Here is a 115,343-nt window from a genome sequence, read left to right on the forward strand (position 1 = left end):
ATATTTATATTGATGCTTTTATTCCATTGTAGTAATTCATTTTCTGATGGTGCACTTAAATCGCTGCCTTTAAAGGCTATTGCAGGAGGAGAAGAGAGCTGTAAGGACATTGAAAGTAATAAATGTAAGCCCTGGGTTGTCAGTATTTATTATGTAGATAAAAATAATCAAAAAATAATGTACTGTAGTGGTTCTTTAATCGCACCTGATTATGTTTTGACTGCTGCACATTGCGAAGTTAAAAATATTGGAGATATTAAAAAATACATTATAGAAAATTATAAAAAAGAGGAGGTTAGTACTGCACTACCTGAAGGGTTTAAGTCAAATTACCTTGGTGCTGATTTTGCACTCATAAAATTAGAAAAAAAAGTTAATTTAGATAATTATGGTCGTATTCGTCGTTTTTTTAATTATGATGAAGCTTATGAAAAATTAAATAAAGATTATTATCAATCTTCTATTTATGGCTATGGTTTGCTAGGTTTTAATAAAGAAACAGGAGAAAAAATAGAAAATGATGGAACTCAGCGTCGAGCTGATGTGAAGATTTTTACTCTAGCTATAGACTCTAAAGACAACCAGGGGCTGATGGTAGAAGCAAGTAAAAATAAAGAGTTAAACTCAGGGATTATACAAATGGGAGATTCTGGAGGACCAATTATTTGGAATGATACAATTATTGGTGTTTCTTCTTGGGGAGAAGGTGTATTAAAAATAAAAGATAAAAATACTTATCCTTTTTTTTTCGTTTCAGATGTTACCGGGAAACATGCTGATACTGGTTTGAGTAAACAGCGTGATAATAGTAGTTGGTTTTCTGGGACAATGAAACAAATTTGGATCATTAACCCAGATTGGAATGCCCATTTAAGTAAGAGAGGAAAGTATGTTGTTATTAAAGGTAAAGGAAGGGTAAATAGTAAAATAGAGGTTGTTTACTCTATTGAAAATGGTAAAGAAAATGTATATAAATGCGGAGAAGTTGATTATAAATCAAACTGGCAATGTTCTATTCCACATAAGGAATTTTTTGTTGAAGACATTGATGAAAAAAAAGAATACAAGGTAACTATTACAGCTAGAGAAGAAAATATTAGTAATAATTCATGGAGAAAAGATACTGTTCAAGCAAAAATACCTCATATTTCAAAAGAGTTTGGTATTGTATATCCAGCTGATAAATCAACTATACTCACTAAGAATTTTATGGTAAGGGGGTATGCTGATCCAGGTTCGGAAATTGAGCTGATACTTCAATCTACAGATGGTAAAAAAATTTATACTCAAGATCATTTATGTGAGGGACTTGGAAAAAATAAATCAATAAGAACAGAAGAATATGGACTTTGGTCATGCGCAGTAAAAGGTGACTTTATCGATAAAATTGAAAATAATGGGATGCAATATAAAATAACAGCAAATCAAAAGACAGGTAATATAAATTTGTATGATCAGGTTAATGTATTTTTAAAACCACAGGAATATACTGAGTTAAAATTAGAACAGGATAAAAAAAACAAAAGTAATATATATAGAAAAAAAGTAGAGTATGATGTAGGTTATGCTAAAGGGGCAAAAGTTGTTTGCATTTTTAATTCATATTCTTACGATTGTATGAATAACTCGAATGATAAAAATAAATTTTATTTGATAAATACATCGGGTAGATATAAAACCCGAGAGGTTTATATTGGAGCAATACAAAAGATTGAGGATGCTGATCCTTTTGATAAAAAATTGTGGTATGGTCCTCAGTTAGTTGCTGGAGGGGATTATTTCAACCCTAATTTTATAGGGAGTAATTCATATGATATTAAAAAGCCATATGAAATTTCATCTGGAAAACTGAAAGGTGAAAAATTATCTTTTTCTGGCTCTGGTGGTGATGATAAAAGTTATACCGAAATTAATGATGATATAATATTACCTTCAGAATACTCTATATGTATGAAGAAAGAAGATAATTCACCTTTGCTTTCAGAATCTTCTAGATGCCATAGGGGAGAGGATAAAAATGTTTATTTAAAAATTCCATTAGAAGACGGCAGGGATTTTTCGGAGATTCCAATAAAATACGGAACTCATTCGGAGAAAAATGATTTTCCAATTTGGGATATTTCTCTTCCGTCTACATTAAAAGATGGGTTTTATTATATTGAAGTGTCAGATAAATATCATCCATTTGGATTGAGAAACATAAAAGAAGATTGGATGGGATTATCTCCTGACAGAAGCTATTTCAGAATAACAACACCCGAAGTTAAGATTACAACCCCTTCTGCAGGAGAGACAAGTACTGTAGGTATTCGGAGTTTTTTGTCCGGTAGCTCTAATGTTCCCGGAGATGAAGTTGATGTTAAAAGGCGCAGAATAGATCCTTCTTCACCAAAGCTGGAGGCAGGCAATCAAGGGCTTGTTAAGGGGACCTCTATCTGTACAGGTGCTGTAGTTAGTGACAATGGTAACTGGCAGTGCGACAAACCAATCATTTTTTCTGAGGGTACTTATGAATTAACCGCTGAATTAATCAAAGAAGGGAAAGTGGTTGCCACAGATGTTACACGTCTTACCATCAAAAAGAAAAATGATGATGACGACGACGACGACAACCCAGAAAATAAAAGATTTGAAATAGATAATCCTAAGGATAATTCACTTGTTGATCCGGATAATCCAATCCGTCTTTCTGGCACATATGGTGGTTCCGGTGGTAGTGGCGGCGGATTTGGCGGTTTCTTAAGTAGTTTGACCGGAGCAATTTTTGGAGGTGTTGAATCTTTGGTTGGTTCTGCACTCAGTAGTGGTCTTGGCTTCTTTTGGGAGTTTTCGATAATGCCTGAGGCTATTTCAGGCGGGGATACTTATACCCTGGGGCTACAGGAAACTAAAAATGGGGTACACGTCGGAAATCCTGTCACTCTGCATTTTACTATCCCTATACGTATTACATCTCCTGCCAAGGGAGCGCAATATCGTTTGCACGACGGGATTACCATTGAAGGTCAGGGAAGCTCTGGTCAACTTGTTCTTGTCGCAGCGGCGAAAGAGCTTCTGCCATCAGAAAAGATGACCTTGCCGATGTCTAATGAGGGAATAATTTGCTCAGCAACAGTGGATTCAACGGGGAAATGGGCCTGCCCTTATCAACCTGTCTTAACGGCGAATAATGAAGGGATATTTTCTCTTTATGCAGCTCAGTATAGAAAAACAAGTTCAACGGAGTTTGGGGGGACTTATGAAAGAACTTCGCAAGTTACGCGCAGATACGAAGTCACCAAAACAAAAATACAGATTACTCACCCTTCTCATGGAGCAAAGATAACGACTTTGCCTTTTACCATTGCAGGTACGGGAGAAAAAGGGGCTAAAATATACATCAAGGGATTTGGAGGTGCTAAAGATTGTAATACAGTCGTTGATGCATCGGGTAAATGGTCTTGTGGATCTTATCAGCCGGAAGAGGGGAAATATTCTGTTTCAGCAGATCAGTTTGTTGATAACACATTGAACTCAAGTTCATCTATTTCTTTTGAAGTACAAACCAAAACCATTAAGCCAGTGGTTATCACACAACCACACAACGGCGGAGTATATCAGCATCTCGAAAACATTTTGCCTAAAGGCACCGGAGAGCCGGGAACGGTAGTGTGTTTGGACAAGAAAGAGTTGTCACAAATCTGTCAGAATGGAGTCACAGTGGATGATAAAGGGCATTGGGAATGGATTGATGGTTTGGATACCTCTGTCAAAGGAGAACAGAAACTGGTAGCTACAGCCTTTTTGGACAAGGTAAGGCAATCCACAGCGAAAGTGACATTTGATATCGTTCCTGCTTCCGGAGAAACCACGCTAGCAGTGAAATCTCCCAAAGAAGATGAAATTATAAAAACACCTTCATATACCTTTAGTGGCACGATGCCGGGTAATGCAAAAACGGTTACAGTAAAAGCATTTGGCGGTCATGATGATTGCCCTGCGAAGCTCAATAGGGTGGATCACACCTGGACATGTGGGCCTTATAGTTCTGTGCCGGGAGATTACGATGCGACGATCGTGGATGATGCAGGTTCCCAGATTAACAGAAGTTTTAAAGTGCGTTATGGAGATAATTTGCAAATGCGTGTGCTTAATCCTGCGGAAGGGGAACAAATTGCGACTCCGACGTATACCATAGCAGGTGAAGGGCAGGCGGGAGCTCTTATTATTGTCTCTATTTCAGGAAAACTGATCTGTAAAACCTATGTTGATGGAAATCAAAATTGGGTTTGTCCTGACCCCATAGAATCAGTCATAGGCGCATATAAGCTTTTGGCGCAGCAATGGGTAGATAATGAGCCTTCAGGAAAGTCGGTAACACGCAATTTTGAAGTGATTTACATGTCGGATATTACCATTAATCCTACGGCTAAGCCGATTTGTACAGCTTCAAGTGCAAGTAAAATTGCAAAATTGTCAGTGAAATATATTCCTGTGATGAAAAGTAATGAGACTATTTCTATTCCTATCACAGGAACAGCAACAAAAGGTGCTTATATTTCTTTGAAAGCTACATCTGCAAATGGAGATTCTCGGAACTGTGGCCCTGTACAGGTTTCAAAAACGAATGGTCAATGGAGTTGTAGTCTACATAATGTACAGCCGGGAACATATCAGGTAGAAGCTACACAATCTATTATGGTTAATGGCCAGTTTCATAAAAAAATGAAAGAAGGTAATGTTGATGCGTCTGTTTTGAGTATTTCAATACCGCCAGAAGGGACTGTTAGAGTTTCATATCATCCTCCAATAAATGTGAAAGTAGCGGGGAATGCGCGACCGAAAATGAATGTTTCATATAAGGTCCAGAATGATGAGGATACTTTTTGTCATAGAACTCTTTTAACTAAAGAACCCTTTCCACCTGGAGATATTAAAAAAGGAAGTATAGTTGCTGATGATCAGGGATACTGGCATTTTGACGCAAAACTTAGTCAATTTGGAAAGAAAAATATAACTGTTTCTGCACAATTTTGTGGGCAACTCATTTATTCTGAAAGTAACTTTTGTTATCGTCCATATATGAGATGAATATTCCATATTTTGATTTAGATTTATAAGAAATAAAAATAACCAATAATCATGCATTTTCAACCCTATCTTCTATATCATCATTGTCACTTGGCACTTGAATCATGGATAGATAGGGTTTTAATTTCTTCTTCCAATCAATAATGAAATCTATTCAGGAATTCACCCCTTTAATTCCACCTACTGTGTTATCATCCCCGCTTCGTACCTGATATCACTTGATAGGAATCACTTGATAGATGGTGCTTTTGTTTCCCACCCAACAAAACAGGTAAAAAACCATGGCTGAAGCCGCCAGTGAAATAACAAGGCGCTATGATCTGCATAGCCATACGACTGCTTCAGATGGCATTTTATCACCTGAACAGCTCGTGGACAGAGCGATTTCCATGGGCATTGATGTATTGGCAATCACTGATCATGATACGACGGAAGGTATTCCTGCTGCTCTAAACCATATCCAGCAAAATAATTTATCACTGTCGTTAATATCCGGCGTTGAAATTTCGACGTTATGGCAGAATTTGGAAATTCATATCGTTGGCTTAGATATTGATATCAATTCTGTTCCCTTAAGAACATTTCTGGCTAATCAGGTTGATTTAAGGAAACAGCGTGGCATTGAAATCGGGAGTCGGTTGTCTAAAGCGGGTATTCCCAACGCCTGGGAAGAGGCATCCCGGTTAGCCAATGGCGGGCAGGTGACTCGCGGGCATTTTGCTCGTTATCTGATTGAGGCGGGAGTTGAGCCGACGATCCAGAAAGTTTTCAAAAAATATTTGGCAAAGGGAAAAATCGGTTATGTTCCGCCCCAATGGTGTACAATCGAGCGGGCTATTGAAACCATTCATCAGGCAGGAGGGCAGGCTGTAATTGCTCATCCCGGCAGATATGGTTTGTCAATGAAATGGCTAAAACGCTTAATAGCCTGGTTTCAACAACATGGCGGTGATGCAATGGAAGTTGCGCAATGCCAACAAGCACCTAATGAAAGGCAACAACTTGGTCAACTGGCGAGAGAATATAGGCTGAAAGTATCATTAGGATCGGATTTTCACCAACCTTGTTCATGGATAGAACTCGGTCGAAATTTGTGGTTACCCGGTGATGTTGTACCGATATGGCACGATTGGTCACGGCTTGGGGCTGCATAGAAGTGTAGAGGTTATTATTATTATGAGCCAGTTTTTTTATATCCACCCTGATAATCCACAAACCCGTCTTATTGAGCAAAGTGTAGAAGTGTTGAAAAAGGGTGGAGTTGTTATTTATCCTACTGATTCAGGCTATGCCATTGGTTGCTGCCTTGAAAATAAGGATGCCATGACCCGTATATGCCGTATCCGCCAATTGAATGGACGGCACAACTTTACACTGATGTGTCGTGATCTGTCAGAGATCTCAACTTATGCCCATGTAGACAATCAGGCGTTCCGGCTAATCAAGAATAATACTCCCGGCAATTACACCTTTATTTTACAGGCAACAAAAGAAGTACCTCGTCGTTTAATGAACGAGAAACGTAAAACTATTGGTTTGCGAGTCCCCTCCAATCCTATTGCTCTGGCGTTATTGGAAGCAATGCGTGAGCCTTTGATGTCATGTAGCCTGATTTTACCGGGCAATGACTTTGCCGAGTCTGATCCGGAAGAGATTAAAGATACTTTGAGTAAACAAGTTGATTTAATCATTCACGGTGGCTATCTTGGGCAGCAACCGACAACGGTAGTGGATTTAACTGGGGATTTACCAGTGGTTCTTCGTGAAGGTGAAGGTGATGTGACGCCTTTTTTATAAGATGAAGATATCTCCACTTTTTTATTTTTTTTATCATACGACGCCTGTGAAGGCGACAGCAGAGGTTGCTCAATGAGCGATAAAACAGAAAAGTTACAAAAAATTCTTGCGCGTTCTGGTCATGGTTCACGCCGTGAAATTGAAGGATATATTCAACAGGGGCGCATTAGTGTTGACGGTAAGATCGCAACGTTGGGTGATCGAGTCGAAGTTAAACCCGCCACAAAAATCCGCTTTGACGGACGGCTCTTAAATATCAAAGAGCCACAAAAAACAGTTTGTCGTGTTTTAGCTTATTATAAGCCAGAAGGTGAATTGTGCACCCGGCACGATCCTGAAGGGCGTCCGACGGTGTTTGACCGCCTGCCGAAAATGCAGGGTGCTCGCTGGATTGCTGTAGGACGTCTGGATATTAATACCTGTGGCCTGTTGTTATTTACCACTGATGGTGAATTGGCAAACCGCCTGATGCATCCGAGCCGTGAAGTTGAACGTGAATATGCTGTTCGTGTTTTTGGCGAAGTGGACAATGCAAAATTGCGTCAGTTGAAACAAGGCGTACAACTGGAAGATGGCCCTGCTTCATTCAAAACTCTCTTATTTAAAGGTGGAGAAGGTATAAACCAGTGGTACAACGTCACATTGACAGAAGGGCGCAACCGTGAAGTCAGACGCTTGTGGGAAGCGGTTGGAGTGCAGGTCAGCCGTTTGATCCGTGTCCGTTACGGTGATATTGACCTGCCGAAAGGTTTACCTCGTGGCGGTTGGACTGAATTAGGGCTGGAGCAGACTAACTATTTACGTGAGTTGGTTGGCCTGAATGAAGAGACCGTATCTAAAGTTGCGGTTGAACGCGAACAACGTCGTATCAAAGCCAATCAGATCCGTCGTGCAGTAAGGCGGCATACTCAGGTGACTTCCCGCCCGGCCGGAAAACGCCCGGCAAGCAGCTCTCGCCAAAATACGGGAAGAAAAACGACGCTTAAAGGCCGTTAATCTTCTCAGGCCGCTATTTCAGTTGAATAAAACAATTGAGTTAACTCTATATTTGGTAAGCATTTTTTCGCTGAACATTGTTTACGGGATATTATTTACTGGGCAATGTTTACTGAATACTGAGTTACTGATCTTTGAAATAGCGGCTTTCATTAGTTTATTTGTCGACCAATGTGTTACTAGTCAATACATTACCAATCAATGCCTTTTTGCGCTTTAATGCCACCCTCAAATGCATGTTTGATTGGTCGCATCTCTGTAACTGTATCCGCAAATTCACGCAGCTCACGATGACAACCGCGTCCGGTAATAATGACGGACTGGCTGGCAGGGCGCTGTTTAAGGGCTGTGAGAACATCGGTAAGTTCCAGATAACCGTAGTTGACCATATATGTCAGTTCATCAAGCACAACAAGCTGGATTGAAGGGTCGGATAACAGCGTCAGGGCATGTTGCCACACAGACTGACAAGCCGCGATGTCAGCTTCACGATTTTGTGTTTCCCATGTAAATCCGGTTCCCATAACATGAAATTCAACACCGTGCTGTGCCAATAGATTCTTCTCTCCGTTTTCCCATGTTCCTTTGATGAATTGGATCACGCCAGCACGTTGCCCATGACCAATGGCGCGGGTAACAGTGCCAAATGCAGCAGTTGTTTTTCCTTTGCCATTTCCGGTGAAGATCATGACAATGCCTCGTTCCTGTTGCGCTGCTTCAATGCGGGCATCAACTTTCTCTTTCAGACGTTGTTGTCTTTTTTGGTACTGGCTGTTATCTCTCGTCATTATTCGGCTGGCCCTGCCTTACGGCCTGGTTGAGCATCAAAACTAATGCCTGAATCATGCAAACTGTCTTCTCCCATCAGGTAAAGATATACCGGCATAATATCGGCTGGTGTCTTTAACTTCGCCACATTCTCATCAGGAAATGCACGGGCACGCATGGTGGTCCGCGTTCCACCTGGATTAATGCAGTTGACCCTCAGAGGTGTATCCTGATATTCCGCTGCCAGAACCTGCATTAAGCCTTCTGTAGCAAATTTGGAAACAGAATAAGCGCCCCAGCCACTTCTTCCTTCACGTCCCACACTGGAACTGGTAAATACCAAAGAACCATTGGGGGATTTCAGTAACAATGGGATCAAAACCTGAGTCAGCATGAAAGTGGCATTCACATTCACTTGCATAACATCATGCCAAAGTTGAACGGGTTGGTCTGTGATGGGTGCAACAACACCTAACAAACCAGCATTATGTAACACGCCATCAAGACGAGAATAACGTTGTGCCAGTTCATCGGCAAAAGTCTGGGACTCTTCAGCAGTCACAGTTAACAGATCCATTGTATAAACGGCAGCAGGTAAACCACCTTCATATTCGATCTGCTGTTTAACTGCTTCCAGCTTTGCAGTTGTGCGCCCAAGCAAAATAACCTGTGCGCCGTGGCGGGCATAAGTTAATGCCGCTTCACGACCAATACCATCACCAGCACCAGTAACTAAAATGATTTTTTGTTGCAGCAGGTCATTATTGGGTTGGTAATCTAACATCTGACTATTTTCCATAAACTGTTTTAAATCTGAGGTGACATAAACAATTTATCATCAGAACAAAACTTAGTGCTCTCGTCAAATTGACAAAAGAATGTATGCCTTTTATCTGTATGTGCTTTTATGAGTGATGCTAATGAATGGTTTTGATGGAATAACTTTGATATACCCGTCGTCTTTCAAGTTGCAGCTTTGATGAAATCGAGAAAAGTAAACTGTTAGAGCGCTATCTCAGGTTTTTAGTTAAAATGAAGCGTATTGTTCATCATAAATGAAGAAAGGTGGATCTGTGGAGTATTTTTCTCTATACGGACTGTTCTTGGCCAAAGTAGTGACTATAGTCTTGGCAGTCGTCATTTTGGCAGTATTTTGTATTGGAGTAAGTGTGCGTAAGACGATGCAAAAAGGAGAATTACGGCTGACTAATCTTGGTGAGTCATATAAGGAAAAGCAGCGTCAGATGCAGCAGGCTCGAATGAGTGAAGCAGAACAAAAAATCTGGCAGAAAGAGCTGAAAAAACAGCAGAAAGATGAGGCTAAACAGAAAAAGGCCGCTGCTAAAGCTGGTCAGAAAAGTTCACTGAAACCTAGCCTTTATGTTGTTGATTTTAAAGGTAGTATGGATGCGCATGAGGTGGATTCTCTGCGTGAAGAGATTAGTGCTATCCTGGCTGTGGCTGACAGCAAAGATGAAGTGCTACTGCGTTTGGAAAGCCCCGGAGGAATGGTACATGGTTATGGGCTTGCCGCATCTCAGTTAGCTCGCCTGAAACAAAAAGGTATACGTCTGACGATCGCTGTAGATAAGGTCGCAGCAAGTGGTGGTTATATGATGGCTTGCGTGGCTGATCGCATTATTGCCGCACCTTTTGCTATCATCGGTTCAATTGGCGTAGTGGCACAGTTACCAAATATCCATCGGTTGCTCAAGAAAAATGACATCGATATCGAACTTCATACTGCCGGGGAGTACAAGCGTACTCTGACTTTATTAGGCGAAAATACAGAGCAAGGACGGCAGAAGTTTCAAGAAGATCTGAATGAAACTCATAAATTATTTAAATTATTTATCCATCAACATCGCCCTGCTCTGGATGTAGAAAACGTTGCAACTGGTGAATATTGGTATGGTACACAGGCAAAAGAGCATGGTCTGATTGATGAAATCGGTGTCAGTGATGATTTTCTGATTGCACAAATTGAACACTGTGAAGTTATTGGTGTTAATTACTCTCGCCGCAAACGTGTAGTGGAACGTTTCATGGGAAGTGCAATGGAGAATGTTGATAAATTATTTATGCGCTGGTGGCAAAGAGGCCAAAAACCGCTGCTTTGACAATGAATTGACAGTAAAAACGCGCAGTAAGCGACAGCAGATATGGCGGATAATATGATGGTTTATGCTTCTATTATCCGCATTATTTTTCATGACCTTGTTTACGCTTTTTTGTAACACACTATTTGAATCTATCTGTCCTGTTTTGGACGATACGTTTATCCTGAACGAATTTTTTGTTTTCCATAACGATCTTATATCGTTTTTGTAGTGGCTACTCCTAATTAGCCGAGATTGTTTCAGTTTGCATCTATTGTTCTTCTCAAAAAAATAAGTTGTTGCGCATCGTTTTTTATCAGGTAGAGTGTGGGCTTTTCGTCACGCAGATGGAAGATTTTGTTTACAACGGTGAAACCATACAATGGTATGATATGCGTTTGTGTATAAAATACCTCATATATTTCAAAGGGTTTAGCGGTAAAATTAAAGCTAAAGATAAAAATTAGTTGATATCTTGCGAATCTATCGCAATATAAAAAGAGATCTATTTTATATACCGCAACGCAATATACTCCGTAATTTTCGCCATCTGAAAAGAAGATAATTAGGTAAAGGTAACTATGGGTAAAGCTCTTGTTATAGTGGAGTCCCCGGCAAAAGCCAAAACAATCAATAAATATCTGGGGAATGACTACGTTGTGAAATCCAGCGTAGGCCATATCCGTGATTTGCCGACCAGTGGTGCGGCAAGTCAAAAGAGTTCGAACTCATCGACCGATAAGAATAAAAAGAAAACCAAAAAAGATGAGAAAACAGCACTGATTAGCCGGATGGGAGTCGATCCCTATCATGGTTGGGTAGCGGATTATCAAATTTTGCCCGGCAAAGAAAAAGTGGTGGCAGAGCTGAAAACGCTGGCTGAAAAAGCAGCGCATATCTATCTTGCAACGGACCTTGACCGTGAAGGAGAAGCTATTGCATGGCACTTGCGGGAAGTGATCGGTGGGGATGACACGCGTTTCAGCCGCGTTGTATTTAATGAGATTACAAAGAATGCGATCACGCAGGCTTTTGATAAACCGGGTGATTTGAATCTTGATCGTGTTAACGCACAACAGGCACGTCGATTTATGGATCGTGTAGTTGGTTACATGGTTTCACCGCTACTATGGAAAAAAGTTGCCAGAGGGCTGTCTGCCGGGCGGGTTCAATCCGTAGCGGTTCGGCTTGTTGTTGAACGGGAACGTGAAATCAAAGCATTTGTTCCTGAAGAATACTGGCAGATATATGCGGATTTGATGGCTAAAGGAGACGTTGAGCTCCGTATGGAAGTTACCCATAAAGAGGGGAAACCATTCAAGCCAGTTAATGCGGAGCAGGCACAAGCTGCGGTGTCTCTGCTTGAAAAAGCCAGATATAAAGTCATCGATCGCGAAGACCGCCCGACTTCAAGTAAGCCGGGTGCGCCATTCATTACTTCTACCTTACAACAGGCTGCCAGCACCAGACTTGGTTTTGGTGTTAAGAAGACCATGACAATGGCGCAAAAATTATATGAAGCAGGTCACATTACCTATATGCGTACTGACTCAACTAACCTAAGTCAGGATGCGTTGGGTATGGTTCGCGGTTACATTCGTGACAACTTTGGTGACAAATACCTGCCTAAAGAGGCTAATGTCTATAGCAGCAAAGAGAATTCTCAGGAAGCTCATGAAGCTATCCGGCCTTCTAATGTTGATGTCATGGCTGAAGAACTGAAAGACATGGAAGCTGATGCCCAGAAGTTGTATCAGCTTATCTGGCGTCAGTTCATTGCCTGTCAGATGACACCGGCGAAATACGATTCTACTACGCTGACCGTGCAGGCTGGTGATTTCGAGTTGCGGGCTAAAGGCCGCACTTTGCGTTTTGACGGCTGGACAAAAGTCATGCCAGCTTTACGTAAAGGGGACGATGATCGTACTTTGCCTGTTGTGGAAGCAGGCACTGAGCTTGATTTACAAAAGTTGCTGCCAAGTCAGCACTTCACTAAACCTCCCGCGCGTTTCAGTGAAGCCTCTCTGGTCAAAGAGTTAGAAAAGCGTGGCATCGGCCGTCCATCAACTTATGCATCCATTATTTCCACTATCCAGGATCGTGGTTATGTGCGGGTTGAAAACCGTCGCTTCTATGCGGAAAAAATGGGTGAAATTGTCAATGATCGTTTGGAAGAGAATTTCAACGAATTGATGAACTATGATTTTACGGCAAGAATGGAAGATCAGCTTGACCACGTTGCGAATGATCAAGCGGATTGGAAAGGGGTGCTGGATGAGTTTTTCATCAATTTCAGTCAGCAATTAGACATTGCCAGCAAAGACCCGGAAGAGGGCGGAATGCGCCCGAATCCAATGGTTATTACCTCTATTGAGTGTCCGACCTGTAGCCGCCCAATGGGGATCCGCACGGCAACTACAGGTGTATTTCTTGGCTGTTCAGGTTATGCGCTGTCACCAAAAGAGCGTTGCAAACAAACCATTAATCTAATCCCGGAAAATGAAATACTGAATATTCTTGAAGGGGATGATGCGGAAACTAATGCGCTGCGTGCCCGTTGTCGTTGTAGCAAATGTGGGACGGCGATGGATAGCTATCTAATTGATATCCAGCGTAAGTTGCATGTTTGTGGCAATAATCCTGCGTGTGATGGTTATGAAGTAGAAAACGGAGAGTTCCGTATCAAAGGTTACGATGGCCCTGTTGTCGAATGTGATAGATGTGGCTCAGAAATGCACCTGAAAATGGGTCGTTTCGGTAAATATATGGGATGTACAAACGAAGAGTGTAAAAATACCCGTAAGATCCTTCGTAGCGGGGAAGTTGCACCCCCGAAAGAAGATCCCGTTCCTTTACCTGAATTACCATGTGAAAAATCTGATGCCTATTTTGTCCTGCGTGACGGTGCCGCTGGTGTGTTTTTAGCTGCCAGTACATTTCCGAAATCACGTGAAACACGCGCACCTTTAGTTGAGGAACTTGTGCGGTTTAAGGAGCGTCTGCCGGAGAAACTGTGTTATCTGGCGGAAGCGCCTGTAGCCGATCCTGAAGGTAATAAGACTGTTGTGCGTTTTAGCCGTAAGACGAGACAACAATATGTTTCTTCGGAGAAGAATGGTAAAGCGACCGGATGGACAGCATTTTTTGTTGATGGTGCCTGGGTAGTCAAAGAGAAATAATGATTCTGATGCTGGATTGCCAGTCAGTGCATTGAAATATAATCAGATAGATATTTCTTTTTTTACTTAAAGAATAACTTTTATTTCTGAAAAGCCAGTTATCAGGACTGGCTTTTTTTGTTTTCATTTAGAATGAAAGCATAATATTTCAGTAACGTGTGCTTAATAATCGTTATCGACCCTAATTATTTGTTATATATATATACATCAAGTGATATAGTAGTTATATGCCTATGAAAATATATTCTATATGGTTATAAGTGAATAACTATTAGCAATATAGAGCTGATTTAAACTACAAAAACATCCGTACATAATTACTACTTAGGGACAGTGCTGATATGAAATTGCAGCAATTACGTTACATTGTAGAAGTGGTTAACCATAACCTGAATGTATCTTCTACGGCGGAAGGATTGTATACCTCTCAACCAGGGATCAGCAAACAGGTAAGGATGCTTGAAGATGAGTTGGGTATCCAAATATTTGCGCGTAGTGGAAAACATCTGACACACGTTACGCCGGCTGGTGAAGAAATTGTCCGTATTTCCCGTGAAGTCCTGTCGAAAATTGACTCGATTCGCTCCGTCGCCAGTGAGCATACCTATCCGGATCGTGGTTCTCTGTATATTGCCACCACACATACACAAGCAAGGTATGCTTTACCTCCTATTATTAAAGGTTTTATTAAACGTTATCCTAATGTGTCTCTTCATATGCATCAGGGTTCTCCGACCCAAATTGCAGAAGAAGTCTGTAAAGGAAATAGTGATTTTGCAATAGCAACGGAAGCGCTTCACCTTTATAGCGATCTCATCATGCTGCCTTGTTATCACTGGAATCGTTCTGTGGTAGTCACCAAAGATCATCCATTGGCAGAAAGGCAAAGTGTAACCATTGAGGAGCTGGCAGAGTATCCGCTCGTGACATACACCTTTGGTTTTACGGGGCGCTCCGAGTTGGATGTCGCTTTTAACCGTGCTGGCATTAAACCTAAAATCGTATTTACTGCGACAGATGCGGATGTCATTAAAACATATGTTCGTTTAGGGCTGGGAATCGGGGTTATTGCAAGTATGGCAGTAGAACCCATTCAGGACAGTGACTTGGTGCGAATTGATATGCGTGATAAGTTCAGCTATAGCACAACTAAGATTGGTTTTCGTCGCAGCAGTTTCTTGCGTAGCTACATGTATGATTTTATCTGGCGTTTTGCTCCACATTTAACCCGTGATGTTGTGGATAGGGCTATTGCATTGCGGTCTAATGAAGAAATTGAAGAGATGTTCAAGGATATTGAACTACCGATTGTATAAAAAAGTAAAAAAAGATCTAATAAGAACCGAGGAAAATAGCCAGAGTTATTTTCCTCGGTTTTTGTCGTTCGTGAATAGCGTCTTTATCTTCTGGATCCTCTGCGATGTTTAGCTCCTCTGGAACTTCGGTTTCCTGTTTGTGAAGGAGCTGATGATCCTTGTCCAAAGCCTAGTGAATCATAGCTAGGAGGAGCATCATAGGCAGGTGGTGCGTCATAGGAAGGCGTTGAGGAATAGGCGGGTGGTGGTTCATAAGGAGGAGGATTACGTCCGGGTGCAGGCTGAAAACCTCTTCTGTGAAGATTTCTGGTTCTTGGTTGTGTTAGTGGTTGTTGTAAGTTCGATGGTCCTGGGATATTCCCACTCGTGTAGTGTTCATAATATTCTTGTGATGGAGGAGGTGCGGATGAGGAAGATTGTTGTAATTGTGAGAAAAGAATAGTGTTGTATAAAGATTTAAATTTTTCTAATGCTTCATGTTCATTAGAGCGATATGATAAATAGGGTATAATAGAAAACGTGTATATACTTAGGTTTATATCGTGGGGATGACCACTCCACAAGATATACCTGCCAGGAATATCTTGTGTGAACCCCATACTTGCCAATAGGCTACGTATAATGTCGTCTGACATTTGTTGTTCATTTGGGATACGTAATTGACTGAAATCATTATATATTATGCGTAATGATTTTATTCTATCGGGGCTTCTTGTATATTCCCCAATAAGTCGTTTCTTATGTAAGTATTCGAAATACGTTGTTAAAGAAATCATATATCTCTCCATAAAAATGTAAAACAATTACTATGATAAATAGTTATCCATCTATTTTCACCAAATAACAAGCAAATTATGATAATGTATACTTGTTGTTTAGTTTCATATGGCATGTCGTTTCCATTCTGAAATATTATTATTTCTGGAGAGATATTTTTTAATAGGTAAAAATAATTTAATTTATTCAAAATAATACGAAAAGTAGCTTATGACTCTCCTGTGCCGATACTACGCACTTTCATATAATTAGCGAGTTCTTTATTATCTTCTATTTTACTTGCCTGCAAGGCAGTAAAGACACCCTTTTGATCGCCTTGATTTTTATGCTGTCCTAATTTCTCCTTAGCGTGTATTTCATTAATGATAATTTTAAATCCGATAATAGCCTGTTGTTGTTTACTAAGGTACTCTTCTGGCATTAATTCGGTATTTTTCATTAACCCCGGCTCATATTTGTTGACTAATTCTTCTAAAGCCAATTTGGTTTCTTCACAGTTTAAAAATTTTGTGACACCGTAACAATGAACTGCCGTGTAATTCCAGGTTGGAACGGCATGAGTGGATTCATACCATGTAGGGGATATATAGGCGTGTGGGCCAGTAAAAACAACTAAAACGTTCTGATTTTCCAGCTCTTTCCAGTGTGGGTTAGCTTTGGCAATATGGCCGTATAAAACACCACTTTCTCCTTCATGAGGGTTAAATACAAATGGAAGGTGTGTTCCGGTTAAAGAGGGAGAAACTAATAGCCCAAAGCTATAAGTAGAAATAAATTTAGTGATATCTTCCTGGTTTTTCATTTTCATTCTATGAGGTACATGCATGTTTGTGACTCCGATATAGATTTGTTCAAGTGGCTTAAGAATAGCTCTGACAAATTGGTATGGTAATCGCATGGCTTATGTAATCAAGCTAAGTTTAAAATTCGCCATTAAAAAAGTTATCTGATCTTTCTATCGAAGATTGTTTATTTTTAAGGATAAATCGTTCAAAGGCAGTTTTAATTTCAGGATCTTCTAATGCTTGATAATCAAATAATGATACGCAGGAAGAATAGATAAATTCAACATTAATAGTTTCATTAGAAGCACAATTTGATGTGATTTCTGAATTACTTCTATCAAAATCCAGTTTATAGAGTTTCATTTTGGGAATATACATCACTTGATCTTCATTCCCAACCGCTTCAATAACACTTGCTAATGTGAGAGTGGAATAATGATCGCTATTTTTTTTCAATCCAAGTCTGATGGCATCTCCTTGTTTTTGCAGGAACTGAGAAAAGCTTTTCATACTTGGGGATTGTGTATTCACAACGATATCCATAATGAGCTGTAGTAAATTTGTTGCAATAGAAAAACCTTTCATAACATGATGATATGTCTGTTCTTCAATATTTCGGATGCTCATTAATGGTAATTTACCCATAATATCACCCCAGAATTGCACATCTGTTCTGTATTGCCGTCCACGAGTGTTGGAATATTTGATGATATAATCAGTAGCAATGGAAGAAAGTGCTATCTGGATTTTCTTTATTTCATTCAGTTTCTTCATAACAGCAGATTTATCACTGAGTTGTGAAGTAATGACAAACTGAACAAGGCCATCAGTATCACTGAATCGATGATCAGACAAGGTGAAATGGTCTTCAATATCATAAAAGAAAAATTGCTCGGCCTGTTTGATCTGATTTAAATATTCTTCACGTTTTGTGATAATTTCTTTATCCATAATTCACCTCTAATCATTAATAATAAGCAGTAATTATTTTTAGAAAATATTCAGAGCACTGAATATCGGTTACGCTCATCAATAAAACACATCCATTTTGCGGCTGTCATCACTAAAATTTATCAATAAATGAGGATTTACAGAGTGTCAGTAAAATGTGTGATAGCTGGACAACAATTATTCACGAATATGTTATGTTTAATGGTGTAACTGATCATAAATATAAGAATGGAGGAGTTATGTCGTTTAAGTTGAAAACGGACTGTGCTTCAACACTTTCCATTAACAGTAAATCCATTAACAATAAATCCTTTGGCAGTAAAACCTACCATTATTACAGTCTGTCTCTGTTATCCGAGCAATTAGGTGAAATATCCCGTCTTCCAAAATCTCTGAAAGTTCTGCTCGAAAACCTCCTGCGTAACATTGATGGTGATTCTGTTGTTGAAGATGATCTGAAAGCGCTGGTGGCATGGCAACAAAACGGCCATGCAGAGCGGGAGATTGCCTATCGTCCGGCTCGTGTATTGATGCAGGATTTTACCGGAGTACCTGCTGTAGTCGATCTTGCAGCTATGAGAGAAGCTGTTTTACGGTTTGGCGGAGATATTGAACAAGTGAATCCATTATCTCCCGTTGATCTGGTGATTGATCATTCAGTTATGGTGGATAAATTCGGCACTGAACAGGCATTTGCAGAGAATGTTAAGATCGAAATGGAACGTAACTATGAACGCTATTTATTTTTGCGTTGGGGACAAAAAGCGTTCAATCGTTTCCGCGTTGTGCCGCCCGGAACGGGGATCTGTCATCAGGTTAATCTTGAGTATTTGGGTAAGGCAGTTTGGTATGAAAATCATAACGGAAAAGATTTTGCCTATCCCGATACATTGGTTGGCACAGATTCTCATACCACGATGATTAACGGGCTTGGTGTGCTCGGCTGGGGTGTTGGCGGAATTGAAGCCGAAGCTGCGATGTTAGGGCAGCCTGTCTCCATGTTGATACCTGATGTGGTTGGTTTCAAACTGACAGGTAAGTTACGTGAAGGGATTACTGCGACGGATCTGGTTCTGACTGTAACACAAATGCTGCGTAAGCATGGTGTGGTCGGTAAGTTTGTCGAATTTTATGGTGATGGTCTGGCTGATTTACCATTGGCTGACAGAGCAACTATCGCCAACATGTCACCGGAATATGGTGCGACCTGTGGTTTCTTCCCTGTTGATGAAATTACTTTAGATTACATGCGATTAACCGGACGCAGTGAAGATGAAATCGCACTGGTTGAAGCTTATTGCAAACAACAGGGGTTATGGCGCAATGCAGGTGATGAACCTGTCTTCACCAGTAGTCTGGAGCTAGATATGTCTAAGGTGGAAGCAAGTCTGGCGGGGCCAAAAAGACCTCAGGACAGGGTTGCATTGGGCGATGTTCCAAAGGCTTTCCAATCCGCTATAGATCTGGATCTCCAGAAAAAACAAGGGGGTCAGGCAACTGTACCTGTGACTTTTGATAGCCATACTTTTTCATTACAAGAAGGGGCTGTTGTTATTGCGGCCATCACGTCTTGTACAAACACCTCGAATCCCAGTGTCTTGATGACCGCAGGTTTACTTGCCAAGAAAGCGGTTGAAAAAGGTTTACAACGGCAACCGTGGGTTAAAACTTCATTGGCACCGGGGTCAAAAGTTGTAACAGAATATCTGAAACTGACAGGGTTTATGCCCTATCTTGAAAAGCTAGGTTTTAATCTCGTGGGATATGGCTGTACCACCTGTATTGGTAACTCTGGACCATTGCCAGATCCGATTGAAGCGGCGATTAAACAGGCTGATCTTACCGTTGGTGCGGTACTTTCCGGTAACCGGAACTTTGAGGGGCGCATTCATCCTTTGGTCAAAACTAACTGGCTAGCTTCTCCACCACTTGTCGTTGCTTATGCGCTTTCCGGCAGCATGAAGAAGGATCTGACCAGAGAACCAATCGGGCAAGACCGACAAGGCTACGATGTTTATCTGAAAGATATTTGGCCGAATAGCAGAGAAGTAGCTGAGGCAGTTGAAAAAGTCAGAACAGAGCTGTTCCATAAAGAATATAATGCTGTTTTTGACGGTGATGAAGATTGGCAGGCATTAAAGGTTGAAAGTTCAGCCACTTATTCCTGGCAGCAAGATTCAACTTATATTCGTCTTCCGCCTTTCTTCAATAATATGACACCCGAACCTGAGCCGATGACTGATATCCATCAGGCCAATATTCTGGCAATTCTGGGGGATTCGGTAACCACGGATCATATTTCTCCCGCAGGAAATATCAAGGCTGACAGTCCGGCAGGAAGATATTTGCAGGAACATGGTGTGGCTCCGAAAGATTTCAACTCTTATGGCTCAAGGCGTGGAAATCATGAAGTTATGATGCGTGGAACCTTTGCCAATATTCGTATCCGCAATGAAATGGTGCCCGGTATTGAAGGGGGATATACACGTCATATTCCATCGCAAACTCAGCTGGCTATTTATGATGCAGCCATGCGTTATCAGGAAGAGAAAAAACCGCTGGCTATTATTGCTGGTAAAGAGTATGGCTCTGGCTCCAGTCGTGACTGGGCAGCAAAAGGAACCAGGCTATTGGGAGTAAGAGTAGTCATTGCGGAATCTTTTGAACGTATTCACCGTTCTAACCTGATTGGTATGGGGGTATTGCCATTAGAGTTTCCGCAGGGCGTCAGTCGCAAAACACTTAATCTGACGGGAGACGAGCGTATTGATATCACTGGATTAAGTGACATACAACCCGGACAAATTATTGTGGTAAAAATTACTTATGCCAGTGGGGAGGAAACACGGATTAATGCCCGTTGTCGTATTGATACCAACACTGAGCTGGCATATTTCTACAATGGCGGCATATTGCATTATGTGATCCGCAATATGTTGAAATAAAAATTAACTAACACTCACGCCAGGCAATGTGGATAACCGACAGTCTGTACGTGAATTAACCGAAGGACTCAGCGGTTCTCTTTACGGCGATAAAGGTTATCTCAGTCAATCTCTCGTCAATGAGTTAGCGAAAACAGGAGTGAGAAGAAACCGTCACTGAATATTTCCTATTCGGAAAAAGACTTCTTAATAACGGCTTAAACAGAACCCAGGTCAAATAGAAAAAATTATCAGATTAATGCGCTTAACACGATAGAAACAAAAACTGCGCCCACACCGACGCAGTTTTTATTTTTCACAGTTTTTATTTTTTTACAGAAAGGATATTAACTGGATTTGGACAATAAATGCCCCATTAAACGAGCTTTTGTATCCAGGTAGTAAGCGTTATTGGGGTTACGCCCGACAACCAGTGGCACCCGTTCGACAATGTTAATGCCTGCTCCTAGCATAATCTCAATTTTTTGCGGATTGTTTGTCAGAAGACGAATAGCAGAAACATTCAGTAACTTATACATGTCTGAACACAGAGTGAAATCCCGCTCATCAGCAGCAAAACCTAACTGATGGTTGGCTTCGACAGTATCAACGCCTTTATCTTGTAATGCATAGGCGCGAATTTTATTCAGCAGACCAATATTACGACCTTCCTGGCGGTGATACAGCAGAACTCCCCGACCTTCCTTGCTGATTTGTGACAGAGCAGCCTCTAACTGAAAACCACAATCGCATCTTAAGCTAAATAAAGCATCTCCTGTCAGGCATTCTGAATGGATACGGGATAAAACGGGCTCATCACCTGAAATGTCACCATACACGAGAGCAACATGGTCACGGCCTGTTTCTATCTCTTCAAATCCAATCATCATAAATTCGCCCCAGGGAGTGGGCAGCTTAGCTTCAGCTACTCGTTTTAGCTGCATTTTTGTATTCATATGTTGATTTAGCTCGTTATATACCCGTCGTTTTTCAAGCCACAGTTTGTTGGCGGTGTCGGTTCACCTGGTCACACAGTCTCTATCATATAGTTATCTATGCTGCCGGAGATCTGTTCCTTCACCGTCACGCTGCATCTTGAATTTTATAGGGTATAAATATTGTGATACTTAGAACAATACCAGTTTGGAAATCAGCTAAAACTGCGAAAATTTTCTCTGATTACAGCGCATGTACGCGCTCGGATTATAACAGAAATTATGTTTTTGTCCGTAAAGAAAGATGTTGGCAGATAACACATGAGAGAAATTAATTACAGTAATTTAGCATGCTAAACTATAAACGTATTTTGGGAGAAATATTAGATGTTATCATTCCAATATAGTGACGGAACTGCGGGGGGAGAGGAGTAGAATATTGTCACAAAAAGGGATAAATATTGCTTTGGTGCGATAAAGTGCTTCCTTTGCATAGACGAGAAATGCTAATTTAGCAAGCCGCTATGTCTGTTATTTGGCATATTAATCAGCAACAATCGATAACAGGAAACAATGTGAAATATTTTGTGATTTTATTACTGGCACTGGTTGTTTTTGTTATCTCAGTCACTCTGGGAACGAATAATAATCAAGTAGTAACGTTTAATTATCTGATTGCCAAAGGCAATTATTCGATATCTACTCTGCTGGCGGTATTGTTTGCCATCGGTTTTGCTCTTGGATGGGGAATTTGTGGGGGATTTTATCTGCGTACCAGTATGTCACTAAGACGCGCCAAACGTAAAATTAAGCGTCTGGAGACTCAGTTGGAACAACCAGTTGAGCTACCTACTAAAACTGCCTCTCCAGTAGTTTTAAACAAGGAATAATTCTCCATGTTAGAGCTGTTGTTTCTGTTGCTTCCCATTGCTGCAGCTTATGGTTGGTATATGGGACGCAGAAGTGCTCAACAAGATAAGCAGCAATCTGCAAACCGCTTGTCGCGTGAATATGTTGATGGTGTTAATTTTTTGCTCTCCAATCAGCAAGACAAGGCGGTTGATCTATTTCTTGATATGTTAAAGGAAGATAGTTCAGCGTTTGAAGCCCATTTAACGCTGGGAAATCTGTTCCGTTCTCGTGGTGAAGTTGAAAGAGCCATCCGTATTCACCAATCCCTTATGGAAAGCGCCTCCCTGACATTTGAACAACGTTTGCTCGCTATTCAGCAGCTTGGAAGAGACTATACAGTGGCCGGGTTGTATGACCGTGCAGAAAATATGTTTGTTCAGTTAGTCAATGAAAAGGATTTTCGTGAAAATGCGTTTAACTCCTTGCTAACTATTTATCAATCAACCAGCGACTGGAGCAAAGCTATTGATGTTGCTGAGAAATTGGTCAAATTGGGTAAACAGCAGTTTCGGCAAGAGATTGCCCACTTTTATTGTGAATTGGCTCTGCAAGGTATGGGAGAAGAGAATTTCAGTAATGCCATTGGGTATTTGAACAAAGCAGCTCAGGCAGATAAGAATTGTGCCCGTGTTTCTATCATGCTCGGCCGTATTCATATGGCGCAAAAAGAGTATTTCAAAGCGATTGAGGTACTTAAACGCATTCTTGAACAGGATAAACAGTTGGTCAGCGAATCCCTGCCGATGTTGCAGGAATGTTATCAGGATCTTGCTCAACCAGAAGAGTGGGAAACTTTTGTTCGACGCTGTGTAGAAGAAGATTGTGGCGCAATTGCAGAACTTCATTTGGCTGATATTGTTGAGAAAAAAGAGGGGCGTGATATCGCCCAAAATTACATTAACCGTCAATTGGAAAGTCACCCGACAATGCGTCTGTTTTATCGCCTGATGGATTACCATTTGGCAGACGCAGAAGAAGGCCGGGCTAAAGAAAGTTTGATCCTTCTGCGTAATATGGTGGGTGAGCAGATCCGAACTAAACCAGATTATCGATGCTATAAATGTGGCTTTACTTCTCGCTCACTTTATTGGCATTGCCCTTCATGTCGTTCATGGGACACCATTAAACCCATTCGTGGTTTAGATGGTCAGTGATAGTGTTACGATTATTGGTGGCACTTTTCGACATGTTTTTTCATTTATGAAGTTTTCATTCACGAAATAAAGTTCATTAGTAAATTAAAGGCCAAAGAATGACATCTCATACAACTCAAGCTTTAGGTAAACAGATTGAATCTCCCGTTGTTGTTGCATTGGATTATGACAATCAGGATGCAGCACTGGCATTCGTCGATAAGATTGATCCACAGTCCTGCCGTCTGAAAGTGGGTAAGGAGATGTTTACATTAAATGGCCCACAATTTATTCAGGTATTACATCAACGTGGTTTTGACGTGTTTTTGGATCTCAAATTTCATGATATTCCTAACACAACTGCAAGAGCAGTGGCTGCGGCGGCAGAATTGGGGGTTTGGATGGTCAATATTCACGCCAGTGGCGGGGAGAGAATGATGACCGCAGCCAAAGAGGCTTTATTGCCTTATGGTAAAGATGCCCCGTTGCTAATTGCTGTAACTGTTTTGACCAGTATGGAACAGTCTGACCTGTTGGGAACAGGTATTGATGTCACACCAGCACAACATGCTGAACGTCTGGCAAAATTGACCAAACAATGTGGTTTAGATGGTGTGGTTTGTTCAGCCCATGAAGCTCAGCAATTGAAAGAGGTATGTGGTCAGGAATTCAAACTGATTACACCGGGTATCCGCCCTGAAGGTTCAGATGCCGGAGATCAACGCCGTATTATGACGCCACCACAAGCCGTTCAGACAGGTGTGGATTATATGGTAATCGGTCGTCCGATTACTCGTGCTGAAAATCCTGCACTGGCATTACAGCAAATTAATCAGTCTATTGGGATCGTTCATGGATAATAATTCTCGCCTGGTGTATTCGACAGATATTGGTCGTATTCAAGAAGAAAAAGTGACACCTGCTCGTCCTAAAGGTGATGGTATCGTGCGTATTCAACGTCAAACCAGTGGGCGTAAGGGGAAAGGGGTTTGTGTGATCACAGGTATTGATGCTGATGATCAAGCGCTTGCCAGGCTGGCCGCAGAATTGAAGAAAAAATGTGGTTGTGGTGGCTCCGTTAAGGATGGTGAAATTGAAATCCAGGGTGATAAGCGTGATTTGCTGAAGCAATTGCTGGAAGAAAAAGGAATGAAAGTGAAATTAGCTGGTGGCTGATTTAGTTTCTCATCTTCGCCTCATACTCATTTCATAAATCTTCACAAGCTATGCAGTAAATTAATTGTGTAGCTTGTGATAGCAGCCTATTGATTCAATCAAAATTCAATGCGTTTTATATCTCAAAGTTAAATATTAATAATTCAATTAGATTATCTATTATGAGAAGATTTTAGTATTTTAAAATTCATTATTACTTAGGGCAATCGCATGATGATTCTGTTATTAAATTTTGAAAAAATACAATAGCAGATTGACTTTTAAACAGGTTAACTAGACATCTATTTAGCACACCATTGACACTAAGTTAGTTTAAAAGGTTACTATATATGATAGAAATACGTGAAATTGATAGAGATAATTTGTTTGATATATGCGAATTAACATCGAATAAAGATGGTATTGGAACTGTGATGGAAGAATATATTTGTTGCAATGCTATTTCAATTGCCGAAGCAAAATTTTTTCCTGAATTCAAGCCAAAAGCCTTATATCATAATGGAATATTGATTGGTTTCTTTATGTATAAACATATAGAACAGAAACCACAGGAAGTGGAAATTTGTCGATATATGCTTGATTACAAATTCATAGGAAAAGGGCTAGGGAGAATGACATTTGAAGCGATGTTATCTTACTTTAAAGAAACAGGAGTTAAAACTGTAATCTTGATGATAGATGATGATAATCTAATTGCTAAAAAACTTTATACTTCTTTTGGTTTTGTTTTCACGGGAAAAGTTTTAAAAGAAGAGTATTATTACAGTTTAGATATATAAAAATTTTTTTGATTCAGGGTTACATGTGGCTAATAGAGGGAATGAGGCGAAAGTGCCTCATTCTGTTTGATATCGATAACTTCTACATGCTTCTTTCAAAATTTCTCAAATAATGTCAGACATCAATCTTTTAAAATCAGAAGACTATAATTTGGATCTGAGATAATTTCTGATTCTTCAAATGGTAAATGTAACCATTGTTTAGCCTTATAGGAACGAGTAGAGTCACTATAATGCGGCGAAGCAGGATCATCTGACAATGAGGTTAATAATGAAGTATAAGCCTCTACTTTATTATTTGGAAAGCTAATAATCTGTAAGTAACTGTTGCCAAAGGTAGCGAGTTTTGTATCATCGATACTTTTTACACAAGCAATAGTGAAATAACCGATTTCATCACAGCCACCATATAAAGGAACACGATTATTTCCTCGCGATAAATATAAATAGTCACCCCGTTGTGCATTCAGTGATAATCCGCGGTGGTTTAAATCCAGCACGGTGGCTCCCAGTGCTTGCCGGAGTGTTTCTGTTATATCAGCATGGAGTTTACGTGGTGTATTTAATGGATCATTTTTGTTGAAGGGAATGGCAAATAAAATATGGTCCGGTAAGTCCAGCAGACGCTCCCAAACACCATCCCAAATATGTGCTCCTCGCGCGGTAATATGACCACTATTATCCCAAGCCTTCAGAATATGGCAGGCTGCGGTTACATTAACTCGTTGCGGAGAGGAGTAGGTTATATTGCTCATAGGGTCATGTTGTACATCGACCAGCGGTGAATGACAGGCTTTTTCTATCAGTTGAGATTTGAATAATTCAGCGGTTAAAACGCGACTGTTCAAAACCATTTTCTGGAGTATTTCACTATTGATGAATTTCCCCGGATACTGATCATGACCTTTCAAACGTTCTTGTACCATTATATGGCCCAAACGTGTACGCATACTGACAGGCTTATTACCATCGGGGCCAAAGATGACAGGATAACCCGTCAAGGGTGATTGGGGATTGGTAAGCCAATAACTGTCGTTCATATTGGCAACATAATCAGTGCGCAGCAAATTAGGCATTCGCGCAGGTCCTACAGCACCTGTTTGAACTGAATCAGGGTCACTCTGCCAATCACAGAAACTGTGTGAACCGTCAAAAAATGGAATACCCGGCTCCAATTGAGCAGCCAAGATTTGGCGGGATTTGGTGGTACAAATTTTCATTTGCTCTGGGGAAACATTAGGGACAGCCCCCATATCCGCATACCAGGCCTGATCACTGCCACGACCAACGGCGACGGTATTCACCCAGGGCATAGCCGCTTCTTGCTGTTGGATAGCAATAAATTCGTCAAGAGAACGGGATTGACCCCAGCGTAACCAGTTTCGCCATAAGCGGAAATTTTCTTGATTGATGTCGCGAACTGCAAATGCTTTTTTTGTGTCCCAACGTAGTGGGGAAAGATTCACCAGTGGCCCATATTCTGACTTATACAATGTGCGAGTAACAGGAATCAGAGCGCCAGAATCTTGTTTAACTTGAACTGTAATGGTGTTGGCTTGCATTTTTATTTTTTTGCCATCACGGAGGTAACTTAATGGATCATCAGGTGCCAAACTGAGTTCATAAAAACCCATGCGAGCGGTTACCGAATTGGTGTGACTCCATGCAATATTATTGTTAAAACCAATTTGGATAATGGGAATACCTAAAAATGACGCTCCACTGACATTGATTTCACCAGGGATAGTGAATTGAGCCTGGTAGAAACGGTCTGGGCCAAACCAAAACCAATGCGGATTGCCAAATAATAGAGGGGAGTCTGAATTGGTGGCTTGTGTTCCAAATCCATAAACATTACTGCCAATGCCTCTGCTTACCAAACTGTTCAAACGAAATGCAGTTGTCGATACTGGTGACTCTGAGGTTGAAATATCTGTAGTTGATAATGTAGTGGGAGGTTGGGCACTGACAATGTTGGTTAACATACGGATGTACCCTTCCGCGAGTGAGGCAGCATACATACGTCGATAAATATCGTGTTCACTGATTGGCTGGAGCCAGGCATTATTGCGACAAGCGTGATGAGCTGTGCTATGAAGGGGCAATTCGTGCAGGTATCGGTTATAACCAGCTGTAAAGCCGGAAACAAGTTGTCTGACTTTTTCAGGTTGGGCTTGAATCATACGCTCCAGCATATCTTCTGAAAGAATATGGCGGTGATAAAAATCAGAATCCAGATTTTTCACTCTATTCGTTATCCCTTCATAAACCAGTATGGCTTGTCCGCCAAAATATCGGGATCGTTCGCCACGATAAGTCAGAAAGGAATCTGCCATAGTACAAAGGTTATCCTGTGCCTGAACATAACCATAGCCATAACCTAATCCAATCCAATTTTTGGCTTTAATATGGGGAATGCCCAAACTGGTGCGACGTATTTCTGCATATTTATCTGAATGACTATTAGCTTGTGTCGCAGGAGCGTGATGAAGACAGCCCCCTGATAAGCCTGAGATAAAAATGCAGGTAATCATTTTAAGGAAAGATTTTATTTTTATCGTTTCAAATATCATGTTTCTTTTTCCCAGCAATTGTAAAAAACATCCCTTCATAGAAGAAGATAGTATTCTTGGCAGAGCTGCTAACCACCTCCATAGGAGGTGGTATACAGTTAATAATTTTCTTTTGTAGCCATAATGGCTTCCAGTAAGGCCTGACCGACATGTTTGATATGCGGCAACTTCATAATGGATTCATGAGAACCAACAACAGGAACGATAGAGAGCTGTTCTGGTGGAATAACATCTTCCCACCCAAGGGCATAGCTATGTTGCTCATTTTGTTCTGTTGCCTTGAATAAGACGACATGAAAAGGGATTTCTGAAGCAATGTTTGTTGGGGCAATATAATGATAAGCCGCAACCGTGATATTATGATAAAGACTCAGATAGTAGAGAATATTATCTGAAGGGATTTGAGGTGGTAATAAATCGTTCTGCTGAGCAAAAGCCAGCAGGGTATTGTAGTCATGTTTATCTGTCATCCTTTGTAATTCCTCATTCACGTGAGGGGAAATCTCTGTCTCTTCTGCGAGTAAGTCATACAAAGTATTTTTTGCATTAAATAGTAATCCAGCCTGTTTATCTTCCTGAGTGAATGTATCCTGATAACTAGCAACCGAATCAATTAATCCTATGAAATTGACTGTGTCTCCCTCAGCTATTAATTGGTTGGCTATTTCATATGCAAGAGTTCCGCCGATTGACCATCCAGCAATCGTATAAGGTCCTGATATTTGGGCTTGACGAATAGAGGTAATATATTCTTTAGCCATTTCGCTAAATGTTAATTGAAGATTTTCATCTCCGAATCTATCACTGGCGGTAATTCCATAAATTGTCATATCTTGATCATGAATATGCGCGGCAAGATCATAGGCATAGTGGACGCCACCTCCTGCTGGATGGACAAGAAGCAGTGACGATTCTCCTTTGCCCTGGCGGATAGTGACTATGTTTTTTTGCTGTTCCTGATGGTTACCGGATAAAAGCTGTTGGAGGTAACAGGCAAGCTTACTGATTGTTGGGTGAAGGAATAGATCTCGTATTGCGATATTGATGTTTAAAGCCCGACGTAAGCGTGTAACAATTTGTAATGTCAGTAGAGAGTGCCCACCTAATTCGAAGAAATGATCATGCCGTCCGATACGGTCTAATCCGAGGTTTTCTTGCCAAATTTCAGCAATGATATTCTCTATTTCACCGATAGGTGCCTCATAGTCTTGAGTAATCACAGCAAGCGCATCTGGTGATGGTAAAGATTGGCGATCCAGCTTACCATTTGGCGTTAGTGGAAATGAATCTAATGTTACAAAAGCATTGGGGATCATATAGTGGGGCAAACTGGTATGTAAAGTTTCCCGCAATTGTTCTAAATTCAGGGTTATCTCTGGCTGTAAAACCAGATAAGCCACCAGACGCTTATCATGAGTGATATCTTCACGTACCATCACAATCGCTTCTTGGATCCCAGGATAGGCAAGTAGTCTGGCTTCAATTTCACCCAGTTCAATCCGAAAACCACGGATCTTGACCTGAAAATCATTACGTCCGAGATAATCGATAGTCCCATCAGAAAGCCAACGTCCTAAATCTCCTGTTTTATACATTCGCGCATCAACTTGCTCACTGAAAGGATTGTGAACAAAGCGTTCATTGGTAAGTTCTGGCCGATTTAAATAACCACGAGCCACTCCGATACCTCCGATGTGAATTTCACCAATTACTCCAATGGGGACCGGCTGGTTGTGTTTATCAAGTAAATAAATTTGAGTATTGGCTATTGGACGACCAATCGTTATTTGAGATTTCGTATGATGGTTGATTTGCTCCATCAAAATGTTAGTGGATGCTGTTGACCAGATAGTTGTTTCTGTTGGTCCATACAGATTCCATAAGCTACTGACTTTTTGTTTTAAACGTTGTGCCAGTTCGTGAGATAGCGCTTCACCACCGCTTAATGCCTTGATGTCCGCCCCTGTCCATCCAGAATCAAGCAACATTCTCCAGGCGGTAGGTGTAGCCTGTACAATTTTGATGTTATGTAATGCAATTAATGCTGCCAATTGTTCGGGATCTTTGGCTATTTGTGACGGCGCTAAGACAATACGGCTGCCGCTGAATAAGGGTAAATAAAGTTCCAGCCCGGCTATATCAAAGCCAATGGTAGTGGAGAACAGCATGGTGTCGTCGGTAGTAATTTGTAATATCTCTTGCATTGAGAGCAGCAGGTTAACCACACTAATATGTTCTATCATTACCCCTTTGGGTAGCCCTGTTGAGCCGGAAGTATACAGCACATACGCCAGATTACGTGATGTAACACCTGAATCAGAGGCTGACAAATTACAATCTGGCTGATTTCTGATTTTTGCCTGGTACTCATTATCATCCAGTACCAATAAGGGAATTTCTGTATCGGAGAAACGAACTTGCAGGGCATATTGGGTCAGTAATACTACAGGCCGGCTGTCTGACAGCATATAGGACAGTCGTTCAGTAGGATAATCTGGGTCAAGAGGAACATAACCCGCGCCTGCTTTCAATATGCCTAATAAGCCGATGACCATATCCAGACTACGCTCAACACAAATTGCTATCCGATCATCTGGGCGTATACCAAGTTCAATTAAATAGTGTGCTAGCTGATTAGCTTTTCGGTTCAGTTCGTCGTAACACAATTGTTGATCGCCGTAAATTAAGGCGATAGCCATAGGAGAATCTTCTGCTTGTTGCTCAAAGCGTTGGTGGATTAAATCATCTTGCGAATATTCAATATGAGTGTTGTTGAATGTTTGCAAGAGTTGAATACGCTCTTCCTGTGGCAGGATGTTCAATTGTCGGCAGGTACGTTCTGGTGAGTTTTGCAAAATCTCGACTAAATCGTATAGCACAGTGTGCATGAAGGCGTTAATCCGTTTGGGATCAAGGAATGATACACACTGCATGGTCAGCGTGAATCCCTGTCCAGTATCATCAACTGCCAGACTTAGTGGGTAGTTGGTACGTTCATTAGAACTTAACAGCTCGATACCTTCCTCAGCAGATCGCGTATTCTGGTCGTTATCATTATTTGGGCTGTGGCGATAATTCAACAGACTGTTAAACAGAGGTAAAGGCGCCTTGACGCCACTGCATTGTTGAGCCAATGAAAGTGGAGCTTGTTCGTGTTCCAATAATTCACTCAATACCTGGTAAGTCTGCTGAACAACTTGCTGCACAGTGAAACCACCTAATTTAATGCGGATGGGAAGTGTATTCATAAACATACCGAGTGTTTTGTCTGAATTGACTACCCCCTGTAAACGTCCCAACAGCACAGTGCCAAAAACAACATCATCTCGTCCGCTGCATTGTGCCAGTACTTGTGCCCAGCCGATGTGGAACAGTACTGCTGCACTGACTCCTTGTTGGTGAGCACAATTTCGCAATGCTTGTGCCAGTGATGTTTCTAATTCGCATTCAGCTTCTGCGAACTGTTCACTGTTTTCGCCATGAACTTCCAACAAACCAAAAGGCAAAGTCGGTTCATCGACATCAGCTAAAAGCTGGCGGAAGTAAGCTTGGTGTTGCTCAAGAGGCACCATGCGGAGCTGGGCGATAAAGTTACGGTAAGGCAGAGGAGGGGGAAGTTGATTACCTTGCCCCAAGAGTATTGTCTGAATTTCATTGAATATGATTTCCAGTGAGTGATGATCACAAACCAGATGGTGATGTAGCAGGGCCAGCAACCATTTTCCACTATGGGGATCTTTGGCAATGGTGGCTGATAATAATGGAGCCTGTGTGATATTCAGACGTATCAAATGTGGATCAGTATGATGGAGTAATTGCTGCTCAGCCTGACCTTCGGGTGACAATGTCAGTTCGGTAATAGGAAGCTGTGCTTGACGATAAATAACTTGCACGGGTTCAGGAAGATCATTCCAATGAACCGCGCTACGTAAGATATCGTGACGGTTGATTATCTGCTGTAGTGCCTGTAAAAATGTTTCCAGCCTTGCACGACCGTCAAAGGCTATCATCATATTGTCCAGATAAATGTCACCTTTTGTTTCCAGTAAATGGTGAAACAGAATCCCTTCTTGTAATGGCCCCAGTGGGTAAATATCTTGAATATTGCTAACACCCCCAACCACGCTGGCAACGATTTGATCAATTTGCTCTTGTGTTAGTAATACCAATGGCAACATATCTGGTGTGATAATTTGACTATCATTTGTGATCAGATTAGGTGGAATGATTTGTGCTGTAGGATCATCAGTGGTCTTATTAATTAGATGGTTTGCCATATCTGCTAAGACAGGAAATGAAAATACGGCACTGACTTGCAATGTAAAGCCGCGTTGGCGCAGTTGTTCTATTAGACTGACGACCAGTAAAGAATGTCCGCCCAATTCAAAAAAGTTATCATGACGTCCTACCTGTTCCAGTTGTAGCAGATTTTGCCAGATAGTGGCTAATTGCTGTTCAGTTGTGTTGACAGGAGCTTGATATTCACGACTGATGACATCTGTGTGTTTAGGTACTGGTAATGCCTTGCGATCTATTTTCCCATTTGGGGTAAGTGGAAAAGCATCCAATGTCACAAATATACTGGGCAGCATATATTCCATTAAATGTGTACTTAATTGTTCACGCAACTGAATGGCATCGGGCGTGATATCTGACTGTGGGATAATATAAGCTACCAGATTGGTATTACCGTCCTTTTCTTCACGCGCTATAACCACAGCCTCTTTAACCCCCGGGCAGGCGGCCAGCCGGGTTTCAATTTCCCCCGGTTCAATGCGGAAGCCGCGGATCTTGACCTGAAAGTCATTGCGCCCCAGATAGTGGATATGCCCCTCCGGCCCCCAGTGCCCCAGATCCCCGGTGCGGTACATACGGGCCCCCGGCTGGGCGCTGAACGGATCACGGATAAACCGATCGGTGGTCAGATCAGGGCGGTTCAGGTAACCGCGGGCGACCCCCGCGCCCCCCACATAAATTTCCCCCGTGACCCCGACAGGCACCGGCTGGCCGTGCGTATCCAGGATATAGATTTTGCTGTTGGACAGCGGGCGGCCAATCGGGACGGCGGCCGTGAGTGCCGGCAGCTGCGGGGCCTGCCCGGCGTTCTCCGCGGCCCAGATAGTGGCCGTGACGGTGGTTTCCGTGGGGCCGTAGGCGTTAAGCCAGCGGCACGGCTGCGTTTCGGGCAGGGCCTGCCACGTCTGTAAGTGGCGGGCCGCTGCTTTTTCGCCGCCCACCGTCACCGTGCGTAAATCCGGGCTGAAGGGGCAGCGGCCGGCCGCCAGCTCCTGAACCCACAGGTGCCAGAACGCGGCCGGCACATCCAGGGCGGTGATTTTCTGCGCATGCAGAAACGCGCTAAATGCGCTGTCGGGGACTTGCAGGGCGGCCGGCCGCAGGATTAAGGTGGCCCCGGCGGCGAAGGTCGGGAAGATTTCCGACACCGCGGTATCAAACGCCACGGCGGTAAACTGCAACACCCGGTCGCGGGCGGTCAGGGGATTGACCTGCAACTGTGCCGCGACAAAGCTGGTCACATTGCGGTGTTCAATCATCACCCCTTTCGGTAACCCGGTCGAGCCGGAGGTGTAAATCACGTAGGCCAGATGGTGCGGCTGCAAGCCCAGCCGGGCCGGTTGCGGGTTTTCAGCCGCATACGTGTCGAGGGAGGCCTGCTGATGGGCCGTATCCAGGCACCAGATGGGAACGCGGGTCTCGGGCAGGTGCGGCTGTAAATGGGTTTGGGTCAGCAGCAGGACCGGCGCACAGTCTGCCAGCAGATACGTCAGGCGTTCGCGCGGGTGGTCGGTGGCCAGCGGCACATAACCGGCCCCCGCTTTGAGGATCCCCAGCAGGCCGATAATCAGGGCGGGCCCGCGCTCGGCGTAAATCGCCACCCGGTCATCGGGCCGCACGCCGGCGGCTATCAGGGCGTGGGCCAGCTGATTGGCGCGCCGGTTGAGGGCGGCGTAACTGAGTGACGTGTCGCCCCAGACCAGGGCGGGGGCGGCCGGCGTGCGGGCCGCCTGCTGCTCAACCGTCTGGTGAAGCAGGCCGGCCGGCGGGGCCGTGACCGTGGCCGGATTAAAGGCCACCAGTAACCGGGTGCGCTCCTCGTCCGGCAAGACCGTCAGGCTGCGGATAGCGCGGGCCGGCGCGGTGTGCAGGGCATTGACCAGCTGGCTTAACGCCGACACCATATAGTGGTTAATGCGGGCCGGGTTCAGGGACTGCGGGCACTGGGCGGTTAACGCAAACCCGTCCTCAAAGGCATCCACATCCAGCGATAACGGGTAGTTGCTGTGTTCTTCATCGGAAAGAACCTGGATCCCGGCCCAGGCCGGTGAGGCCGTGGGATCGGGCTCCCGCTGGCTGTGGCGGAAATTGAGTAAACTGCTGAACAGGGGCCGCGGGGCCGGAATGCCACTGCACCGCTGCGCCAGGGCCAGCGGCGTTTGCTCATGCGCCAGCAGGGCACTGAGCTGCTGATGGGTGGCCTGTACGGTCTGTTGCACCGTGTCAGCCTGTAGCCGAATACGGACCGGCAGGGTATTGATCAGCATGCCGAATACCTGGGCCGTCCCGGCCCCGCCCTGCAGGCGCCCGAGTAACACCGTGCCGAACACAATATCGTCCCGCCCGCTGCACAGGGCCAGCACCTGGGCCCAGGCGACATGGAACAGGACCGCAGCGCTGACCCCCTGCTGGCGGGCACACGCGGTTATCTGCTGGCTGAGCGCGTTATCCAGCGGCATCACGGCTTCGGCGATATCGGCCGGCAGGTTTTGGGTATCGGCCAGGCCGAACGGCAGGGTGGGCTCGGTCACATCCCCGAGCAGCGCGCGGAAGTAAGCCCGGTGGGTTTCCGCCGGCACCGCCCGGATCTGGGCAATAAAGTGCCGGTAAGGCAGGGACGGCGGCAGCGTGTCACCCTGGCCGGCGAGCAGCGCCTGCATCTCATGAAAGATGATGTCCAGGGACAGGTGATCACACACCAGATGATGGTGTTGCAGGGCCAGAAGCCAGTGTGCGTGGCCCGGCTCTTGCGCGAAGGTGGCGGCCAGTAACGGGGCCCGGGTGATATCCAGGCGGGTCAGGCGGGGATCCGTCAGGCGGCGTAACTGCAGGTCGGCCGCCTCGCCGGGGACCAGCACGGCTTCGGTGCGGGGCAGGGGCGCCTGACGGTACACCACCTGCACGGGTTCGGGCAGGCCCTGCCAGTGGATTGCACTGCGTAAAATATCATGGCGGTCGATCACCTGTTGCAGGGCCTGTAAGAACGCTTCCAGCCGCGGGCGGCTGTCAAAGCGGATAAACTGGCGGTCCAGGTAGGTGTCGCCGCGGGTTTCCAGCAAATAATGGAATAAAATCCCTTCCTGCAGGGGCCCCAGCGGGTATATATCTTGCACATTGCGTGCGCCGCCGGCGACCCGGGCGACAATCGGGTCAAGCTGTGCCGGGGTCAGTGACAGCAGCGGTAACATCGCCGGGGTGATGGCCGGGCAGTCCGGCGGGATCAGGCTGGCGGCCCCGGCCGGTACGGGGCTGGCCGCCGGTTCGTGGTGCAGTTGCCGGGCCATCGCGGCCAGGGTCGGGGCGGCAAACACGGCGCTGACCGGCAGGGTCCAGTGGTGCTGGCGCAGCTGCTCGATCAGGGTGACCACCAGCAACGAATGCCCGCCCAGTTCAAAGAAATTATCGTGGCGGCCGACCTGGGCCAGCCGGAGCAGGGCCTGCCAAATTGCCGCCAGCTGCTGCTCGGCCGCGCCCTGCGGGGCCGCATAGTCCCGGCTGACCCGGGCGGCGCGATCGGGGGCCGGTAAAGCCGGGCGGTCAATTTTGCCACTCGGGGTCAGCGGGAAGGCGTCCAGGGTCACGAAGGCACTGGGGATCATATAGCCGGCCAGGTGCGGGCTGAGCTGGTCACGCAGCCGGGCGGCCTCCAGCGGACTACCGGCGTCGGGGACTAAATACGCCACCAGCTGTTTATCCCCGCGCTCGTCTTCCCGGACGAGAACCAGGGCGTCCTTCACACCGGGACACGCCACCAGCTGCGTTTCGATTTCCCCCGGTTCAATGCGGAAGCCGCGCAGTTTGACCTGAAAATCATTGCGCCCCAGGTAGTGGATATCGCCCGCCGGCCCCCAGTGGCCCAGATCCCCGGTGCGGTACATCCGGGCGTCCGGTTCGGCGCGGAAGGGATCGGGGAGAAAGCGGTCCGCGGTCAGGTCAGGCCGGTTCAGGTAGCCGCGGGCCACCCCCTCGCCGCCGATATAGAGTTCGCCGGTAACCCCGACGGGCACGGGCTGCCCCAGGGGATCGAGGATATAGACGGTGGTATTGGCCATGGGCCGGCCGATGGGGATATCGTCCGCGGGCGGGGGATGGCCGGGCTCATACAGGCAGGCGGTGGCATTGACGGTGGTTTCGGTCGGGCCATAAATATTAATCCAGCGGCAGGCCTGGGTCGCCGGGCTGGCTGACCAGGCCTGCAGGTGGCGCACTTCCGCTTTTTCGCCGCTGGCGGCCACGGAACGCAGGGCGGGCGGGGGCACGCTGTGCCCGGCCCGGACTTCCTGCGCCCAGAGATGCCAGAACGCGGTGGGCAAATCAACCACCGTGATATGATGGGTGTGCAGAAAGGCCGTAAAGTCGCTGTCCGGCACTTTAAGGCGGGCCGGGCGCAAGACCAGGGTGGCGCCCGCCGCCAGGGTGGGGAAGATTTCGGCCACGGAATTATCAAAGCCAAAGGAAGCGAACTGCAGCACCCGGTCATGCGGCGTCAGGGCGGTCAGCTGGATTTGCGCCTGTATAAAATTCACCACCTGCCGGTGCTCGACCATCACCCCTTTCGGCCGGCCGGTGGAGCCGGAGGTATACAGCACATACGCCAGATTGGCGGGCGTGAGGCCGGAGGCCGGGATGGAAATATTGTCATGGGGGTAACCGGCGAGCTGCGTGTGATGGGCGGCGCCGTCCAGGGCCCAAATGGGCCGGCCGCTGCTGGCCAGGCGGGCCTCCAGGTGACGCTGGGTCAGTATCAGCACTGGCCGGCTGTCCGCCAGCATATAGGTTAACCGGTCGGTGGGGTAGTCGGGATCGAGCGGCACGTAGCTGGCGCCGGCCTTTAAGATGGCCAGCATCCCGATGATCATCGCCGGGCTGCGTTCGGCACACAGGGCAATACGGTCATCCGGGCGGACGCCCGTGGCCCGGAGGGCATGGGCCAGCTGATTGGCCTGCCGGTTTAATTCGGCATAACTGAGCCGGCCGGTTTCGCTCACCAGGGCCGGGGCCGCGGGGGTGGCGGCCGCCTGCTGTTCAATCAGCTGGTGGATAAGCGACTCCCGCGGGTAAGCCCGGGCGGTGGCGTTAAACTGGGTCAGTAACTGGTGGCGCTGTGCCGGGGTCAGCAGCGGGAGTGATCCGACGGGCTGGCTGGCATCGGCGGCCATCGCCGTCAATACCCGGGTCAGATAGCCGCTGAGACGGGTGATGGTGGCCCGCTCGAACAGGTCGCGGGCGTATTCCAGCTCGCCCGAAATCCCCGCGGCGGTTTCATTCAGGGATAACGTCAGGTCAAACTGGGCATTATTGCGGGCGGCGGGCACCTCGGTCAGGGTTAACCCGGGTAATTCGAACCGCGAATGTTTGGGGGTGTTATCCAGGGCAAACATCACCTGAAAGATCGGGCTGTGGCTCAGGCTGCGCGGGGGGTGCAGGGCCTCGACCAGCTGTTCAAACGGCAGATCCTGATGGGCATACGCTGCCATCGTGTGGGTTTTTACCCGGGCCAGTAAGGCCTGCACGGTGGGGTTATCGTCCAGCGTGACCCTTAAGGCCAGGGTATTGACAAAGAAGCCGATTAACGGCTCTAACGCACTGTGCTGCCGGTTTGCCACGGGGGTGCCAATCACGATATCCGGCTGGCCGCTTAACCGGGCCAGTAAAATCGCCCAGCCGGTCAGCAGGGTCATAAACAGGGTGGTGCCCTGCTGCTGGCTGACGGTTTTTTAAGGCGGCCACCAGGGGCGGGGCTAAGGTCACGGGCACCTGATCGCCCCGGTAGCTTTGCACGGCAGGCCGGGCGTGATCGGTGGGTAAGGCCAGTAACGCCGGGGCACCGTGTAACGCCCGGCGCCAGAAGTCCAGCTGGGTTGCCAGCACCGTCCCCTGTAACCATTGCCGCTGCCACAGCGCATAATCGGCATACTGCACGGGCAGCGGCGGCAGCGGATCGGGCTGCCCCTGGGTAAAGGCCCGGTAAAGGGTGGCCAGTTCATGCAGCAGGATATTCAGGGACCAGCCATCGGTAATAATGTGGTGCTGGGTTAACAGCAGGCGGTACTGGTGGTCGGCAAGCTTCAGTAATTGGGCGCGTATCAGGGGGCCGGTGCCAAAATCAAAGGGGTGGGTGGCTTCCCACTCAGTGGCAGCATCAAGGGCCGCGTGCCGGTCGGCGGCCGGTAACCGGCTGAGATCGTGCACCGTCAGGGCAAACCCGCTGTCCGGGGGGCCGATGATTTGCCGGGCTTGTCCGTCGATCAGCCGGAAGGTGGTGCGCAGGATTTCGTGCCGGGCGACCAGGCGATCCAACGCGGCGTTGAGGGCCGGCAGATCCAGAACGCCGTGCAAATGTAAACCATCTGATACGTGATAGGCGGTTTGGGCTGCGGGGTCGAGTTGCGCTAAAAACCATAAGCGCTGCTGCGCCCAGGAGAGTGGTAATTCCTGTTTCGGATCAGTTCTACTGACTAGCTGATATTTTTCTTCAATTTGCTTATCTGGAATCCGTCCTTTCAGTTTTTTCTGAAGTACTGCCTGCTTTAACTGATTTAGTCTCTGTTCGTTATTATTCATTTTGTTTATTTTGTCCATTTTGTTCACTATTAATCTTCACGTAACATGGCAAGTAACTCATCCTCAGACAGATCATCCAGCTCTTGTTGTATAGAACTGATATCTTGTTGTATTGATGAAATAAGTTCAGCAAGTTGAGATAGAGTTGAATGACGGAAGATATCTGCAACCGATATATCGAGATGAAATGTATTACGCAGGCGTCTGGATAATTGCATGATAGAAAGCGAGTTTCCTCCCAATACAAAGAAATCATCATGGCGTCCAGCTTGGTCCAACCCTAATAAATCCTGCCAAATTGTGGCAAGTTGTTGCTCAATTTCGCCTTGAGGAATTTCATATGCATGGACAGCAATAGAGGAACGATCCGGCTCAGGCAGTGCCTGACGATCCAGTTTTCCATTTGCGGTGAGCGGCAAGGTGTCCAATATCATATAAGCCTGAGGAAGCATATACTCCATTAAGTGACGGCTGAGTTGTTCACGCAATTCATTGGGATCTAAAGAGATATTGGGTTGTGGTATTAGATAAGCGACTAGATATTGATCCCCTGTTGTATTTTCACGTGCAATGACCACAGCCTCTTTAACCCCCGGGCAGGCGGCCAGCCGGGTTTCAATTTCCCCCGGTTCAATGCGGAAGCCGCGGATCTTGACCTGAAAGTCATTGCGCCCCAGATAGTGGATATGCCCCTCCGGCCCCCAGTGCCCCAGATCCCCGGTGCGGTACATGCGGGCCCCCGGCTGGGCGCTGAACGGATCACGGATAAACCGATCGGCGGTCAGATCAGGGCGGTTCAGGTAACCGCGGGCGACCCCCGCGCCCCCCACATAAATTTCCCCCGTGACCCCGACAGGCACCGGCTGGCCGTGCGTATCCAGGATATAGATTTTGCTGTTGGACAGCGGGCGGCCAATCGGGACGGCGGCCGTGAGTGCCGGCAGCTGTGGGGCCTGTCCGGCGTTCTCCGCGGCCCAGATAGTGGCCGTGACGGTGGTTTCCGTGGGGCCGTAGGCGTTAAGCCAGCGGCACGGCTGCGTTTCGGGCAGGGCCTGCCACGTCTGTAAGTGGCGGGCCGCTGCTTTTTCGCCGCCCACCGTCACCGTGCGTAAATCCGGGCTGAAAGGGCAGCGGCCGGCCGCCAGCTCCTGAACCCACAGGTGCCAGAACGCGGCCGGCACATCCAGGGCGGTGATTTTCTGCGCATGCAGAAACGCGCTAAATGCGCTGTCGGGGACTTGCAGGGCAGCCGGCCGCAGGATTAAGGTGGCCCCGGCGGCGAAGGTCGGGAAGATTTCCGACACCGCGGTATCAAACGCCACGGCGGTAAACTGCAATACCCGGTCGCGGGCGGTCAGGGGATTGACCTGCAACTGTGCCGCGACAAAGCTGGTCACATTGCGGTGTTCAATCATCACCCCTTTCGGTAACCCGGTCGAGCCGGAGGTGTAAATCACGTAGGCCAGATGGTGCGGCTGCAAGCCCAGCCGGGCCGGTTGCGGGTTTTCAGCCGCATACGTGTCGAGGGTGGCCTGCTGATGGGCCGCATCCAGGCACCAGATGGGAACCGGGGTCTCGGGCAGGTGCGGCTGTAAATGGGTTTGGGTCAGCAGCAGGGCCGGCGCACAGTCTGCCAGCAGATACGTCAGGCGTTCGCGCGGGTGGTCGGTGGCCAGCGGCACATAACCGGCCCCCGCTTTGAGGATCCCCAGCAGGCCGATAATCAGGGCGGGCCCGCGCCCGGCGTAAATCGCCACCCGGTCATCGGGCCGCACGCCGGCGGCTATCAGGGCGTGGGCCAGCTGATTGGCGCGCCGGTTGAGGGCGGCGTAACTGAGTGACGTGTCGCCCCAGACCAGGGCAGGGGCGGCCGGCGTGCGGGCCGCCTGCTGCTCAACCGTCTGGTGAAGCAGGCCGGCCGGCGGGGCCGTGACCGTGGCCGGATTAAAGGCCACCAGTAACCGGGTGCGCTCCTCGTCCGGCAAGACCGTCAGGCTGCGGATAGCGCGGGCCGGCGCGGTGTGCAGGGCATTGACCAGCTGGCTTAACGCCGACACCATATAGTGGTTAATGCGGGCCGGGTTCAGGGACTGCGGGCACTGGGCGGTTAACGTAAACCCGTCCTCAAAGGCATCCACATCCAGCGATAACGGGTAGTTGCTGTGTTCTTCACCGTCGAGGATCTGGATCCCGGCCCAGGCCGGTGAGGCCGTGGGATCGGGCTCCCGCTGGCTGTGGCGGAAATTGAGTAAGCTGCTGAACAGGGGCCGCGGGGCCGGAATGCCACTGCACCGCTGCGCCAGGGCCAGCGGCGTTTGCTCGTGCGCGAGCAGGGCACTGAGCTGCTGATGGGTGGCCTGTACGGTCTGTTGCACCGTGTCAGCCTGTAGCCGAATACGGACCGGCAGGGTATTGATCAGCATGCCGAATACCTGGGCTGTCCCGGCCCCGCCCTGCAGGCGCCCGAGTAACACCGTGCCGAACACAATATCGTCCCGCCCGCTGCACAGGGCCAGCACCTGGGCCCAGGCGACATGGAACAGGACCGCGGCGCTGACCCCCTGCTGGCGGGCACACGCGGTTATCTGCTGGCTGAGCGCGTTATCCAGCGGCATCGCGGCTTCGGCGATATCGGCCGGCAGGTTTTGGGTATCGGCCAGGCCGAACGGCAGGGTGGGCTCGGTCACATCCCCGAGCAGCGCGCGGAAGTAAGCCCGGTGGGTTTCCGCCGGCACCGCCCGGATCTGGGCAATAAAGTGCCGGTAAGGCAGGGACGGCGGCAGCGTGTCACCCTGGCCGGCGAGCAGCGCCTGCATTTCATGAAAGATGATGTCCAGGGACAGGTGATCACACACCAGGTGATGGTGTTGCAGGGCCAGAAGCCAGTGTGCGTGGCCCGGCTCTTGCGCGAAGGTGGCAGCCAGTAATGGGGCCCGGGTGATATCCAGGCGGGGGGCCGTCAGGCGGCGTAACTGCAGGTCGGCCGCCTCGCCGGGGACCAGCACGGCTTCGGTGCGGGGCAGGGGCGCCTGACGGTACACCACCTGCACGGGTTCGGGCAGGCCCTGCCAGTGGACCGCACTGCGCAAAATATCATGGCGGTCGATCACCTGTTGCAGGGCCTGTAAGAACGCCTCCAGCCGCGGGCGGCTGTCAAAGCGGATAAACTGGCGGTCCAGGTAGGTGTCGCCGCGGGTTTCCAGCAAATAATGGAATAAAATCCCTTCCTGCAGGGGCCCCAGCGGGTATATATCTTGCACATTGCGTGCGCCGCCGGCGACCCGGGCGACAATCGGGTCAAGCTGTGCCGGGGTCAGTGACAGCAGCGGTAACATCGCCGGGGTGATGGCCGGGCAGTCCGGCGGGATCAGGCTGGCGGCCCCGGCCGGTACGGGGCTGGCCGCCGGTTCGTGGCGCAGTTGCCGGGCCATCGCGGCCAGGGTCGGGGCGGCAAACACGGCGCTGACCGGCAGGGTCCAGTGGTGCTGGCGCAGCTGCTCGATCAGGGTGACCACCAGCAACGAATGCCCGCCCAGTTCAAAGAAATTATCGTGGCGGCCGACCTGGGCCAGCCGGAGCAGGGCCTGCCAAATTGCCGCCAGCTGCTGCTCGGCCGCGCCCTGCGGGGCCGCATAGTCCCGGCTGACCCGGGCGGCGCGATCGGGGGCCGGTAAAGCCGGGCGGTCAATTTTGCCGCTCGGGGTCAGCGGGAAGGCGTCCAGGGTCACGAAGGCACTGGGGATCATATAGCCGGCCAGGTGCGGGCTGAGCTGGTCACGCAGCCGGGCGGCCTCCAGCGGACTACCGGCGTCGGGGACTAAATACGCCACCAGCTGTTTATCCCCGCGCTCGTCTTCCCGGACGAGAACCAGGGCGTCCTTCACGCCGGGACACGCCACCAGCTGCGTTTCGATTTCCCCCGGTTCAATGCGGAAGCCGCGCAGTTTGACCTGAAAATCATTGCGCCCCAGGTAGTGGATATCGCCCGCCGGCCCCCAGTGGCCCAGATCCCCGGTGCGGTACATCCGGGCATCCGGTTCGGCGCGGAAGGGATCGGGGAGAAAGCGGTCCGCGGTCAGGTCAGGCCGGTTCAGGTAGCCGCGGGCCACCCCCTCGCCGCCGATATAGAGCTCGCCGGTAACCCCGACGGGCACGGGCTGCCCCAGGGGGTCGAGGATATAGACGGTGGTATTGGCCATGGGCCGGCCGATGGGGATATCGTCCGCGGGCGGGGGATGGCCGGGCTCATACAGGCAGGCGGTGGCATTGACGGTGGTTTCGGTCGGGCCATAAATATTAATCCAGCGGCAGGCCTGGGTCGCCGGGCTGGCTGACCAGGCCTGCAGGTGGCGCACTTCCGCTTTTTCGCCGCTGGCGGCCACGGAACGCAGGGCGGGCGGGGGCATGCTGTGCCCGGCCCGGACTTCCTGCGCCCAGAGATGCCAGAACGCGGTGGGCAAATCAACCACCGTGATATGATGGGTGTGCAGAAAGGCCGTAAAGTCGCTGTCCGGCACTTTAAGGCGGGCCGGGCGCAAGACCAGGGTGGCGCCCGCCGCCAGGGTGGGGAAGATTTCGGCCACGGAATTATCAAAGCCAAAGGAAGCGAACTGCAGCACCCGGTCATGCGGCGTCAGGGCGGTCAGCTGGATTTGCGCCTGTATAAAATTCACCACCTGCCGGTGCTCGACCATCACCCCTTTCGGCCGGCCGGTGGAGCCGGAGGTATACAGCACATACGCCAGATTGGCGGGCGTGAGGCCGGAGGCCGGGATGGAAATATTGTCATGGGGGTAACCGGCGAGCTGCGTGTGATGGGCGGCGCCGTCCAGGGCCCAAATGGGCCGGCCGCTGCTGGCCAGGCGGGCCTCCAGGTGACGCTGGGTCAGTATCAGCACTGGCCGGCTGTCCGCCAGCATATAGGTTAACCGGTCGGTGGGGTAGTCGGGATCGAGCGGCACGTAGCTGGCGCCGGCCTTTAAGATGGCCAGCATCCCGATGATCATCGCCGGGCTGCGTTCGGCACACAGGGCAATACGGTCATCCGGGCGGACGCCCGTGGCCCGGAGGGCATGGGCCAGCTGATTGGCGTGCCGGTTTAATTCGGCATAACTGAGCCGGCCGGTTTCGCTCACCAGGGCCGGGGCCGCGGGGGTGGCGGCCGCCTGCTGTTCAATCAGCTGGTGGATAAGCGACTCCCGCGGGTAAGCCCGGGCGGTGGCGTTAAACTGGGTCAGTAACTGGTGGCGCTGCGCCGGGGTCAGCAGCGGGAGTGATCCGACGGGCTGGCTGGCATCGGCGGCCATCGCCGTCAATACCCGGGTCAGATAGCCGCTGAGGCGGGTGATGGTGGCCCGCTCGAACAGGTCGCGGGCGTATTCCAGCTCGCCCGAAATCCCCGCGGCGGTTTCATTCAGGGATAACGTCAGGTCAAACTGGGCATTATTGCGGGCGGCGGGCACCTCGGTCAGGGTTAACCCGGGTAATTCGAACCGCGAATGTTTGGGGGTGTTATCCAGGGCAAACATCACCTGAAAGATCGGGCTGTGGCTCAGGCTGCGCGGGGGGTGCAGGGCCTCGACCAGCTGTTCAAACGGCAGATCCTGATGGGCATACGCTGCCACTGCGTGGGTTTTTACCCGGGCCAGTAAGGCCTGCACGGTGGGGTTATCGTCCAGCGTGACCCTTAAGGCCAGGGTGTTGACAAAGAAGCCGATTAACGGCTCTAACGCACTGTGCTGCCGGTTTGCCACGGGGGTGCCAATCACGATATCCGGCTGGCCGCTTAACCGGGCCAGTAAAATCGCCCAGCCGGTCAGCAGGGTCATAAACAGGGTGGTGCCCTGCTGCTGGCTGACGGCTTTTAAGGCGGCCACCAGGGGCGGGGCTAAGGTCACGGGCACCTGATCGCCCCGGTAGCTTTGCACGGCAGGCCGGGCGTGATCGGTGGGTAAGGCCAGTAACGCCGGTGCACCGTGTAACGCCCGGCGCCAGAAGTCCAGCTGGGTTGCCAGCACCGTCCCCTGTAACCATTGCCGCTGCCACAGCGCATAATCGGCATACTGCACGGGCAGCGGCGGCAGCGGATCGGGCTGCCCCTGGGTAAAGGCCCGGTAAAGGGTGGCCAGTTCATGCAGCAGGATATTCAGGGACCAGCCATCGGTAATAATGTGGTGCTGGGTTAACAGCAGGCGGTGCTGGTGCTCGGCAAGCTTCAGTAATTGGGCGCGTATCAGGGGACCGGTGCCAAAATCGAAGGGGTGGGTGGCTTCCCACTCAGTGGCAGCATCAAGGGCCGCGTGCCGGTCGGCGGCCGGTAACCGGCTGAGATCGTGCACCGTCAGGGCAAACCCGCTGTCCGGGGGGCCGATGATTTGCCGGGCTTGCCCGTCGATCAGCCGGAAGGTGGTGCGCAGGATTTCGTGCCGGGCGACCAGGCGATCCAACGCGGCGTTGAGGGCCGGCAGATCCAGGATGCCGTGCAAATGTAAACCTCCTGATACGTGATAGGCGGTTTGGGCTGCGGGGTCGAGTTGCGCTAAAAACCATAAGCGCTGCTGCGCCCAGGAGAGTGGTAATGGCTCTTGGCGACTGACAGGCACGATGTCGGGTTGAATTGATTGAGTTTCTACTACCAAAGTTTGTGCTAAGTCGGCTAATGTTGGTTGAAGAAACAGATCTTGCAGCGTGACATTAATATTCAGGGTCTGACGTAAGCGAGACGCGACCTGTACCGTCAATAAAGAATGCCCGCCTAACTCAAAGAAATTGTCATGGCGTCCGACTTGCTCCAGGCCCAATAAACTTTGCCAAATTTCTGCCAGTTGTTGCTCAATTTCTCCCTGTGGTGCGGCATATTCACGGTTAACACTGGCGGAGCGATCAGGGGCGGGCAGGGCTGCCCGGTCTACCTTACCGCTCTGATTTAGTGGGAAGGCCTCCAGTGTAACGAAGGCACTGGGGATCATATAGCTGGCTAGGTTATTGCTGAGTTGTTCACGTAGACTGGTAACATTCAGAATAGCATTGGGTTGAGGGGTTAAATAAGCAACTAACCGTTTATCCCCATTATCATCCTCCCTTGCGATAACGATGGCATCTTTAACCCCCATGCAAGCAGCTAACTGAGTTTCAATTTCCCCTAGTTCAATACGGAAGCCGCGGATTTTGACCTGAAAGTCATTACGCCCCAGATAATGGATATTGCCATCCGGCAGCCAACGGCCTAAGTCACCCGTGCGATACATGCGTGCTTCCGGCTTATTACTGAATGGATCGCGAAGAAACCGTTCAGATGTCAGTTCAGGCCGGTTCAGATAGCCACGAGCAACACCATCCCCACCGATATATATCTCTCCGGTAACTCCGATAGGAACGGGTTGACCCTGTTTGTCCAGAATATAGATGCGGGTATTGGTAATGGGGCGGCCGATGGGGATATCTTCAAAAGGGCAGGGGTTGTCTTTATCAAACACACATGAGGTTGCGTTGACGGTGGTTTCGGTCGGGCCATAGGTATTAATCCAACGGCACTTTTGTGTCTCTGGACTGGCTAACCAGGCTTTCAGATGGCGAGATTCTGCCTTTTCGCCTCCGGCGGCGACAGAACGTAATTGTTTGGGAGGATAACTATAACCGTTGCTGATTTCTTGAGCCCATAAATGCCAGAAAGCGGTGGGTAAATCAACAACGGTAATATTATTTTCTTGCAGAAAGGTGATAAATTCTGCATCCGGTACTTTGATGTGAGCCGGACGTAAGATTAATGTAGCGCCAACAGCAAGGGTTGGAAATATTTCCGCGACTGAATTATCAAACCCAAATGAAGCAAATTGCAGTACACGGTCATATTGTGTCAATTTTGTCATTTGTATATGAGCATGAATTAAGTGTACTACGTTTCGGTGCTCAATCATGACTCCCTTAGGCAATCCCGTGGAGCCGGAAGTATACAGCACATACGCCAGATTTGAGGGCGTGAACCCTGACTGAGTGATTGAGATATTGTCCTGGGGTTGACTGGCGATATTAGTTTGATGTTCTGTGCTGTCCAGCGCCCAAATTGGCAGGCCGGTACTGGATAGTCGCGCGCTAAGATGGCACTGAGTCAGAATGAGTGCTGGCTGGCTGTCTGACAGCATATAGACTAACCGTTCTGTAGGATGTTCTGGATCCAGCGGAACATAGCTGGCTCCCGCCTTCAAAATTCCCAACAGACCGATGATCATTTCCAGGCTGCGCTCGACACAAATGGCTATCCGCTCATCTGGACGCACTCCCGCTGCTCTGATGGCATGCGCCAGTTGATTGGCATGTTGGTTTAATTCGGCGTAACTGAGTTGTCTCTCTTCCCCGATCAGGGCAATGGCATCTGGCCTGGATGCAGCCTGCTGTTCAACTAATTGATGGATAAGCCTGTCCTGCTGGTAGTCTTGCGCAGAGAGATTAAAATTGGTCAGTAGCTGAGAGCGTTGCGGTGACGTCAGCAACGGGAGAGTTTCTATTTGCTGGCTGTCATCAGCGATCATCGCCTCTAATAGAGTCTGTAGGTGACCGACCATGCGTTCAATACTGGCGTGTTCAAAAATATCGCTGGAATATTCCAAATCACCGACTAAACCTTGATCTGTGTCATTCAGAGATAAGGTTAGATCGAAATATGTGCTATTTCTGATACGTGACAGCTCCTTCACGTGTAACCCAGATAGCCCGAAACTTTGCTGCCCTGGCGTATTGTCCAAGGCCAGCATGACCTGAAAGATAGGGCTATGGCTTAGATTACGTGGCGGTTTTAACACCTCCACCAACTGTTCGAATGGCAAATCTTGATGTGCATAAGCGCTCAAGGCCTTATGTTTCACCTGATTCAATAATTCACTGACACTGGGGTTGTCATTTAATTGAATCCGTAAAGCTAACGTATTAACGAAGAAACCGATTAATGGTTCTAGTTCGTGCTGTTGTCGATTGGCAACGGGAGTGCCGATCACGAGATCGTACTGACCACTGATGCGAGAAAGCAACACCGCCCATCCTGCCAGCAGGGTCATAAATAAGGTTGTACCGTGACGTTGACTAAGTGTTTTTAATGCAGAGCTTAAGATGGGTGAAAAGGCGACATTAACCCGGTTGCCCGTATAACTTTGCTTTATCGGGCGTGGTTTGTCCGCAGGTAACTCCAGCAGTATTGGCGCACTTTGCAATTCATTGCGCCAGTAATTCAATAAATTTTCCAGAACTTTCCCTTGTAACCACTGATGTTGCCAAAGAGTGTAATCAGTATACTGGAGCGGTAATTCAGGTAATGGATCAACTAGCCCCTGGCAGAAAGAGTGATAAAGGGTGGATAGCTCATATATCAATACATTAACTGACCAGCCATCCGAGATAATATGGTGCTGTGTTAACAGTAGGATATGCTCATCTTCTGCTAAACGCAGCAAATGCCCTCTGAACAACGGCCCTTGGGTAAAATCGAAAGGAGTGATGGCCTCATGCTGTGCAGATTTTTCTACCGCAGTTTGTTTTTCTGACTCAGGCAACTGACTGATATCTTCAGTCGTTAAAGCAAAACCACCGTTGGCATCTCCGATAACTTGCCGGGCAGTACCTTCAATCGACTCAAAAGTTGTTCGCAGGATTTCATGGCGAGCAACAATCCTATCCAACGCAGCCTTAAGCGCATTCTGATTCAGGAGGCCCTGTAGGTGAAGCCCTGTCGACATATGGTAGGCTGTTTGTGCCGCCGGATCGAGTTGAGTTAAAAACCAAAGACGTTGTTGTGCCCAGGATAATGGGATATCACCCTTACGAGGCTGTACAGTAATTGATGTTCTTTGCGTATATTGACGAGTTAGCTTCGCTGCTTTAGCTGATTCAAGTAATTTTTCACGTTCCGCTAATGGTAAAGAATTTAATTCATTATTATTCATACTTAAGTACCATTTAAGGTTGAAGTTTAATTCATGGATTTGTAAATACTTTTTAGTAATTCAGCGTCAAATTGCAGTAATTGAGCATCGACAATACACTCTTTAAGTTGGCTGAGGGTGGTATGTGAAAACAGTTGCTGAACAGAAAGCTCTACACCAAATATTTCCCATATTCTTGACTGTTGCTGTAGTACTAATAGTGAATTCCCGCCAAGTTCGAAGAAATTGTCATGGCGTCCTATGCGTTTAATTTTCAGCAACATTTGCCAAATATTGGCTAATTGTTCTTCAATTTCACCTTGTGGCGCGACATATTCTTGTGTGATTACTGCTGAATGATTGGGGACTGGCAGCGCTTGGCGATCCAACTTACCATTCAGGGTCAACGGAAAAGCATCCAGCATGACAAATGCACTGGGGATCATATAATCAGGTAGATTTATACTCAGTTGTTCCCGCAGCTTGGGAATGCTTAAGGTGATATCTGATTCAGGTATAAGGTAAGCAACTAATCGTTTATCTGTAGCGTCGTATTCATGCACGATGACAATGGCATGTTGAACACCGGCACATTGTGTCAGGCAGGTTTCAATTTCGCCTAATTCAATCCGGTTTCCTCGTATCTTGACCTGAAAATCATTACGGCCCAGATAATCGATACTTCCATCAGGCAACCAACGTCCTAAATCCCCTGTCTTATACATTCTTGCATCTTTGTTGTTGCTAAATGGATCGGGAATAAAACGTTCTGTTGTCAACTCTGGACGATTTAAATAGCCACGGGCAACACCAATACCACCGATATAGATTTCTCCCGTAATGCCGATGGGTACGGGTTGCTCATATTTGTCAAGAATATAGATTTTCGTATTGGCAATAGGGTAACCAATTGGCACTAAAGCGGAATGTTTTTCTGATCTACAACGCCAGGATGTGACGTCGATAGCGGCTTCAGTTGGGCCATATAAATTATGCAGTTCACTGTGGGGTAAGTGGGAAAAACATTTCTGTTGCAGAGAGTATGACAGTGCTTCTCCGCTGCATAAAATTTGACGCAAAGAAGGGCAGCGCTTTGCTGGAGTATGATGAATGAAACTGTGCAGCATGGAAGGAACAAAGTGAATAGTTGTAATACCACGGAGTTCAATTTCTTCCAGCAAATAGACGGGGTCTTTATGGCCATTAGGGCGTGCTATGACTAATTGCGCGCCAGAAAGCAGAGGTAGGAAAAATTCCCATACTGAAACATCGAAACTAAACGGAGTTTTTTGCAATACACGATCATGTTGATTCAACTGGTATTCATCTTTAGCCCATAGCAGACGATTTACAACGCCACGATGCTCATTCATAACCCCTTTGGGAAGACCGGTTGAACCTGAAGTATAGAGTACATAAGCCAAATGGCGGGATGTCAGTCCTAAGTCGGTGACTGATAAATTATTTTCCTCCTGAACAGTCATTTTTGTTTGAAGTTCTTCGCTTCCCCATCGCCATACAGGGATACTTGTTTCTGGTAAATGTCTTTTCAGATCTTGATGAGTCAATACGAGTATTGGATGACTATCTGATAGTATATGATTCAGACGATCTATGGGATATTCAGGATCGAGAGGCACATAGGCGGCACCTGCTTTGAGTATTCCTAACAAACCAACCACCATATCCAGGCTGCGTTCCATACAAATGGCGATGCGGTCATCTGGGCAAACACCAAATTCCACCAAAGCATGGGCTAATTGATTGGCTTGTCGGTTTAATTCAGCATAACTTAATTTATGGTTATCATAAATCAGGGCTATTGCGTTTGGCGTGCGGGTGACTTGCTGTTCCACTAGTTGGTGAATCAAAGTTTGTTGAGGAAAGGCTTTATTTGTTGTATTGAAATTGCAGAGAATTTGTTGAAGTTCTTGCTCATCCATCAGTGGCAAATGGTCAATTTTTTGTTGTTCGTTATCAGCCATTGAAGTCAGCAAAACGAAGAAATTTTTCATGAGTTGATGGATTAACTCAGTATCGAACAACTGGGGATCGTAATGGAAATAACACCGAATCTGTGTATTGACCTCTAATATATTAAGCATCAAAGGGACGGGGGTATCAGCATAAAGGGGATAGGAGAAGGACTGTAATTCTGCACCTCCCCAATGTACTGTCGTACTATTATCTTCGTCCATCCATAACAATAATAGGTCACCAATATATCGAGGCTGTTGAAAAGTCATCAAAGTCTGGAAAACGGGATGAGTTTCTGCATGGCGTTGTAACTTGAGTTGCTCCAGTACTTTAGCAAAGGGATATTTTTGATTTTCAATAGCCTGACGGATACTTTTCTGAGCTTGTAGAATATGTTCACGAACGCTCATATCACCGTTAATTTGACCACGTAATGCGACCGGATTAACAAATTCACCGACTAATTTTCCCCAATGTGCACGGCTTCTCCCCGGCATCATTGAGCCTATAATAATATCGTTCTGCTCTGTGTAGCGATTCAATAAAATTTGGTATGCAGCCAGAAAAATAGCAAACAGACTGTTCCCATATTCAGAAGCCATAGCGCGGAGTTTATTCGCTAACATATCTGGGATCAGGCGGGAAATTGTGATCTTATCAGTTAATGGTGCTGGTGTGTTTTTAAGAGAGTTATTTTCTGTTGACCATTTTATGTTTGGCCACTGTAGTGTATTCAGATGACCGGCCAAATTATTACGCCAGAAATTTTGTTGTTTTTTTGCACTTTTACTGTTCAGCCATTGCTGCTGCCATGTAACATAGTTTTTGAAAACTATGCTCTGATATTGGCTCTAAGGCTTGTGAGGCTAATATACTGCCTAATTCCTCCAATAATAACCAATAAGACCAGCCATCAACTGCCAGATGGTCAAAAGTTAGTACCATGATGCTTTCCTGGGGATGGTATTGATACCAACTGGCATAAACCCGCAATGGATACTCCAAATCGAAAGTATGCCAGCAATCACTGCGTATTCGCTGTTGAAGAGTATTTTCGTCGAGATATTTAGCATTATGTCGTTGGATCTGTATTTCAACATGCTCTGCAATCCGGTATCCCAACTTGCCATCGTATAGTCCAAAGCTGGACCGTAACATAGGATGTCGTTTTATCAGATAATTGATTGCAGTTTCTAAACGTTCAACAGTTAAACCCTTAACCCGAGCACAAAATGCACTATTATTCTTTCCCCGTTGGGTTGGATTAATTTGATATTGAAACCAACGACTATTCTGAGCTTCAGATAAGGCAAATAGTTTCATATTTTCAGGGTGGTTCACTTTATATAACTCCCTTTTTTATATGCATATTAAAAAATATAATAATTGATCTGTTAAATTAGAAATTACCTTTACACTTAGATAAAATGGTTGTGGAGATCTCTAATAAAAGTATTTAACATTTTACTGAGCTTGGTATTTATTTGAGTATAGATACATTTTATTACCCCCCCTCTTTATACTCAGATGAAGATTAAATAAAAAACAATAAAAATTTTATAATAATTATTATTTGAAATAATATTTGTTATGAGAGTAATTAATTATGTTTCAAGTAAGAAATTATCTTTTATGAACTTATTATTAATATTTTTATTCTCAAATCAAGAGGTAAAATAGATAAGATGATCGAGTGGGATAATATGATGAAATTATTACAATGGGGGATTATTATTAAAATAAATTGATGTTATGGCCAATAATTTGAAATTATTTCGTTGGTTGCTTAAATGAGTACCTTACAAAACAAGGATTAAAAATTCACCATATGTATTTTATGCTTAAATTTGTAAAAATAACTTTATCTGTTAATTTAAAATAACTTCAGATTATCAATACAGTTATAAACAATTTCAAGTTTAAATTAAAAAAGAGAATGGATAATGGAAAGGTCAATAATTAGAACTGAAATTCCTGGACCAAAATCAAAAATTGCTTTACAAAAACAAGCTCAATGGGAGTCTGATGCAATATCTTATCCGAAAAGATTACCAATAGCTTTAGACAGAGCGTGTGGTTCTTACGTGCAAGATGTTGATGGTAATGTATTTATCGATTTTTTATTGGGAGCAGGGTCATTACCGTTGGGGCATTCGCACCCGGAATTAGTTGATGAGGTATGTAAACAGGCAAAAAAACTAAGTCTTGGTTTAGACTTTCCTACACCAATAAAAGAAACATTTACTGAAGCTCATTTTAGTATGTTACCTGAAAAATTGCGGGATTTTTACAAACTGCATTTTTGTGGGCCTACAGGAGCTGATGCAGTAGAAGCTGCAATTAAGTTAGCTAAAGTGTCAACAGGTCATCAGGAAATTATCAGTTTTAGAGGCGGATATCATGGATGTACTACAGGAGCTTTAGCAGTCACTGGCAATCGCCAAATGAAGAAAGATTTTTTGGGCTTGATGCCGGGAGTGCATTTTTTCCCGTTTGGCTCAGAATCACATTCTCAAACCAGTTGGGTGATGAATTCACAGCAACTTGATGCCGGCTTGTTTCTGGAATCTGCATTAAGGGATGCAAACTCAGGTCTTGGAAATATTGCTGCGATTATCCTTGAATTGGTACAAGGAGAAGGTGGTCTTTATGTTGCCGAAAAATCTTTTGTATCTAAAATTTATCAGTTATCGAGAGAATTCAATATTCCTTTAATTATTGATGAAATTCAAACAGGTTGTGGTAGAACCGGAACTTGGTATGCATTCGAACAGTATGATATAGAGCCTGATATTTTTGTCACATCAAAAGGAACCAGTGGAATAGGGCTTCCTTCATCATTAATGTTTTATAAAAAAACATATAAAAATTGGTTGTCAGGAAATCACATAGGTACATTTAGAGGAAATCAGCTTGCTTTTAGTGCGGGAGTAAAGGCTATTCAAATAATTAAGCAAGAGAACATTCTGGATAATGTAAAAAAGATGTCTTCAATAATCATTGAAAAATTGAATGCATTGAAAATTAAATTTCCATTCCTTGGTGAAATTCGTGGGAAAGGTCTTATGCTAGGGGTGGAAATATTAGATCCTGAACTCAAAGAAGCTGATGAAAAAGGTGCTAAGGAAATGCAGAAACTGGCATTGCAACGTGGACTTATTACCGAGCTTGGTGGCCGTAATGATACTGTGCTTCGGTTATTACCTCCATTAAATATTGATATAAAAACCATAAACGAAGCATTTCAAATCCTTGAAGCAGTCTTTATCTGTTACAATAATATGATTCACAAAGAAGAATAATGTTAATCTGGTGTCTGTTTCGCGGTATGATGAAAATAGATATTTAGACACCGGGCTAATATTACACAGTCATAACGAGAAATGATGCCAGTCACATTATTATGTATGCTCTTGGGGATTTTCTCCCTTGCCGTCGTGTTGCATCTTGAAATCGGTAGGGTATAAATGTTTAATGCTATCTTTCGATTAAAAAGGTTTGACTGTGAAATCTAACTTCTGGAGGAAGGTTTACCTTGTTGTATTTAATAGCCTATTGATTTTATTACTTACAAGCTGTGCCCAAAATAGTTTTATTAAAAATAGTTTCATGCAAGATAAGTGTTATTTGTTCAAAAATCAGGAGAAACTGATGGCACACCGTGTGAAGCAAATATCAGGCAGTGAACAAATCTATCGTTGTCGTACTAACACCTCTCATTTTGTGCCAGAAATTTCTCAGGCTTCTGCACATTGGGTTGACAGGCAGACATTATTATGGTCAGGAGGTGAAAGTAAATTTGTCGTTCGCCTATATCACAACCAAAGTAATAAGGTAGAGGCCAATGACCAGGGCTATTTTACTGATAACTATCTGACACTCACACCAACAGTTTTAAGTCAGGAAACAGCAAAAAAAATTCCCGCATTTGGCAAAGTGGCCGGCTTTCCGCTTGCCTGAAAATGTGGATATTGACCGACTCCTGACTGGAGATTTGGTGGTTTTGTCGGCCAATGAGCAAGGCTTATTCCTATCAGCAACCCAAGTACAAACGGCGGGGGTACTGGACGATCGTTTCGCCGATGCGGCTGATAAACTGGAATATGGGGCCAGGATCAATAATAAAGGGGTGATTTTCAGGTTGTGGGCACCTACGGCACAAAAGGTAAATTTGATTGTCTATGATCAAAATAAACAGGTTATCGCTAATCACGTAATGCAACGTGATACAGTCAGTGGTTCCTGGTCATGGCAAGGTGATAAGAAATTGAACGGTGCTTATTACCGCTATGCCTTACAGGTTTACCACCCGCAATCTCGCAATATAGAACGCTATGAAGTTACCGATCCCTATTCTTATAGCTTATCTACTAATTCGGAATATAGTCAGGTCGTCAACCTGGATGATAAAGCGTTAAAGCCTCACAACTGGGATAACCTGTTGGCACCGCAGCCACAAAATACTCCAGCGGATATTGCACGTATGACCATTTATGAAGTGCATATCCGTGATCTTTCCGTTTCAGACAGTACGGTGTCCGCAGCCTGGCGTGGTAAGTATCTGGCACTGACTGACAATAACAGCGATATGTTCAGGCATCTTAAGGCATTGAGCCAGGCGGGAATGACTCATATGGAATTGTTGCCTGTGTTTGATATTGCTTCCGTCAATGAATTTAGCCATCAGGTTGCTGATCTTGATCAGCCTTTTAGCCGTCTGTGTCAAATCAATCCCATAGTGAGGAACAGTCGTTTTGCGGCATTTTGCCATAGTTCATTAACTGTGCGGGAGGTTTTGCAGCAGTTGCGGCGTGATGACAATATCAATAATCCGCAAGTGCAAGAATTGAATACGATGGTGGCAAAAACAGATTCCTATAACTGGGGTTACGATCCGTTTCACTATTCAGTACCAGAGGGCTCTTATGCTACTGAGCCGGAAGGTTCTGTTCGTATAAAAGAGTTTCGTGCCATGGTGCAGGCCATCAAGCAGCAATTGGGTATGAATGTGATCATGGATGTTGCTTACAACCATACTAATGCCGCAGGCCCGACATTCAGGACATCGGTGCTGGATAAGATTGTACCTTGGTATTACCACCGTTTGGATGAAATAACAGGCAAGGTTGAAAATAATACTTGTTGTTCTGATACTGCGCCGGAGCATCGCATGTTTGCCAAATTGATCGAAGATTCGCTGGTGACATGGGTTAAAGATTACAAAATAGATGCGTTTCGGTTCGATTTAATGGGTTATCACCCCAAAGCACAAATTATATCGGCGTTAGAAAAAGTACGGGCTATTAACCCATCGATCTACTTTTTCGGCGAAGGCTGGAATTCTGGGCAGGATGATCGATTCGAAACAGCTTCTCAAATCAATCTTAAAGGAACTGGCATTGGTACTTTCTCTGACAGGTTGCGTGACGCGGTGCGTGGCGGCGGACCATTTGATGTTGCCGACAGTATTCGCAGTCATCAGGGGGTTGGTAATGGTGCTGAAATACTGCCTAATGAAATCTCCAGGTTAGATGCCGATAACGCTCGTCATTTATGGGATCTGGTACGGCTTGGCATGGCTGGTAATCTGGCTGATTTTGTCATGATCGATAAAGACGGGGCAGTGAAAACAGGCAGCGAAATTGATTATAAGGGCGCTGTTGCAGGTTATGCAGCAGATCCGTTTGAAGTGCTGAATTATGTATCTAAGCACGATAATCAAACATTGTGGGACATTATTAGCTATAAAGCTGCCTATGAAGCGGATTTGATGACACGTGTTCGTATGCAGGCGATCTCCCTTGCTACAGTATTCCTGGGGCAAGGTCTGGCTTTCGATCAACATGGGTCAGAATTATTGCGTTCAAAATCCTTTACCCGTGATTCTTATAACGCTGGCGACTGGTTTAACCGTGTTAGTTATGATTATAAGGACAATAATTATGATGTGGGGATGCCGTCACAAAGTGATGATGGTGAGAATTACCCACTGATTAATCGTGTGAAAAATCAGGTGAAAAACCCAGGCCAAAATGAATTATTACAGATGATGGCGTTTTATCAGGAGTTATTGCAGTTACGTCAGTTTTCACCATTGATGGCTCTTGGTAAAGGCGCTGCTGTCAGACAACGTGTCGATTTTGTTAATGTTGGCCCTCATCAGCAAATGGGTTTAATGGTCATGACGATTGATGATGGCAATATGACGCCACGTGATCTTGATTGGCGGTTTGATGGCCTGGTTGTCGTTATTAATGCTGCATCCTGGTCTGTGACTGTTAAAGATCTTCATGTCAACGGATTGAAGTTAAATGATATTCAACGTGAATTGGGCAAGACCTCTTTGGCTGCTGGGATACGCATCACTGAGGATGGCGAAGTAACAATGCCCGCATGGTCGGCGGCTGTACTGGTTTTACCGCAAGAAGGAATGCGTGGAACAGGTTTACCTGTTCGTAAGAAATAACGAAACCTTGAGTATCTTGAGCGAATATTTTATCTGACGCTGATTAGTCAGGTATGAACCGATAACCGACTCCTGTTTCTGTCAGTAAATGTTTAAGACGGGCAGGGTCGGTTTACGGCTTTAATTAAACCTCGTTTTATGTATCACACGCAAAAAACTGCCAACTTTCCCTTTTACGAACAATGTCAAATATGATTGATGGAGCCGCATGAATATTACTCCAGCTATATCCAAGAGGAGCGGTTTAGTGACTATACCTTCCGAAGCAGATAAGGCGTTGTTGATCATTCAGAAGCAATTAGCGGAATCGCTGGTAGCTGTCTATCTTCATGGTTCGGCTGTGGTTGGTGGTCTTCGTCCCCGCAGCGATGTAGATTTGCTCGTAGTCATTGACCGGCCGATGACATCTGAGGTTCGGGGATGTCTTGCTGCTGATTTAATGATGATATCGGGCCGGTATCCTTCTGATCCTGATAGACGTCGTCCTGTTGAACTGATGGTTTTTTTGCGCGCCGATCTTACTGCATCGCTTTATCCCGCCCGGAGCGAATTCATTTACGGTGAGTGGCTGCGTCACGAATATGAGGTAGGAGAAGTTCCCAGGTCTGTTTGTGATCCAGAACTTACCTTGGTATTGGCTCAATCACAACAGGAAGCGATACCTCTGGTCGGCCCGCCCGCAAGCAGTCTTCTGCCTGCTATTCCAGGTTCGGACATTCGTCGAGCTATTAAAGATGTCCTGCCGGATTTAATTGAAACGCTACAGGGAGATGAACGCAATGTTCTGCTAACGCTGGCGCGCATGTGGCGAACATTAGTGACTGGAGAGTTTGTCTCTAAGGATGTTGCTGCTGATTGGGCGGCTGCTCGCCTTCCTGCCATACAGGCCGCAGTTTTAGCCGATGCGCGCGAAACCTATTTGAGAGGAGGTGAAGAAGATTGGCGAAATCGTCAGCAAGAATTGCAGCTCACGGTAAGTTCACTACACGATTGTGTGCTAATGAATCTATGACACTCACATCATGCTGCCGCGATACGTTCACATCAGTAAGGTATACAAAGATGACGGGCCACAGGTAATTTGGCGAATAAATTGACTCAATTCATGGCAGGTATGTATTTTCATAAATCTTGACAAGCTACGCAGTAAATTAACCGTGTAGCTTGGTGGATCTTTATTTAGTTTGAGTCAGTATGCGGGTTGCTTCTGCCAGTACATCACGACGGGCTTTAGCGTTTTTATCGCCAGGCTGAGTGAAATAAGTGACCAATACTAATGGCGCTCTGTTTTCCGTCGGCCAGATCACGGCAATGTCATTGGTTGAACCGTAGTCACAGAGACCAGTTTTATCTCCCACAACCCAATCTTTTGGTACTCCGGCACGAATACTGGCATCACCAGTCGTATTTCCTTTCAGCCATTCTACTAGTTGCACACGTTGATTGGTTGCTAACACATTACCTAAAGTCAACTTGTATAAACTTTTCGCCATGGCTTGAGGAGTGGATGTATCACGTTCATCACCCGGTTTGACTAAGTTCAATTCAGGTTCTTTGCGATCTAAGCGGAATTCATTGTCACCGATAGTGCGGGCAAATTTTGTCAAACCACGTGGGCCATCTAATTGGTCAAGTAGCAAGTTCATGGCAGTATTATCACTATATTGCAAAGTTGCTGCGCTCAGCTCAGCTAACGTCATACCGCTTTCAACATGTTTTTCGGTAATTGGACTATATTCAACAACATCAGACTGTTTGTAGTTGATCCGCTGGTTCAGTAATTTTCCATCTTTTTCACTTTTTTTCAAAAGTGCCGAGGCTGTCATAAATTTACTGGTACTGCATAACGGAAAACGCTCGTTTGCCCGGTAACCAATGGTTGAATTATCTGCTGTGTTGATTAAGAACACACCAAGATGCCCATTAGCACTTTTTTCTAAAGCGACAAGTTGATTAATGATCTGTTCTTGTTGAGCCGTATTAGTCTGAGTAGTGGATGCCTGGGAAGGCGAAGTCATTAAGGCACCAAATAAAGGCAAAATCGTTACACTGATGCGTGTGAATTTTGATGTAAGAAGTTTCATATGAAAATCTGAATAATTGTTTAATATTTGTTGTAAAAATGCCGCTTATAATAGCGGCAGTGTGTTTATTGTTCTGGAAGCCCCGTTTTATTGGGTATTTCTCTGTTACGTTTAACTAACAGGGCGTGCCACAATATTACGGGTTTCCATTCTGACTTCTTCAATACGCACATTGATAATGTCATTCAGGCGATGAACTGTTTCGCCTTTAATTAATATGGAACCTGTTTCCTGACTGCATTGAAGCTCATCACGAACAGCATGCAGGAATGGGCCGGGGACAAAAGCAACTGCGCCATTGTCAACCAGGCGAACGCGCAGGCCACCACGAGTGATATCAATAATTTCAGCAGCAAAAGTTTGATCCGTACCAGCGTGAGGGGCAAGAAAACGGGCATAGAGCCAATCGCCTACATCACGTTCAGCCATACGGTTTGCCCGTCGGCGCTCGGATAATTGCAGGCAAATTTCTTCGGCTGGCTTTTCTGCTTCTGTTTGTTGAATAATCGCTTTCAGCAAACGATGGTTGATAATATCGCTGTACTTACGGATAGGAGATGTCCAGGTTGCGTAAGCATCAAAACCGAGTCCAAAATGTGGGCCGGGTTCCGTTTTAATTTCTGCAAAAGTCTGGAAACGGCGGATACGGCTGTCAAGGAACTGCGTCGGCTGTTTATCCAGTTCACGACGCAGTTCGCAAAAACCTTCTAATCCCAACAGAGCTGCATGGCAGGTTTCAATATTGTGTTCCTTGAGTACTTCAACAACTTGCTCAATTTGTGCTGGTTCAAATCCAGTATGAACGTTATAAATACCGAAACCTAATTTATTGCGCAGGATTTTTGCCGCACACAAGTTAGCCGCGATCATTGCTTCTTCAACAATACGATTTGCAGAACGGCGCTGCTCGATAACGATATCAGTCACATTCCCCCCTTCATCAAGAATAAACCGGTAATCTGGTCTTTCCTTGAACATAAGGGCGTGCTGTTGACGCCAGTTGTTACGGCGCTCGCACATCTTTTTCAACAGTGTGATTTGCTCAGCAACAGCGTCAGAGCCCGGTTTCCAACCTTCCTGACCTTCCAGCCAGTCAGAAACTTCGTCATAAACTAATTTGAACTTCGATTCGACCCAGGCTGTGAAAAATTGAATATCATCACCCAGTTGTCCATCTTCCAGAATGGAAACCTGACAAACCAGAGCAGGGCGGCGGGCATTTGGACGCAGCGAACACAAATCATCAGAAAGTTCGCGGGGCAGCATAGGAATATTGAAACCCGGCAGATAGTTAGTGAAACTACGCTGGTAAGCGATCTTATCCAGTTCACTGTCAGCTTTGATATAAGCAGTTGGATCAGCGATGGCGATGGAAAGTTTCAAACTTCCGTCATTATTCTGGGCGATGTGTAGTGCATCGTCCATATCTTGAGTTGTTGCACTGTCAATGGTCACAAAATCAAGAGAGGTTAGATCAATACGTTCAAAAGAATTATCATCCAATTGGCAATCCGTCATAGCTGGTGCTTCACGTTCCAGATTGTGACGTGTCAGAGTAACCCACCAGGGAGCGAAGTGGTCATCACCACGGGTGATATAGCCTGTTACCTCTGCATGAAATCCACGATCACCTTTCAATGGGTGACGCTTCATTTCAGCGACAGCCCAATCCCCATTTTCGAAATTATGGGTAACTGTATTGGCTGGTCGGCAAGGAATAGCGTCTTTTAACAATGGGTGATCAGGAACAATCCATAGACGGTTATCGTTTTCTTTTTTCTGGATCCTTCCTACAAAACGGGTCAGGAATGGTTCAATCAGCGTTTCTGGTTCAGCGATCTCTTTTTCTTTGTCGGTGTGAATAGCGGCTGTGATGCGGTCACCGTGCATCACTTTTTTCATATGAGGTGGTGGAATAAAGTAACTTTTTTGACCATCGACTTCCAGAAAGCCGAAGCCTTTTTCAGTTCCTTTGACTAAACCTTCTACACGCAAGGTTTGAGAGTGAAGTTGCTGTTTTAGCTGAGCAAGCAGCGGATTGTTTTGAAACATAATAATCAGGAGAGTTATAGAGTTATTATCGGTAATTTTGGGTAACAGTTTTACGCGAATCGAGGTTATGGAGCAAGTAACATCTTATCAAAACACGAAAAACTGTTAGTAAAGACTAATAATTGTACTGTTTATGTTTGACTGGCAGGAGCGGCTTTTCAGATTGCGGTATGTCACATTTTCCGCACTGATATTTTGATCGCTGGTATTTGCTTGAGGAGTGTCATCGTGTGTGCGTGGATTAATATAAACATTCATATTAGTGCAGAAGAACTTTTTTAAATGGTGAAGCACAGGATTAAACCTTATCTCCATAACCCGTGCCGTTGCTCGGAGCGAGACGGCCATTTAGATATGTTCTCCGATTTATAATCAATAAATTTTACCATCATCATTATTATGATACCCCTTAAATTATGACTACTACTCTATATATAGCCATTTAACTTGAAATACTGGTATTAAATAAATTATGACCGGAAAATCCGACTGTTTTTGTTACCTTTACCATTGAAGCTAATATCTTATATCTGAGCAAAAAAATGGCCGTTTATTTTAAGTTATCACTTATGTTTTTCATCTTCAGGTTAAGCAGGTATATATTATTGCATGGTTGAGTGTAATAATATTTTCATCGATTATATATATTTTAATACCCAAGAGTGTAAACTAATTAAATAATTCGATTTATTATAAGTAAAATAATTTTAAATCTGTATCTTGAAGTAGGAAAATCAAATGGCTTCAATGGTTATAAAATAACTTAGGGTTTAATTATTTTTTAATTCTATTTATGAGGGTGATAAATGGCGTTGGAAAAAATAGAATATCTTATTTCAATTTGTTTGGATAATTATTTATTCCATTGTTAACAAAAAGTATTGCTCAATAACGTTAACTTTATCACTATTCATCCGGCTATTGTATTTAAATCCTGATAAAAATTACTGCCTAAATATCTTGATCCATGTTTTATGCATGAATTGCATTTTTCTCCAGTCAAACGAACAAAAAGTAAGAAAAATATTTTTAATGATCCCACAGACTAACCATTTTCAAACAACTAACAGATTCGTTGAGGTGAGGTAATAAATGAAAGATAACATTGCTACAGCGGGAAATAGTTTTAACGGTGAAGCGCTTTCTGGAATAAATACTCTTCAATCACTCACACCCAGTGAACTATTTTGGTATCAGCGTCTTGCCGCGTTGCAACCCCTCCAGTTACCTTTCGACGTTCCCCATAAGATTGCTGAACCCCGTTGGGCAATCAGCCGTTGGCAGTCCCCGTCTCCCCAAAGTGGTCAAGAAGAGCCATGGCGAATAGTGTTGCAGGCATTTGTTATCTATCTTGCGCGTCTGACTCAGCAGCCGGCATGCCAAATTGGCTGGGAGGTAGCATTAAACGATAACCGGGCAAATCTGGCCTCAGTGGTGCCCATGAGCATAGCAGTGGCATGGGATCAGTCGTGGTGTGGAGTCGCTGACGCGGTTGATGATGAACTTGCCCGACTGGCGCAACACCAGACATTCAGTCGTGACCGCCTTTCTCATTTACCTTCATTGCACGCCATCCCTGAATTAAGTACTCACTATCCGTGGTCGATAGCGGTTTCGGTGATACAGGATGACAGACAGTGTGATCAAAAAGCGTCGGGTGAATTGCTGACATTTCAGATAAATGAGCAGGGCGGTTTCAGGTGGGTTTATGATGAAAATCGCCTGAGTGCGGAAGTGATTGCGCGTATGGATGATCATTTACAGGTGTTGCTGTTATCAAAAGGAAGAAGTGATGATATCCCCATCGGGCAGCTTAATTTGTTGCCGGAGGCGGAACAGACATTGCTATTGGAAACCTGGAACCCCACTGAAACCCTTTATCCTGAAGCCTGGTGTATTCATCAGTTGTTTGAGCAACAGGTACAAAAGACCCCACAGGCTACGGCTCTGGAGTATCAGGGGCAAACACTGAGTTATGCCGAATTAAACGCCCACGCTAACCGACTGGCCCATCAGTTGATTGAGCAGGGAGTTACACCAGAGCAACGGGTCGCCATTTGCGTGGCACGCTCACCGGCCATGGTGGTGTCACTGCTGGCGGTGCTGAAAGCGGGCGGAGCCTATGTACCGCTGGATATCACCTACCCGGCAGAGCGTCTGGCGTATATCCTCAACGACAGTGCCCCGTTCGTAATATTGGCGGATGATGCCGGACAATCCATATTAGGTGACGAAGTACTGGCCGAGTTGACCGTTCTTGACCCGACGATGCAGCCTGATCAGCCGGACAGTAACCCACAGGTTTCGATGTTAACGCCACAGCATCTGGCCTATGTGATTTACACCTCTGGCTCCACCGGTCAGCCAAAAGGGGTGATGGTGGAACATCAGGCGATTTATCAACGTACTCTAGGGGTGAATGAACTTTATGGTGTGACGGCGCAGGATCGGGTATTGCAGTTTGCGGCGTTTGCTTTTGATGTCGCTGTCGAGGAGTGTTTTTCCTCATTATGTTATGGCGCCACGCTGATTATTCGCGATGATAGCTGGCTGGATTCAATGACAGAATTTATAGCCTTAGCCCGGGAAAACCGCATCACGGTGCTGTTACTGCCCACGTTATTCTGGTCTGAACTGGCAGCCAGAGAGCCGGGATTAGTACTACCTGATGCACTCAGACTGATTATTATTGGCAGCGAGGCCGTCCAGAAAAAAGCCCTTCAGGACTGGTTTGCACAGACGGGGCACCGCCCCCGGTTATTAAATGCTTATGGCCCGACGGAAAATACTGTCACAACCACCTGCCAAGAGGTCTTCTCCCCGGACGATGATCGTTCCATTGGCCGACCACTCAGCAATACCCGTATTTACCTGCTGGACAGCAACGGGCAACCCGTACCGCTAGGCTGCGCTGGGGAGATCTATATTGGTGGCGTGGGGGTGGCGCGGGGGTATCTGAACCAGCCAATTTTAAGTGAAGAACGTTTTATCACCGACCCCTTTAGCCCCGTATCGGGTGCCCGGATGTATCGTACCGGAGATTTGGCCCGTTACCTGCCGGACGGTAACCTGGAGTTTCTGGGCCGTAATGACCAGCAGGTGAAAATCCGTGGTTTCCGTGTTGAATTGGGGGAAATTGAAACCCGCTTGCTGGAGCATCCAGCAGTGAATCAGGCAGCAGTGCTGACACGGGATGACGGTCAAAGTAAGCAACTGGTGGCCTATGTGGTAGCGGAAGCAGATGAAACGCTGGTTAACACCTTGCGTACCCATCTGAGTGCGGTTTTACCGGATTATATGATACCGGCAGCCTTTATGCGTCTGGACAGCTTCCCGCAGACCCCGAATGGCAAACTGGATCGCCGGGCATTACCGGCACCCGATGAAGAAGCGTTTGTCCGGCAGGCTTATGAAGCCCCGCAAGGGAGAGAGGAAACGATACTGGCGACAGTCTGGGGTGAGTTATTGGGGATTAAGCAAATTAGCCGTCATGACAGTTTCTTTGCATTGGGTGGGCACTCCCTGTTCGCGATGCGCATGATTGAGCACCTGCGTCAACAGGGGGTGGCACTGGCGGCGAGTGATTTATTCCGGTCGCCGGTGTTATCCGATCTGGCGAAAACGTTAGGGCAGCACCGAGTGATTGAAGTCCCACCCAATGTCATTACCCCCGCAACACAGCAACTGACCCCGGCGATGTTACCGTTGGCGGATTTAACGCAGGCAGATATTGACTACATTATTGAGCAAGTACCGGATGGGGTAGAAAATATTCAGGATATCTATGCCTTATCGCCATTGCAGGACGGTATTTTGTTCCACCATTTATTGGCGCGGGAAGGTGACCCGTATTTATTGACCGTCCAGATGATTTTTGCTGACCGGTCTTTGCTGGATCGTTATCTGGCAGCGATGCAACGGATAGTCGATCGGCACGATATTTTACGCACCGCCTTTATCTGGCAAGGGATATCGGTTCCGGTGCAGGTTGTCTGGCGTCATGCCTCCTTATCAGTGACAGAACTGACGCTGGCTCCGGCTGACGGCCCGGTCATTGACCAGTTAAGCCAGCGTTTTGATCCGCGTCATTATCGTCTTGACCTGGGACAGGCTCCGCTCCTGCATTTTGTCGTGGCGCAGGAAACGGATGGCCGCTGGTTCTTACTGGAATTGCACCATCACCTGATTGGCGACCATGAAGCGCTGGAAATGATGCACCGTGAAGTCCAGTTATACCTGACAGGGCAAGAGCAGAGCCTGCCTGTACCGGTGCCGTTCCGCAATCTGGTGGCTCAGTCCCGGTTGGGGATGAGTCAGGCAGCCGACACCCGTTTCTTTACTGAAATGTTAGCCGGGGTGGAAGAGCCGACGCTGCCGTTTGGCTTGACAGAGGTACATCGCGATGGTTCACAGGTGACGGAATCTCACCAAATGTTAACACCTGAGCTGAATAATCGCTTGCGCAGTCAGGCCCGGCAGTCAGGAGTCAGTCTGGCGGCTTTGTGTCATCTGGCCTGGGCACAAGTATTGTCGCGCACCAGTGGACAGGAAAAAGTGGTGTTCGGCACCGTGCTGTTTGGGCGCATGACCGGCGGCGAAGGGGCAGAGGGCGGAATGGGACTGTTTATTAATACTCTGCCGTTGCGGCTGGATATGGATGATACCCCGGTACAGGACAGCGTACAGGCCGCCCATCGCCGGCTGGCGGGATTATTAGCCCATGAACATGCTTCTCTGGCGCTGGCCCAACAGTGTGGCGGGGTTGACCGTGGTACACCCCTCTTTAGTGCTTTGTTGAATTACCGCCACAATGCTTTATTGGGTATGTCTGGTGAACTGGTCAGTGGGATTGAGTTTGTTGGGGAACAGGAACGGACCAACTACCCTTTTGCCCTGTCAGTGGAAGATTTTGGTGACGCGCTGGGCTTGACGGCGCAGGTCGTGCAGCCGTTTGAGCCGGCGAGAATATGCGGTTATATGCAGCGGGCACTGGAAAGTCTGGTGGAGGCGCTGGAACAGGCACCGGAAACACCAGTACGGCAGTTGGACATCCTGCCGGAAACAGAACGCACGCTGTTATTAAGAACCTGGAATACAACAAAAACTGCCTACCCTGAGGCGTTGTGTATTCATCAGTGGTTTGAACAGCAGGCAGAGAAAACCCCGCAGGCCACGGCACTGGAGTATCAGGGACAAACACTCAGTTACGCAGAATTAAATGCCCGGGCTAACCGGCTGGCCCATCAGTTGATTGAACTGGGTATTGCACCAGAACAACGGGTTGCCATTTGTGTGGCACGCTCCCCGGCCATGGTCGTTGGGGTGCTGGCCGTCTTAAAAGCCGGCGGAGCCTATGTACCGCTGGACCCGGCTTATCCGGGAGAACGTCTGGCCGACAATCTGAGAGATACGGCGCCGGCGATGGTGCTGGCAGATAGTCTTGGCCGGTCAGCATTGGGTGAACACGCATTGGCAGAACGAAACGTGCTCGATCCGAATACCCCATTTGACCAGCCGGATAGTAACCCGCAGATACCGGTATTGACTTCACGGCATCTGGCGTACGTGATTTACACCTCCGGTTCAACCGGCAGGCCGAAAGGGGTAATGGTCGAACACCGTGGGTTAGTCAACCTGATTCAGGAGAAAATCACGCAATTCTCGATTGGTACGGAGAGCCGGGTGTTGCAGTTTGCTTCATTGAGCTTTGATGCCAGTGTCTGGGAAATCATGATGGCCCTGTGCAGTGGTGCCACGCTGGCTATTCCCGCCGACCATGAGCGTCAGAACCCGGCCGCTTTATGGCATTATCTGGAAGCCCAGGCGATAACGCATGCTTGTCTGCCTCCCGCTCTGCTTCATGACAGGGCGGATATACCGGTGTTAACGGTCAAACCTACTCTGATATTGGGGGGAGAAGCGCCCGGTACGGCGTTAATCCGGGCGCTGTGTGGCCGGGTCACCCTGTTCAATGCCTATGGGCCGACCGAAATAACCGTGTGTGCCACGGTCTGGCCGTGTCCGTCAGACTATACCGATACCGCAGTGCTAATCGGGCGTCCGACGGCGAATACGCAGGTTTATTTGCTGGATGCGCATCGTCAGCCGGTGCCGCTGGGGGCAATGGGTGAGCTGTATATTGGCGGCGTGGGTGTGGCGCGGGGTTACCTGAACCGGCCTGAATTAACCGCTGAACGTTTCCTTATCGATCCGTTCAGTGATAACCCGGATGCACGCATGTACCGGACCGGAGATTTGGCCCGCTATCTGCCGGACGGCAATCTGGAATTTCTGGGCCGCAATGACCAGCAGGTGAAAATCCGCGGTTTCCGCATTGAACCGGGGGAAATTGAAGCCCGGCTGACAGAACATCCAATGGTGCGTGAATCGGTAGTGTTGGCGCAGAGAGAAGGACAGGATAAGCGGCTGGTGGCTTATATTGTGGCGGAGCCGGATGGCAAATTAGTTAATCATCTGCGTACTTACCTGAGTGCTATTTTGCCGGATTATATGGTGCCGGCTGCTTTTGTGCGTCTGGATGCGTTTCCATTAACGCCGAACGGTAAGCTGGATCGCCGGGCACTGCCGTCACCGGACGAGAAAGCCTTTGCCCGGCAAGCCTATGAAGCCCCGCAGGGAGAAACAGAAAACGCGTTAGCAGCGATTTGGCGGGAAATCTTAGGGATTGAATCGATCAGCCGGCATGATAATTTCTTTACCCTGGGCGGCCATTCACTGCTGGCAGTGCGGATGATGAACCGGATAGCGGTGTTAGGAGTCGAATTGCCGCTGCCTGTACTGTTTAGCACGCCTTCTTTGGCGGCCCTGGCTGAGGTGGTGCAGGCCCGGATTGATAAACAAGATAATGTAGTGCCGGCCATTATGCCCGCCTCCCGTGAAGGAATACTACCATTGTCATTCGCGCAACAGCGTTTGTGGTTCCTGGCTCAGTTTGAAGGCGTCAGTGAAACGTATCATATCCCCATTGCGCTACGTTTGTGCGGTCAATTGGATATCGTGGTCTGGCAGCAGGCACTGAATGCGTTATTTGCCCGCCATGAAGCGCTGCGTTCTGTTTTTGTTTCCGTTGATGGTGAGCCTCAGGTCCGCCTGCTGGCGGCGGACTACGGGTTGCCATGGGTTCAGCATGATCTGCGTGGACACCCGGATGCCGAAGTGGCACTGAAACAACTGTGTGCAGAAGAAATGTCGGCGCCATTTGAACTTAATTGTGGCCCGCTTATCCGGGCGATGCTTATCCGGCTGGCGGATAACGACTATCAGTTTTTGCTGACCCAGCATCATATTGTGTTCGATGGCTGGTCGGTCAATGTGCTGGTACAGGAACTAAGCACACTCTATACGGCTTTTCTGGCCGGGCAGCCAGATCCATTACCACCGCTGGTAATCCAGTACCCTGATTATGCGGTCTGGCAGCGTCAGTGGCTCTCCGCTGAACGTATTCAGGTGCAATCTGATTATTGGCGTACCACATTGGCTGATGCCCCTGTTTTGCTGGATCTGCCTACAGACCGGCCTCGCCCGTCTGAGCAGTCGTTTGCCGGGCAGGTTTTGCCCATCAGTCTGGATGAGGAATTAACGACGGCTCTGAAACGCCTGAGTGCGCAGCACGGTGTCACCTTATTTATGACGCTGTTATCCGCCTGGACGATAGTCTTATCGCGTTTATCCGGCCAAACGGATATCGTGATTGGCACCCCCAGCGCCGGCCGTAACCGTCAGGAAGTGGAACCGCTGATTGGCTTTTTTGTGAATACACTGGCGTTGCGCATAGGAATCTCGGGGGAGTTGATGGTAGCGGAATTGCTGGCACAGATCCGGGAAACTGCGTTAGCGGCACAGGCCCATCAGGATTTGCCGTTTGAGCAGGTGGTGGAAATCGTGCAACTGACACGCCGGCTGGATCATACGCCACTGTTTCAGGTCATGTTTTCCTGGGAGAACAATGAACATACCGACTGGACATTGCCGGGGCTGACCGTATCACTGACTGATCAAGATGTGGAGATTGTCAAATTTGATCTCGAACTGGCGCTGTTTGAAAAGGACGGCAAGATTGCAGGTGAGTTAAGTTATGCCACAGCCCTGTTTGATCAAACGACCATGGAACGGCACATTGACTATTTGCACACGGTATTACAATCCATGGTGACTGACGCTCAACAGCGGATCGGGGAAATTGATATCCTGTCACCGGCAGAGCGCAGATTGTTGCTGGAAACCTGGAACGCGACTGAACCCCCATATCCTGACGCATTGTGTATTCATCAGTGGTTTGAACAGCAGGCAGAGAAAACCCCGCAGGCCACGGCACTGGAGTATCAGGGACAAACACTCAGTTACGCGGAATTAAATGCCTGTGTTAACCGGCTGGCGCATCAGCTGATTGAGTCAGGGGTAGAGCCGGAGCAACGGGTTGCCATTTGCGTGGCACGTTCACCGGCCATGGTCGTTGGGATGCTGGCCGTCTTAAAAGCCGGCGGGGCCTATGTGCCTCTCGACACAACCTATCCGGCAGAGCGGTTGGCTTACATTCTGAGTGACAGTGCTCCGTCCGTGGTTGTGGCAGACCGGGCCGGACAGTCCCTGTTGGGTGACGAGATGCTGGCCGGGTTGATGGTACTGGACCCGGCAATACAGCCGGATCAGCCGGACAGTAACCCACAGGTTTCAGCGTTAACACCACAGCATCTGGCCTATGTGATTTATACCTCCGGCTCTACCGGACAGCCGAAAGGGGTGATGGTAGAACATCAGGCGATTTATCAACACATGTTGGGCGTCAATGAACGGTATGGTGTGACGGCACAGGATCGGGTATTGCAGTTTACGGCGTTTGCCTTTGATGTCGCCGTCGAGGAGTGTTTCTCAGCATTATGTTATGGTGCCACACTGGTGATCCGTGATGATAGCTGGCTGGCATCCATGCCGGAATTTATTGCCTTAACCCGCGAAAACCGTATCACGGTGTTGTTCCTGCCCACGTTATTCTGGTCTGAACTGGCGGGCAGAGATAAAGGATTATCGCTACCTGACGCGCTCAGACTGGTTATTATTGGCAGCGAGGCCGTCCAGAAAAAAGCCCTTCAGGACTGGTTTGCACAGACGGGGCATCTCCCCCGGTTATTAAATGCTTATGGCCCGACAGAAAATACCGTTACCGCCACCTGTCAGGCAGTTTTCTCTCCCGACGATGACCGTGCCATCGGCCGGCCGCTCCGCAATACCCGTATTTACCTGCTGGACAGCAACGGCCAACCGGTGCCGTTAGGCAGTGTGGGGGAAATCTATATTGGTGGCGTGGGGGTGGCACGAGGTTATCTGAACCAGCCAGCTTTAAGTGAAGAACGTTTTATTCCCGATCCCTTTAGCCCCGTATCGGGTGCCCGGATGTACCGCACCGGGGATATGGCCCGGTACCGGCCGGACGGCATTCTGGAATTTTTTGGTCGTAACGATCAACAGGTGAAAATTCGCGGTTTCCGGATTGAACCGGGGGAAATTGAAACCCGCTTGCTGGAACACCCGGCGGTGCATGAGGCGGTCGTGCTGGCATTAGATGACGGGCAGGGTAAACGGTTGGTGGCCTATGTGGTAGCGGAAACAGATGAAACGCTGGTTAACAACCTGCGTGCCCATTTGAGTGCAGTTCTGCCGGATTATATGGTGCCGGCGGCCTTTGTCCGTCTGGACAGCTTCCCGCAGACGCCAAACGGCAAACTGGATCGCCGGGCCCTGCCGGCCCCGGATGGAGATGCTTTTGCCCGCCAAACCTATGAAGCCCCACAGGGGGCAACCGAAATGGTACTGGCGGAGATTTGGCGTGAATTACTGGGCATTGAGCAGGTCAGCCGCCATGACAGCTTCTTTGCACTGGGCGGTCACTCCCTGCTCGCCGTGCGTATGGTTGAACGCCTGCGTCAGCAGGGGGTAGCACTGACGGTGCGGGAGTTATTCCGGTCGCCGGTGTTGTCCGATCTGGCGAAAATGTTGGGACAGCATCAAGTGATTGACGTCCCACCCAATGTCATTACCCCCGCGACACAACAACTGACTCCGGCGATGTTACCGCTGGTGGATTTAACCCAGGCGGATATTGACCACATTGTTGAACAAGTACCGGGTGGGGTAGAAAATATTCAGGATATCTATGCCTTATCGCCATTGCAGGACGGTATTTTATTCCACCATTTATTGGCACAGGAAGGGGATACGTACCTGTTGAGTGGCCAGACGGCGTTTGCTGACCGTGCGTTGCTGGATCGTTATCTGGCGGCAATGCAACGGATAGTCGATCGGCACGATATTTTACGTACCGCCTTTATCTGGCAAGGGATATCGGTTCCGGTACAGGTGGTCTGGCGTCATGCTCCTTTGTCAGTGACAGAACTGACGCTGGCTCCGGCTGACGGACCGGTCATTGACCAGTTAAGTCAGCGTTTTGATCCGCGCCATTATCGTCTTGACTTGAGTCAGGCCCCATTGTTGCGCTTTGTGGTGGCGCAGGAAACCGATGGCCGCTGGTTCTTGCTGGAATTGCATCATCACCTGATTGGCGATCATGAAACAGTGGAAGTGATGCACCGTGAAGTGCGGGCTTATCTGGCAGGGAAAGAAGAAAACCTGGCTGTGCCTGTGCCGTTCCGTAATCTGGTGGCGCAGGTCCGGTTGGGCGTGAGTCAGGCAGCCCACACCCGTTTCTTTACCGACATGCTGGCGGAAGTGGAGGAGCCGACGCTGCCGTTCGGGCTGGCGGATGTCCATCTTGATGGATCGCAGGAAAGGGAATTTTACCGGTTGCTGACGCCGGAACTGAATGATCGTTTGCGCCAGCAGGCTCGGCAGCAGGGAGTGAGTCTGGCGGCTTTGTGTCATCTGGCCTGGGCACAGGTGTTGTCACGCACCAGTGGACAGGAAAAAGTGGTCTTCGGCACCGTGCTGTTTGGGCGTATGACCGGAGGCGAAGGAGCAGAGGGTGGCATGGGACTGTTTATTAATACCCTGCCGTTGCGGCTGGATATAGATGACACGCCGGTACAGGACAGCCTACAGGCCGCCCATCGCCGGCTGGCGGGATTATTAACCCATGAACATGCGTCACTGGCGCTGGCGCAACAGTGTAGCGGGGTTGAACGTGGCACTCCGCTCTTTAGCGCCCTGCTCAATTACCGGCACAATAGTCTCCCAGAGTCGTCGGATGAACCATTTGAAGGCATTGAATTTTTAGATGGAAAGGAACGTACCAACTACCCCTTTGGGCTGTCGGTGGAAGATTTTGGTGACGCGTTGGGATTGACGGCAAGTGTGGTGTCGCCATTTGAGCCGGAGCGGATATGGGGCTATATGCAGCAGGCACTGGAAAGTCTGGTGGAGGCACTGGAACACACACCAACTATGCCAGTGCGGGCGTTGGACATCCTGCCGGAAGCAGAGCGTACCTTATTGTTAACCACCTGGAACGGGATGGAGATCCCTTATCCTGCGGCGCTGTGTATTCATCAACTGTTTGAACAGCAGGTAGCGAAAACCCCGGACGCGACTGCCCTGGTGTATGAAAATCAGTCGCTCAGTTACGCTGAACTCAATGCCCGGGCTAACCGGCTGGCTCACCAATTAATTACGCTGGGGGTTGTGCCTGACCAGTTAGTAGCAATTTGTGTCTCACGTTCACCGGCCATGGTGGTGGGAATGTTAGCCATCCTGAAAGCCGGCGGGGCGTATGTGCCGCTGGATGTGGATTATCCCGGTGAGCGCTTGGCTTATATGCTCACCGATGCCGCCCCGGTTATTATCCTGGCGGATGAGACTGGGCAGACAGCCCTGGGCGCGAAAACTCTGGTAGGCCGGCAGGTACTTGACCCGAATAACCTGCCTGAATACCCGGACAGTAATCCACAGATACCGGCGTTGACTGCCCGTCATCTGGCCTATGTGATTTACACGTCCGGTTCGACGGGCATCCCGAAAGGAGTGATGGTGGAGCATCAAGCAGTTTATCAACGTTATCTGGGTTTTAATGATACTTATAAGGTCACCGCACAAGACCGGATACTGCAATTTTCTGCTTTTGCCTTTGATGCCTCAGTAGAAGAAATCTTCTCGTCATTATGTAACGGCGCTACGCTGGTGATCCGTGATGATAGCTGGCTGACTTCGGTATTAACATTTATTACTTTAATCCAACAACATCAAATTACGATGATGTCTCTGCCAACATTATTCTGGTCAGAGCTGGCCACCAGAGACAGAGAATTATTGCTCCCAGATTGTCTCAGATTGATCGTGATTGGTGGTGAGCAGGTGCAGAAAAGTGCCATTCAGGCATGGTTTACGCAGGCCGCACCGCTCCCCCGATTGTTAAATACCTACGGCCCAACAGAGAATACCGTGATTGCGACTTGTCAGGCGGTATTATCTGTAGAAGATGCGTATCTTATAGGCCGGCCAGTTAAGAATACTAACATCTACCTATTAGACAAACACGGGCAACCTGTACCGCTAGGCTGCGAAGGGGAGATCTACATTAGTGGTGCAGGGGTAGCACGGGGCTATTTGAATCAGTCAATCTTAACGGGAGAACGTTTTATCTTCGACCCTTTTAGCCCCGTATCGGGAGCCCGGATGTATCGTACCGGGGATTTGGCACGCTACCGGCCGGACGGCAATCTGGAATTTCGGGGCCGTAACGACCAGCAGGTGAAAATTCGCGGTTTCCGTGTCGAATTGGGAGAAATTGAAACCCGCTTGCTGGAACACCCGGCGGTGCATGAGGCGGTCGTGCTGGCATTAGATGACGGGCAGGGTAAACGGCTGGTGGCCTATGTGGTAGCGGAAACAGATGAAATGCTGGTTAACAACCTGCGTGCCCATTTGAGTGCGATTTTGCCGGATTATATGGTGCCGGCGGCCTTTGTCCGTCTGGACAGCTTCCCGCAGACGCCGAACGGCAAACTGGATCGCCGGGCGCTGCCGGCCCCGGACGGAGATGCTTTTGCCCGCCAAACTTATGAAGCCCCGCGGGGAGAAACAGAAATCGCGTTAGCGGCAATTTGGCAGGAAGTCTTGGGGATTGAAGCGATCAGCCGGCATGATAATTTCTTTGCCCTGGGCGGCCATTCATTGCTGGCGGTGCGGGTAATGAACCGGATAGCAGTTTTAAGGGGAGAACTGCCGCTGAGTGAGTTGTTTAATTCCCCTTCTTTGGCGGCTCTGGCTGAAAAACTCCATACCCGGTTTGATAAACAAGGCAGCACATTGCCTCCCATTATGCCTGTTTCCCGTGAGAGGATGTTGCCGCTGTCATTTGCGCAACAGCGTTTGTGGTTTCTGGCTCAGTTTGAAGGCGTCAGTGAGACGTATCATATCCCCATTGCGCTACGTTTGTGTGGTGAACTGGATATCGCGGTCTGGCAGCAGGCACTGAATACATTATTTGCCCGCCATGAAGCATTGCGCTCTGTCTTTGTTTCCGCTGATGGTCAGCCTAAGATCCGCTTACTGGCGGCGGAGCACGGGTTGCCATTGGTTCAGCATGATCTGCGTGGACACCCGGATGCCGAAGTGGCACTGAAACAACTGTGTGCAGAAGAAATGTCTGCGCCATTTGAACTCAGCAATGGCCCGCTTATCCGGGCGATGCTTATCCGGCTGGCGGATAACGACTATCAGTTTTTGCTGACCCAGCATCATATTATTTCTGATGGCTGGTCGGTCAGTGTGTTGATACATGAATTGAACACGCTCTATAGCGCTTTTCTGGCCGGGCAACCGGATCCTTTACCGCCACTGGCGATCCAGTACCCTGATTATGCAGTCTGGCAGCGTCAGTGGCTTTCTGCTGAACGTATTCAGGTGCAATCTGATTATTGGCGTACTACATTGGCTGACGCCCCTGTTTTGCTGGATCTGCCTACAGACCGGCCACGCCCGTCTGAGCAGTCATTTGTCGGGCAGGTTTTACCCATCAGTCTGGATGCGGAATTAACGGCCGCACTGAAACGCCTGAGTGAGCAGCATGGTGTCACCTTGTTTATGACGCTATTGTCCGCCTGGGCAGTGGTCTTATCGCGTTTATCCGGCCAAACGGATATCGTGATTGGCACCCCCAGTGCCGGTCGCAGCCGTCAGGAAGTGGAACCTTTAATCGGATTCTTCGTGAACACACTGGCATTGCGCATGGGGGTTTCGGGTGAGTTGACAGTAGTGGAATTACTGACACAGGTCCGGCAAACCGCGTTAGGAGCACAGGCGCATCAGGATTTGCCGTTTGAGCAGGTGGTGGAAATCGTACAACCACTGCGTCGGCTGGCCCATACGCCACTGTTTCAGGTGATGTTTGCCTGGGAGAACAATGAACATACCGACTGGACATTGCCGGGGCTGACTGTGTCACCGGCTGATCAAGATGTGGAGATTGTCAAATTTGATCTCGAACTGGGGCTGTTTGAAGAGGACGGCAAGATTGCAGGTGAGTTAAGTTATGCCACAGCCCTGTTTGATCAAACAACCATGGAACGGCACATTGACTATTTGCACACGGTATTGCAAGCCATGGTGGCTAACGCCCAACAGCGGATCGGGGAAATTGATATCCTGACACCAACAGAGCGTCGAATATTACTGGAAATCTGGAACGCGACAGAAACCCCGTATCCTGAGACATTGTGTATTCACCAGTGGATTGAACAGCAGGTGGCAAGAACGCCGCAGGCCACGGCACTGGTCTGTGAAAACCAGACGTTCAGTTACGCGGAATTAAATGCCCGGGCTAACCGGCTGGCCCATCAGTTGATTGAACTGGGTATTGAACCGGAGCAACGGGTCGCCATTTGTGTGGCACGCTCCCCGGCCATGGTCGTTGGGGTGCTGGCCGTCTTAAAAGCCGGCGGAGCCTATGTACCGCTGGACCCGGCTTATCCGGGAGAACGTCTGGCCGACAATCTGAGAGATACGGCACCGGCGATGGTGCTGGCAGATAGTCTTGGCCGGTCAGCATTGGGTGAACACGCATTGGCAGAACGAAACGTGCTCGATCCGAATACCCCATTTGACCAGCCGGATAGTAATCCGCAGATACCGGTATTGACTTCACGACATCTGGCGTACGTGATTTACACCTCCGGTTCAACCGGCAGGCCGAAAGGGGTAATGGTCGAACACCGTGGGTTAGTCAACCTGATTCAGGAGAAAATCACGCAATTCGCGATGGGGGCGGAGAGTCGGGTGTTGCAGTTTGCTTCATTAGGTTTTGACGCCAGTGTCTGGGAAATCATGATGGCCCTGTGCAGTGGTGCCACGCTGGCTATTCCCGCCGACCATGTGCGTCAGAATCCGACCGCTTTATGGCATTATCTGGAAGCGCAGGCGATAACGCATGCTTGTCTGCCCCCCGCTCTGCTTCATGACAGGGCGGATATACCGGTGTTAACGGTCAAACCTACTCTGATATTGGGGGGAGAAGCGCCCGGTACGGCGTTAATCCGGGCGCTGTGTGGCCGGGTCACCCTGTTCAATGCCTATGGGCCGACCGAAATAACCGTGTGTGCCACGGTCTGGCCGTGTCCGTCAGACTATACCGATACCGCAGTGCCAATCGGGCGTCCGACGGCGAATACGCAGGTTTATTTGCTGGATGCGCATGGTCAGCCGGTGCCGCTGGGGGCAATGGGTGAGCTGTATATTGGTGGCGTGGGTGTGGCGCGGGGATATCTGAACCGGCCTGAATTAACCGCTGAACGTTTCCTTATCGATCCGTTCAGTGATAACCCGGATGCGCGGATGTACCGGACCGGAGATTTGGCCCGCTATCTGCCGGACGGCAATCTGGAATTTCTGGGCCGCAATGACCAGCAGGTGAAAATCCGCGGTTTCCGCATTGAACCGGGGGAAATTGAAGCCCGGCTGACAGAACATCCGATGGTGCGTGAATCGGTGGTGTTGACACAGGGGGAAGGGCAGGATAAGCGGCTGGTGGCCTATGTTGTAACAGAAACGAAAGCAGCGGAAGCGGATGAAGGGCTGGCGAACAGCCTGCGTGTCTACTTGAGTGCCCGGTTGCCGGATTATATGGTGCCGGCCGCTTTTGTGCGTCTGGATGCGTTTCCATTAACGCCGAACGGTAAGCTGGATCGCCGGGCGCTGCCGGCACCGGATGGAGACGCCTTTGCCCGGCAGGCGTATGAAGTTCCACAGGGGGCAACCGAAATGACGCTGGCAGCGATTTGGGGGGAATTACTGGGCATTGCGCAGGTCAGCCGCCATGACAGTTTCTTTGCACTGGGCGGTCACTCCCTGCTTGCCGTGCGTATGATTGAACTCCTGCGTCAGCAGGGGTTGGCACTGACAGCTCAGGATTTATTCCGGTCGCCGGTGTTGTCCGATCTGGCGCAAACGCTGGGACGGCATCAGGCCCTTGAAATCCCGCCGAATATGATTACCGCCGAAACGCAGCAACTGACCCCGGCGATGTTGCCGCTGGTGGATTTAACCCAGGCGGATATTGACCACATTGTCAGACAAGTACCGGGCGGGATAGCGAATATTCAGGATATATACGCTTTATCCCCGTTGCAGGACGGTATTTTGTTCCACCATTTATTGGCACAGGAAGGGGATACGTACCTGTTGAGTGGCCAGACGGCGTTTGCTGACCGTGCGTTGCTGGATCGTTATCTGGCGGCAATGCAACGGATAGTCGATCGGCACGATATTTTACGTACCGCCTTTATCTGGCAAGGGATATCGGTTCCGGTGCAGGTGGTCTGGCGTCATGCTCCTTTGTCAGTGACAGAACTGACGCTGGCTCCGGCTGACGGCCCGGTCATTGACCAGTTAAGTCAGCGTTTTGATCCGCGCCATTATCGTCTTGACCTGGGTCAGGCCCCGTTACTGCATTTTGTCGTGGCGCAGGAAACCGATGGCCGCTGGTTCTTGCTGGAATTGCATCATCATATGATTGGCGACCATGAAACGCTGGAGGTGATGCACCGTGAAGTGCGGGCTTATCTGGCAGGGAAAGAAGAAAATCTGGCTGTGCCCGTGCCATTCCGTAATCTGGTGGCGCAGGTCCGGTTGGGCGTGAGTCAGGCAGCCCACACCCGTTTCTTTACCGACATGCTGGCAGAAGTAGAAGAACCAACACTGCCGTTCGGGCTGGCGGATGTCCATCTTGATGGATCGCAGGAAAGGGAATTTTACCGGTTGCTGACGCCGGAACTGAATGACCGTTTGCGCCAGCAGGCCCGGCAGCAGGGAGTGAGTCTGGCGGCTTTGTGTCATCTGGCCTGGGCACAGGTGTTGTCACGCACCAGTGGACAGGAAAAAGTGGTCTTCGGCACCGTGCTGTTTGGGCGTATGACCGGCGGCGAAGGGGCAGAAGGTGGCATGGGACTGTTTATTAATACGCTGCCGTTGCGGCTGGACATAGATGACACGCCGGTACAGGACAGCCTACAGGCTGCCCATCGCCGGCTGGCGGGATTATTAACCCATGAACATGCGTCACTGGCGCTGGCGCAACAGTGTAGCGGGGTTGAACGTGGCACTCCGCTCTTTAGCGCCCTGCTCAATTACCGGCACAATAGTCTCTCCGAGTCGTCGGATGAACCATTTGAAGGCATTGAATTTTTAGATGGAAAGGAACGCACCAACTATCCTTTTGGGCTGTCGGTGGAAGATTTTGGTGACGTGTTGGGATTGACGGCAAGTGTGGTGTCGCCATTTGAGCCGGAGCGGATATGGGGCTATATGCAGCAGGCACTGGAAAGTCTGGTGGAGGCGCTGGAGCACACCCCGGCTATGCCAGTGCGGGCGTTGGACATCCTGCCGGAAGCAGAGCGTACTTTATTGTTAACTACCTGGAACGGGACGGAAACCCCTTATCCTGATGTGTTGTGTATTCACCAGTGGTTTGAACAGCAGGTGGCAAAAACGCCGCAGGCCACGGCACTGGAGTTTCAGGGACAAATACTCAGTTACGCGGAATTAAATGCCCGGGCTAACCGGCTGGCGCATCAGCTGATTGAGTCAGGGGTGGAGCCGGAGCAACGGGTTGCCATTTGCGTGGCACGTTCACCGGCCATGGTCGTTGGGGTGCTGGCCGTCTTAAAAGCCGGCGGGGCCTATGTGCCACTGGACATCACCTATCCGGCAGAGCGGCTGGCCTATATCCTGAGTGACAGTATGCCATCGGTGATATTAGCGGATAGGGTCGGGCAGTCCCTGTTGGATGACGAGATGCTGGCCGGGTTGATGGTACTGGACCCGACAATACAGCCGGATCAGCCGGACAGTAACCCACGGGTTTCAGCGTTAACGCCACAGCATCTGGCCTATGTGATTTATACCTCCGGCTCTACCGGGCAGCCAAAAGGGGTGATGGTAGAGCATCAGGCGATCTATCAGCGCACGTTGGGCGTCAATGAACGGTATGGAGTAACGGCACAGGATCGGGTATTGCAGTTTGCGGCATTTGCCTTTGATGTCGCTGTCGAGGAATGTTTCTCGTCACTTTGTAACGGAGCCACACTGGTGATCCGGGATGATAGCTGGCTGGCGTCCATATTGGAATTTATTGCCTTAACCCGCGAAAACCGTATCACGGTGTTGTTCCTGCCGACGTTATTCTGGTCTGAACTGGCAGCCAGAGAGCCGGGATTAGCGCTGCCTGACGCGCTCAGACTGATTATTATTGGCAGCGAGGCCGTCCAGAAAAAAGCCCTGCAGGACTGGTTTGCACAGACGGGACATCGCCCCCGGTTATTAAATGCTTATGGCCCGACGGAAAATACCGTTACCGCCACCTGTCAGGCAGTTTTCTCCCCTGACGATGACCGTGCTATCGGCCGGCCGCTCAGCAATACTCGTATTTACCTGCTGGACAGCAACAGGCAACCCGTGCCGTTAGGCGGTGTGGGGGAAATCTATATTGGTGGCGTGGGGGTAGCGCGGGGGTATCTGAACCAGCCAATTTTAAGTGAAGAACGTTTTATCTCCGACCCCTTTAGCCCCGTATCGGGAGCCCGGATGTACCGCACGGGGGATATGGCCCGTTACCGGCCGGACGGCATTCTGGAATTTTTTGGCCGTAACGACCAGCAAGTGAAAATTCGCGGTTTCCGTGTCGAATTGGGAGAAATTGAAACCCGCTTGCTGGAACACCCGGCGGTGCATGAGGCGGTCGTGCTGGCATTAGATGACGGGCAGGGTAAACGGCTGGTGGCTTATATCGTGGCGGCAGCGGATGACGAGTTGGTCAACAACCTGCGTACTCACCTGAGTGCGGTGTTACCGGATTATATGGTGCCGGCAGCTTTTGTGTGTCTGGACAACTTACCGCAGACCCCGAACGGTAAACTGGATCGCCGGGCCCTGCCGGCCCCGGACGGAGCTGCTTTTGCCCGGCAAACTTATGAAGCCCCGCAGGGGGAAACAGAAATCGCATTGGCGGCAATTTGGCGGGAAGTCTTGGGGATTGAAGCGATCAGCCGGCATGATAATTTCTTTGCGTTGGGCGGCCATTCATTGCTGGCGATGCAGGTCATGAACCGAATAGCGGCTTTAGGGACGGCATTGCCACTGAGTGAGTTGTTTAGTTCCCCTTCTTTGGCGGCCCTGGCTGAAAGACTCCATACCCGGTTTGATCAACAAAGCACATTGCCTCCCATCCTTCCTGTCTCCCGTGAGGGGATGCTGCCACTGTCATTCGTTCAAGAACGTTTGTGGCTCCTGGCTCAGCTTAAGGGAGTCGATGAGCGTTATAATCTGCCACTCGTGTGGCATTTGCGTGGGCAACTGGATATCGCCGCCTGGCAGCAGGCCCTGAATGTGTTATTTGCCCGTCATGAAGCGCTGCGCTCTGTTTTTGTTTCCGTTGACGGTCAGCTTCAGGTTCACTTGCTGGCGGCAGACTACGGATTGCCGTTGGTTCAGCATGACCTGCGTGAGTGCCCGAATGCCGAAACCGCGTTGAAACGACTTCGTACTGAGGAGGTTTATACGCCATTTGATCTCAGCCAGGGGCCGCTGGTTCGAACAATGCTTATCCGGCTGGCGGATGACGACTATCAGTTTTTGCTGACCCAGCATCATCTCATTTCCGATGGCTGGTCAGTGAAGATATTGATAGATGAACTGAACACGCTCTATACCGCTTTTCTGGCCGGACAACCGGATCCTTTACCTGCGCTGGCAATCCAGTATCCTGATTATGCAGCCTGGCAGCGTCAGTGGTTTTCCACTGAACGTATGCAGGCACAAGCTGACTACTGGCGCACGACGCTGGCTGATGCACCGGCTCTGCTGAATTTGCCGACAGATCGGCCACGCTCGTCTGAGCAGTCGTCTGTCGGGCAGGTTTTACCCATCAATTTGGATGAAGAATTAATAACCGGCCTGAAGCGCCTGAGTGCACAGCACAATGTCACGTTATTTATGACGCTATTGTCTGCCTGGACGGTGGTCTTATCGCGTTTATCCGGTCAGGAGGATATCATTGTTGGCACCCACAGTTCTGGCCGTAATCGTCAGGAAGTGGAGCCTTTAATCGGATACTTCGTCAATACACTGGCGTTGCGCACGAAAGTTTCGGGTGAGCTGACGGTGGCGGAATTGCTGGCACAAGTCCGGCAAACCACGTTAGCGGCACAGGCGCATCAGGATTTGCCATTTGAACAGATGGTGGAAATTGTGCAACCATCACGCCAGCTAGACCACACACCGTTGTGCCAGACTATGTTTGCCTGGCAGGATTATGAAGATCCTCACTGGACACTGCCGGGGCTGACAGTGTCATCAATTGATCATGATTTAAATATTACCAACTATGATCTCGAAATAGAGTTTTTTGAGGAGAATGGCATAATTGCCGGAGCGATAAATTATGCCACAGCCCTGTTTGATCAATCGACTATGGAACGGCACATTGACTATTTGCTTACTGTGCTGCAAACCATGGTGGATAACCCGCAACAGCGGATCAGGGAAATTTAAGGTTAACTCCCGCCTGTTCAGGCGGGAGTTAATAGAAGATATGTATTACTCTGTTTTATCCGCATATTCGCACAGATCTTCAATAATACAAGATCCACAGCGTGGTTTACGGGCAATACAGGTATAACGACCGTGTAAAATCAGCCAATGGTGGCAATCTACCTTGAATTCATCAGGTACAACTTGCAATAGCTTCCTTTCGACTTCATCAACATTTTTTCCCGGAGCAAATTGAGTCCGATTGCTGACACGAAAAATATGGGTATCGACAGCTATCGTCGGCCAGCCAAAGGCAGTGTTCAGAACAACATTGGCCGTTTTACGACCGACGCCCGGTAATGCTTCAAGCGCTGTGCGATCTTCCGGCACTTCGCCTTGATGCTTTTCCAGCAGGATCCGGCAGGTTTTAATCACGTTCTCGGCTTTGGTGTTATATAACCCGATAGTCTTTATATACTCTTTTAAGCCATCTACGCCCAAATTAAGGATAGCCTGTGGCGTATTGGCAACCGGATAAAGTCTTGCAGTTGCCTTATTGACGCTGACGTCCGTTGCTTGTGCTGACAGCAATACTGAAATCAGCAGTTCAAATGGTGAATTGAAAACCAGTTCAGTAGTTGGATTAGGGTTGTTATCCCGTAAGCGGGTTAAAATTTCGACCCGTTTTTGTTTATTCATATCTGATTACGCCTTTATCCTCTTGTGATATGGCTGCCGCAGCCTTTTTCTATGCTGTCATAGCGGCGTGTTTTAGCATCTGTACGGCTTTTAACTCGCTCATCAATGATATATTTTCCGGCCAGCATCAAACCTAATCCAATAAATGCACCTGGTGGTAAAATGGCCAGCAGGAATGGAGAATCCATATGCACAATTTCAATACGTAATGATTTAGCCCAACTCCCTAATAATAGATCTGCGCCATCGAAAAGTGTGCCATTGCCCAGAATTTCACGTATGGCGCCAAGCACGAACAGGGCAAATGTTGCACCAAGACCCATTGCAATACCATCAAGCGCGGAGTGATGGATTGAGTTTTTTGATGCGTAGGCTTCCGCACGTCCGATAACGATACAGTTAGTCACAATTAACGGGATAAAGATCCCCAATGATTCATATAATCCGAATGCAAAAGCATTGATTAACATCTGAACGGCACTGACAACAGATGCAATGATCATCACATAAATAGGGATACGGATTTCATGAGGAACCCAACGGCGTAAAGCTGATACGGCGATGTTAGTACTCAACAGAACCAGTGTTGTTGCCAATCCCAGTCCCAGTGCGTTAGTGGCAGTAGAAGAGACCGCCAAAAGGGGACAAAGCCCCAAAAGCTGTACTAATGCGGAGTTGTTTTTCCATAACCCCTGAAGAAATAGATTTTTGATTTCACTCATTTATTTTGCTCCGCATGTGGATAGTGAAGAAAGTTGTGCCGGAATGGTTTCCATATAGAGAGCTGTCCGTTTAACGGCATTGACAACAGCACGAGGAGTGATGGTTGCTCCCGTAAACTGGTCAAATTCTCCGCCATCTTTTTTAACCGCCCAATGCGTATCATTATTGGAAGCGATTTTCTTTCCAGAAAAAGCATAGATCCAATCGGATATACGGGTATCAATTTTATCTCCCAACCCCGGAGTTTCATGGTGTTCAGTGACACGCACACCAAGTACCTTGCCAGAAAAATCTGTGCCGACCAGTAGTTGAATGGCTCCTGAATAACCATCAGGCGCAGTGCTTTCTATTGCAGCAGCAACCGGAGTACCATTTTTACGTGCCAGATAGAAACGATGGGGTTGTTGATTACCTAAAGCATCTGCTGTTACCAGATAACATTCATTTAGCATGTCGTTGTCATACAGCGTGGGAGGAACAACCTGATCCAATAATACTTTATGCTGTAACGCTGCTTGTTCTGCAATCCGGTCTTTTGTCAATGAATAAACAATTGCCGTTAACCCGGTGGTACAAGCGGCAAAAATTGCGAGGGTAATACCATGACGTCGCATAGTTTCTAACATGACAGCTCCCTTATTTATGGCCGTAAGCACGGGGTTGTGTGTAATTGTCGATAAGTGGTACGCATATATTTGCCAATAAAACAGCGAAAGCCACGGCATCCGGATAGCCACCATAGACACGAATAACCCAAATCAGTAAACCAATTATGGCTCCATAAATCAGGCGACCCTTCGGTGTAGTTGATGCACTGACTGGATCGGTTGCAATAAAAAATGCGCCTAACATGGTTGCGCCGGAAAAAATTTGCAATAAAGGAGGTGAATAACGGCTTGGATCGATAAGCCAGCTGATCAAAGCACAGCTTCCCAGTACAAGGATAAATGTGGTCGGGATTTGCCAGCTAATCACTTTGCGATTCAGCATGATTAATCCACCAATCAAGTAAGCCACATTGACCCACTGCCAGCCAATTCCTGCCAGAGTACCTTGCAATATCGGTTGCTGTAATACTTCATTAATGTTGTGGGTCAGCCTGCCGGTTTTGAAACTATCCAGTGGCGTAGCCTGGCTTAATCCATCAATTCCTTGTTGAAGTTGTATCAGAGTCGAACCATCAGGTGTGTGTCCTGCAAAGATCACCATCAGGCAATCCCACGGAGTCAACGTCACGGCTTGTAAGGAGGCTGGTGGCATCCAGCTTGTCATTTGTACAGGAAATGAAATAAGTAAGACAACATAACCTACCATAGCCGGATTAAATGGATTTTGTCCAAGCCCGCCATAAAGATGTTTAGCGATAATAATGGCAAAGAAAGTACCAAGTATGATCAGCCACCACGGTGCCAGCGGGGGCAGACTAACGCCAAGCAGTAATCCGGTCACTAATGCCGAATTATCTTTAAGGCAGGGAATGACCAGTTGTTTCTTTAATGCAATAGCTACAGATTCAGCCATCAATGCGGTAGTGATTGCCAACAGGATTTGGATCAGAGTTCCATAGCCAAAGAAATAGGTTTGCACTGCGACACCCGGTATAGCAGCTAAAGCCACCCATAACATAATCTGGCTGGTATTTTTCTTACTGTGTGTAAAAGGCGAACTGGCGACTTTTAACAGGTTATTGTCAGTTTTGACTGGCCTAAATTTCATCGATAAATGTCACTATTCTGTTAGAGTTTCTTGTTTTTCTTGAGCGGCTTTCTTTGCTTTTACGCGGGCAATAGCAGCAGCAACGGCAGCTTTACGCGGATCAACCTCTTCGGTAACCACGGCCTGAGTTTCTTGCTGTGGAGCAGGTTCAGGCTGAGTTTGAGCAGCTTTTTTTGCTTTTGCACGGGCAATGGCAGCAGCAACGGCAGCTTTACGGGGATCAACCTCTTCGGTAACCACGGCTTGAGTTTCTTGCTGTGGAACAGGTTCAGGCTGAGTTTGAGCAGCTTTTTTTGCTTTTGCACGGGCAATGGCAGCAGCAACGGCAGCTTTACGCGAATCTTGTTTTTCATCCACGCTATTTTGTTGTGAAATTTCTTGTGACGTTGTCACTTCTTGCTTTTGCTGTGTGGCCTTTTTCGCTTTTGCTCTGGCAATAGCTGCGGCAAGAGCAGCTTTGCGAGGATCTTCACTTTCAGCGGATGTTATTGTCGCTGTGGTTTGAGTATTCGATACCTGTTTTTCTGCCTGACGAGCGCGTAATTGCTCTTTTCTGGCTTTGCGTGCTGCAATGGCTGCTGCATTATCAGGTAATTGTCCGGCTTGTACGGTGATTGTCTCTCCAGAGTTGGACTGTTTTTCTTTCACGCGAGCGAGAGCTGCCTGTACAGCACTCTTATCCTGATTGTCTATTTGAACCGCGGCTTTTTTATGGCGCTTTTCACGAGCCAGTTTTTCGCGTTCCATACGGGCTTGTTTGGCTTCAAACCGGAGCTTAGCTTCAGATGATCGGCGAGCTTCGGCATCGATAGTGCGTATTTCGGCTTTTTCCTGCCGATAGTACTGAACAAGAGGAATATTGCTCGGGCATACATAAGCACAAGCACCACACTCAATGCAGTCAAATAAGTTGTGGCTTTTGGCTTTTTCATGTTCTTGACCACGACTGAACCAGTAAAGTTGCTGAGGTAGTAACCCGGCCGGACAGGCCTCAACACATAACCCACAACGGATACAGGCTTCTTCAATCGCTTTGGGCTCCATTTCATGGGTGGAAGGAGCAAGTATACAGTTGCTGATCTTGACGACAGGCACATTCAGATCAGGTAAGGTAAAACCCATTAATGGCCCACCCATAATGACCATTTGCTCTGACTGAGGTTTAAATTTGGCTTGTTGTAACAGAAATTGAACAGGTGTACCTAAACGAGCCCAGAAATTACCGGGTGAGTTGACGGCTTCTCCTGTCAGAGTGACAACGCGTTCGATTAGGGGTTCTCCGTCAATAATGGCACGTTTGATGGCCATCACTGTACCAACATTTTGCATAAGAACACCAATACCGGAAGAACGTCCGCCAGAAGGAACTTCTTTGCCCGTCAGGATCTTGGTGAGCTGTTTTGCACCGCCAGATGGGTATTTTGTTGGGATAACACGCAAAGCAATTGATTTATCGTTTTTCAGCGCACTTTTCAGGGCATTAATTGCTTCAGGTTTATTATCCTCAATCCCGATCAAAACCTGTTTCGGATTGAGCAAATGTATCAAAATGCGTATGCCTTCGATAATTTCACCGGCATGTTCCTGCATCAAGCGATCATCAGCCGTGATATAAGGCTCACATTCCGCTGCGTTGATGATCAATGTATTGATATGACTTCCATCACCTTTTAATTTTGCTGCTGTTGGAAATCCTGCACCACCAAGGCCAGCAATACCGGCTTCATGAATGCGTTGCAGCAAAGTATCAGCTTCAAGAGATGTGTAATCCGCGGTTTGGATGCGTTCACACCATTGATCTTCTCCATCTGGACGCAGGCGGACACAGAGTTCTTTCAACCCAGAAGGATGGGCGGTAACACAGGGTTCAATCGCCGTGATAGTACCGGAAGTGGATGCATGAACGGGTACAGTTCTGCCAATCCCGATTGTCAGCGGTTGACCTTTAAGTACTTTGTCCCCGGCTTTAACCAGTAGCTCTCCTTCCGGGCCAATATGTTGCTGTAAGGGAATAATCAATTCTTCTGGTAACGGAGCATGGCGTAGTGGCGTACGGCTGGATTGCAGCTTCATCTCTGGTGGATGAATACCACCATCAAAATCCCATATTTTGTTCTTGTTAAGCAAATTGAATAGATTAAACATTGGCTTTAACCTCAACAGGCTTAGCAGAAGATATCAACATGGGTTCTGGCTCAATTGGAATATTTTTAACCGGAATGGAGTTTAAATCCCATTTCCAGTTTGATGTTGTGGTTGTAACGGGGATCATCGTAATGCAGTCGGTCGGGCAAGGTGCGACACATAAGTCACAGCCAGTGCAGAGATCTTCAACTACAGTGTGCATTGCGCGATTTGCGCCGATAATGGCATCGACAGGACATGCCTGAATGCACTTTGTACAACCTATGCAGTTTTCTTCATCAATAAAGGCAACTTTCCTGACCGGATTTTGTATGTTTTCATCGCCATCCAATGGTTGTGGATCAACCCCCAGTAATTCTGACATCTTGAGCATCACTTGCTCTCCGCCTGGGGCACATTTGTTGATCATCTCTCCATTGTTGGCAACAGCTTCTGCATAAGGGCGACAACCCGGATAGCCACATTGCCCGCATTGGCTCTGTGGCAGCAGATTATCGACCTTTTCAACAATCGGATCTTCTTCCACTTTAAAACGGCGAGCAGCAAAACCCAGAATTAACCCGAAGATTAATCCGAGTACGCTTAGTACGCTGATAGCAATCCATAAAGATATCATTAGAATTTCACCAAACCACTAAAGCCCATAAATGCAAGGGACATTAACCCAGCAGTAATAAGCCCTATTGATGAACCACGAAAAGGGGCCGGAATATTGGCAACCGCCAAACGTTCACGAATTGCGGCAAATAACACCATGACAAGGGAAAATCCAGCGGCAGCCCCGAAACCATATATAGCAGACTGTAAAAAATTATGTGATTGATTGACGTTCAGTAAAGCCACACCGAGCACAGCACAGTTTGTTGTTATTAATGGCAGAAAAATGCCTAATAAGCGGTAGAGTGCAGGGCTGGTTTTACGAACTACCAATTCGGTGAATTGGACGACAACGGCAATCACAAGAATAAAACTTAAGGTACGTAAATAAACCAGATCCAGCGGAACAAGAATGAAAGTATTTACCAGCCATGAACTGATGGAAGCTAGAGTCAGGACAAAAGTAGTTGCCATCCCCATGCCAATGGCTGTTTCGAGTTTCTTGGATACTCCCATAAATGGACATAAGCCTAAAAACTTTACCAAAACGAAGTTATTGACCAAGACCGTGCCAATAAATAAAAGAAGGTATTCAGTCATTGCTATACCTGAAAATAAGAGATTTGATGAAAACAATATACTGTTTATATTAGTGAAAATGACAGAAACTCCCCCGCCTTGCGGTGAGGCAAGCGGGGGCAATGATAACAATCAATTTTAGGGGATGTTATCGATCTTGTGTGAAAGTCATTTTAACCCGATAAGAGCGCTTGATATAAGGAACAAAAACAGCAGCGGCTAATAGGGGCCAAAGCAGGGAACGAATAGCTATTTCGTCAGGAATAGGAGAAAAAGCAAATGTTTTAACGGCAATAAGAACAGAAAGTGTCAACCAGATGATAAAAATACGCGGGAATCGTTTTGAACGAATAAAAAGCAACTTTAATACCCAAAATGTAAAACACCACATAATAGCCGTGGTTAATACGGAGATATACCACAGGATGGTGAAATTACCTCCTGTTTGGTGAATAACAGTGCTTTGCTGAAAAAAAGTTATGGCATATAACACTAACATTGAGCTGGCAGCAATAAGTGTCATGATCAAATAAGCGGCAGGAGCCAATAACCAACCGTTTATACGGTAATAATCATTGGATTGATACATAAAAAATATTCTCTCCATGATGGGTATTCAGATACCAAAAGATAGTAACACAGGAATTAAGATTATTTGCTAATGAATAAGAGCTGGTGCTATTTTCTGGTGCCTTGTTATAACCGTTTTACAAATGTTGAGAGGCAGTTATGAGTAATTCTCTGAAAGTTGGCTTGGTTGGATATGGTTATGCCAGTAAGACGTTTCATGCACTATTGATTGCAGAGACGCCAGATGTTGAATTATTTGCTGTTTCCAGTAGTGATATAGAAAAAGTTAAAAAAGATTGGCCAGCTATTAATGTTGTATCTTCACCGGAAGCGTTATTCAATGATCCAGATATTGACCTCATTGTTATCCCGACTCCCAACGATACCCACTACCTGTTAGCGCAAAAAGCATTGTCTGCCGGTAAGCATGTTGTGGTTGATAAACCTTTTACGATTACGGTGGAAGAGGCAGAGACACTAAAAAAACAGGCGGAAGATGCTAACTTATTGTTGTCTGTATTCCATAATCGTCGTTGGGATGCAGGTTTTTTGACTGTTCAATCACTGATTAAAGAAAATGTATTGGGAGAATTAAAGTATTATGAATCCCGTTTTGATCGCTATCGTCCGGTTGTTCGTCAACGCTGGAGAGAAGCCGCAGGAGCGGGAAGTGGGATCTGGTATGACCTGGGTCCTCATTTATTGGATCAGGCAGTCCAGCTTTTTGGGAAACCCCAGGCTATTACAACAGACCTAGGTATGATACGGCCAAATGCCGAAACACCAGATTATTTTCATGCACAACTCAAGTATCCTGGGTTAAAAGTGGTATTACATGCATCAATGCTTGTAGCAGCGGAATCTGCCATTTATACCCTGCATGGAATGGCGGGGAGTTACGTGAAATATGGTTTAGATACGCAGGAAGAGTGTTTGAAAGCAGGCGAAAAACCATCACAAGAAGGTTGGGGATATGATGCGCGCGATGGATATGTGACGTTGTCACAAGGTGATAACTTGATTACACAAACCATTCCTAATTTACCGGGGAACTATAGTGCTTATTATGCCGCTATTCGTGATGCTATTCTGACAGGAAAACCTAACCCTGTGACCGCAGATGAAGCTATTTTGATTATGAAGCTGATCGAGGCAGGTGAAAAATCAGCGAAAGAGCAACGTACTGTGGTGATTGATTAACTTTAATTGATTAACCTTAAAGTAAGAGGAACGGCATTAATGAGCTGGTGGCAAAAGTTAAAAATCGATCCTTTTCTGTTAACACTGATTACCGTAGTAATTATTGCGTCATTCTTTCCCTGTGAAGGAGAAGTAAAAAAGTGGTTTCAACATTTGACTACAGCAGCTATTGCATTGCTGTTTTTTATGCATGGAGCCAAACTTTCACGTGATGCGATTCTGGCAGGAATAGGGCATTGGCGTCTGCATTTAGTTATTTTTCTTAGCACTTTTGTTTTATTCCCTATATTAGGTATGGGGTTACATTTCATTGTACCGGAATGGATGTCGCCAACGGTCTATATGGGATTTCTGTATCTTTGTGCTTTACCAGCCACTGTGCAATCAGCGATTGCTTTTACTTCTGTTGCCAGAGGGAATGTAGCTGCTGCGATATGCAGTGCTTCAGCATCCAGTCTGTTGGGAGTATTTCTTTCTCCATTACTTGTTGGTTTTCTGATCCAGTTTCATGATGTTGCGGGTGATAGTACTGGTAGTAGTGCAGTTCATCCTGACACATGGAAAGCGATAAAAGATATTATCCTGCAATTGATGGTGCCTTTTATTGTTGGTCATCTGTCACGCCCGTTGATTGCCAATTGGGTAGAACGACATAAAAAGTTGGTCAATGTGACGGATCGTTCATCGATTTTGCTGGTGGTGTATGTTGCATTCAGCGAAGCGGTTGTAGAAGGCATTTGGCATAAAATTGATGCTTATTCACTGATTATGATTGGTATCGTCTGTTGTGTTCTGCTGGCAGTGGTATTAACCATTAATGTATATAGTTCACGCTTATTCGGATTCAGCAAAGAAGATGAAATTACCATCGTTTTTTGTGGCTCTAAGAAAAGCCTCGCCAATGGAGTGCCGATGGCGAATGTTTTATTTCCGGCAGCAATGGTTGGCACTATGTTGTTGCCGTTAATGATTTTTCATCAAATCCAATTGATGGTCTGTGCGGTACTTGCAAACCGATATGTTGCCCGCTCAAAAAAGGCAGAGTAATTTTCTGCCTTTAAAAGTATGATTTGTTATCGCCTGTTAGCGGTTTGCAGCTTTAGCGCTTAATGCCTGTTTCTCTGCTTCACTCAGGAATGCTGTTTCCAACCCGTTGCTCTGTGCCTGTCGGATCTGTCCTGGAGACAATCCAGCGGCAGGCGCAGCAACATTGTACTCATTACTAATTTCAATTCCTTCAACGGCCGGGTCATCGGTATTGATTGAAGCCAGAATGCCATGCTCAAGGAATTTTTTCAGCGGGTGAGCTGATAAGGAGCTGACGGTACTGGTTTGCAGGTTTGATGTCAGGCAGGATTCAACACCAATGCGGTTTTCCGCCAGATAATCCATTAGTGCAGGATCGGTGACAGCCTTAACGCCGTGGCCGATCCGGGTTGCTCCCAACTCACGGAGCGCGTGCCAGATGCTTTCGGCGCCTGCTGCTTCTCCTGCGTGTACACTGATATTCCAACCCGCATCACGTGCCTGAATAAAATGTTGTTCAAACAGATGCCCGGGGAAACCAAGTTCATCACCTGCCAAATCCATCGCAGTAATATGTTGTTTATGGGCAAGCAAGCCTGCTAATTCTTGAGAACAGGCTTTTTCTCCGAATGTTCTGCTCAGAATACCAATCAGGCGAATTTGGATATTGTGTTGTTTGCTGGCGGAGTGGATACCGTCAATGACAGCTTCCACGACACCTTCAACCGGAAGCTGGTGGTTCATTGCCATGTAGTAAGGTGAAAAGCGGAGTTCGGCATAGTCCAGTCCGGCATTGACTGCATCTTCTACGTTTTCTACCGCAACCCGGCGGCAAGCATCCAAATCAGCCAGTACAGCAACACCCCAATCAAGTTTTTGCAGAAAGCTAATAAGATTTGGCTCATTTTCAATGATCTGGACATGGGGACACAGAGTTTCCAGTTCATAAGCAGGGAGAGCGATATTATGTTGACGACCAAGACTCAGAATGGTTTCAGGGCGAATGTTACCATCAAGGTGACGGTGTAAGTCAGTGAGTGGAAGCCGGGTATCAATCATTTTTTATCCTTCTTATCAGAAAAATATACAAAAAAGCCAGTCAATGAATTGACTGGCAATGAAAGCACTATTTATCGATTTTTTTACGATGTTTTTGCTGCGTCAGTCTTTTTAATCGTCTTAACCTTCAGCGCGTGCTTTCTTGTAGGGAACCCTAATCGGGTTCTGTTTGCTGTGACGACTATTACTCAGCAGCAGGAAGTTCAGCTTCACTATCATGCTGATTTGATTCACCAGCATCATCATTGGAATCGATAAGGTGATTATCAAGCAGGAATTGATGTAAGCTGGATTCTTTACCATTTAATTTCACTTTGCCGTTGGCGTAGTGGAGGTTAAGGTCAATAGCGTCATCGGTGTTAGTCATAATGTTAAGTGCAGCACCTTGAGCCGCTATAAATTGAACCTGCATATTAGCGGTTTTTTCAGCTTTGTTTTTATCTTCACCTAAGTATTCGCCTGATTTGGTGATTTGCTCAATCAGCATGGGCTTAGACAATTTAACATTAAGTGACAACTCCTGAAGCAGGGTACGAAGCTGTTCTTCTGTTCCCATTTGAGCGATTTTATTCAGATCTTCAGGTATGTTTTGCAGTGCAATCTTAAAGTCTATTGTGCTTTCACCTTTACTGTTTTTCCAGCTAAATGGCGCAATACTGAAGTGTGGATTGTTTTTAAGCAATATTGGCAAGTGGCTGTAAATCCCGGTGGCAACATCCTGAGATGATTGCTCTAATTCTTTGGTAGAAAATGATTTTGCCATAATAGCATCAGATAGTTGTGCAAATTTATGAACAGCCTGACCATCCAGATTATCCGCGTTAAACACTAGCTTACCCGAACCAAAATCCAGATTGCCAATTTTGACTCCACCGATTTCATAAGCACCGCCGATATTCACATTCTCCTTGTTTTCACTCGTTTTGATCGAGATTTTTAAATTCGTGAGAAGGAAATCATCCTTCTCACTGGAACTTTTCGAGGCCATTTCGCCAATAGTATAGTTTTGATCGCCCAGATAGAGATCGAATTTACCTTTTTTGTTGTCATCAGCGTTAAAATTAATACCCTTGAGAGTAAAAACTCTTTTTTCTGAAGGTTCATCTACGGTCAGTTCATCGCTTTTGAGACTAAAAGAGTACTCACTTAAATCACGATTGATATCTGTGTTGATTTTGGCACCGGAAAAAGTGATCTTAGTGCCGTCTTTACTTGTGTGCTTGATCGGCACAATCTCAATATCGGAAGATAAGTTGCCGCCATAACTCACATTAGCATCAATGTTAAACAGAGGTTTACCATTAGTAATTTCAAGCAGTTCTTTGAGTTCGTCATTTTGTTCAATTTCTGCATGGATAGAGGCCATTTTAGGGACGAAATTGAATTTTTTCAGGGCGGAAGTTGGGAATGGGCCGTGATTGATATGAGATTTGAAGACAATTTTTTCGTTTGGCTTCATGCCTGCATTTTTTGCGTCTTCTTTTAGACTCAGGATAAAACGGACATCAGAGCTGAAAATACCACGCTGGAAATCTTTTACCTGTACTTCAAGCCTGCTATAGGGGAATGCATCTGTAAGTTTTGTGTTCATCTTTTGGACTGTTTTATCCAAACGAGCTTCAACTTTCTTCCCTGTGTACCAGGACGCACCTGTCCACGCTGCACCTAAAGCAACGATTACGCTTACAGCTACTAACGATTTTTTCATGTGGCAATTCCATCCTTAATTTTGCGCATACAATATCATTGGTATATATGCGATATGTCTTTGAGTAAAAAAGTTGTTAATTGTACAGGTTAACTAAAGAACTTTTAATCGCTTTTCAATAAAAGTGTGATTAACAACCAATGGATAAAAGTATAACTCTATGAATTTAACTTATTTATTTGATACCCTGGCAAGTTTCCCATTGCCATGAACAGTCACGGTTTTCTCTATAGCAGATAAGAAGACTGATTCACCTGAGACGATTCTCAATTCTTGCTCGCCAGAATTGAGAATCAACTGACCATCAAAACAAAATAGAACTGATGCAGAATCATTCTCTAATGCTATCGGTTGCTCTGAAACAGCATAAATTGAAAAATGAAAATCGTTGACGGGAACAGGGTAATTTAGAGCATCTTTTTCCTGAGTTGGGATAGTCAACAACGTATCGGCTGGTTTAGAGATGAAATCCAGATTAGCCATCAATTCAGGGATATCCATATGTTTACTGGTTAAACCAGCACGCAGAACATTATCTGAATTAGCCATAATTTCTAATGCAACACCTTCAAGGTAAGCGTGAGGGGTGCGGGCATAGAGAAACATTGCCTGTCCTGGTTGCAGTTCAACAATATTGAGCAGAAGAGGGGTAAACAGACCATTATCATCAGGATAGAACACAGTCATCTTTCTGATAGTATCCCAAGGCTCTCCCCGGCGGCTATTTAATGCTGATTTTAATACTGCGATGGCTAAACTTTTCTGTTTGCCCTGCATGGTCAGTAACTGAGAAAAAAGAAATGATAAATTTTGCTCAGTGGGGTTCTGCATAAATGTCTGGATATCGGAATGTGCGCCAGAAACATAATTAAGAAGAGCAGCAATTTCTGGTAATGGCCGGAAAGCATTCATCGCTTTGAATGGCGTTAGTGCATACACTAGCTCTGGCTTATGGTTATCATCCTTGTAATTGCGTTGTGGTGAATTCAAAGGAATACCCGCGGTATTCTCCTTAGCAAACCCTTTTTCCGCCGATGGTTTATCAGGATGTACCTGAATAGAAAGAGGTTGAGCGGCGCATAACACTTTAAACAAAAATGGCAGACGCTGGAACTGATCTGCTACTTTTTTACCCAGATACTTTTCCGGATTTTGAGCGATAAGCTGATTTAAGGCGACAGGCTCACCTGTTGCAGGATCAGTAACCAGAGAACTGCATTTGGGATGTGCTCCCATCCATAATTCTGCCATTGGCTGATTGTCCGGATTTTCGATGCCATAAATATTTGTCAGGGCGGTTTTACTTCCCCAATCATAATGTTGGATCTGGTTGGTCATTTTCAGCATGGCTGGATTTCCTATAATAAAAAATAAACCTATTTATATAATAACAATACAATAAACACGATTAGGTCGCATTATCGATAATAAATTTATGGCATTATAAAGGAATGCCGACTAATTTATCTGCAAAGTTTGATCCGGCGTATTCAATTATTCTGTGTGCTAAGGAGATAGTAATGGCAGCCACTCGCATTGAAAAAGACTCAATGGGGCCAATTGAAGTACCTGCTGACCAATTATGGGGAGCGCAGACTCAACGTTCACTGGAACATTTCCGCATTTCTCAGGAGAAAATGCCGGTTGCGTTGATTCATGCTCTTGCATTGACTAAACAGGCTGCGGCCAGTGTCAATATGGATCTGGGCCTCTTACCGAAGGAACGTGGTGAGGCAATTATCGCTGCGGCGAAAGAGGTATCAGAAGGCAAACACTCAACAGAATTCCCTCTCGCTATCTGGCAGACGGGGTCGGGCACTCAAAGCAACATGAACATGAATGAAGTGCTGGCGAACCGTGGTAGTGAGCTCCTTGGCGGTCAAAGAGGTAATGAGCGCCTAATCCATCCTAATGATGATGTTAACAAGAGTCAAAGTTCGAATGACGTGTTTCCAACAGCAATGCATGTTGCGGCCGTTATCGCATTGAGTGAGCATCTACTGCCTGAGCTGAAGGTACTGCAAAAAACACTGGCAGATAAAGCAGAAGCATTTAAAGACATCGTAAAAATTGGTCGTACTCACCTGCAAGATGCGACACCTCTGACGTTAGGTCAGGAAATTTCAGGCTGGGCCGCAATGTTGGCTCATAATCTGAAGCACATTGAAGATAGCATTCCTCATGTATGTGAATTGGCACTAGGTGGAACAGCCGTTGGAACGGGCTTGAATACCCATCCTGAATATGCAGTTCGTGTTGCGAAAAAAATCGCCGAATTATCCGGGCAACCTTTTGTAACTTCACCAAATAAATTTGAAGCACTGGGTACTTGTGATGCCCTGGTTCATTCCCATGGTGCATTGAAAGGACTGGCTGCGTCATTGATGAAAATTGCCAATGATGTTCGCTGGCTGGCTTCTGGTCCTCGTTGTGGAATCGGTGAAATCTCCATTCCTGAAAATGAGCCGGGCAGCTCTATTATGCCAGGTAAGGTTAATCCGACTCAGTGTGAAGCTATGACGATGCTATGTGCGCAGGTCATGGGTAACGACGTAGCTATTAACATTGGTGGCGCGTCTGGTAATTTTGAGCTGAACGTCTTCCGCCCAATGGTTATTCATAATTTCTTGCAGTCTGTTCGTTTGCTGGCGGACGGTATGCATAGTTTCAATGAACATTGTGCTATCGGTATTGAGCCTAATCGTGACCGTATTACCCAATTGTTGAATGAATCTCTGATGCTGGTAACTGCGCTGAATACCCATATCGGTTATGACAAAGCGGCAGAAATCGCTAAGAAAGCACATAAAGAAGGTCTGACTTTAAAACAGTCAGCAATGCAGCTAGGTTATCTGACCGAAGCTGAATTTGACGCTTGGGTGCGCCCGGAAGATATGGTTGGCAGCATGAAATAATTCTTGCTGATTTTGGTATTGGTTGATGTAGAACCGGAGGGTAAACCTCCGGTTTTTTTATATTGGTGCGCCTTATATTTCCCGATAAAGATGTAAACGCGGTATCACAAGCTCAAGTGGTTTTGCTTTAGGTTTATGGCGGTATTTGATTGCATTGGCATTATAGTTCGATAGCGTACCCACTTTGGGTTTGATCTCGCTATCTTCAGTATAAAAAGCAATGATTGGCAGAGGGCAGGCATATTGAACCTGTTTTTGTATTTCTGAATACCAAACGCGAGCTATGGGTTGCACTTTTACTGGTCGTTTAATTTTCAAAACTACATCATCAGGTAGCTTTTTGATATCTGTAATTTCTAATGCAACCAATGCAGCCCATTGATCGCTGGAGTAGGGAGGAACTGCTTTTCCGGCATTATAACTTTTTTCCAACCGTTCAAGAACTTGTTGTTTGGTCACTTTATTAATGATGTTCTTATTGGCCCAGCCAAAATTGATGGTATCCGGGTTTATGAGGGGAGTTATCGTGCGATAGGCATTTAAGGTAATTAAACCACGTAAATGATCGTGGACAAATTCAAACCGTTGCTCTTTGCTGACTCCTGATTCTTTAGTTACTATGTTTTCCAGCTCGGCTTTGAGTTGATTAACTTCCTCTATAACATTCATTGCGGTTTTATATTGCTGGTGGCTTACAGAAAAACATAGTGCGCCTGGCAATCGGCTTGCTGCTTTGCTGCTGATATTAGGGTGGTTATGATGTATGAATAGCTTCTGATAGAAGCTTAAACCTAAGTTAAGTGCTTCATTTCCTTGTAATGGATTGACATTAATTTCGGTAATTTGCTCATGTTCTTCACCTTTTTCAATTTGTGGTAATTGAAATAACCGGGCATCAATAAGCGGATATTTCAGCAATAACTTAATCAGCTCAGCCAATTTTTCTTCCTGTTTTTTAAAGCAGGACGTAAGTGATTCTGTTGAAAGGTATTTATTCATATCCTATTACTCTGTTTCGCAAACCAACGGTTTTTCTTACCTATTTAGTTACAACATACTTTAAAACATAAGCAAAAAAAACACAAAAACTCACAAAAAGAAGAAAATAAAGCCAAGTAGGGTAGTTAAAGAGAATTAATCTTTGAAATGGGTTATTGATAAACATTTATAGATTGTGTTAAAAACTAGAAACATTAATTTTTAAAATTTAGTGATCGTGAATAACTAATTAGTTAGCAAACTTATAAGAAATTCTTTCAATTTTAAAAATTTTATTTATAAAAATTATATGCAGAGGTGGTTTAATATGAATAAATTAATTAAGCCAGTAAATTCTTTTACTAAAATTGTTGATACATTATTGCCATATTCTGAGTCAGTCTCATCTGAACAATCAACACAAGGTACGTTGATTAAAATTGAACGTGAATTTGCTAAGTTTTTTTTACTTGAGAAGGGATATGTAAATATTCGCAGGCTAGGTGATGATTTAATCATTGCAACAGTGTTTTCACCGTATGTTCTGGGGTTATCTTTCTATTCTGGCGCAGAAGCTTATTACTCTATCGAACTTGGCCCTGACTGTAAGATATATCAATTACCTCGTATTAGTGCTTTAGGTGCTATAAAGAAACACGATCTTTACAGGGAGTGGATGAGAGTAGTTTCTTATAAAATGGCTTTTTTGTATGCCAGGGATATCAGTATATTTCGTCATGGCGCTAAAGAGACTGTATGCAGCTTATTATCCCGCCTTATTACTTTGCCAGATGATTTCAGAGAAAATATATCTGTTATCAGATATATAGAACAGAGGTGCACACTTTCACGTAGTTGTATACAGCGTATATTATTTTCTCTGAAAAAAGACAAACACATCGAAATAATTGATGGTTATTTAAGCAATGTTAATTCATTGCCAACAGAATCACATTATTAATCATTAAACTTTATGCTGTTAATTTATTGAGCTTCATCCCTAAATAAAAAGCAAGTATTGTTAATAATGAAATAAAAATGGCAACACCATTCCATTGATAAAATGACCAAAACATTCCGCCTAATGTTCCTGATATACTTGAGCCTGCATAATAACAAAATAGGTAGAGTGAAGATGCCTGAGCTTTTGCTCGTTTAGCTCGTGCTCCTACCCATCCACTGGCAATCGCATGAGCGGCCCAGTAATACTTTGCCTCGTCCATGTTTATTGGTTAATGAACCGGCTTTTGTTGCGCTGTAAGTTCCTGTCAGATAAACGGCAGATAATAAACCAACGATAGTCTGACTCAGATGATAATGATTTCGTTTCCTGTAACAGATTTCTTTTTCAATATCCATTTCAGCATCAGAGATGGTTGAATTTCTACAAATACCCACATGACTTCCTTTAAATTAATTATATATTAATGAGAAACACCTAAATATTATTGATGTGAATTGTTAATCAAAAGTAACAATCACAAGAAGTTCGTGTGAAAGATCACATTTCTGTTTCAAACGAATATCTTCTGCTTTAAACCGCGACATAATCGTTACTAATTATTTAGAGGCGCAAATTAAATAGCGGGAGGCGCAGTGAGTGTGGACGTACAGCCAAGCCATGTTGACCAGATTAAGCAAATTAATATCGGTTTGGTCTATCGTCTGATTGATCAATATGGGCCTATTTCACGTATTGCACTCTCTAAAAAAGCGCAGTTGGCTCCTGCCAGTATTACAAAGATCACACGAGAGCTACTTGATGCTCACTTAGTGAAAGAAGTCGAGTTCCCTGATTTAGGGTTTCGTGGACGTCCAGCGACCGGATTGAAAGTTGATAGTCAAGGGTGGCAATTTCTGTGTATACGTATTGATAATGGTAGTGTCGTATTTGGGCTTCGGGATTTAAGTAATAACCTGGTTGCTGAACAAGAATTACCCTTTCTTGCATCCGAAAACCAAGGTTTTCTGGACGATCTTGCTGCCCTGATTGACGGTTTTTTCTTTCGGTATCAATCTCGTCTTGAGCGTTTGACTGCTATCAGTATTACCACTAATGCGATTGTTGACCCGATTAATGGAATTGTTCATAGCTCACCGTATTACAATATCCAGAACCTTCCTCTTGGGTCTTTCTTATATCGGTGTATCGGAGTGCCTGTTTTTTTGCAACATGGTATTACTGCGTGGACAATTGCAGAATCTTTATACGGGGCAGGGAAGAATTGTCAGAATATTATCCAGGTTGTCATTGATGATAATGTCGGTGTCGGTATTATGACAGCCGGGCGAATACTTCATGCAGGAAATCAAAGTGTTGTCGAAATAGGGCATACGCAAGTTGAGCCTGATGGTGAACATTGTTATTGCGGTAATACTGGTTGCCTGGAAACTGTTGTTGGCATCAAAAATATTTTGATAAAAGCACGTCAGCTAGCTGAAAAACAGCCTGATTCGTTAATGTCCACAAAAATACCGTTGACAATTCAGTTGCTTTGTCAGGCTGCACAGCAAGGTGATCTTCTTGCAGTAGAAATTATCCGTGACGTTGGGAGAAGAATCGGCAACATCATCGCGGTTATGGTCAACATCTTCAATCCTGACAAAATATTGATTGGTTCGCCACTGAACGCAGCACAACATATTCTTTATCCTGTCATTCAAAAGAAAATCACTCAGCTTTCACTTCCGGGATATAGTCAAAAAGTTGATATTGTTGCTACTGAATTTACTAATTCAGGAACTCTGCCAGCAGCATCATTAATTAAGCAATCACTATACAATGGCCAGTTGCTGCTCGAAATCATGCAAGGATAGAACACATTTGATAAAACATTGAGCTAACTCAATCCCTGTCTCAAACACATCCCCTACACTCCAAGTCTGCTCGCTATAAACTTTATCAACAGACGTTATAAAGAGTAGCCAGTTTATCTGTTACCACGGAAAAATAAATTTATGTTAACGCGCTTATTTGTTACAGGCACGGATACCAACATCGGTAAAACAGTTGTTACCCGCGCATTACTGCAAGTCTTTAATCGTGAAGGGACAATCGCAGTAGGATATGAACTTCTTGCAAAGGAAGAAAGTCAAATTGATTTTATTCAAATGACAAACTGTCTTAACAAATTGAGTCATAAAGCAGATCGCGTAATCGTTGATGGAAAAGGTGGCTGGCGTGCATTATCGCAAAATAATGCGTTCTATTCTGATTGGGTAGTGAAGGAAAAACTGCCTGTTATTTTAGTCGTTGGGATCCAAGCCGGATGTGTCAACCATGCCATTCTGACTGCCCAATCGATTATTAATGATGGGTTACCACTGATTGGTTGGATACCCAATCGTATTAATCCTGGATTAGCACATTACGCAATAGTATTAGATAAGTTACGTTGTCACATACCAGCACCTCAACTAGGTGAAATTCCCTATCTTTTGAGGCCAGAAGAACGGGATTTGTCTCATTATCTGGATATCTCAGTTATATCGGCATTTGATAATTGAGAAAAAATGGAAACAAAAAAGGGAGTATATGCTAACTCCCTTTTTGTCTTTTTAACTGTGTTAATTATCGGCCTTTTTCTCGTCAGCGGAGTGAGTGAATCGGGTATAAATAATTTTTTGTTTACCATGATTACAGCTTCCGACAACTTTCCCACTACCGTAATCCATCTGAGCACTCGCAACAACTTCAAGTTTGAAGTCTGTTTCTTTAATACCATTATTAATGATTTTTTGTGCAATTTGCTCTTTCAGACTTTCGCACGTCACTATATTTTGATTTTGTGAACTCACTATATTTTGTGAATTTTGATTTTGTGGATCTTGCGAGGCTTGTGTAACAGAAGATACAGAAGCAGCAATAAACATAGCCCCGGTTAGCAAGAGTTTTTTCACCTTATCTCCTTAATTTTATTGATGCAGGTGTGGCTTATTCGGGGTCAATAGGGCGACCTGTATTGATATCCAGACAGCGTTTTGTGTTCGGTTCCCAATAAGCATTCAGGTTAGAGTTTTTCAAACAAGCATCACGATTGTCAACATCGATTTCATGTTTATCAAAATCTTTTTCCCTGCGTTTATTAACCTTATTACGTAGAGACCGTTGATCGTTCCATTCCTCTTTGCTCTGTCGAGCATCTTCTTTAGTCATTGAGTTTTCACCACCACCATTGATAGTGATGCAATTACTTGATGTACAAGGATTGGAAAAAGCAGGTGTCTGCCAAAATAATGGCAAGAGAAGAGAAATTACAGGGATAATCTTGGCTATTAAGGAACGATGAATATTCATGTTTTAACCTCTTTCATAAAGTATTCATTGAGTGATACCCAGAATAAAATATATCAATATTAGAAAACTACGTTATATCGGGCATAAAATAACACCTATAGCACTAACGATTCATCAAAAAATGGGATATTAATTCCTGTGTACATTCATACCTGCAAATGTTTGGCAAACCGGCATCATTTCTAATGTATTGATATTGACGTGGGCAGGTAGATTCGCAACCCAAAATACGGCTTCTGCAACATCATCAGCGGTCAGGGCATCAGCACCTTCATAAGTTTTATTCACTTTTTCATTATCACCTTTAAAGCGAACCTGAGAAAACTCTGTTCCTCCAACCAACCCTGGTTCAATATCTGTTACCCGAATATTTTTTCCGAGCAAATCAGCACGAAGTCCTAAACTAAACTGTTTCACAAATGCTTTTGTCGCCCCGTATACGTTACCACCCGCATATGGCCAACTTGCTGCTATTGAACCAATATTAATAATATGACCGTGATTAATCTCTACCATCTTAGGTAATAAACTTCGGGTCATGTTCACCAGACCTTTTGTATTGGTATCAATCATGGTTTCCCAATCATCAGGGTTGGCCTGATGTGCTGGCTCCAGCCCTAATGCGAGACCAGCATTGTTCACAAGAACATCAATATTACGTAAGTTATCGGGTAATTCCCGTATAGCTTGCTCGATTGCATCCCGATTTCTTACATCTAACTGAATAGGATAAATATTTTCACCTAATTCTTCTCTTAACCTATCCAGACGCTCTTTACGGCGTCCTGTAGCAATGACCACAGAGCCATGTTTAATGAATTTTCGTGTAATCGCTTCACCAAAACCAGCGGTTGCCCCTGTCACAAAAACAATCATGGTTGCCCTCTTTTTGTAGATAATTCACTGATTTTTTCATTTAGCTATTGATTAGAGAAAGTTCTTTATCTTTAGTCAAGAAAGAATTTGATAAATTCTTTCGAAACGGTAGAGTTAATTGGTTGCTATGACATAGGTAATCATGATGAAACCAGCCACACTTTTAATTCCTGTATCTGATGTTAACTTAGGACTTGAGTGGTATAAACGCGCATTCCCAGAAGCAGAAAGTATCCGTCTGGAAAAATTTGATTTTACTCTATTAAAAATTAAAGATTTTATTCTGGAGATAGTGCAGGCTGATGCACGGGACATTGCGGATTCTTTACTCAGGATAATTAGCGGAAATTTATGATGAAAAATAAGCAACTCAAAAAACTTCAAAAAGAACTCGATACATTAGGGCTAATTGAAAAAGATCCTGATGTAGTCGGTTATGTGCTGTTTAACACGCGTAACTGTCGATTCGCAACGCTGGATGAAAATGAATTTGGGATGGTGATATATGCGGATGATATTGAAGAAGCCTATTTGGCGACGTCACGATTTGCTGCATTAATGGAGATTGATTTTTTGCCGGAGCCAGACAAATTCGATATTGCCGTTATCCCGGTCGTTGAGAACCCATTATTTGGGTTAATGCTCAAAAAAACAGACTAAAATTAATACAATAAAATTTTGACTTACAATCCCATATTGGAGTGGTGTATGTTGATTACCTTAACTGACGTAAACAAGAACAATTATGAAGCTGTCTGTGACCTATCAGTAACTGATGACCAACTTGACTATATTGCGGAAAATGCATTTTCCCTTGCTGAATCCAAATTTTACCCTTCATACCAAACGCGCGCAGTTTGTCTGGATGGGGAGCCTGTTGGTTTTTTCATGTGGGTACCGGATGACAACCAAAGAATAATGATTTGGCGGTTTATGGTGGATAAAAACCATCAAAACAAGGGCATTGGGCGTAAAGCACTATCGCTGGCGCTTGATGAAATCAGACGCACAGATCAGCTGGAAACAATAGCAATCAGTTATGATCCGAATAATCTCGTTGCAAAAAATCTTTATGCCAGTTTTGGTTTCGTTGAAGTTGGTATAGATGAGGAAGCCGGAGAGATGATAGCTGTTATCAAGAATTAGAGGCATTTCTAATGTTCTTGATGCCTATAGACACTACTGTTATTAAAAAATTGAATAAAGTAACTTGGGATTATATTGAGGGTAGAGAAGTTATTTTTCCTGTTCAACTGATTAGTTAAATATTTAAAAGATCTCAGTTTAAATAAAAATTTCAAGTATCTTTAAATAAGAAATTTATAGAACTGAGACCTTTCTTGATTTATTGAAGATCTACTGAACTGATTATAACTCTATTCCTACTTTCACCCCAGTTATGTTAAAGGTAAACGTAAAATGAATAAACTTCCAGATAACTCAATTATTGTTAGAGATATAGTAAGCAATACTTTGGAACTTATGATTACAAAGAATGAAAATGAGTTGGTTAACAAAATGAAATTATTAAGCTTTTCTCTAGTAACTAATGAACTTAGAGATTTATATGCAGGTGTAGATTTATCTGTAGATCCATTTGTAGATTTTATGAAACTATCCGTAGATAATGAAGATAGTAAGTTAAAAATAATTAAAAGTCTAATTAGTGAAGGTGCTCTTTTTTCATATGGGCGTAGTTGGTCTCCCGCAGAAGTAATGGATTATTACAAAAAAGATAAGAAAATTATATCAGAAAAATACAAAGTTATATCTTGGGCTAGTTCAGAAACTTATTATATTGAAGAAATTAAATAATGGTAAGTTTGTTTAAAACTTAACTACCACCGACTTTAGTCGGTGGTTTTAACTTTTATTTGGAAGAATAAAACTGAAAAACTCTTTCAGTCTTCTGGTTTTATTATCTAATTATAAACTAGTTCTAGTTAGAGCATTATTAATTGATAAGGAATCAATAAGGAATGAATTAAAACTGCGAATGTAATGAAGTGATTTTGAAAGATAAATATCATTTTATCTTTCAAATGAAGTCAAGTTAAATTTATATATTATTAGACAATCCAGTATTTTTTAAAATGAAATTAATATCAATTTAAATCAACTAAAAGAAAGTTAAATTATGATTATATTTAAAAACTCTATCTCTTTTGTAAAGCTAACTTCATTTTCTCTTGCATATTTATTGTTTTCTACTAATTCAGCTTTTGCAGGAGGTGTAATTCTTCCCCCCGTGCCGTTGTGACGGCGTGACATAAAGTATCTCGCTGTGGCGATGTTCCTCGTTGTAATAATGCGTGAATCTATCTCACCTCCATGACGGTGACCAAAATTGGGAGCCATATCACAAGTGTGGCAGTCTTCAAAATCATTGAAGGTTTTTATAATTGGAGGAAGGTAGTTTCCATCGACTAAAAATCAAACAGATTTTCAGGGGCGTTGGTTTGACCTGTTTTTCATCGGTATATGAAATCCACGATCTTACTCACAGATTTACATATTTTTCCTGGTGGAAATGCTGAAAGTTACATGTATGTATCTAAATTATCTTGATTTTACATTTTTTATACAAATTTGACGATAATACAACCATTAAATATATTAAATCATAGGTTATATCTTATTTTCAATCCACCAGGAGGTAGCAATGCCGATACCAACTCTCAGGCATTTTATTAATGGTCAGTATATTGAATCTAAAGGTTCCGAATATTTTGATTTAGTAAGTCCGGTCACTGGTAAATCTTACGCGCGTTCTCCTAACGCGAGTGCCGCGGATGTTGATGATGCTTATGCATCGGCTAAAGCAGCATTTAAAATATGGGGGCGCAGCACACCCTCGGAACGTCAGCAGGCGTTGCTAGCACTGGCTGATGTGGTAGAAAAAAACGCTGAACGTCTGATTGAGGTGCAAAGCCGTAATACCGGGCAGCTCAAGCACTTGATTGCCTCTGAGGAAATTGCGACGTCGGTGGATCATATCCGCTTCTTCGCCGGTGCAGCTCGTTTTTTGGAAGGCAAGGCTACTGCTGAATATCTTTCTGGTATGACCACCAGTATCCGGCGTGAACCGCTGGGCGTAGTGGGGCAGGTTACCCCATGGAACTATCCGTTGATGATGGCGGTGTGGAAGATAGCACCTGCTCTGGCAGCAGGTAATGCTGTGGTGCTTAAGCCGAGTGATACTACACCGGAGAGTACTTTGTTGCTGGCTGAATTGTCCGCTCCGCTCTTCCCGACAGGTACTTTCAACGTGGTGTTGGGAAATGCCAGCGCGGGTGCTTTGGTAGTTTCACATAAAACTCCGGCTATGGTTTCCATCACTGGTTCTGTACGTGCAGGTTTGCAGGTTGCCTCTTCGGCGGCGACTAATCTCACCAGAGCACATCTGGAGCTGGGAGGTAAAGCGCCAGTGGTTGTTTTCGCCGATGCGGATATAGATAAAGCGGTGGAAACCATTGCTACTGCGGGATACCTCAACGCTGGTCAGGATTGTACGGCAGCTTCACGTGTGCTGGTGCATGAATCTGTTTACGATATCTTCATTACTAAACTGGTAGCAGCAGCTAAGGCCATCCGTTTTGGTGATCCAGAAGATAAAGAGGCGTTGTATGGGCCGCTTAATAATATTCGTCAGTTGGAGCAGGTCAAAGGGTTCATTGCACGTTTACCCGCTCATGCCCGTATCGAAACAGGAGGTTGTCAGGCCGATCGTTCGGGATATTACTTTGAACCTACGGTGATTACTGGTCTGGAGCAGCACGATGAAATGATTCAGACTGAGATTTTTGGCCCCGTTATCACTGTACAGAAGTTCCTGACAGAACAGGATGCCATAGAGAAAGCTAACGATGTGAAATATGGGCTAGCCTCCAGTGTCTGGACCCGCGACCATGGTCGCGCGTTGCGCTTGTCTCGTGAGCTTGATTTTGGAACAGTCTGGATTAACACCCATATTCCTCTTACGGCAGAGGCACCGCACGGTGGTTTTAAAAACTCTGGATACGGTAAGGATCTGTCGGCTTATGGTTTCGATGAATATACGCGTATTAAACACGTGATGAGTTCCAACGACTGATACAGGACACCCATAATGAATAATCAAAATAGATCTCCGCGCGACTTGGTGTCACGCGCGCACCACGAGTTGTTTACTAACCGTGATGTGGGGGCACTTGAGCGTTATTTTGCGCCGAATTTCATTGAGCATTCTCCGTTAGTCAAAGATGGTTTTGCCGGGTTGCGGGAGCTGGTTCAGGTACATCCTGAACTACACCATGAAACCTATCGCGTATTACAGGACGGTGACCTGGTCGCTATCCACGGGCGTTTTACGGGATTAGACGATCAGCCGTTGGTCGGTTTTGATTTGTACCGGGTGGCCGATGGATTAATTGTGGAGCATTGGGACGGCTTAGTGCCGCAGTCCGCGCCTAACGCGAGTGGCCGAACCCAGTTGGATGGCCCGACTGAAACGGGCCATAGCCATGACAGAGAGAAAAACCGTGAACTGGTGGTTAACTTTTTCACGCGCGCCCTGATCGAAGGACACTATGATGAGTTTGGAAACTACACCAATGGTGAAAAGTTTCGCCAGCACAGCCCCGATATTCCCGATGGTACGGCTGCGGTCATTGCATTTCTTAAGCAACTCAGAGATGAAGGAAGGGGCCTGCATTATGTAAAAATCCACCATACCGTAGCCGACGGGCAGTTTGTTCTGACTCATTCGGAGGGAAGTATTGCCGGAGCACGTCACAGTTACTTTGAGCTATGGCGTGTTGAGAACGGCCAAGTTGCTGAGCTTTGGGATGCGATCACCCCAGTACCAGAAGATACGCAAGCGTTGCATCCCCACGGTATTTTTTAGTGTTGTTTGCAGACATGCTGAAATCCCGTGATATTTTGACCAGGAATTAGAGAATGACAGCATATTCCATCGTCTATGCACCACTCGATCAGGCTACCCGGACCGAACAGGTTGTGGAACGTTTAAGCAACGCGATCATCTCCGGGATATTACAGACCGATGAACAGCTGCCTAATGAAAACGAGCTGTCGCGGTTGTTAGGTGTGTCACCGGTCACAGTTCGTGACGCCCTGAACACACTGCGTGCCAGGCAGTTGATTGAGACACGGCGCGGACGTCATGGTGGTAGTTTTGTGTGCCAGGTTTCCGTTGAGATAATGCGGAAATATCACCCGTTGCGGCTGATCGCTTCGGGTGAACTGGCGGATTTCAGCGAGTTTCACTGTGCTGTGATCGGCCACAGCGCGAGGCTTGCGGCTCAACGTTCAACATCGGGTGAACTAAGAAAGCTTGAGCAATTGATCGACAGCTTTGCGGCCGCGATGCAACCGGATGCCCGTATACAGGCAGATATGCGTTGTCTGTTAACTCTGGCATCCCAGGCACAGTCGGCCAGGCTTGCCAATCAGGAGCTGGAGATTCAGGCCGAATGGGCACCTTTGATGGATCTTCTGTACCGAGAGGCAGCCGTTCACAGCGAAGTTATTGCCGCCTGGCGTACTCTCTTGGCGGCCCTGTATAAGGGGGATGACCTCGCTTGTTACCAGCTGGCACAGGAGATGATTACCCGAATTACCGACCACCTGCTTGAATGCAAATTTCGTATGGATACTGATGTGTCGTTCCTGTAGAAATCTGATCGCGAGTAACGCGGCTACATTCATTCCGGGAAAGAGGGAGGCATATGTACAACGACATACACATAGAACGAGCCAGGAGCATCCTGGACGATATCTTGGTCGCGGCGCAGCAGGCCACCGCAGCTTTGGCGGATAAGACAGCGCGTATTTTATTGGAATTGCCGTTATATCATACGGAAGGTATCCGATTAACGCAGGAGCAGCGCAGCGCATTGCAAAAACATATCCACGAGGTATTGCGTAACAACACTTGGTGTAACGGAGCAGGATTTGCCAGCTATGCGGTAACGGAGGCCATTGGGGAAGAGAAAGGGTACTGGACGCTGGAATGGTGGCGTCAGGAAGGAAATACCATTCAATATGCGCAATTGGAACACAATCAGGAGCAGCGTAGACGTCTGGATTTCCGATTATTTGAATGGTTCCGTCAGCCGGCCAGTTGTCATCTTCCCGTCATTGACGGCCCCTATGTCGATTATGTCTGCAATGGTGCCTACACGATTACGATAGCCCATCCAGTGCTGATCGGTGAGGAGTTTGTCGGTGTTGCGGCGATGGATATGCTGGTGTCAACGCTGGATAGGTTACTTCTGCCGGTTTTGGGCGCTATCGGTAAGCCAGCATTGATTATTAATGACGATGCGCGTGTCGTGACTTCGACTGTGCCGGGAGTACGTTCAGGTTCATTATTGAAGAGCCAAAGTGTTAACCGATCGGCCGAAGGTGAAGTACCTTCACTGCGTCTGGTGATCTTGCCGTCATCACACACTGAATCGCACAAGGCGTTTGTCTGCTGAAGCCCACTTATTCAGATTGTTCAGGAGTTTTTACTTATGACTGAATCTATGTTAGCTAAAAGGCGCAGCGCGGCTATCGCCAAAGGCGTTGGCGTGACCACACAAGTCTATGCTGAACGCGCGGAAAATGCCGAAATCTGGGATGTTGATGGACAACGCTATATTGATTTTGCCGCTGGTATCGCCGTAGTGAATACCGGTCACTGCCACCCGCGCGTCATTGCCGCAGCCAGAGAGCAGTTGGAACAGTTTACCCATACCTGTCATCAGGTTGTGCCTTACGAAAATTATGTAGCGCTAGCCGAACGACTGAACCGTCTGGTGCCGGGTAATTTTGTGAAGAAGACCGTCTTTGTTACTACTGGGGCTGAGGCAGTAGAAAATGCCGTGAAGATCGCGCGAGCTGCCACCGGGCGGAGTGGCGTGGTGGCTTTCAGCGGCGCTTTTCATGGTCGTACCTTCCTCGGTATGTCATTAACAGGCAAAGTAGTGCCGTACAAAATGGGGTTCGGCCCGCTGGTCAGCGATGTTTATCGTGTTCCGTTTCCTGTAGGGCTGCACGGGATCAGCGTGGAACAGACGCTGAACGCGCTGGATAATCTCTTCAAAACCGATATTGCCCCCACGCGCGTCGCTGCCATCATCATCGAACCGATACAGGGAGAGGGCGGTTTCTACTCTGCGCCTCCCGAATTACTCAAATCCCTACGCGAAATTGCCGATCGTTACGGTATTGTACTCATTGCCGATGAGATCCAGACTGGTTTCGCGCGTACGGGCAAACTGTTTGCCATGGAACATCATGATGTTACGGCTGATCTGACCACGATGGCAAAAGGTCTGGCAGGAGGATTGCCGCTGGCGGCTGTAACGGGACGGGCAGAGCTAATGGATGCTGTGGTGCCGGGTGGTCTGGGGGGAACCTATGGAGGTAATCCGGTGGCGATTGCGGCTGGTCATGCGGTATTGGATGTGATCGAAGAAGAAAAACTGGCAGAACGTGCGATACAACTGGGGGAGCGGCTGAAACAATGTTTGCATGAACTGCGGCCGAGTGTCCCACAGATCGCCGACGTGCGTGGGCTTGGGCTGATGATTGCGGTGGAGTTTAACCGTGAGGGCAGTCAGGAACCCGACGCTGGTTTTACCAACGCGGTACGTCAAAAAGCACTGGAACGCGGTCTGATTTTATTGACATGCGGTGTACACAGCAATGTGATCCGTTTCCTTCCGCCACTGACCATACAAAATGATGTTTTTGACGAGGCGCTCAACATTCTGAAATCTGTGCTGCTTGATCTGAATTGTAAAGAGGGAAAGTGATGGTTTAACTAAATTATGCTTCGTTAACAGATAACGCTGCGTTGGCGTAAGAGTAATACTGAGTGAGCCAGTGTTTTCCCCAGAAGGAAAGTTAATGCGCGTGGTAGCCGGGGAACTCGCTGGTTTACAGGAGAAGACAATAATGCACTGGTATTTAAATGTCTTAAAGAATTATGCTTGTTTCAGTGGGCGAGCCCGGCGTAAGGAGTTTTGGTATTTCATTCTGTTCCAGATCTTGGCTGTTCTCATCATTTCTTTCCTGGAAAGGCTGTTTGCTGTTGCCAATCCCGAAATTTATATGGGGTGGTTCAGCGCTATCTATCTGCTGCTCACATTTTTGCCAGCGCTGGCGGTAAATGCCCGCCGCTTGCACGATATTAACTGTAGCGCCTGGTGGTTACTGTTACATCTTATCCCGTTTGCCGGCACTGTTATCCTACTGGCTCTTGCGACTCTGAAAGGGCAGGTGGGCAGCAATAAATACAGTTCAGAAAACCAAATTCACTCACAGGAAAATATCCCGGGTCAGGCTAATGGGTGATTCCGGGTCACTAAAGGGGTGCTGAAATGACAATAAATAGAAGAGATTTTATCTCTATTGCTGCGACGCTCGCAGGGGTGGGAGTGCTTTCATCTGTACTTCCCACAACATCTCTGCTCGCCCAGATCTTAACTACGGTCGATGTTCCGTCCGTCAATAATATTGACCGATTCCGTCCGACGCTGTTGCAGGATGCACAGCATAGAACCAGTCGGCTGGGGTTGGATCCGCGGATCTGGAACTGGCATAGAGATGCAGCTGTCAAGGCTATGCCAGCCAACTACTATGAAGCCGCTCTGGCTGATTGGCCGGCTTTTGGTGGCTTTTCTAAAGACCAGAGTTGTGAAGTTGTAGTTATTGGCGGCGGGTTGCTGGGAGCTTCCACAGCACTGCATCTTGCTGAAGCGGGGGTGGATGTGATTCTGGTCGAAAAGGATAGCATCGGTTCGGGAGCTTCTGGCCGTAATGGCGGGCAAATGACACCCGGTATTGCCCGTTGGGGGGCTGAAACCATACTGGAGAAATTCTCACCCGATGAAGCCAAACGTTTATGGCATTTTGCATCAGTTGAAGCAATGGATCTTGTGGATGAGCTCTGCGAGCGTTACGGTTTTGAATGCGACCGCAAATACGGTCATATTACCGCAGCGATACACCCAGGCCATATGGGGTCATTGGTGGCTAATGCCGATGCCCGGTATCAGCTGGGAGATACGGCAGCAAAGATTATTGGGCCACACGAATTGCAGGAAGAGTATGTACGTTCAGATATCTATCATGGTGCTAATATTGACAGCATTGGTGGACAGGTTCAGCCTCTGGCGCTGCTGCGAGGCCTGGTTTATGGTTTTGCCAGACTGGGGGGACGAGTTTATGACGGTACGAAAGTGAAGAGTATCAGGCAGGATGCCAACCGTAAGGTTATAGAAACTGAGCGGGGAGTTATCAGGGCAAGTAAAGCGGTAGTACTGGGAGTGCATGGTTCCAGCGATGAATTTATCTCCGGCCCTTCCACTACAGTGCCTTTTTTCACCTATATAGCGGTAACTCCACCTTTGTCAATGGATATCAAAAAGTTAATCCCGTCAGATCTGCCAGTCTACGATACACAGTTACAGATAGACTATTATCGCGCGGTGCGCGACAACCGCCTGCTGTTTGGTGGACAAGGCACTGGAAACTCCTGGTCTCCGCGTGATGTGAATAATTATTTATTAAATCGTATCAAAGCCGTGTTCCCGTATCTGGAAAACCCCGAACTGGAATACTCCTGGGGTGGGATCAGCGATCTGACCCTGAATGGTGCTACCGATGCCCGCAAAAGTGGTGACAGTGTCCCTGTATATATAGTGCATGGTTGGAGCGGTCATGGAGTGGCGCAAACGGTGCGCATTGGCAAAGCCATCAGCGATGATCTCACCGGACGCAACCACGACTTTACCATGCTTACCCGCATCGACCACTTGAGTATCCCGTTGGGTTCCTACTTCTCTCCGATGGTTATCCCATTGATTAAAGGTGCTCTGGGCATGAAAAGCATATTTAATCCGGCAGATATAGTTTCGTTCTGAGTGGCTGGCTTCCATTAGCCGATAGGCCGCTATTAAGAACACAAGGAAATACGATATCCTTGCGTTCATTAACTCATTAACTCATTAACTTAGGTGATTTAGTAGATATCATCATTACTGATGAAAGTATTTCACCTGAATACGTTACAGCTCTCAGAGAGAAGGGAATTAACGTAATCATTAGCAGGGAAAGTCATGATTGATGTAAAAATTATTAGAGTATGTAGCATAATAAAAGATGGACACCATGTGGGTATCCATCTTATCAGTTTGAGTTAAAAACGGGTGCATTTGATGATGTAGCGCAGAGGCAAGCATTGTTAATAGCAAGCATTGTTAATAAATAGCAATTCTTTTTTCAATTTTCAAATGGGTAAATAATAGGGGTTTATGATAATGTAGCCTGAATTATATGATGTATTATCATTATAGTAGTGATTTATATAAGTTAAAAATCAGGATAAGCATTATTGATGGACTTAAATAATAAAAAGTGAAAATAACTAACTCGGGAGTATTAACTATGGCAATTGTATTTGCATCAATAAATCCGTATAACAATCCCATACAAACATCAAGTTCAAATTATGTTGATATACCAGGTTTGGAAATTGATGTTTCAAGGTATTCTGACTCACCAGGTTTAACAGCATTAATCACCTTAAATGTGCCAACTCCCTATGCTTCAGGCAACAATTTTCCTGGAGGGCGTTTTATTATTATAACTGATCAAGGTGAACGATTAGCTTTTGGTGGGTTTACTTACAGTAACAAGAGTCCAGAAGCCTATGGACGTATGCCATTCACACTAGTTACCAGTTGTTCTCTTGCGTCTAACATTTCTATTATAAAGGCGCAGTGGAGTAATATAAGTGGTAGCACAGTTCATATTAATTCATATGCATCTATTTCCGCGGTTATTCAATGTAGTTTTGGCTAACTTCAGAAATGAACAACCCCGCTGCTTGCGGCGGGGTTGTTCATTATCAATTCTTGTTGGAAGAATTGATATAAATGGGCAGGAAAAATATTCAATTAATCTTAAAATGGTGTAGGGAAAATGAAAATGTCTATAGAACAAATCAATGATACATCACAAGATATGCAATTAGATAGAAGTAGGGGACTAAGAAACTCTAGAGGTCAGCTTACTGCTGTGAATGTTGGGCCTGCTTCTGGCTGGAAAAGCACTATTAATAAAAAGAATGGCGATGAGCCTATTATTATAGTCGGTTCTTGGGATAAAAGAGAATATCAAGTTGTCTCTGTTTATGCAGTTGTCAGTCCTGGTCATGAGGTACTTGTGTTACGTAGTGGAGCAGTGAAACAAAGGTATGCTGAGCCTGAAAGTAAAATAGAAGTTGTTTTACTGAATGATAATATTAATTCTTATACCTCAACTGGCCATCTTATATAGATTAATATGTGTCAGTTGAGATGCTGTCTCAGTAATTTGGACTGAATAAGCTTTCATTAGTGATACCCCCCATTTTTATCATCCCCACCTCCACACATTTAAATCACTGCCACATAAATTAACAACAATGTTTGCTAAATTAATACTGCCTTTATCATTCTATTCTTCCAACAAAAAAAGAAATTGTTCTTCTATAATGCCCAGCATTAAATAATGAATATGACATGATAAAAATAAAACCTTGACAAAATTCCATAGTGAATTTTAACTCACCAATCAGAAAAACAGGTCTAATTAAGTGATTAAAGTAAAGGTTTAGTAAAATCACCCATTTTATTCTGCTATTTAAAATAATACTTTGTTTAACTTTTTTAATATCAGATCAGGCAAGGGATTTGTTCAAAAATAGAGTA

64 protein-coding genes and 4 pseudogenes (1 of these 68 cut by a window edge) are annotated in these 115,343 nt (G+C 46.5%); 37 read left to right on the plus strand and 31 right to left on the minus strand.

Annotated features, from left to right (window positions below; translation table 11 throughout):
- The 4 genes from BDD26_RS14685 to rluB all read left to right on the plus strand — a co-directional run.
- Positions 1 to 5,070, plus strand: the 3' portion of a protein-coding gene (locus BDD26_RS14685) for a trypsin-like serine protease (protein WP_115826937.1). The gene continues 18 nt to the left of window position 1, outside the view; 5,070 of the gene's 5,088 nt are visible here — the last part of the coding sequence; its start codon lies beyond the left edge, outside the window; its stop codon occupies positions 5,068 to 5,070.
- Between the two features lie 281 nt (positions 5,071 to 5,351).
- On the plus strand, positions 5,352 to 6,224 hold the full coding sequence (gene rnm, locus BDD26_RS14690) for an RNase RNM (RefSeq protein WP_115826938.1): 873 nt from the start codon (positions 5,352 to 5,354) through the stop codon (positions 6,222 to 6,224).
- A 22-nt stretch (positions 6,225 to 6,246) separates the two neighbouring features.
- The gene (locus BDD26_RS14695; protein ID WP_038259943.1) at positions 6,247 to 6,867 is read left to right on the plus strand and encodes an L-threonylcarbamoyladenylate synthase; all 621 of its coding nucleotides are present in this window, start codon (positions 6,247 to 6,249) and stop codon (positions 6,865 to 6,867) included.
- Between the two features lie 72 nt (positions 6,868 to 6,939).
- Entirely contained in the window at positions 6,940 to 7,863 is a 924-nt protein-coding gene (gene rluB, locus BDD26_RS14700) for a 23S rRNA pseudouridine(2605) synthase RluB (protein ID WP_115826939.1), read from the plus strand.
- Positions 7,864 to 8,054: 191 nt separating this feature from the next.
- On the opposite strand, the gene cobO is transcribed toward rluB, so the two are convergent.
- Positions 8,055 to 8,651, minus strand: coding sequence for a cob(I)yrinic acid a,c-diamide adenosyltransferase (cobO, locus tag BDD26_RS14705; RefSeq protein ID WP_115826940.1), 597 nt, complete (start codon positions 8,649 to 8,651; stop codon positions 8,055 to 8,057).
- Positions 8,651 to 9,415 (minus strand): YciK family oxidoreductase, encoded by a 765-nt coding sequence (locus tag BDD26_RS14710; RefSeq protein WP_115826941.1) that lies wholly within the window; start codon positions 9,413 to 9,415, stop codon positions 8,651 to 8,653. Before BDD26_RS14710 ends, cobO begins: the two co-directional genes overlap by 1 nt.
- Before the next feature lie 289 nt (positions 9,416 to 9,704).
- Between BDD26_RS14710 and sohB the strand changes: the two genes are divergently transcribed.
- The 3 genes from sohB (at position 9,705) to cysB (ending at position 15,225) form a co-directional block, all read left to right on the plus strand.
- Entirely contained in the window at positions 9,705 to 10,751 is a 1,047-nt protein-coding gene (gene sohB, locus BDD26_RS14715; protein WP_038259950.1) for a protease SohB, read from the plus strand.
- A gap of 560 nt (positions 10,752 to 11,311) precedes the next feature.
- Positions 11,312 to 13,909 carry a type I DNA topoisomerase gene (topA, locus tag BDD26_RS14720; protein WP_115826942.1) on the plus strand — a complete coding sequence of 866 codons (2,598 nt, stop codon included), beginning with the start codon at positions 11,312 to 11,314 and terminating at the stop codon, positions 13,907 to 13,909.
- A gap of 341 nt (positions 13,910 to 14,250) precedes the next feature.
- Positions 14,251 to 15,225: an HTH-type transcriptional regulator CysB gene (cysB, locus tag BDD26_RS14725; protein ID WP_115826943.1), complete on the plus strand. Its 975-nt coding sequence runs from the start codon at positions 14,251 to 14,253 to the stop codon at positions 15,223 to 15,225.
- Positions 15,226 to 15,308: 83 nt separating this feature from the next.
- Here the strand turns inward: cysB and BDD26_RS19400 are convergent, their stop codons facing one another.
- The 3 genes from BDD26_RS19400 to BDD26_RS14740 form a co-directional block, all read right to left on the minus strand.
- On the minus strand, positions 15,309 to 16,001 hold the full coding sequence (locus tag BDD26_RS19400; RefSeq protein ID WP_147299021.1) for a hypothetical protein: 693 nt from the start codon (positions 15,999 to 16,001) through the stop codon (positions 15,309 to 15,311).
- 209 nt (positions 16,002 to 16,210) lie between these two features.
- A complete protein-coding gene (locus BDD26_RS14735; protein ID WP_038259932.1) occupies positions 16,211 to 16,828 on the minus strand; it encodes an FMN-binding negative transcriptional regulator in 618 nt (205 codons plus the stop codon).
- A gap of 94 nt (positions 16,829 to 16,922) precedes the next feature.
- The gene (locus BDD26_RS14740) at positions 16,923 to 17,738 is read right to left on the minus strand and encodes a hypothetical protein (RefSeq protein ID WP_115826945.1); all 816 of its coding nucleotides are present in this window, start codon (positions 17,736 to 17,738) and stop codon (positions 16,923 to 16,925) included.
- Between the two features lie 239 nt (positions 17,739 to 17,977).
- On the opposite strand from BDD26_RS14740, the gene acnA reads away from it, so the two are divergent.
- On the plus strand, positions 17,978 to 20,683 hold the full coding sequence (gene acnA, locus BDD26_RS14745; protein WP_115826946.1) for an aconitate hydratase AcnA: 2,706 nt from the start codon (positions 17,978 to 17,980) through the stop codon (positions 20,681 to 20,683).
- A 7-nt stretch (positions 20,684 to 20,690) separates the two neighbouring features.
- Positions 20,691 to 20,825: pseudogene (locus tag BDD26_RS14750) on the plus strand (transposase); the annotation flags it as partial.
- 184 nt (positions 20,826 to 21,009) lie between these two features.
- Here BDD26_RS14750 and ribA read toward each other — a convergent pair.
- Positions 21,010 to 21,606 carry a GTP cyclohydrolase II gene (ribA, locus tag BDD26_RS14755; protein WP_038259929.1) on the minus strand — a complete coding sequence of 199 codons (597 nt, stop codon included), beginning with the start codon at positions 21,604 to 21,606 and terminating at the stop codon, positions 21,010 to 21,012.
- 566 nt (positions 21,607 to 22,172) lie between these two features.
- Here ribA and BDD26_RS14760 point away from each other — a divergent pair.
- The 5 genes from BDD26_RS14760 to BDD26_RS14780 all read left to right on the plus strand — a co-directional run bounded on the left by BDD26_RS14760 (position 22,173) and on the right by BDD26_RS14780 (position 25,597).
- Positions 22,173 to 22,487, plus strand: coding sequence for a LapA family protein (locus BDD26_RS14760; RefSeq protein WP_038259948.1), 315 nt, complete (start codon positions 22,173 to 22,175; stop codon positions 22,485 to 22,487).
- A 6-nt stretch (positions 22,488 to 22,493) separates the two neighbouring features.
- Entirely contained in the window at positions 22,494 to 23,663 is a 1,170-nt protein-coding gene (gene lapB, locus BDD26_RS14765; RefSeq protein WP_038259928.1) for a lipopolysaccharide assembly protein LapB, read from the plus strand.
- A gap of 98 nt (positions 23,664 to 23,761) precedes the next feature.
- Entirely contained in the window at positions 23,762 to 24,502 is a 741-nt protein-coding gene (gene pyrF, locus BDD26_RS14770; protein ID WP_115826947.1) for an orotidine-5'-phosphate decarboxylase, read from the plus strand.
- Positions 24,495 to 24,818, plus strand: a complete 324-nt coding sequence (gene yciH / locus BDD26_RS14775) for a stress response translation initiation inhibitor YciH (RefSeq protein WP_115826948.1) — start codon at positions 24,495 to 24,497, stop codon at positions 24,816 to 24,818. Before pyrF ends, yciH begins: the two co-directional genes overlap by 8 nt.
- Positions 24,819 to 25,147: 329 nt before the next feature.
- Positions 25,148 to 25,597 carry a GNAT family N-acetyltransferase gene (locus BDD26_RS14780; protein WP_115826949.1) on the plus strand — a complete coding sequence of 150 codons (450 nt, stop codon included), beginning with the start codon at positions 25,148 to 25,150 and terminating at the stop codon, positions 25,595 to 25,597.
- Positions 25,598 to 25,719: 122 nt separating this feature from the next.
- On the opposite strand, the gene BDD26_RS14785 is transcribed toward BDD26_RS14780, so the two are convergent.
- From BDD26_RS14785 to BDD26_RS20555, 6 genes and pseudogenes are all read right to left on the minus strand, one after another.
- Complete coding sequence (locus tag BDD26_RS14785) at positions 25,720 to 28,170, minus strand: penicillin acylase family protein (RefSeq protein ID WP_115826950.1); 2,451 nt, start codon at positions 28,168 to 28,170, stop codon at positions 25,720 to 25,722.
- Positions 28,171 to 28,268: 98 nt separating this feature from the next.
- The gene (locus tag BDD26_RS14790; protein WP_280524525.1) at positions 28,269 to 38,147 is read right to left on the minus strand and encodes a non-ribosomal peptide synthetase; all 9,879 of its coding nucleotides are present in this window, start codon (positions 38,145 to 38,147) and stop codon (positions 28,269 to 28,271) included.
- A gap of 91 nt (positions 38,148 to 38,238) precedes the next feature.
- A pseudogene (locus BDD26_RS20550) lies at positions 38,239 to 39,048 on the minus strand (condensation domain-containing protein); the annotation flags it as partial.
- 11 nt (positions 39,049 to 39,059) lie between these two features.
- Positions 39,060 to 48,962 (minus strand): non-ribosomal peptide synthetase, encoded by a 9,903-nt coding sequence (locus BDD26_RS14795; protein WP_115826951.1) that lies wholly within the window; start codon positions 48,960 to 48,962, stop codon positions 39,060 to 39,062.
- A 26-nt stretch (positions 48,963 to 48,988) separates the two neighbouring features.
- Positions 48,989 to 51,754 carry a non-ribosomal peptide synthetase gene (locus tag BDD26_RS20305; RefSeq protein WP_342353482.1) on the minus strand — a complete coding sequence of 922 codons (2,766 nt, stop codon included), beginning with the start codon at positions 51,752 to 51,754 and terminating at the stop codon, positions 48,989 to 48,991.
- Positions 51,705 to 52,259, minus strand: coding sequence for a condensation domain-containing protein (locus BDD26_RS20555; RefSeq protein WP_280524526.1), 555 nt, complete (start codon positions 52,257 to 52,259; stop codon positions 51,705 to 51,707). The genes BDD26_RS20305 and BDD26_RS20555 overlap by 50 nt, the downstream gene beginning before the upstream one ends.
- A gap of 602 nt (positions 52,260 to 52,861) precedes the next feature.
- On the opposite strand from BDD26_RS20555, the gene BDD26_RS14805 reads away from it, so the two are divergent.
- The 3 genes and pseudogenes from BDD26_RS14805 (at position 52,862) to BDD26_RS14815 (ending at position 58,396) form a co-directional block, all read left to right on the plus strand.
- On the plus strand, positions 52,862 to 54,220 hold the full coding sequence (locus BDD26_RS14805) for an aspartate aminotransferase family protein (protein ID WP_115826952.1): 1,359 nt from the start codon (positions 52,862 to 52,864) through the stop codon (positions 54,218 to 54,220).
- A gap of 361 nt (positions 54,221 to 54,581) precedes the next feature.
- Positions 54,582 to 57,384: pseudogene (gene pulA / locus BDD26_RS14810) on the plus strand (pullulanase-type alpha-1,6-glucosidase); the annotation flags it as partial.
- 247 nt (positions 57,385 to 57,631) lie between these two features.
- Positions 57,632 to 58,396 (plus strand): aminoglycoside adenylyltransferase family protein, encoded by a 765-nt coding sequence (locus tag BDD26_RS14815; RefSeq protein ID WP_211305478.1) that lies wholly within the window; start codon positions 57,632 to 57,634, stop codon positions 58,394 to 58,396.
- A gap of 163 nt (positions 58,397 to 58,559) precedes the next feature.
- Here the strand turns inward: BDD26_RS14815 and bla are convergent, their stop codons facing one another.
- Positions 58,560 to 59,402 (minus strand): class A beta-lactamase, encoded by an 843-nt coding sequence (bla, locus tag BDD26_RS14820; RefSeq protein WP_425330426.1) that lies wholly within the window; start codon positions 59,400 to 59,402, stop codon positions 58,560 to 58,562.
- Positions 59,403 to 59,579: 177 nt separating this feature from the next.
- The gene (locus tag BDD26_RS14825; RefSeq protein ID WP_115826955.1) at positions 59,580 to 61,520 is read right to left on the minus strand and encodes an exoribonuclease II; all 1,941 of its coding nucleotides are present in this window, start codon (positions 61,518 to 61,520) and stop codon (positions 59,580 to 59,582) included.
- Positions 61,521 to 62,612: 1,092 nt separating this feature from the next.
- Here BDD26_RS14825 and BDD26_RS14830 point away from each other — a divergent pair.
- Complete coding sequence (locus BDD26_RS14830) at positions 62,613 to 82,529, plus strand: non-ribosomal peptide synthase/polyketide synthase (RefSeq protein ID WP_115826956.1); 19,917 nt, start codon at positions 62,613 to 62,615, stop codon at positions 82,527 to 82,529.
- A 45-nt stretch (positions 82,530 to 82,574) separates the two neighbouring features.
- Here BDD26_RS14830 and nth read toward each other — a convergent pair whose 3' ends face one another.
- The 8 genes from nth to BDD26_RS14870 all read right to left on the minus strand — a co-directional run bounded on the left by nth (position 82,575) and on the right by BDD26_RS14870 (position 89,556).
- On the minus strand, positions 82,575 to 83,207 hold the full coding sequence (nth, locus tag BDD26_RS14835; protein WP_038263400.1) for an endonuclease III: 633 nt from the start codon (positions 83,205 to 83,207) through the stop codon (positions 82,575 to 82,577).
- Positions 83,208 to 83,221: 14 nt separating this feature from the next.
- Positions 83,222 to 83,929, minus strand: coding sequence for an electron transport complex subunit E (locus BDD26_RS14840; RefSeq protein WP_115826957.1), 708 nt, complete (start codon positions 83,927 to 83,929; stop codon positions 83,222 to 83,224).
- Entirely contained in the window at positions 83,930 to 84,556 is a 627-nt protein-coding gene (gene rsxG, locus BDD26_RS14845; protein ID WP_038263394.1) for an electron transport complex subunit RsxG, read from the minus strand. It lies immediately after the preceding gene.
- A 10-nt stretch (positions 84,557 to 84,566) separates the two neighbouring features.
- The gene (gene rsxD, locus BDD26_RS14850; RefSeq protein ID WP_038263391.1) at positions 84,567 to 85,646 is read right to left on the minus strand and encodes an electron transport complex subunit RsxD; all 1,080 of its coding nucleotides are present in this window, start codon (positions 85,644 to 85,646) and stop codon (positions 84,567 to 84,569) included.
- Between the two features lie 12 nt (positions 85,647 to 85,658).
- Positions 85,659 to 87,791, minus strand: coding sequence for an electron transport complex subunit RsxC (rsxC, locus tag BDD26_RS14855; protein WP_115826958.1), 2,133 nt, complete (start codon positions 87,789 to 87,791; stop codon positions 85,659 to 85,661).
- Positions 87,784 to 88,407: an electron transport complex subunit RsxB gene (gene rsxB, locus BDD26_RS14860; RefSeq protein WP_115826959.1), complete on the minus strand. Its 624-nt coding sequence runs from the start codon at positions 88,405 to 88,407 to the stop codon at positions 87,784 to 87,786. The genes rsxC and rsxB overlap by 8 nt, the downstream gene beginning before the upstream one ends.
- Positions 88,407 to 88,988 (minus strand): electron transport complex subunit RsxA, encoded by a 582-nt coding sequence (gene rsxA / locus BDD26_RS14865; RefSeq protein WP_115826960.1) that lies wholly within the window; start codon positions 88,986 to 88,988, stop codon positions 88,407 to 88,409. Before rsxA ends, rsxB begins: the two co-directional genes overlap by 1 nt.
- Before the next feature lie 127 nt (positions 88,989 to 89,115).
- Complete coding sequence (locus BDD26_RS14870; protein WP_115826961.1) at positions 89,116 to 89,556, minus strand: DUF2569 domain-containing protein; 441 nt, start codon at positions 89,554 to 89,556, stop codon at positions 89,116 to 89,118.
- 140 nt (positions 89,557 to 89,696) lie between these two features.
- Here BDD26_RS14870 and BDD26_RS14875 point away from each other — a divergent pair, with 140 nt between their 5' ends.
- Positions 89,697 to 90,737 (plus strand): oxidoreductase, encoded by a 1,041-nt coding sequence (locus BDD26_RS14875; protein WP_115826962.1) that lies wholly within the window; start codon positions 89,697 to 89,699, stop codon positions 90,735 to 90,737.
- A gap of 39 nt (positions 90,738 to 90,776) precedes the next feature.
- Positions 90,777 to 91,784, plus strand: coding sequence for a bile acid:sodium symporter family protein (locus BDD26_RS14880; RefSeq protein ID WP_038262517.1), 1,008 nt, complete (start codon positions 90,777 to 90,779; stop codon positions 91,782 to 91,784).
- A gap of 36 nt (positions 91,785 to 91,820) precedes the next feature.
- Here the strand turns inward: BDD26_RS14880 and add are convergent, their stop codons facing one another.
- The 3 genes from add to manA form a co-directional block, all read right to left on the minus strand.
- Entirely contained in the window at positions 91,821 to 92,822 is a 1,002-nt protein-coding gene (add, locus tag BDD26_RS14885; RefSeq protein ID WP_115826963.1) for an adenosine deaminase, read from the minus strand.
- A 184-nt stretch (positions 92,823 to 93,006) separates the two neighbouring features.
- Positions 93,007 to 94,530: a YdgA family protein gene (locus tag BDD26_RS14890; protein WP_115826964.1), complete on the minus strand. Its 1,524-nt coding sequence runs from the start codon at positions 94,528 to 94,530 to the stop codon at positions 93,007 to 93,009.
- 171 nt (positions 94,531 to 94,701) lie between these two features.
- Positions 94,702 to 95,877, minus strand: coding sequence for a mannose-6-phosphate isomerase (manA, locus tag BDD26_RS14895; protein ID WP_115826965.1), 1,176 nt, complete (start codon positions 95,875 to 95,877; stop codon positions 94,702 to 94,704).
- A 173-nt stretch (positions 95,878 to 96,050) separates the two neighbouring features.
- Between manA and fumC the strand changes: the two genes are divergently transcribed.
- On the plus strand, positions 96,051 to 97,445 hold the full coding sequence (fumC, locus tag BDD26_RS14900; protein ID WP_115826966.1) for a class II fumarate hydratase: 1,395 nt from the start codon (positions 96,051 to 96,053) through the stop codon (positions 97,443 to 97,445).
- 72 nt (positions 97,446 to 97,517) lie between these two features.
- Here the strand turns inward: fumC and tus are convergent, their stop codons facing one another.
- A complete protein-coding gene (tus, locus tag BDD26_RS14905; RefSeq protein ID WP_115826967.1) occupies positions 97,518 to 98,444 on the minus strand; it encodes a DNA replication terminus site-binding protein in 927 nt (308 codons plus the stop codon).
- Between the two features lie 307 nt (positions 98,445 to 98,751).
- On the opposite strand from tus, the gene BDD26_RS14910 reads away from it, so the two are divergent.
- On the plus strand, positions 98,752 to 99,384 hold the full coding sequence (locus tag BDD26_RS14910; RefSeq protein ID WP_038262505.1) for a helix-turn-helix domain-containing protein: 633 nt from the start codon (positions 98,752 to 98,754) through the stop codon (positions 99,382 to 99,384).
- A 10-nt stretch (positions 99,385 to 99,394) separates the two neighbouring features.
- Here the strand turns inward: BDD26_RS14910 and BDD26_RS14915 are convergent.
- A pseudogene (locus BDD26_RS14915) lies at positions 99,395 to 99,740 on the minus strand (MFS transporter); the annotation flags it as partial.
- A 279-nt stretch (positions 99,741 to 100,019) separates the two neighbouring features.
- On the opposite strand from BDD26_RS14915, the gene mlc reads away from it, so the two are divergent.
- Positions 100,020 to 101,240, plus strand: coding sequence for a sugar metabolism global transcriptional regulator Mlc (gene mlc, locus BDD26_RS14920; RefSeq protein ID WP_115826968.1), 1,221 nt, complete (start codon positions 100,020 to 100,022; stop codon positions 101,238 to 101,240).
- Between the two features lie 141 nt (positions 101,241 to 101,381).
- Positions 101,382 to 101,930: an ATP-dependent dethiobiotin synthetase BioD gene (bioD, locus tag BDD26_RS14925; protein WP_115826969.1), complete on the plus strand. Its 549-nt coding sequence runs from the start codon at positions 101,382 to 101,384 to the stop codon at positions 101,928 to 101,930.
- 60 nt (positions 101,931 to 101,990) lie between these two features.
- Here bioD and BDD26_RS14930 read toward each other — a convergent pair whose 3' ends face one another.
- From BDD26_RS14930 to ydfG, 3 genes are all read right to left on the minus strand, one after another.
- The gene (locus BDD26_RS14930) at positions 101,991 to 102,323 is read right to left on the minus strand and encodes a DUF1161 domain-containing protein (RefSeq protein ID WP_115826970.1); all 333 of its coding nucleotides are present in this window, start codon (positions 102,321 to 102,323) and stop codon (positions 101,991 to 101,993) included.
- A 34-nt stretch (positions 102,324 to 102,357) separates the two neighbouring features.
- On the minus strand, positions 102,358 to 102,720 hold the full coding sequence (locus tag BDD26_RS14935) for a DUF1283 family protein (protein ID WP_115826971.1): 363 nt from the start codon (positions 102,718 to 102,720) through the stop codon (positions 102,358 to 102,360).
- Positions 102,721 to 102,849: 129 nt separating this feature from the next.
- The gene (gene ydfG / locus BDD26_RS14940; protein ID WP_038262484.1) at positions 102,850 to 103,596 is read right to left on the minus strand and encodes a bifunctional NADP-dependent 3-hydroxy acid dehydrogenase/3-hydroxypropionate dehydrogenase YdfG; all 747 of its coding nucleotides are present in this window, start codon (positions 103,594 to 103,596) and stop codon (positions 102,850 to 102,852) included.
- A gap of 145 nt (positions 103,597 to 103,741) precedes the next feature.
- Between ydfG and BDD26_RS14945 the strand changes: the two genes are divergently transcribed.
- The 4 genes from BDD26_RS14945 (at position 103,742) to BDD26_RS14960 (ending at position 105,411) form a co-directional block, all read left to right on the plus strand.
- Positions 103,742 to 103,951: a hypothetical protein gene (locus tag BDD26_RS14945; RefSeq protein ID WP_115826972.1), complete on the plus strand. Its 210-nt coding sequence runs from the start codon at positions 103,742 to 103,744 to the stop codon at positions 103,949 to 103,951.
- The gene (locus BDD26_RS14950; RefSeq protein WP_115826973.1) at positions 103,951 to 104,256 is read left to right on the plus strand and encodes a hypothetical protein; all 306 of its coding nucleotides are present in this window, start codon (positions 103,951 to 103,953) and stop codon (positions 104,254 to 104,256) included. Before BDD26_RS14945 ends, BDD26_RS14950 begins: the two co-directional genes overlap by 1 nt.
- 48 nt (positions 104,257 to 104,304) lie before the next feature.
- Positions 104,305 to 104,742, plus strand: a complete 438-nt coding sequence (locus BDD26_RS14955; protein ID WP_115826974.1) for a GNAT family N-acetyltransferase — start codon at positions 104,305 to 104,307, stop codon at positions 104,740 to 104,742.
- A gap of 273 nt (positions 104,743 to 105,015) precedes the next feature.
- Complete coding sequence (locus BDD26_RS14960; protein ID WP_115826975.1) at positions 105,016 to 105,411, plus strand: hypothetical protein; 396 nt, start codon at positions 105,016 to 105,018, stop codon at positions 105,409 to 105,411.
- A 315-nt stretch (positions 105,412 to 105,726) separates the two neighbouring features.
- On the opposite strand, the gene BDD26_RS19605 is transcribed toward BDD26_RS14960, so the two are convergent.
- Positions 105,727 to 105,867 (minus strand): hypothetical protein, encoded by a 141-nt coding sequence (locus BDD26_RS19605; RefSeq protein ID WP_170140414.1) that lies wholly within the window; start codon positions 105,865 to 105,867, stop codon positions 105,727 to 105,729.
- A gap of 391 nt (positions 105,868 to 106,258) precedes the next feature.
- Here BDD26_RS19605 and BDD26_RS14965 point away from each other — a divergent pair, with 391 nt between their 5' ends.
- From BDD26_RS14965 to BDD26_RS15005, 9 genes are all read left to right on the plus strand, one after another.
- Positions 106,259 to 107,689: a gamma-aminobutyraldehyde dehydrogenase gene (locus BDD26_RS14965; protein WP_115826976.1), complete on the plus strand. Its 1,431-nt coding sequence runs from the start codon at positions 106,259 to 106,261 to the stop codon at positions 107,687 to 107,689.
- Positions 107,690 to 107,704: 15 nt separating this feature from the next.
- A complete protein-coding gene (locus BDD26_RS14970) occupies positions 107,705 to 108,481 on the plus strand; it encodes a nuclear transport factor 2 family protein (protein ID WP_115826977.1) in 777 nt (258 codons plus the stop codon).
- A gap of 53 nt (positions 108,482 to 108,534) precedes the next feature.
- On the plus strand, positions 108,535 to 109,272 hold the full coding sequence (locus tag BDD26_RS14975) for a FadR/GntR family transcriptional regulator (RefSeq protein ID WP_115826978.1): 738 nt from the start codon (positions 108,535 to 108,537) through the stop codon (positions 109,270 to 109,272).
- Positions 109,273 to 109,325: 53 nt separating this feature from the next.
- Positions 109,326 to 110,078 (plus strand): cache domain-containing protein, encoded by a 753-nt coding sequence (locus BDD26_RS14980; RefSeq protein WP_115826979.1) that lies wholly within the window; start codon positions 109,326 to 109,328, stop codon positions 110,076 to 110,078.
- Positions 110,079 to 110,114: 36 nt separating this feature from the next.
- Entirely contained in the window at positions 110,115 to 111,401 is a 1,287-nt protein-coding gene (locus BDD26_RS14985) for a 4-aminobutyrate--2-oxoglutarate transaminase (RefSeq protein WP_115826980.1), read from the plus strand.
- 94 nt (positions 111,402 to 111,495) lie between these two features.
- Positions 111,496 to 111,942 carry a DUF805 domain-containing protein gene (locus BDD26_RS14990; protein ID WP_244922747.1) on the plus strand — a complete coding sequence of 149 codons (447 nt, stop codon included), beginning with the start codon at positions 111,496 to 111,498 and terminating at the stop codon, positions 111,940 to 111,942.
- 26 nt (positions 111,943 to 111,968) lie between these two features.
- Positions 111,969 to 113,513, plus strand: a complete 1,545-nt coding sequence (locus tag BDD26_RS14995) for an NAD(P)/FAD-dependent oxidoreductase (RefSeq protein ID WP_115826981.1) — start codon at positions 111,969 to 111,971, stop codon at positions 113,511 to 113,513.
- A gap of 523 nt (positions 113,514 to 114,036) precedes the next feature.
- Positions 114,037 to 114,453: a hypothetical protein gene (locus BDD26_RS15000; protein ID WP_115826982.1), complete on the plus strand. Its 417-nt coding sequence runs from the start codon at positions 114,037 to 114,039 to the stop codon at positions 114,451 to 114,453.
- Positions 114,454 to 114,579: 126 nt separating this feature from the next.
- Positions 114,580 to 114,930: a hypothetical protein gene (locus BDD26_RS15005; protein ID WP_147299023.1), complete on the plus strand. Its 351-nt coding sequence runs from the start codon at positions 114,580 to 114,582 to the stop codon at positions 114,928 to 114,930.
- The last annotated feature ends 413 nt before the right edge of the window (positions 114,931 to 115,343 follow it).

The sequence above is a fragment of the Xenorhabdus cabanillasii genome (assembly GCF_003386665.1).
GTDB classification, from domain to species: Bacteria; Pseudomonadota; Gammaproteobacteria; order Enterobacterales; family Enterobacteriaceae; genus Xenorhabdus; species Xenorhabdus cabanillasii.

Excerpts from the sequence above, each read along its gene's own strand:
- BDD26_RS14695 (WP_038259943.1), top strand. The coding sequence starts at position 6,247 with ATGAGCCAGTTTTTTTATATCCACCCTGATAATCCACAAACCCGTCTT.
- manA (WP_115826965.1), bottom strand. The coding sequence starts at position 95,877 with ATGCTGAAAATGACCAACCAGATCCAACATTATGATTGGGGAAGTAAA.
- BDD26_RS14910 (WP_038262505.1), top strand. The coding sequence starts at position 98,752 with ATGAATAAATTAATTAAGCCAGTAAATTCTTTTACTAAAATTGTTGAT.
- bioD (WP_115826969.1), top strand. The coding sequence starts at position 101,382 with ATGTTAACGCGCTTATTTGTTACAGGCACGGATACCAACATCGGTAAA.
- acnA (WP_115826946.1), top strand. The coding sequence starts at position 17,978 with ATGTCGTTTAAGTTGAAAACGGACTGTGCTTCAACACTTTCCATTAAC.
- BDD26_RS14805 (WP_115826952.1), top strand. The coding sequence starts at position 52,862 with ATGGAAAGGTCAATAATTAGAACTGAAATTCCTGGACCAAAATCAAAA.
- BDD26_RS14950 (WP_115826973.1), top strand. The coding sequence starts at position 103,951 with ATGAAAAATAAGCAACTCAAAAAACTTCAAAAAGAACTCGATACATTA.
- BDD26_RS14795 (WP_115826951.1), bottom strand. The coding sequence starts at position 48,962 with ATGAATAATAATGAATTAAATTCTTTACCATTAGCGGAACGTGAAAAA.
- BDD26_RS14965 (WP_115826976.1), top strand. The coding sequence starts at position 106,259 with ATGCCGATACCAACTCTCAGGCATTTTATTAATGGTCAGTATATTGAA.
- cysB (WP_115826943.1), top strand. The coding sequence starts at position 14,251 with ATGAAATTGCAGCAATTACGTTACATTGTAGAAGTGGTTAACCATAAC.
- ribA (WP_038259929.1), bottom strand. The coding sequence starts at position 21,606 with ATGCAGCTAAAACGAGTAGCTGAAGCTAAGCTGCCCACTCCCTGGGGC.
- tus (WP_115826967.1), bottom strand. The coding sequence starts at position 98,444 with ATGAATAAATACCTTTCAACAGAATCACTTACGTCCTGCTTTAAAAAA.
- BDD26_RS14780 (WP_115826949.1), top strand. The coding sequence starts at position 25,148 with ATGATAGAAATACGTGAAATTGATAGAGATAATTTGTTTGATATATGC.
- BDD26_RS14710 (WP_115826941.1), bottom strand. The coding sequence starts at position 9,415 with ATGTTAGATTACCAACCCAATAATGACCTGCTGCAACAAAAAATCATT.
- BDD26_RS14735 (WP_038259932.1), bottom strand. The coding sequence starts at position 16,828 with ATGCATGTACCTCATAGAATGAAAATGAAAAACCAGGAAGATATCACT.
- BDD26_RS14880 (WP_038262517.1), top strand. The coding sequence starts at position 90,777 with ATGAGCTGGTGGCAAAAGTTAAAAATCGATCCTTTTCTGTTAACACTG.
- BDD26_RS14995 (WP_115826981.1), top strand. The coding sequence starts at position 111,969 with ATGACAATAAATAGAAGAGATTTTATCTCTATTGCTGCGACGCTCGCA.
- rsxG (WP_038263394.1), bottom strand. The coding sequence starts at position 84,556 with ATGTTAGAAACTATGCGACGTCATGGTATTACCCTCGCAATTTTTGCC.
- topA (WP_115826942.1), top strand. The coding sequence starts at position 11,312 with ATGGGTAAAGCTCTTGTTATAGTGGAGTCCCCGGCAAAAGCCAAAACA.
- BDD26_RS14955 (WP_115826974.1), top strand. The coding sequence starts at position 104,305 with ATGTTGATTACCTTAACTGACGTAAACAAGAACAATTATGAAGCTGTC.
- BDD26_RS14785 (WP_115826950.1), bottom strand. The coding sequence starts at position 28,170 with ATGATATTTGAAACGATAAAAATAAAATCTTTCCTTAAAATGATTACC.
- BDD26_RS14975 (WP_115826978.1), top strand. The coding sequence starts at position 108,535 with ATGACAGCATATTCCATCGTCTATGCACCACTCGATCAGGCTACCCGG.
- BDD26_RS14935 (WP_115826971.1), bottom strand. The coding sequence starts at position 102,720 with ATGAATATTCATCGTTCCTTAATAGCCAAGATTATCCCTGTAATTTCT.
- BDD26_RS14970 (WP_115826977.1), top strand. The coding sequence starts at position 107,705 with ATGAATAATCAAAATAGATCTCCGCGCGACTTGGTGTCACGCGCGCAC.
- pyrF (WP_115826947.1), top strand. The coding sequence starts at position 23,762 with ATGACATCTCATACAACTCAAGCTTTAGGTAAACAGATTGAATCTCCC.
- bla (WP_425330426.1), bottom strand. The coding sequence starts at position 59,402 with ATGACTTCGCCTTCCCAGGCATCCACTACTCAGACTAATACGGCTCAA.
- BDD26_RS15005 (WP_147299023.1), top strand. The coding sequence starts at position 114,580 with ATGTCTATAGAACAAATCAATGATACATCACAAGATATGCAATTAGAT.
- BDD26_RS14980 (WP_115826979.1), top strand. The coding sequence starts at position 109,326 with ATGTACAACGACATACACATAGAACGAGCCAGGAGCATCCTGGACGAT.
- BDD26_RS14740 (WP_115826945.1), bottom strand. The coding sequence starts at position 17,738 with ATGGATAAAGAAATTATCACAAAACGTGAAGAATATTTAAATCAGATC.
- rluB (WP_115826939.1), top strand. The coding sequence starts at position 6,940 with ATGAGCGATAAAACAGAAAAGTTACAAAAAATTCTTGCGCGTTCTGGT.
- rnm (WP_115826938.1), top strand. The coding sequence starts at position 5,352 with ATGGCTGAAGCCGCCAGTGAAATAACAAGGCGCTATGATCTGCATAGC.
- yciH (WP_115826948.1), top strand. The coding sequence starts at position 24,495 with ATGGATAATAATTCTCGCCTGGTGTATTCGACAGATATTGGTCGTATT.
- rsxB (WP_115826959.1), bottom strand. The coding sequence starts at position 88,407 with ATGATATCTTTATGGATTGCTATCAGCGTACTAAGCGTACTCGGATTA.
- BDD26_RS14840 (WP_115826957.1), bottom strand. The coding sequence starts at position 83,929 with ATGAGTGAAATCAAAAATCTATTTCTTCAGGGGTTATGGAAAAACAAC.
- lapB (WP_038259928.1), top strand. The coding sequence starts at position 22,494 with ATGTTAGAGCTGTTGTTTCTGTTGCTTCCCATTGCTGCAGCTTATGGT.
- fumC (WP_115826966.1), top strand. The coding sequence starts at position 96,051 with ATGGCAGCCACTCGCATTGAAAAAGACTCAATGGGGCCAATTGAAGTA.
- BDD26_RS14890 (WP_115826964.1), bottom strand. The coding sequence starts at position 94,530 with ATGAAAAAATCGTTAGTAGCTGTAAGCGTAATCGTTGCTTTAGGTGCA.
- BDD26_RS14945 (WP_115826972.1), top strand. The coding sequence starts at position 103,742 with ATGAAACCAGCCACACTTTTAATTCCTGTATCTGATGTTAACTTAGGA.
- rsxA (WP_115826960.1), bottom strand. The coding sequence starts at position 88,988 with ATGACTGAATACCTTCTTTTATTTATTGGCACGGTCTTGGTCAATAAC.
- add (WP_115826963.1), bottom strand. The coding sequence starts at position 92,822 with ATGATTGATACCCGGCTTCCACTCACTGACTTACACCGTCACCTTGAT.
- BDD26_RS15000 (WP_115826982.1), top strand. The coding sequence starts at position 114,037 with ATGGCAATTGTATTTGCATCAATAAATCCGTATAACAATCCCATACAA.
- BDD26_RS14825 (WP_115826955.1), bottom strand. The coding sequence starts at position 61,520 with ATGTTTCAAAACAATCCGCTGCTTGCTCAGCTAAAACAGCAACTTCAC.
- BDD26_RS14960 (WP_115826975.1), top strand. The coding sequence starts at position 105,016 with ATGAATAAACTTCCAGATAACTCAATTATTGTTAGAGATATAGTAAGC.
- BDD26_RS14830 (WP_115826956.1), top strand. The coding sequence starts at position 62,613 with ATGAAAGATAACATTGCTACAGCGGGAAATAGTTTTAACGGTGAAGCG.
- BDD26_RS14985 (WP_115826980.1), top strand. The coding sequence starts at position 110,115 with ATGACTGAATCTATGTTAGCTAAAAGGCGCAGCGCGGCTATCGCCAAA.
- BDD26_RS14870 (WP_115826961.1), bottom strand. The coding sequence starts at position 89,556 with ATGTATCAATCCAATGATTATTACCGTATAAACGGTTGGTTATTGGCT.
- nth (WP_038263400.1), bottom strand. The coding sequence starts at position 83,207 with ATGAATAAACAAAAACGGGTCGAAATTTTAACCCGCTTACGGGATAAC.
- BDD26_RS19400 (WP_147299021.1), bottom strand. The coding sequence starts at position 16,001 with ATGATTTCTTTAACAACGTATTTCGAATACTTACATAAGAAACGACTT.
- BDD26_RS14875 (WP_115826962.1), top strand. The coding sequence starts at position 89,697 with ATGAGTAATTCTCTGAAAGTTGGCTTGGTTGGATATGGTTATGCCAGT.
- ydfG (WP_038262484.1), bottom strand. The coding sequence starts at position 103,596 with ATGATTGTTTTTGTGACAGGGGCAACCGCTGGTTTTGGTGAAGCGATT.
- cobO (WP_115826940.1), bottom strand. The coding sequence starts at position 8,651 with ATGACGAGAGATAACAGCCAGTACCAAAAAAGACAACAACGTCTGAAA.
- BDD26_RS14790 (WP_280524525.1), bottom strand. The coding sequence starts at position 38,147 with ATGACCCTGCTGACCGGCTGGGCGATTTTACTGGCCCGGTTAAGCGGC.
- rsxD (WP_038263391.1), bottom strand. The coding sequence starts at position 85,646 with ATGAAATTTAGGCCAGTCAAAACTGACAATAACCTGTTAAAAGTCGCC.
- BDD26_RS19605 (WP_170140414.1), bottom strand. The coding sequence starts at position 105,867 with ATGTCACGCCGTCACAACGGCACGGGGGGAAGAATTACACCTCCTGCA.
- rsxC (WP_115826958.1), bottom strand. The coding sequence starts at position 87,791 with ATGTTTAATCTATTCAATTTGCTTAACAAGAACAAAATATGGGATTTT.
- BDD26_RS14990 (WP_244922747.1), top strand. The coding sequence starts at position 111,496 with ATGCGCGTGGTAGCCGGGGAACTCGCTGGTTTACAGGAGAAGACAATA.